This window comes from Labrys neptuniae (assembly GCF_040797145.1).
Classification (GTDB): Bacteria; Pseudomonadota; Alphaproteobacteria; order Rhizobiales; family Labraceae; genus Labrys; species Labrys neptuniae.
Map to the genome: position 1 here is coordinate 113,363 of NZ_JBFNQD010000009.1, position 112,070 is coordinate 225,432.

Here is a 112,070-nt window from a genome sequence, read left to right on the forward strand (position 1 = left end):
CCCAGACGGCCACACCCGACATGGCCCTGCATTCGGCCGGAGTGTCGCGGAACTTCGTGGCGGCAGCGTGATCGCCGGCACAATCCCGTAACGCAGCGGTTTGCGGGGACGGATCTTGTCGAGGCCGTCGTTCAATCGGGCCCTCGGCCGTTGCACTCGGCCTCAATTGCCTTCAGGCGATCATGCACGCGCACCATGGCCTTGCGGACGGCGAGCTTGGCCTTCAGGGCAGCGATACCGCTCGTCGCGCAATTCGGAGAAGCAAAGTCGAGACAGGGAATGCCACGCTCCAGCCGCTCGGCGGAGAGAACACCGCAATCCTCGAACAACAGGCACGGCTCCTGGCCGCTGCTCGGACCGGTCAGATGCATTCCCATCGTTACTCTCCCCTGGTTCTGTTTGTAAGCTAACAATCTCCCAGGGGCGTGATAGGGGCGTGACCGGGCTTTTCGGGACCTGCCGTCGCAGGCCTTGCGCAAAGCCGTCTGTCCCGGAGATAATCGCGAGCCTTGTAACGTGGCGGTCACACGCGATAAGCCAGTGCTCTCCAGAGCAAAACGCGTTTAGACGGAAACGCTTGTTTGCTCTCACTCTTTGGTTCGATGCGTTTTGCGATTCTTGGCGTCACCGCTAAATCGCAAGACGCTCTGGCGCGCGGCTGAACGCAATTTGCCAGGCCTGCAACATCGCGACGGGGCTGCGGTATATGGCATTTCGACCCTTGGACTATGACGAGCACCCGACCGTTCTCGCGGCCGAGTATCAGCGTATCAAGGCGAGCCTGTCCGACAACGAGGCGATGCTGCTCGCCTGCCTCACCAATGTGCTGAACGAATTGCCGGATTGGCTGGACGGGGACTATGCTGCCGGCAGCGCGCTCGACCATGCCAACACGGCGATCGAGGCGATGCTGCGGGGCTCCGGCTTGCTGCCGATTCCCCCTGAAGCCCGCGAACGGGCCGAGAGGCTGCGCGACGACAGCTGAAACCCGAGACGATAGCTGAAACCTGGAGCAAAGCGCGTTCAAGCGTGAACGCTTATTTGCTCTCACTCTTTGTTTCCAAGCCAATCCAAAGGATTGGCTAAGGCGTTTTGCGATTCTTGGTGATTCCACCAAATCGCAGAACGCCTTAGGGCTCGGGCGTGAGCGATGCTCTGCGTCTTGAGGCCTCGAAATGCAAAAGGCCCGACGGGCCGTTAGCCACGTCGAGCCTTTCCGAAATTGGTGCCCAGAAGAGGACTCGAACCTCCACACCTTGCAGTACACGGACCTGAACCGTGCGCGTCTACCAATTCCGCCATCTGGGCGCGGGGGTCTTCTAGGGGGGCGGAGAGCCGATGTCAACGCCCATTTGCAGTTCTTGCGACAGCTTGATGAAACCGCCGCAAAACCGGCGTTCTGCCTTGCGTTTGACACCTTGCTGGGCTTGTCTGCGGCGGAGTTCGAATGGAGTGAATGCCTTGGCCGCAGCGATTCTCGACGAGGCCCTGCTTTATGACGGCTGGAACCGCCTGCTGATGGTCAAGGCCCGCACGCCCGGTGGCGCGGTGATTCACCGCAGCGTCGAGGATCACGGCGATGCGGTGACGGTTCTGCCCTTCGATCCCGAGCGCCGGCTGGCGTTGCTGGTGCGCCAGTTGCGCGTTGCGATTCTCAAGGGACATGGCGTGGAGGCCTCGCTCGAGGCACCGGCCGGTATCCTGGACGAGGACGATCCGGCCGATTGCGCCCGGCGCGAGGCGATGGAGGAGGCAGGGCTGGAACTGAAGGCCCTGGTCCCGCTCGGGGCGGCCTTCGTGATGCCGGGCATCTCGACCGAGAAGATGCACATGTTCCTGGCCGAATATGCGGCGGCGAGCCGCGTGGGCGCCGGCGGCGGCCTGGCAGAGGAGAACGAAGAGATCGAAGTGGTCGAGATCGGGCTGAAGGATCTAGCCGCCATGGCCGACCGCGGCGAGCTTTCCGATCTCAAGACCTACGCCCTGGTGCAGACGCTCCGGCTGAAGCGGCCGGAGCTGTTTTAAAGGATGATCGCGCGGGTCCCATCCCTTCTCCCCTTGCGGGAGAAGGTGGCACGAAGTGCCGGATGAGGGGTTTCTCGACATTTCCGAGAGGGCGCGCGACCCCTCATCCCCCTGCCGGGACCTTCTCCCGCAAGGGGAGAAGGGCATAGGTATGCGGGCCTTACTTCTTGACGCTGCGGGCGCCCTTGGCGATGTCGCCGACCAGCGCCAGCACGGCCGGCACCGTCTTCTCCGTCGCCATGTTGTCGGCATCGAGGCTGCTGCGTACCGCTTCCACCAGGGCCGAACCCACTACCACGCCGTCGGCGCCCTCGGCGATGGCCCGGGCGTGCTCGGCGGTCTTGACGCCGAAGCCGACGCAGACCGGCAGGTCGGTGTGCTGCTTGATGCGGCCGACGGCGCCGGCCACCACGCCGAAATCGGGCGTGGCCGAGCCGGTGATACCGGTGATCGAGACATAATAGACGAAGCCCGAGGTGTTCTGCAGCACCTTGGGCAGGCGTTTGTCGTCGGTGGTCGGCGTCGCCAGGCGGATGAAGGCGATGCCGGCCTTCAGCGCCGGCAGGCAGAGCTCGTCATCCTCTTCCGGCGGCAGATCGACCACGATCAGGCCGTCGACCCCGGCGGCCTTGGCATCGACCAGGAAGCGTTCGACGCCATAGATGTAGATCGGGTTGAAATAGCCCATCAGGATGATCGGCGTGGCATCGTCGCTTTTGCGGAATTCGCGGATGACGCCGAGCGTCTTGGTCAGCGTCATGCCGGCCTTGAGGGCCCGCAGGCCCGCAGCCTGGATCGCCGGGCCGTCGGCCATCGGATCGGTGAAGGGCATGCCGAATTCGATGATGTCGGCGCCGGCAGCCGGCAGGCCGGCAAGGATCTTGGCGGAAGTCTCGATATCGGGATCGCCGGCGGTGACGAAGGTCACCAGGGCGGCGCGCTTTTCGGCGGCCAGGGCGGCGAAGCGGGCGGTGAGGCGGCTGGTCATGGTGTCACAGGCTCGGAGCAGGGGGCGGCAGGATGGGATGGCGCGAGGTCATAGCGACGTTCCCAAAATCTCGGCAACCTGCGGTACGTCCTTGTCGCCGCGGCCGGAGAGGCTGACCACCATCAGGTGATCCTTGGGCCGCTTCGGTGCGAGCTCGGCCACCCGGGCGAGGGCGTGAGCCGATTCGAGCGCGGGAATGATGCCCTCCAGGCGCGACAGCAGCTGGAAGGCGTCGAGCGCCTCCTGGTCCGTCGCGGACATGTAGGTGGCGCGGCCGACCTCGTGCAGCCAGGAATGTTCCGGCCCGATGCCGGGGTAGTCGAGGCCGGCGGAGATGGAATGGGCTTCCTCGATCTGGCCGTCGGCATCCATCAACAGATAGGTGCGGTTGCCGTGCAGCACGCCGGGGCGGCCGCCGGCGATCGAGGCGGCGTGCAGGCTGGTGAGGCCGTGCCCGGCCGCTTCCACCCCGATGATCTCGACGGAGGGATCGTCAAGGAAGGGATGGAACAGGCCCATGGCGTTGGAACCACCGCCGATGCAGGCGATCACGCTGTCGGGCAGGCGCCCTTCGGCCTCCATCATCTGCTCGCGGGTCTCGCGGCCGATGATCGACTGGAAGTCGCGCACCATGCCCGGATAGGGATGGGGGCCGGCCACGGTGCCGATGCAGTAGAAGGTGTCGTGCACATTGGTGACCCAGTCGCGCAGCGCCTCGTTCATGGCGTCCTTGAGCGTCTTGGAGCCGGACTGCACCGGAATGACCTCGGCGCCGAGCATCTTCATGCGGAAGACGTTGGGCGCCTGGCGCTCGACGTCGACGGCGCCCATATAGACCACGCATTTCAGGCCGAAGCGGGCGCAGAGCGTGGCGGTGGCGACGCCGTGCTGGCCAGCGCCGGTCTCGGCGATGATGCGTGGCTTGCCCATGCGACGCGCCAGCATGATCTGGCCGAGCACATTGTTGACCTTGTGCGAGCCGGTGTGGTTCAGCTCTTCACGCTTGAGATAGATCTTGGCGCCGCCGAAATGCTCGGTCAGCCTTTCGGCGAAATAGAGCGGCGAGGGCCGGCCGACATAGGTGGACAGGTGCCCCGCCATCTCCTTGTGGAAGGCCGGGTCTGCCTTGGCCTGCTTGTAGGCCTCTTCCAGCGACAGGATCAACGGCATCAGCGTCTCGGCGACGAAGCGCCCGCCGAACTGCCCGAAATGACCGCGCTCATCGGGTCCGTTGCGGAAGGAATTGAGCTTGGGGGTCTCGGTCATCGTTGCGGCCTGTTGTCAGCGGGATGACGTGAAGGAGGCGCGCGCCCTCTCCACGAAAGCCCTGATCTTGTCGGGGTTCTTCACGCCGGGCCGGTCTTCGACGCCCGACGAGACGTCGACCCCGTCGGGGGTGCTGATGCGGATGGCTTCGGCAACATTGGCGGGATCGAGCCCGCCCGATAGCATGAAGGGCAGGGTGCGGTCGAGATGCTTGAGCAGCGTCCAGTCGAATGTCACGCCGTTGCCGCCGGGATGGGCGGCGTCCTTCGGGGGCTTGGCGTCGAGCAACAGCCAGTCGGCCACGCCGCGATAGGCGGCTGCCCCTTCGAGATCGGCGGCGCTGGAGACACCGATCGCCTTCAGGACCGGCAGGCCGTAGCGGGCCTTGACGGCCGCCACACGCTCGGGACTTTCCTTGCCATGCAGCTGCAGCCCGTCGGGGGCGAGGGCGGCTACGATGGCGTCGAGCCTGGCATCGTCGGCATCGACGGAGAGGGCGGTCTTGCGCGCACGGCCCGAGACCTGCGCGCCCAGCTGGGCCGCCAGATCATAGCCGATATGGCGGGGCGATTTCTCGAAGAACACGAAGCCGACCATGTCGGCGCCGGCGGCCAGAGCCGCTTCCAGCGTGTCGGGGGTGGAGAGACCGCAGATCTTGATCAATGCCATAATGGCGTCGAGATAGTTGCATCCGGCGCGCATTGCCAGTGAAATCAGGATGGAGCAGGGGAGAGAGTGCGAATGTTCCCGAAAGGGCGGTTCGTCGGCGGGGTCGCGGTGATGGCTGGGCTGGTGGTGATGGCGGGGCCGGCCGAGGCGTCGCTGTGCTATGCCCGCGACTACGATACCGCCCATCTGGTCAAGCATGTCGACCAGCGCGTGACCCGTATCACCGTGCGTCTCCTGGCCGACAATGGCTCGGGCATCGGTGTCGGCCTGTGGTTCCGGGGCGACAAGCGCCAATGGTGGGCGGGCGGCGGCTGCCGGCAGCAGGGAGCCGTGTTCGCCTGCACCCTGGACGGTGACGGTGGCAAGCTCACCGCGACGCGGAATGCCAAGGGCGTCCGCCTCGACGTTCCCGCTGCGGGCATGCAGGTGGAGCATCCCGATGCGCAGGGCAATGCCAGCTTCCAGGCCGTCGACGGGCCGGAACACCGGGTCTTCCTGCTCTGGCCGGCGCCGGAGGCCGCATGCGAGCCGCAGAATTGACGGGTGATCCATGCAACGGTTTCGGTCGGGGCGGGCGAGGCGCAACTAGCCTTCTCCACGAAGTGGGGAAGGTGTCACGACGCAGTCGTGACGGATGGGGTGCGGTGGGCAATGCGACGCCATTAGTGGCTTGGCAGGGCGGTGGTGCAATCTCGGCTTGGCATACGCGCTGCCCGCCACACCCCACCCGACCTCGCTTCGCTCGGCCACCCTCCCCAACTTCGTTGGAGAGGGCTGGTCGCGTCACATTCCGAAGGTTCTATGCCAAGACGCTGGTGCTGGCAGTGATGGCTGCCACATTGGTCTTTGTGACTACCTCCGCTCACGCCGCCGACCTGCCGCCCGGCTTCGTCCGCCTGGCCGAGGTCGCGCCCGGTATCCGGCAGGACATGCGCTATGCCGGTTCGCACAATTTCGTCGGCCGGCCTGTCGCGGGCTATGCAAGCCCGGCCTGCTGGCTCAAGCGCGAGGCGGCGCAGGCCCTGGCCGCGGCGGCCCGCGACCTCGAAAAGCGCCATTGGCGGCTCGTCGTCTATGATTGCTACCGGCCTAAGCGCGCCGTCGCCGATTTCCTGGCCTGGGCCGGCGATGCCGCCGACCAGCGGACCAGGGCCGAATTCTATCCCCGCACGCCCAAGTCGAGACTGTTCGCGCTCGGCTATGTCGCCCGCGCCTCCTCCCATTCGGAGGGTATCGCCGTCGATGTCGCGGCGGAACAGGTCGATGCGGCCGGGCAGGTCACGCCGCTCGATTTCGGTGGTGGCTTCGACCTGTTCGACGAGACGTCCTGGACCGCGAGCAAGGCGGTGTCGGCTGAGGCCGCCGCCAATCGCAAGGCCCTCGTCGCCGTCTTCGCCGCGAATGGCCTTGCCAATTATGCGCGGGAATGGTGGCATTTCAGCCTGCCCGGCGCCACGAAGGCGCCGGCCTATGATGTGGTGATCAGGGAACCCTGAGGGCGATGTGGCCCATGCAAGCATGCCCAGACTTCGTCATTGCCGGGCTTGACCCGGCAATCCAGAAACGAACGGGGTTTGCACTCTCGGCTCCTGGGTAGCCGGGTCAAGCCCGGCTATGACAAAGCGGAGGGGTTTCTCCTCAAGAGATCAGAATGCGCTATTTCTTCGGGCGCTTGGCGCCCTGGGTGTTCAGATACACCGCATAGAGCGACGTCGTGCCGCAAATATAGAGGCGGTTGCGCTTGGGGCCGCCGAATTCGACATTGGCGACGACTTCGGGGATGAGCACCTTGCCGATCAGCGTGCCGTCGGGGGCGTAGCAGATCACGCCTTCGCCGGACGAGGTCCAGACATTGCCGTGGATGTCGACGCGCAGGCCGTCGAACAGGCCAGCCGGTGAGGTGGCGAAAACCTTGCCGCCCGAGAGCGTGATTCCGTCCTCGCCGACGTCGAAGACGCGGATATGGCGCGGGCCGTCCTCGACATGGGTGGCGCCGGTGTCGACGATGTAGAGCCTGGATTCGTCGGGGGAGAAGGCAAGGCCGTTGGGCTTGACGAAATCGGTGGCCACGGCCGTGAGCTTCCCGCCGCGCGGGGGGATGCGATAGACATAGGAGGCGCCGATCTCAGAAGGCGCCGCGTCGCCCTCATATTCGGAATCGATGCCATAGGTCGGGTCGGTGAACCAGATCGAGCCGTCCGACTTCACCACCGCGTCATTGGGCGAGTTCAGGCGCTTGCCTTCATATTTGTCGGCCAGGATGGTGCGGCTGCCGTCATGCTCGATGCGGCTGACGCAGCGCCCGCGATGCTCGCAGGCGATCAGGCGGCCTTCGCGGTCGACGGTGTGGCCGTTCTGGTTGCGGCTGTCATGGTCGTAGACCGAGACCGAGCCGTCGGTCTCGTCATAGCGCATCAGCCGGTTGTTCGGGATATCCGACCAGATCAGATATTTGCCGGCCGGAAAATAGGCCGGACCCTCCGCCCAGCGCGTGCCGGTATAGAGCTTGTCGAGCTGGGAATTGCCGAAGATGAGCGCCTTGAAGCGCGGATCGACGACCACGAATTCCTTGGGGAGCATGTCGGTTCCTCGTTGTTTCATACCAAGCCTCGAGAATGCATCGGCATTTTCGAGGCTTGGTATTGGTTGGCCGCATGGAACGACAATTGCCCGGCAAAATCAATTCATCGGACAAAAGAAAACGGCGCGGAAACCGCGCCGTGGAGTGGATATTTTTCGGAGCGCGGACATCTTGTCCGCCCTTGGGAGCGCCGAACTTGACGGTGAAGCAAGAGGCGGACTGGAAGTCCGCGCTCCAAGACGCCCTCACTGGCCCGTCTTGACCCGGGTCCAGGTGCGGGTGACCAGCGTCTGTACCTTGGCCGCGTAGGGCTGCACGGTATAGGTCTTGGCCAGCATGTCGTCGTTGAGATAGATCTGCGGATTGTCCGTGATCGCCTTGTCGACCAACGGCTTGGCCGCCAGCACGCCCGAGGCGAACTTGGTGGCATCGGCATTCTTGGCCGCGACATCGGGACGGATCATGTAGTTGATGAAGGCATGGGCCGCATCGACATGCTTGGCGTCCTTGGGAATGGCCATGGTGTCCATCGACATCAGCGTGCCTTCCTGGGGCACGACATAATCGACCTTCACGCCGTTCTTGGCTTCCTCGGCACGCGCCTTGGCCTGATAGGTGTCGCCGGCCCAGCCGATGGCGAGGCAGATGTCGCCATTGGCGAGCGCATTGATATATTCGGACGAGTGGAACTTCTTCACATAGGGGCGGACACCCTCGAGCAGCTTGCCGGCTGCCTCGATGTCCTTCTTGTCGGTCGAGCCCGGTTCCTTGCCAAGATATTTCAGGGCGGCGGTGAGGACGTCCTCAGGGCTGTCGAGGAAATAGACGCCGCAATCCTTGAACTTGGCGAGGTTCTCGGGCTTGAACACCACGTCCCAGCTGTTCATCGGTTTGTCGCCGTACACGGCCTTGGCCTTGTCGACATTGTAGGCGATGCCGGTGGTGAACCAGGTGTAATCGACGAGGTATTCGTTGCCGGGATCGTAGACCGCAAGATTTTCCATGATCTTGGGCCACAATTCCTTGTAGTTCGACAATTTGGACTTGTCTATTTTCTGGAATACGCCTGCCTTGATCTGGCGCGATGCGAAGGTCGCGGAGGGGAAGACGACGTCATAGCCGGAATTGCCGGCGAACAATTTGGTTTCCAGCACTTCGTTGGAATCCATGGTGTCGTAGACCACCTTGATTCCGGTTTCCTTGGTGAAATCTTCGAGCACGGTCGGGCCAATGTAATCCGACCAGTTATAGACGTTGACGACCTTGTCCTCGGCCATGGCCTGGCCCGCGAGCAACGCCACGGCCGTAGCCGCGAGAGCCAGTTTCTTGAAGGCTGACATCGGGAACACCTCCTCTGGGTGAGCGCCGCGCATTCCCGGACGCGACGCTGGCGTGCGAAAGCTAGAACCCCTGCTGAACTTGCTCAAGTCTTCCGAAGGGGTTTTGGTGACGTTTTATATAGCAAGTCCGTTACCGGTCAGGAGTGGAGCTGCGAAACTACAGATAGGTTTCATATTCCAGGCTCGAGATGCGGCGCTCGAACTCGGCGCATTCGAGTTCCTTCATCACCGCATAGACTTCGGCGAAGTGTTCGCCGAAATGCCGGCGGGCGAACTCCGAGGCCCGGAACAGGGCGACGGCCTCTTGCATCGAGCCCGACAGCCTGGGAGCGCCGAGATCATAGGCATTGCCGATGATCGGTTCGGGGGCCGGCATCTTCTTCTCCATGCCCTCATGCATGGCGGCCAGGATGGCGGCGAGCACGAGATAGGGATTGGCGTCGGCACCGGCGATGCGGTGCTCGATACGGGTGGCGGCCGGGCTGCCATTGGGAATGCGCACCGCCACCGAGCGGTTGTCATAGCCCCAGGTCAGGGAAACCGGCGCATAGGAGCCCGGCATCAGGCGGCGGAAGCCATTATAGCTCGACACGAACAGCAGCGCCGTCTCGGGCATATGGGTCAGCATGCCGCCGACGGCATGGCGCAGGGTGTCGGCGCCGGTATCCGGTTTGGCGAAGACATTGGCACCCTCGGCATCGAGGAGGCTGGCATGGATGTGCATGCCCGAGCCGGCAGTGTCGAGATAGGGCTTGGGCATGAAGCTGGCGACGAGGCCGTGCTTGCGTGCCACGCCCTGGATCATGCGGCGCAGCAGCACGGCATCGTCGGCCGCCGCCATGGCATCGTCGCGATGGTAGAGATTGATCTCGAACTGGCCGGGCGCCGCCTCGGAAATCACCGAATCGGCCGGCAGGCCCTGGATCTTGGCGGCCTCGCGCATCTCCTGGATCACCGGCGCGAAGGTGTCGAGATCGGAGATCGAATACATGTTCTGGCGAGCGGGGCCCGTATCGCGGTGGAATACCGTCTTGGGCGTCTCGCCTGGCTTGCTACCGCCTTGCAGCAGGTAGAATTCGAGCTCGAAGGCCACCACGGGCTTGAGGCCGAGGGCGGTGAGCTTGTCGAGCTGGGCCTTGAGGATATGGCGCGGATCGAGCATCCAGGGCCGGCCATCCGGCAGATACATCGAGATCAGCGCCTGCATGGCGGGCTGGGAGGACCAGGGCACCGGCTTGAGCGTACCAGGAACCAGGCGGCACAGGCCGTCCTTGTCGCCGGTCTCGATATGAATGCCGGTTTCCTCGACCTCGCGTCCCCAGACGTCGAGGCCGAACATCGATTGCGGCATCGCCACCCCGTCCTTGAGGACCTTGTCGATTGCCGAGCCGGGCAGCCATTTGCCGCGGAGAATGCCGTTGGTGTCGGGAAGCAGCACTTCGATGACGTCGACTTGCGGGGCCGAAGACAAGCCAGCCGCGTCGCCGGCGAGTTTGTTCACGCCGTGCGTTTGGAATCCCATGGTACACCGGGGTTGTGAATGCGTCGTATCTTGACGCATCCTTCATCTGCACTAATTGTGATCACAAATTTGTGCGGTGTCAAATGGAGTCCGTTTTGCCCATGCCGAGTTCGCCAAAGCCGCGTTCGCCCAAGTCGCGTTCGCTCAAGTCGAGCAGCAGCGAGCCCGCCAGCAAACTGGCACCCGTGCATGACAAGGTCTATGCGGCGATCCGCAGTGGCCTGGTCGGCGGGCAGTTCGTCCCAGGCAGGGCCGTGACCCTGCGGGGGCTGGCCGAGATGCTCGGCGTCAGTCCGATGCCCGTCCGGGCCGCGGTGACGCGATTGGTCACCGAGGGCGCCCTGACCCTGACCGCGACGCGCCGGGTCAGCGTTCCCCTGATGACGCCGGCCCGCTTCGAGGAACTGGTACGCGTGCGCATGCTGCTGGAAGGAGAGGCGGCCGAAAGGGCGCTACCCGCCATCGACGCCGAACGCCTCGCCGCCATCCGGATGCATGACGACGAGGTCGAGCGTTGCCTCGCCGAAGACGATGCCGAGGGCTATATGCGGGCCAACCATGCCTTCCATTTCGCCATCTACACGGCGGTGCCCTCGTCGGTGCTGTTGCCGCTGATCGAGACGCTCTGGCTGCAATTCGGCCCGTTCATGCGCCTCGTCTATGAGGACCTCGACATGAGCGGCCTCGTCGACCAGCATCATCGCGCCATCACCGCCATCGAGCGGGGCGACGCCAAGGGGCTGCGCGATGCCATCGAGGCCGATATCGGCGACGGCATGCGCATCATCGGCAAGATGGCGCTGGGCTGAGGCAGCTTCCGGAGGAACTGCGCCGCCCCTCCTGCTTCAGTGGCCAGGCTCGCCGCGGTGCCAATAGGCGACGGCGCTGACGGCATGTTTGGGAAGCTGCAGGACCTCGCGCCAATGGTGGCGCAGCCGCCGGGCCGTTTCGGCTTCCGCGCCGAGCCAGCACTGGAAGCGGCCCTCGGAGGGAAGCTGCACCGCGATGGCTGCTTCGGCCAGGAGGTCGCTTTCGCCGGCCGGCCGCCCCTGCCTCAGGAGCCATTTGAGTTCGATGCCTGCCGGTGGGGCGAGGGCCTGGATCTCGCCGGCATCCGCCACCTCGATCAGGGCGAAGCCGTGTGCCTCGGCCGGCATCGCCTCGAAGATGCGGGCAATGGCGGGAATGGCCGTCTCGTCGCCGGCGATCAGATACCAGTCGGCGTCATCGATCTCGCCGCCGCCGGGGCCGAGCATGCCGACGATATCGCCCGGCTTTGCCCGCGCAGCCCAGCCTGAGGCGACGCCCTCGTCGCCATGCAGCACGAAGTCGACGTCGACCTCACCCGCCGCCGCATCGATACGCCGGATCGTGTAGAGGCGTTGCGTCGGCCGGCGTCCCTCCGATGGCCAGATGCGGCGCCCGTTCCTGGCCGGACGAGGCCATTCCGGCTTGTCCAGTCCCGCAGGCGGGATGAGCAGGCGGATATGGATGCCGTCTCGTGTGAAGCGCTCGAGATCCTCGCCCGCAAGCGTGATACGGCGGATCAGCGGTGTCACCTGGGTGACCTGACTGACCCGCATCTCGCGAAGGCCCGGCAGGACGGTAAGATCGCACCCGTCCCCCGTCCACACCAGGTCGGGCTTTTCGGCCTGCGCCACCTTTTCGAGGCGCAGGCTGAGCATGAATTTGAGGGCTGACAAGCCTTGCTCCGTGGCGGCTTCGGCCCGGATCGTCAATTCTCCCGGATGCGCGGCGAGAAAGGCGCTTCCTCGCCCGCGTGGCAGGTCGACCTGGGCGGTCTCCCCGTAGCGTCTGGTTGGAAATTCATCCATCTCGAAGTCGTTGCAAATTGAATTCAAGTATTCATTTCCAAGGATTGTCTCGATGCGAAGCTCGGAATTCAGGATGCTCATGGCGCTATATCTCGGTAAGGAAAGCTGTCAGCAAGCGGCCATTCTCCTATCTTGATCCATAAAATGATTCAATATCAATATTTTAGATGAATTAAAACCTGTGCAGCGACAAGCATCCGTGGAGTGTGGCGCCGATTTGCATCAAGGATCGGGCGGAGATGGAACGGTATGCCAAATTGTGCAGTTTTTAGTTTTTATGAATAAATTATGGGCTTAATGACTTGATTTTTACTGCATATTTTGGAATATATATAATTATGGAATGGATTATTATTTTTTGTTGATTTATGTTGCTTGTGTCGTGTTTATGCCCTCGGGGTTTACTTGGGGGTTGTAATGGAGACGAGGATCATTGTGGCGGCTGGCCTCCTTCTGGCAGGCTGTGCAATAGCGGCCCAGGCGCAGGAGGCCAGGCCGCGGCCGAACCATCCCGCCGCTCCGGCTGCATCGGAGCCAGCCGGCACTGACGAACCGGTGATGCTGGAGCCGGTTACCGTCGTGGCGGAACGCGCCAAGCGTCAGCTTCTCGACGTCCCGGCCACCGTGACGGTGATTTCGGACAAGGAGCTGAAGTCGCATATGGTGCGCGACATCGATGATCTCACCCGCTACGAACCGGGCATCACCGTGAGCCGCAACAGTTCGAGCACGGATCCCTTCGGTGGCAATGGCGGCTTCACCATCCGCGGCGTCGGCGGCAACCGCATCCAGATGCGTGTCGATGGCTCGCGCATCCTCGATGGCAACACCGATGGCACGCGCGATTTCGTCGACCTGCCCTTCATCAAGTCGGTCGAGATCATTCGGGGGCCGGCCTCGGCGCTCTATGGCACCGATGCTGTCGGCGGCCTGGTCGCCTTCACCACCAAGGACCCGGCCGACATCATCAAGGAAGGGCGCAATTGGGGACTGGAGGCGAGCACCAATTTCGACAGCTACAACAAGGCGCTGGTGAATACCGCCCTCGGAGCCTGGCGGGTCTCTCCCAATCTCGAGATCCTGCTGGGATATTCGGTCAAGAAGGCGAGCGAGGCCAAGCTCTCGCGCGCCCGGGCCGATGGTGGCCGCTATGGTTGCCCCCGCTGGGTCGAATATGGCGCCATCGATTGCGGCAGCTTCAACCCGCTGGATGAACTCGGGCAGAACTTCCTCGCCAAGATCGTCTGGCGGCCCACCGAATCACTGGAGCTCAAGCTGACCGGCGAGATCTTCGACCGCAACAAGGATGTCGATGTCCTCTACAATCGCGGTCCGGTGGCAGTGCGTACACCGGCCAATCCCAATCCGGCGCTGCTGCCGTTCATCCATTCCTACACCGCCAGCCAGGAACTCACCCGCTACCGCATCGCTCTGGACGGCCTGTGGAAGCCCGAATACGCCTTCGCCGACCAGATACGCTGGAACATCACCTGGTCGCCGCAGCGCCGCGAGGTCAGCAGCCGCGAACACCGCACCCTCGCCAACGGCAATCAGCAATATCAGGACAATGTCACCGAGTTCGGGCAGCGCTTCCTGCAGGCCGGCCTGCAGATCGATTCGTCCTTCAAACTCGGGCGCAGTGATCACAAGCTGGTCTGGGGCTTCGACGGCGAATATGGCTACACCGACTATGTCCGTAATCGCACTACGCGGGTGTTCACCCCGGGCGGCGTGCCGGTCTCCAACGCCACCGTCGTGCCCTACACCTGGAACTTCGCCGATTCCAACACCAAGCGGCTCGACGCCTTCGTGCAGGACGAGATCAGCCTGCTGGACGGCAAGCTGCTGATCACGCCGGCGCTGCGCTATTCCTGGAACCAGATCACGCCCAAGCCCAAGTCCGACTATCAGCCGGTACCCGGCTATGTGCTCAGGCAGCGCGAGGAATCGGCGCTGACCAAGAAGCTCGGCATCATCTACAAGCTCAATGAGACCTATTCGGTGTACGGCCTCTATGCAGAGGGCTTCCGCATGCCCAATGCCGAGCAGCTCTATACCGGCTCCTCCTCGGGCCTGCCGGACAACAATCTCGTGCCGGCGCCGGAGTTAAAGCCGGAGCGGGTCCGCTCCTTCGAGGCGGGGCTGCGCGGGCGCTATGGCTGGGGCTATTTCTCCCTGTCGGCCTTCCATGCCGACTACACCAACTTCATCCAGAATTTCGTGGAGATCCCGGCCAGTTCGGGGTCAGGGGTCGACTATACCTGGGCCAATCGCGCCAAGGTCCGGCTGACCGGCATCGAAGGCTCCGCCGAGGTGCAATGGGCCGAAAACTGGGGGTCGAGCTTCAGCCTCACCTACCAGCACGGCAACCAGAAGACGACGCGCGACGCCCCCTGGACCCCGTTCAACGGCGCCAGCCCCCTCACGGCCGTCGCCAGCCTGCGCTGGACCAAGCCGGAACAGGGGCTGGAAGTCGAAATGATCGGCACCTTCGCCTCCAAGGTCAGCCGCACCAGCACTCCCGATATCTTCAAGCCCGGCGGCTATGCCGTGTTCGATCTGCTGGGTAGTTGGAAACCGACCGAGAACATCACGCTGCGGGCCGGCATCCTCAACATCGCCGATACCCGCTATTTCCGCTGGCCGCTGCCTGGCAGTTACAGCCGGACGGCCAGCTCGAGCGTCGCCTTCTCCAATCCGCTCGAACTGCAGACCGCCGCCGGCCGCACCTTCAAGCTCGGCGCCAACATCACCTTTTGAGGATCCGTCATGAGCCAGCAACGATTACAGCGCGAACGCCTGCTGCACCATGCCGCCGACGTCCTGGAGGTGGCGGGACGTCTCGGCCGCGTGATGCTCACAGCCAGCGGGGGCGGGGCCACCCACGAGCGCATGGGGCCGGTCGACAGGATCGAGCGCTCCGGCCTGGCCCTGCGGCTGGCAGGGGTGGCGCACGACGCCGATATCGACACGACCGGGCTCGGCGCCGTCATCCTCGACCGCTCCGGCCGCATGAAGGACAAGGTGCTGCCGCGCCTCGACTTTCATGGCAAGGATGGCGGCGTGCGGTTCAGCCTGGTGGGCCTCGACGGGCTCGAGCCTTTCGATGCCGGCATTGCCGGGCTGCGCGGCATGGCCGCAGAAGCGGCGGAGCCCGTCGAACCCGCGGCGCGGGCGGAGGTGGCCGAAGGCGATCCGGGCGCAATTCCCTTCGAGGTGGCTCGCTGCGCCGGTGTGCCCGTTACCATCGAGTTGCGCCGCGATGGCCTCAGGCAGGCCTGGTCCGGCAGTGTCGAGGCGGTCAAGCCGGCCATGGGTTTCATCAACGTCATGCAGCCCGATTTCCACCTGCATCTGCGTGCCGGCGCCGTCGGGCGCTGGCGGTTGCGGGCGGATCGGGCCGGGCTGGATGGCGTCGAACTCCTGGCTGAGAATGCGCGTGGCGAACTGATCGGGCTGGCGGTGCGCGGTCCGGCTGCCGTCCTCGCGCGCCGCGATTGAGCGAAGGGCGAATCATGCCACGGATCATCAGTCAGACGTGGCGGCTGCTGTGCCTGTGCGTCGCCGGCCCAGGCGGACGCACGGGCCTTATCCTCCTCGCAGTGGTTCTCGGGCTCAATCTGGGCGGTGTCTATGTCAGCCTGCTGCTGATCGACTGGAACGCCCAGTTCTACGGCGCCCTCGAAAAACGGGATGCCGCGGCGGCCGTCGGCCAGATCGGCGTGTTCGGCCTGCTGATCGCCGTCAATGCGGCGATGCATCTGGTGGCGGTCTATCTGCGCAAGAGCGTGCAGATCCGCTGGCGGCACGCCTTGACCTCGGCCGCTCTCGACCGCTGGCTTGGCGGCAGAACCCATGTGCGGCTGCGCCAGACCGCTGCCATCCCCGACAATCCAGACCAGCGCATTGCCGAGGACTGCCGGCTGTTCGTCGACAAGTTCACCGAGGAAGGCCTGGAGGTCGTCAGCAGCGCTGTGGGGCTGGTGTCCTATGTGGCTTTGCTGTGGTCGCTGTCCTCCTTTCCGCTCGCCTTCACCCTGTTCGGCGTGGCGGTGGAGATCCCGCGCTACATGGTGTGGGCCGCCCCGGTCTATGTGCTGATCTCCAGCGGTCTCACCCATTGGCTCGGCCGCCCCCTGCTGGCGCTCAATGCACAGCAGCAGAGCCGCGAGGCCGATTTCCGCTTCGCGCTCGCGCGTCTGCGCGAATCATCCGACGCCGTGGCGCTGATGGCCGGCGAGGCCGCCGAAAGGCGCGTGCTGGACGCTCGCTTCGGTGCCATTATGCGCAATTGGCGGGCGCTGATGAACCGCGATCTCATCCTGGGCTGCTTCACCAGGCCTTATTTCAGCACCGTGCTGCGCATCCCGATATTCCTGGCCCTGCCGGCCTATCTTGCCGGGCAGGTCGCGCTGGGCGGGCTGATGAAGCTTGCTTCCGCCTTCCAGAACGTGGTCACCACCTTGTCCTGGTTCATCTTCTCCTATCGCAATCTCGCCGAACTCGCCGCGGCCATTCGGCGTCTCGACGGCTTCCTCGCTGCCCTCGGCCGGGTCGGGGACAATGGCGGTGTCAAGACCGGCACGAGCGGGCTCGATCATCTCACGGTCCAGGACCTCGCCTTGGCGACGCCCGAGGGGCGCCCTCTCGCCATCCTGGCGGACATGCGGTTGGAAAGAGGCGAAAACGCCTGGCTATCCGGTGCGTCAGGCATCGGCAAGACCACCCTCATCAAGGCGATGGCCGGCCTGTGGCCACACGGAACGGGGAGGGTGAGCCTGCCCGCCGGCCGTCAAATCGCTTTCCTGCCGCAGGCGGTCTATCTGCCGCTCGCGGATCTGCGCACCGTCCTGGCCTATCCGCAAGATCCCGACGCGCTGCCGCGACAAGCCTATGTCGAGGCCCTCGAGCGGGTCGGCCTCGAGCATCGGCTGCCGGGGCTCGACGACGGCGATCCACCCCTCGGCCTCTCCGGCGGCGAACAGCAGCGCCTCGCTCTGGCGCGGCTGATCCTGGCGCGGCCGGACTGGGCCGTGCTCGATGAGCCGACCAGTGCCCTCGACGCCGTTGCCGAAAAGCACTTGTTCTCGGTGCTGCGGACGGCGCTGCCGCATACGAGCTTCGTGGTGGTGGCACATCGCGAACCGGCCGGCCTCGGGCCGCTGCGGCGGATCGAGCTGGATCGGTTCGGACTCGAAGTGTCCTAGATCGGCACGGTTCTTGCTAGCGTCCCCGCGATAAGAAAGGCCGCGAGGGGCCAAAGCGCGCTGCTAGGACGCAGCATTTTGTCCTCAAACTGTCGCAATCGCGGAGAAATATGCTCCAGCTTCCAAAGTGCATCGAACGGTGAAGCGCATGCGTTTGAACAAAATTCTCTATTTTGGCGATTTTGTACTCTGCCCTGCTGCGGCCTTCGGCCTGCTTGTCTTGACTCTTCTGCAGCATGACGCCACTGCCGTCGGCATCTGGGCGATGGCTTTCGTGCTGGGCTGCATCGGTTGGACTTTCGTGGAATATGCGGTGCATCGCTGGGTCTACCACGCGGTTCCCTTCTTCGACCGCATGCACGATGCCCATCACCAGGAGCCCAAGGGCATGATCGGCGCGCCGTCCTTCCTGAGCGTGGGCGTGATTTTCCTGGTGTTCTACTTGCCGCTTTATTTCGCCAATCATGCCTTTGCCGGCGGCTTCACCAGCGGGATCCTGCTCGGCTATGTCGCCTATATGCTGGTGCACCACGCCTCGCATCACTGGCCGTCGAAGCCGGGAAGCCTGCTCTATCGCCTGCGTCTGGCCCATATGGTGCATCATTATCGCGGCGAGGAAGGCAATTACGGCGTGGTCACTTCCTTCTGGGACCACATCTTCTCCACCTATGTCGAGCCCCAGCGGCGGCGGGCATCCTGATCGAGCAAACGATTGGCTCGATGCCCCTCATTCGGGCATTGATCGTGCGTGCGCCCGTCGCGTAGGGTCGGAGCATCATGCCCGATCTCGTCCACGACATTGTCCGCTATCAGAACAAGCGCGGTGGCGCCCACCGAGCCGGTACCCTCACGACCGGGCCGCTCGAGCGCATGGAATATTATCTGAGGGATCATTTCAAAGGACAGCCGCTCCGCACCGTCGAGACGGGGTGCGGCGCCTCGACGATCCTGTTCTCCCATTACGCGCAGGCGCACACCGCCTATTGCTACGACGATACCGCCGAGGCGAATTCGAGCGTCAACTTCGCCCGCGGCTTTCCGGGGCTGAAGAGCAATGTGGAGTGGGTCTTTGGGCCGACGCAGCGCACGATCTTTGCGAACCCGCTCACGCATGACGTCGACATCATCCTGATCGACGGTCCCCACGGCTATCCGTTTCCGGAGCTGGAATATTTCGCCTTCTACGAACGCCTCAAGCCTGGCGGCATCCTGATCGTCGACGACATCCACATACCCACGATCAACAATCTCTATCGCTTCCTGATGCAGGACGATGGCTTCCACCCGCATGGTATCACGGGCGCGACGGCCTATTTCCAGCGCAGCGACCGCCCCGCCTTCAACATGGAAGGCGATGATTGGTGGCTGCAGCGCTACAATGTGCAAAAATTCCCCGCGCGCCGCTTCGATCGCATCGAGGAGAACTTCAAGCTCCCGATCAAGATCGACTTCCAGGGCAAGCTCAACGAATCGCTGCCCCAGCTGGTACGCGGCTTTTCTCTTCAGAACGGGCGGCCGGTGACGGAAGGCTACACGTCGCTGGTCCAGCTGAAACTCGGTCTGAAGGCACCGACGAAGCTGACTTTCGATATCGAGCTGAGGCCGGTCGGTGTCGACGAGCGGCGCAAACGCCTGTCGGACTCTCCGGGCTTCAGCGTGGTCGTCGACAACGGAGAGATCGGCTCCTACGATTTCGAGGGCGCAGGCCGGCGCCGAATACGCTTCGAGGCGCAAACCCGCGGCAGCGATGTCGTCGATCTCGAATTCCGGCATCGCGGCCTCATGTCGGGCAATGCTCTGCCCGATTGGGAGAAGTCGGAATCCTTCGACAATCGCTATCCGAATTTCTGGCTCGATTCGATCGCCGTCGCTTCAGACGACGGGCTCGATGCCAGGCCCAATCACATCAGCCGGGTCGACGGCAGTGTGATTTCGTTTGATTACCAGGCCGAGCGCGTGAGCTTCCTCGTCAACGACGAGGCGGATTCGGTGCAGGCCTTCCATGCGAGCGGCCAGTTCTACGAAGCCGAGGAGCTGGAACGCATTCGGGCGTGCCTTCCTGAGAAGGCCAGCATCCTCGATGTCGGCGCGCATCTCGGCAATCATACGGTCTTCCTCGGCAAATTCGCCGATGCGCGCGTGATCGTGCCGATCGAGCCGCAGTCGGGGGCCGCTGCCTGCCTGCGCATCAATTGCGCCTTGAACCGCCTGGCCAATGTCGACTTCGCCTATCTTGGGGTCGCCCTGAGCGACCAGGCCGGTGCCGGACAGACTTTCACCCACAGCAAACACAACACGGGCGGCACGGTGATCCAGCAGGCCGAGGAAGGCCCGGTGCAGATCGCCAAGGGGGACGACCTCTTTGCCGGGCACAGCTTCGATTTCATCAAGATCGATGTCGAGGGCATGGAGCTGAAGGTGCTGGGCGGGCTTGCAGCCACCATAGAGCGCTGCCGCCCGCTTCTTTTCGTCGAGGTCACCGACGCCAACGAAGCGCGGTTCCGCCGTCTCATGCGGGACTGGAACTATGCAGTGCTATGGTCCGGCCAGACCTATCCCAAGCTCACCAATTTTCTGCTGGAGCCCGGCAAGCCGGCCAAGCCAGCCAGGCGGTGGTTCTGGCGGTAATTTCCTGGGAAGAGCAGGCGTCCTCGCCTGCTCTTCCCATCGGCTTGCCGGAGCGCTTCCAAGAGCAGGCGAGGACGCCTGCGATCCCAGGACGAGTGGCCTCAGGTCATGAAGGCAAAGCGGTTGGGGTCGTCGGCTTCCTCGGCCAGGGCCTTGCGATAGTCGGTGATGACGGCATGCGTCTGGCCATCGGCCCGGAGGCGGCCGCGGTCGATCCAGATCGTGCGCTCGCATAATTCCGCGACCTGGTCGAGGTCGTGCGAGACGAACAGGATGGTGCCGCGCTGGCGGAAGGCGCGGATCAGGGTCCGGCAGCGCTCGCGGAAGGCATCGTCGCCCACGGCGAGGGCCTCGTCGACGATCAGCACGTCGCCGTCGGCATGGGCGCAGATGGCGAAGGCGAGGCGGGCGCCCATGCCGCTGGAATAGAGCTTCACCGGCTGCTCGAAGAAATCGCCGAGGCCGCAGAGTTCCTGGATGGCGCCGAGCCTCTCGGTGACCTGCGTACGCTTGAGGCCGAGAATGGCGCCCGACAGATAGCAGTTCTCGCGCCCCGTCAGCTCGTAGTCGAAGGCGGCCCCGAGCGCCAGCACCGGGGCGATGCGGCCCTTGACGGTGAGCGAGCCGATGGTGGGCGCGGTGATGCCGCACAGAATCTGCAGGAGGGTCGACTTGCCCGAGCCGTTGCGTCCGACGATGCCGACCGCCGCGCCCTTGGGAATGGCGAAACCGATCTCCTTCAGCGCCCAATATTCGTCGTAATAGCGTTTCCTGCCGCCAAACAGCACCTGCTTCACCTGGTCGATCGGGCGCCGGTAGAACTGATAGGCCTTGCCGAGGTCGCGGCATTCGACCGCGAGGTCCAAGGGACGATCCGGGGCGTGATCTCGGGCACGGCCCTGGGTGGGATCCTGGGCTGGATCTTGCGCGAGCGTCTGTTCAGATGATGTCGACAAGGATCGTCTTCTTTCGCATGAACAGGGTCTGGCCAGCATAGAATACCGCAAGCGAGGCCGCGAGGCAGGCCAGATAGAGCAGGCTGTCCGGCCAGGTGCCACGCAGGATGGCGGTGCGCATCATCTCGATGATGCCGGTGAGGGGATTGAGATAGGCAAGCCAGCGCCAGTTTTCCGGCACCTGCGCCGCCTCGTAGAACACCGGCGTCGCGAACATCGCCACCGGAATGATCGAGATGATCAGATGGTTGAGGTCGCTGGTCAGCGCGCCGATGGTGGAGAGGATCCAGACGATGCCGAGCAGGCAGAGGACGAGCGGCAGGAGGATGAAGGGCAGCGCGAGCCAGGACCAGTGGATCGACTGGTCGATCAGGATCTGGCCGGTCAGCAGCACGCCGAGCGCGATCAGCATGTAGACGCCGCCACGTGCCACCGCGATCCAGGCCAGGATCTGCGGCGGGAAGATCGAACGGCGGATGATGTGCTTGTGCTCGGCCAGCAGCAGCGGGGCGCGATAGGCGATCTCGGCGAAGTAGTTGAAGACGATCAGGCCGACGAAGATCGAGAAGGCATAGCCGAAGCGCCCGCCGCTGTCCTGCGCGACGCCGACCTTGAGCGCGCCGGAGAAGACCAGCGTATAGATCGACAGCATCACCAGGGGCGCCAGCACGGCCCAGGCCCAGCCGAACACCGAGCCGCGAAAGCGTACCTGCAGTTCGCGGGTCAGGATGGCGCGAAACAGTTCGCGCTGGCGCCAGATATCGGCAAAGGGCTGTAGCAAGACGAAATTCCAGATAGTCGAGGCTTCTTCCGCCCCTTCCTAGAGCAAAACGCGTTCAAGTGTGAACGCTTATTTGCTCTAACTCTTTGTTTAGACGCGTCTTTGCGATTCTTGGCGATTCCAGGAAATCACAAAACGCTATAGAGCAAAGCGCGTTTGAGTGTAAACGCTTCGCTGCCTGCGCCCGATTCCTGCGGGGGGACGGCAGCAGGCCGGCGCGTGCCGCCTGCCGCCATTCTCGTCATTTCCAGCGGCCGGTGCCGCCCCCGGTTCCGCCGACCGTGCTGACGCCGCCCGACATGAAGTTGCCCAGCAGGGCGTGGCCCTTGCTGAAGAAGTTCACATTCAGCATGACGGGGCTGGCGTTGAACTGGAAGCTCACGGTTTCCGCATAGAGGCGGTTGAGGTCCTTGGTGAATACCGTGCCGAACATCACGCCGCCGCCGGGACTGGAAACGCCACCGGCATTGCCGGTGAAGGTCTTGAGGACATGGCCATATCCTCTGTCGGTCGTGACTTCGATCGTGAAGCGCAGATAGAAGATGGCGCTGATGATGGTGCATTTGGCCGGATATTGGTCGGCTGCCGCCGTGCCCATGATGTCGGCCGCGATGGCCTTGATCTGGTCCTGCTCGAGCAGCCCTGCCATTGAGTTTGCAAACTCGCGGGCGGCAAGGTCGGGGTCGTAGTTCAACTTGACGTCGTCCATGGAACTCTCCTGATCTTGATCCAAAGTTCAGGCGCGTAGGCGCTCTTTTTCTCGGTTCTCTCGCCAGGGGCTGCGGTCGGTGACGACAGGCCCTGGAACGGGACGGCAAGTCTCGCCTTGGCGTTTTGATCGGCGGCCTCACGCGCGGAACGGGCATCATGGGCGAGGCTCAGGGGGCGGTCTCTGGCTATTAAAATAGACCTGAATACCTCGAAGGTGGTAGGATAGGCGTCTCGATATATTTGGATAAACGTCTCTTCTGGATGAATTAATCTACAAAAATACAGGAAAATGTATTCTGAATATGGAAGTATTATTTATATATTTGTTTTTCGTTTTGCTGACGTTCAAGCATGGGCGAGGTGGTCTTCAGTTTTATTGAGGTGAATGTCGTAACGGCGTTCCGTAAATGAAAATTCCATCACGGAATTCGAAGCAGACGGCCGTTAAGCTGCTGATATTCGAATTTTGAAGAATGTGTTGTTATATTGCGATTGTCGCTCGCACGTTCTTTGCCCAAGCACGTGCGGGCTGCCCTTGCAGCAGCATCGGAAGATGTTATTCGTTGCTGGATGTCAGGCCGTGCGGCAGGGCACGAGCCAACCCTGTTCGGGAGACATGCGTGAAGCGATCCACTGTCGACTGGAGCAAGGATGCGTGGAGCTGGCGTCCCGGCGAGGGGCGGTGGTCGATGAGGCGCCATGGTCTGCCCAAGGCGGCCGTCTATGCGCGTCTCGATACTCGCGACCATCGCCCGCACGAGCGCTATGATTTCTGGCGCGAAGCCGCCCTCTACGAGATCGACGCGGACCGGCGCAGTGACCCCTCGCCGTTTCTGGCGGAGGGGGCAGGCGTGATCGGGCCGGGGGGCTCGATCTTCACCACGCGTTCCCATGCTTTGGCAGGAGGACGGCGCCGGGGGCAGAGCGAGCGGGACGGTGGTGACGATATCGCCATCGGCCTGGTTCTCTCTGGAAAGCGCCGGCACGAGGAAGGGGATGAGCGCAGCCTGGCCACGGCCGGACAATTTTTCGCCTTCGATGCCAGATCCGAGAGCCGGCTGTCCTGGACCGCCTTCGAAGCGGTGCATCTGGCGATGAGGCGCGAACGTGCTGAAGCGATCCTGGGGCCGCAGCTTCCGTCCTCGGCCGCGCTTGCCCGCTGGCTGGGGGCCTCGCCCGCCGGCCGCATCCTCGCCGCCCAGATGCGGGCGCTGGCCGGCGAGATCGACAATCTCCACCCCGACGAGCGCAGCAGCCTGCTCCAGATCACGCTCGATCTGGCCGATCTCGCCTTGCGCGACGTGGCGGGGCGGACAGAGGACGAGGATCTCGATGTCGCCGGCAGTGTCTTCACCGCGGCGATGCGGTTGATCGATGTCAATCTCGCCAACCCCGCTTTCGATCCCGACATGCTGGCAGGGCTTCTCGGCTGCTCGCGCGCCACGCTCTATCGCTGCTTTGCCGAGCAGGACATCGCCATTGCCGAGGCCATTCGCGCGCGGCGGCTGGTGCGTGCACGCGACATGCTGCTCCGCGCGCCGCGCAGCGTGTCGATTGCCGAGATCGCCATGCGCTGCGGCTATCTGGATCCGGCCCATTTCAGCCGATTGTTCCGCCAGGAATTCGGCGTCAGTCCGACGGATGCCCGCGGCTGAGCCGCTCTTGCCCGCCAGCCGTTGCCTTTCCCGTCCGAACTTGACAGAAGGGCGGCATGCAAGTCACCGTCCGTCCCGTCTCCTCCAAGCGCGAGCTCAAGCAATTCCTCGCTTTGCCGCGGCGGATCTATGCCTGTTACAGCGATTATGTCGCGCCGCTCGATCATGACCGGGCGCAACTGATCGATCCGGCCAGAAGTGCCTTCTGGACCCATGGCGAAGCCGCGTATTGGCTTGCCTATGACGGGGAGGGCCGCGCCGTCGGCCGCATCTCGGCGCAGATCGATCACCTCGCCACCGGCGCCCAGCATGAGGGCATCGGCTTCTTCGGCTGCCTCGATGCGGTGGATGACGAAGGGGTGGTGGTCGAGCTGGTACGCATTGCCGCTGCCTATCTCGCCGGCAAGGGCAGCAAGGTGATGCGCGGCCCCTTCACCTTGTCGATCAATGCCGAATCCGGCCTGCTGATCGACGGTTTCACCGCACCGCCCATGGTGCTGATGCCCTGGCACCCGCCCTATCTGCGCGCCCATCTGGAGGCTGCCGGCCTCAAGCTGGCGAAGACGCTGCATTCCTATGGCTTCGACCGGCGCCGCAGCGATCTTGCCGACAGGCTCGAAAAGCTCGGCATGGAGCGCCGCCGCAAGGGGTTCGACATCCGCGCCATGCGCATGGACAGGCTGGCCGAGGATGCCGAACTCGGGCGGTGCCTGTTCAACGGCTCCTGGGCAGCGAACTGGGGCTTCGTCCCGGTCTCGCAGGCCGAGATGTCGGCGATGATCAAGGCCTTCAAGCCGTTGCTGAAGGCGGAATATGGCGTTTTCGTCGAAAGGCAGGGGGAACTGGTCGGCTTCGCACTGTTCCTGCCCAATGTCTTCGAGATCACCGGCGATCTGGGAGGTTCGCCTTCTCCCTGGGGCTGGCTGAAACTGGCATGGCGCGGGCTGACGCAGCGCTTCGCAGGCGGTCGCGCCGTGCTGTTCGGCGTGGCGCCGCGCCTGGTCGGCTCGGTCTCCGGCGCCAGCGTCGCGCTCATCCTGGTGGATGAATTGATGCGCCGGGCTGCCATCACCGGTGTGCAAGATTTGGAATGCGGTTGGATTCTTGACGATAACTATGCCATGACGAGCGTAGTTGAATGGCTCGGGGCCCGGTCGACACGCCGTTTCGGCGTTTTTGAAGCATCGATTCAGTCCCATGACGCCCATAGTGTTTTGTGATTTGACGGCATTGCCTAGAATCGCAAAACGCGTTGAAACAAAAAGCTTGAGCAATCGAGCGGTTAGCTAGAACGCGCTTTGCTCAAGGGACGTGTCCAGGAAGAAGATGTCGACCCAAACCAAAGATAACATCCTGTCCGATCCGCAGCGTGTCTATGACGAGGTCGTCAACCTGATCGTATCCGAGGGCATGGTGGATCGCGAGAAGGTAACGCCCGATGCGACCTTCGAGACGCTCGGCCTCAAATCCATCGATATCGTGATGATCCTCACGGCTGTGGAAGAAAAGTTCGACGTCTATATTCCGATGGATGGCTCGATCGCCGAGGCCAAGGATCTCAAATCCTTCATCGACGGCGTGCTGGCCCGCATTGCCAGTGAAAAGTCCTGATTTGAAGAGACGCGTTTATATTACCGGCATGGGGGCGGCGACGGCGGCGGGACTTGGGGTTCCGGCGCTGTGGCAGGCCGCGCGCGAGGGCCGAAGTGCCATCGGCCCGCTCGAGGTGGCACGGGAACTGCGCCACAACATCCGCATCGCCGGGCAGTTGCGTGGCTTCGATCCGGCCGATCATATCGAGCCCGATGTGCTGGCCTTTTGCGACCGCTTCACCCAGCTCGCGATCGTCGCCGGCGACGAAGCGCTGGCCCAGGCCGGCTTTGCCCGCGCCGATCGGCAGGGCGAGCTCACCGCCACCATCGTCGGCACCGGCATCGGCGGCGGGGAAACCATCGAAATCGGCATTCACAATGCCTATGTCACCGGCCAGCGCCTCGATCCCTGGAGCGTGCCGCGCCTGATGCCCAATGGCGCCGCCTCGCAGCTGAGCGCCCGCTATGGCGCGCGCGGCCCGTCCTTCGCAATTGCCAGCGCCTGTGCCTCCGGCACCCAGGCCATCGGCCTCGGTGCCCATTTCATCCGTGCCGGCATCGTCGATCGCGCCGTGGTCGGCGGGGCCGAGGCCTGCATCACCGCCTCGGGCATGAAGGGCTGGGAAGCCCTGCGCGTGCTCTCTCCCAATGCCTGTCGTCCCTTCTCCAAGGATCGCAACGGCATGGTACTCGGAGAAGGTGCCGCCATTTTCGTGCTGGAGAGTGAGGAGAGTGCTAGGGACAGGGGCGTGACTCCGCTGGCTGAGCTCTGCGGCTACGGCACCTCCAGCGATGCCGGCGACATCGTGCGCCCGGATGCCGGCGGAGCGGCCTCCGCCATGCGCCAGGCCCTCGATGATGCCGGGCTGGAACCGGAGGCGATCGACTATGTCAACGCCCACGGCACCGGCACGCTTGCCAATGATGCCACCGAGGCCGCCGCACTCGCCGCTGTCTTCGACGCGCGCCTGCCCGGCCTGCCCGTCTCCTCCACCAAGCCGGTGCACGGCCATGCCCTCGGGGCGGCCGGCGCCATCGAGCTGGCGATCACGGTGATGGCTCTGCGAGAAGGCGTGGTACCGCCAACGCTCAACTGGACAACGCCCGATCCCCGATGCGATCTTGACTGCGTGCCGGGGCAGAAGAGGGCGGTGACGATGCGCCATGCCATGACGAATTCCTTCGCGTTTGGCGGCATCAATGCGGTGCTGATCGTCGGGCAGGCATGAGCGCGCCGCCGCCTCTCTCCATCGGCCCCATTGCGGCCCGGGTCGAGGCGGATGCCGTGCGGCGCTACCGCGAGGCGACGGCCTTCGACGGCAAGATGAGCCAAGGATTGACGGGCGAGGGCGACGAGGTTCCCGCTACCTTTCCCGCGATCTGGCTGTGGCATCCGGCCGCCAAGGCCGCCTTCGACGATCTTGCCGGCGAGGAGCATCTCATACCCGTGCTGATCGCCCAGCGCTTCAGCTATCGGCGCGCCTTGCGCATCGGCGAGGAGATCCGCTTCGTGATCACCCGGCGGGCGGATGCTGCCATGCCCGACGATGTGCAGATCGAGGCGCATATCGAAGGCCGGGATGGCGAGGTCATCGCCGATTTCGCAGCGACCTACCGGTTGTTCCAGCCGGAGCTGGCGCAATGAGCGCCTCGATGCCGCCGCTCACTATCGGCCCGATCGGCGCGGCCGAGGTGGAGGCGTTCGCCCGGGCCTCGGGCGACACCAACCCCCTGCATGTCAGCGCGGCCATCGCCCGCACCATCGGCCTGGAGGCAGCGCCGGTGCATGGCATGCTGCTGGTCGCCTATCTCAATGAGGCGGTGCGGCGTTTCCTGCCGCAGGCTGTGATCGCAGGCCTGTCCACCCGCTTCATGGCACCGGTACCCGTCGGGGCCGAGGTCGAGATTTCCGGGCGAACGGTCAAGCGTCATGATAACGGCGAGCCGGCCGTGCTGCGCCTCTTCGTCAAGACGAGCGGCGGCGTCGTCGCCTGCATGGCGGAAGCGACTCTGTCGCGTGCGATGGAGGGTGGGGCATGAGCCGCCGGACCGTGCTGATCACCGGGGCCAGCAGCGGTATCGGCAGGGCCCTCGCCCTCGAATATGCCACGTCCGAAAATGCTCTCCTCCTCGTCGGCCGAGACGAGGCGCGGCTGGCCGACATCGCCGAACTCTGCCGGGCACGCGCGGCTGCGGTCGTCACCGGCCGCATCGATGTCCGTGATCGCAAGGCGCTTGCCGCCTGGATCGCAGCCCGGGACGGCGAGGTACCGATCGACCTCGCCATTGCCTGTGCCGGCATCGTCTCGGGCACCAGTGCGCAAAGGCCGCTCGACCCTGGTGAGGCGATGCGGGCGGTGCTCGCCGTCGATCTGATGGGGGCTATCAACACCATCGAGCCAGCATTGGAAGCCATGCGTCGCCGAGGCCGCGGTCACGTCGCCTTGGTCGGTTCGCTGGCGGGCCTGCGCGGCTTCCCGTCCTCGCCGGCCTATTCCATGGCCAAGGCGGCGATACATGCCTACGCCGAAGGCATCCGGCCGGCCCTGAGGCGCGAAGGCATTGCCGTCAGCCTGATCGCGCCGGGCTTCGTCACCACGCCGCTCAACGCCGAGCTCGTCGCGCCGCAACCGCTCAAGCTCACCGCCGCCAGGGCGGCCCGCATCATCCGCAGCGGCCTCGACCGCCGCAAGCCGGTGATCGCCTTTCCCTTCATCCTCTATGCGGGATTGCGCCTGCTCACTTTGCTGCCCGCGCGTTTCGGGGACTGGCTGCTCGATCGTCCCGGTGTCGATGTGCCGTTGACGAGGGAGCGGGAGACAAGCGGGCCATGACGCTCCTCGCGGCCCTGGCAGGCCTGTGGTGGGTCGCTCTCGTCTGCCTGCTGCTCGGCTCCACGCTGCTCGCCTTGCTCCAGCCGGCGCTCGCGGCACGCCGGGCCGTTGCCGGCGAACGCAGGCCCGTCTCGGTGCTGGTGCCGCTGCGGCAGCTTGAGGAAGCGGAGAGCGAAGCGAATCAGGCGCTCCTGCGGCTGGATCATCCCGGCCTCGAAATCCTGTTCTCGGTGAGCGACGCAGAGCCTTCTCGGCGAAGCGGGGAAGGTGGCGTTGCGAAGCAACGACGGATGCGGTGCGGCCCGCTGCCAGTGTCCTATCCGGATGAAGCCGTGCAAGCCGACCACACCCCATCCGACCCGACTTCGTCGGGCCACCTTCCCCACTTCGTGGAGAAGGCTTTGACGATCAGCGTCCATGTCACCACGCCCATTCCCGGTGCCAATCCGAAGATCGCCAATCTGATCGAACCGGTGGAAGCGGCTGAGCACGATCTCCTGCTGATCAAGGATGCCGCCACCATTCTGCCGCCCGGCGCCCTGGCCGCGATGATGGCGAGCCTCACGCCCGGCGTCGGACTGGTCTCCTGTGTGCCGGTGGCGCGCAGGCCCGGCAATTTCCCGGCCCTGGTCGAGGCGAGCCTCGTCAACTCCTATGGCGGGCGGCTGTTGCTGGCGCTCTCCGCGCTCGGGGGCGGTGCCGGTATCGGCGCGGCCATGCTGCTGCGGCGTGGCGATCTCGAAGCCGCCGGCGGCATCTCCACGATCCTCCGTGCGGTCGCCGACGACCATGCCCTGGCCAAGCTTCTGCAGGCGAAGGGGCTGCGACCGGTCTTCGCCGCGGCCACCGTCGACCAGGACCTTGGCGCCCGCCGGCCCGGCGAGATCTGGCAGCGCCATCTGCGCTGGGCGATCTGCCGGCGCCTGGAAGAACCCCTGGCCTTCGCCGCCGAGCCCTTGACCGGCCTGCCCGCCGCCTGTCTTGCGGCGCTCGCCGGTGCCACTCTCCTCGGCCTGCCCGCCATTGCCCTGCTGGTGCTGACGCTCCTCCTCTGGCCCGCGGCAGAATGCGCCCTCGCCTGGCGCAAGGGCTGGCCGCTCTCCCCGGCCACGCCGCTCGCCGTGCTGCTCCGGGAAGCGATCATGCCGGCACTATGGCTGAACGCCCTCGTGGCGCGTCGCCTCGCCTGGGGCGGGGCCACAATCGCCCTGGCAGGGCGGCGCTGATGCTCTTCCTGATCGATGCCATCGGCTTTGTCGCCGGCCTTTTCCTTGTCGTGCTGCTGGGCCAGCATCTGCGCTTGGCCTGGCGCGCGCGCCGCTACCGGCCGCCGCCGATGCAGCCGGATGCCGAGTGCCCGCCTATTCTCCTGCAGATCCCGCTCTACAACGAGGCCGGTTCGGTCGAGGGGGCCCTGGCCTCGGCCCTGGCGCTGGACTGGCCGGCCGACCGGCTGACCATCCAGCTCCTCGATGACTCCACCGACGAGACGGCGGCCCTGGCCGCTGCCGCCATCACCGGCCTGCCGCCGGGAGGCCCGCTGGTGCAGCAGGTCAGGCGGGTGAACCGGGACGGCTTCAAGGCCGGCGCCCTGGCCGAAGGCATGCAGCGCTGCGATGCGCCCTTGATCGCCATTCTCGATGCCGATTTCAGGGCACCACGCCAATGGCTGAGGCAAGCGGCAGCGGTACTGGCGGCCGACCAGGGGGCGGCCTTCGTGCAGTTCCGCTTCGAGTTCGGCAATCGCGACCAGAACTGGATGACTTTGGGCCAGCAATTCTCGGTCGATGCGCATTTCCTCGCCGAACAGGCGGGAAGGCAGGTCGGCGGCGACCTGTTCCAGTTTAACGGCACCGGTGCGGTCTGGCGCCGCGCCGCCATCGAGGCGGCCGGCGGCTGGTCCGCGGACACGCTGGCCGAGGATCTCGATCTGACCTTGCGCAGCTATGCCGCCGGCTGGCACGGCCAGCTGACGCTCGAGCCTCCGCTGACCTGCGAGGCGCCGGCCGACCTCGCCAGCTGGCGCGTACAGCAGGCCCGCTGGTCGACCGGCTTCGTCCAGGTCGCACGCAAGGGGCTGCCGCTGGTCTGGCATTCGAACTGGAACCTTGCTGCCAAATTCGGCACCAGCCTGCTCCTCGGCCTGCAGCTCGGCCTGCCCTGCCTCGTGCTGGCGGTCGCCGCCTTCGTCCTCGATGGCCTGCTGCGTGGTTTCGGCAGCGGACATGCCGTCCTGGCGACGGCAGCCGCCCTTTATGCCGGGACGTCGGCCCTTCTCATCACCCTGCCGCCATTTCTGCGCTTGCGCCGGGGTGGTATCATCCGCTACGGGGCAACCCTGATCGCAATTCCGGTCCTGCTCGTCTTTCTGGCTTTGGCCAATTCGGCGGGCGTCGTGACGGCGCCCTTCGCGGCAAGGCACGATTTCGTGCGTACGCCGAAACAGGGAGACCGGTAGCGGCGACAGGCTGGAACGGGGCTGAGAGACGGAGTTTGACGGGTTTGTGGGAGAGTTTGTGGGCGGTCGCCGGCTGGCTGGCGGTGATCTTGGCCGTGATATCGTTGCTCGGCTGGTCGGTCACCTTCGGCTCGACCCTGGCAACCTTCTATCTCGTCTTCAAGCATTGGCGCCTGCGCAAGGCCGGTGTCGAGGCCGAGCGCCTCCTGCTGGCGCGGGGCCTGCCTGACCGGGCCGACCTGCCGGATGTGGTGGTGCAGATCCCCACCTTCAATGAAGGCGCCATGGTCGCCCGTGCGCTCGACGCCGCCACTGCCCTCGACTGGCCGCGCGAGCGCCTGCATATCCAGATCCTCGACGATTCCACCGACGGCTCCACCGTCTTCGCCAATGAAGAGGTGGCGCGGCGCCGGGCGCAGGGCTTCGACGTGGTGCTGATCCATCGCAAGGATCGCACCGAATACAAGGCCGGCGCGCTTGCCAATGCGATGACGCTGACGCCGCATGGCTTTTTCGCCATTCTCGACGTCGATTACGTGCCTGACCCCGATTTCCTCAAGAAGACCATGACCTGCCTGTTGGCGGATCCCAAACTCGCCTTCATCCAGGCTCGCTTCGACTATCTGAACCGGGATGCCAACCCGCTGACGCGCACCCAGGCGGTGCTGCTCGACGCCCATCTCGCCATCGAGCAGGGCACGCGCTGCTGGGCTGGCCATCCCCTGCCGTTCAACGGCACCTGCGGCGTCTGGCGCCGGGAGGCGATCGAGGCGGCCGGCGGCTGGCGCGGGGGCACCTTGGCCGAGGATCTCGACCTGTCCTACCGGGCCTGGCGCATCGGCCGGCGCGGCTCGTTCCTGATGAGCGTGCCTGTGCCCGGCGAACTTCCCGAGACGATGAAGGCCTGGATGACCCAGCAGCAGCGCTGGACCAAGGGCTTCGGCGAAGTGATGCTGCGCCTGCTCTGCCCGATCCTCGGCGACGGTTCGCTCTCGCTCACCGATCGCCTCAAGGCGGCGATGCATCTGGGGGTGTGGTGGTCGGGCCTGGCCTGGGCCGTGGCCCTGCCGGCCGGCATCGGCGCGATCGTGCTGGGAGCACCGCTGCGCTGGGAATTGGCCGGTGTCCTGGTCGGCCAGCTCTTGATCGGCTATGTCGCGCTCTTCGTGTTCCTCAGGGCCGGCAACCTGTCCCTGCGGCCCGGGGAGACCAGCCTCTCCGATTTCCTGCGTGAATTCGTGCAGGTCTCCCGCGATCTCTTCCGCATCGGCGCCGTCATCGGCCCCGCCCAGCGCGAAGTGATCTTCGGAAAACGCAGCGAGTTCGTGCGCACCCCGAAATCCACGGCAGCGCCCAAGGTCGTCTGAGACTGGTCCGTTGTCTCAGGCCGCCGGCCTGAGCACGCCGGTCTGACGGCCGGCAGCGGCGATGATGTCGAGCGCACGCTCGATATCGGCGGCGCTGTGGGCGGCCGAGACCGAATAGCGCAGCACCACCTCGCCATTGGGCGTGGCCGGTGGGATCAGCATGTTGACGTAGAGCCCGGCGCGAAGCAGGGCGGTCCAGGTGTCGAGCCCTGCCTTGATGCCCGGCATGCGCACGGCGCCGACCGGGCCAGGCGGGGCCAGAGGCGGCAGGCCGAGGCCGGTCAGGCCGCGATGCAGGGCTTCGGCATGGCTGAACACGGTTGCGCGGCGCTCGTTGTCACCGGCGATGATCGAGAGCGCCTGACGGGCGGCGGCCACCACCGGCGGCGGCAGGGAGGCGGTATAGAGATAGCTGCGCGCGGCAAAACGCAGGGCCCGGAAGGCCGGATCATTGGTGACGCAATAGCCGCCGACCACGCCGACGCTCTTGGAGAAGGTGCCGACGATGACGTCGACCTTGTCTTCCACGCCCTGCGTTTCGGCGACGCCGCGCCCCCGGGCGCCGTAGAGCCCGAGCGAATGGGCCTCGTCGACCAGCAGCACGGCGCCGGTCTCGGACGTCACGGCGCTGATCGCTTCGAGCGCGGCGACATCGCCGAGCACGCTGTAGAGGCCCTCGACGATGACGAGCAGGCGGCTTGGCGCGATCTCGCTTTGTGCGATGATGCGGGCGAGATCGGCAGCGTCATTGTGCTTGAAGGTGAGGATTTTGGCGCCCGAGAGCCGGCAGGCATCGAAGATCGAGGCATGGCAATGGGCATCGAGCACCACGGCATCGCCCTCGCGCACCAGCCCGCCGATGGCACCGAGATTGGCCATGAAGCCGGTGGAGAACACCACGGCATCGCGCCGGCCGTAGAGCTCGGCGATGGCCTTTTCGAGCTCGACATGCAGGGCCTGGTTGCCGCTGGCGACGCGCGAGGCGGTCGAGCCCGTGCCGAAGCTCGCCAGCGCCATACTGGCTGCCTCGATGCAGGTGGGATCGAAATTGAGGCCGAGATAGGAGTTGGTGCCGAACATCAGGGTTTCGCGCCCCTCGATCACCGCCCGAACCGGGCTCAGCACTCGCTCGATCACCACGCTGAGCGGGGTGAGGGCGCCCCCGGTGGAGCGGTCGAAAATATCGGCGAATCCCTGCGATCGTGCCCTGATGCCCGGCGGCCCTGCCATCGTTACTCCTTGTTTCCAAGCCAATCCAACGGATTGGCTGGAGTGTCTTTGTGATTCCCAGCGATTTCGCCAGATCATGAAACTCGATCGCCCGGCAAGAGTTTCCACTTGCCGGCTCGTTTCGGTCATACCTTATTTTTTCGCCTCGTCCATCCGGACAGGGATGAATCTGCTGCCCGAAGGGAGTTCGTGCCTTGAAACGCCTGATCGTCAGCCATCGCACGACCTATCGCTATGCCGAATCGGTCAGCTTTGGGCCGCATCGCATGATGCTGCGCCCACGCGACAGCCATGAGATGCGACTGATCTCGGCCACCCTGACCACCTCGCTGCCGGCCGAGTTTGCCTGGACCTACGATGTCTTCGGCAACGAGGTCTGCACGGGGGTCTTCACGGGCCAGGCCGGCGAATTGTCGATCGAGAGCCGGCTCGAGATCGAACGCTTCGCCTCGGCGGTGCCAACCAACCACCTGACCGGCGGCGAGGCACCTTTCCCGGTTACCTATTCGGCCGACGAGACCATCGATCTCGGTGCTGCCATGCTCGCCTCGGCCGACGACTATCCCGACGATCTCAGGCTCTGGATCGCCGGGGCCCCGAAGCGCCATCCGGGCGGGGCGCGGGATCTGCTCACCGGCCTGTGCCAGGAGATCCATGGCGAGTTCGCCTATGTCACCCGCTTCGAACAATCGACCCAGGATCCGGCCGTCACCTTCGCAAACCGAAGCGGCGCCTGCCGTGACTTCGCAGCCCTGTTCATCGCCGCGGCCCGGCTGCTCGGCTTCGGAGCGCGCTTCGTCTCGGGCTATCTGTTCGATCCGCCGCCCGAGGGAGGAGCGCCGATCCTGCAAGGCGCCGGCGCGAGCCATGCCTGGGCCGATGTCTATCTGCCGGATATTGGCTGGATCGAGTTCGATCCCACCAATGGCCTGGTGGCGTCCGACCGCCTGATTCGCATCGCGGCGGTGCGCGAGCCGCATCAGGCGATACCGATATCAGGCTCGTTCATCGGCACGCCCACCGCCTTCATCGGGCTGTGGGTCGGCGTGGACGTCGAGGAGGTCGAGGAGGCGGGCCTGTCGCCGTACAGGTGACGTTCGGCCTTGTTTGAAGGCCAATATTCTTTCCGAGCAGGGACTTTAGAAGCTAGAATGGGCTTCATTCTCTCCGAACCGGAAGCAATCCATGGAACGGCTCGAATGCGACCGCATGTTCGTGGCAGTGCTGGAGGCTGGCAGCTTCTCCCACGCGGCGGCCCGGCTCGGCACCAGTTCCGGCCAGGCTTCCAAGCTGGTGTCGCGGCTGGAAGCCGATCTCGGCGTGCAATTGCTCAAGCGCACCACACGGGCCTTGTCGCCGACCGAGATCGGCCGCGCCTATTACGATCGCATCAAGGCCGTGCTGGAGGAGTTCGATGCCCTCGATGCTTCCGTTCGCAGCGCCTCGGGCCTCGCGGCGGGACGCATCAAGCTCTCCGCGCCCCTCAGCTTCGGCACCATGCATCTGGCGCCAGCCTTCGTCGCCTTCGCCAAGCTCTATCCCGATATCCAGCTCGATGTCGGCTTCACCGACCGCGTGGTCAGCCTGGTCGACGAAGGCTTCGACATGGCGGTTCGCATCGGCAACCCCGGCGATTCCAGTCTGATCGCCCGCAAGCTCTGTGAGGTCAGCATGGTGACGGTGGCGGCGCCCGTCTATCTCGCCGAACATGGCGAGCCCCTGCACCCCCGCGAATTGGCGCGCCATGAATGCATCATCGATACCAATTACAGCGATCCGCTGAGCTGGCGTTTCCAGACGGATGGGGCGTCGCTGCAGGTGGCGGTCAGGGGACGGCTGCAATTCTCGAACGGGGAGGCGAGCTTCAAGGCGGCGGAGGCAGGGCTCGGCATTGCCTGTGGGCCGAGCTTCCTGGGCGGCGAGGCGCTGCGGGCGGGCCGCCTCAAGCCCGTGCTGCGCAGCTTCGAGGACAGGCCGCTCGGCGCCTATGCCCTCTATCCGCCCGGCCGGCATCTCGCGGCCAAGATACGCGTTCTCGTCGATTTCCTGGCCGAACGCTATCGCGGCAGGCCGCCCTGGGAGCAGGGATGGTCCTGACATAAGTTCCACAATGGAATTAATGTTCTGTCTTGAGCCAGGATAATCGCCAGAACGGAAATGGTGCAATGTACAGGCAGCAATCCTTTTCCCGGAGACGATCATGTTCGACACCCGCACCGCCCCCTATGCCGCCCTGTTGCTGCGCCTGGCGCTCGGCGTTCTCTTCCTGGCCCATGCCGGGCTGAAGATCTTCGTGTTCACGCCGGCCGGCACCGCCCAGTTCTTCGGCTCGCTCGGCCTGCCGCCGGCGCTGGCCTATGTGACCATTGCCTGGGAGATCATCGGCGCGCTTGCGCTCATTCTCGGCGTCTGGCCGCGCCTGGCTGCCCTGGCGCTGATTCCGGTGCTGGCAGGCGCCATCGCCACCGTGCACGGCTCGGCCGGCTTCTTCTTCACCAATCCCAATGGCGGCTGGGAATTCCTGGCGCTGTGGATCGCCGGCCTTCTCGCGCTTGCCCTGATCGGCGACGGTGCCCTGGCGCTGAGGCCGACCCCTTCGCGCGCCGCCGCCAACTGACGCAATGCTTGGCGCGTTAACCCGCCCTCGTCCGGAGGATATCATGTCAGCCAGTGACGCTCCCCTCAGCATCGGCACGGTCGGCCTGACCGTGCACGACCTCGATGCGACAAGCCATTTCTACGAACAGGCGATCGGCCTGCAGGTGGTGTCGTCGGAGGCGGGCCTGCGCCGGCTTGGAACCGGCGAGACGGTGCTCCTGGAACTGCGGCATGATCCCAAGGCCCGGCAGCGTTCGCCCCGGGAGGCCGGCCTGTTCCACACGGCCTTCCTGCTGCCTGACAGGGCCGATCTCGGCCGCTGGCTCAAGCATGCCGTCGAGGCGCGGCTGCCGCTTCAGGGTGCTTCGGATCACCTGGTCAGCGAGGCGATCTATCTGTCCGATCCCGAAGGCAACGGCATCGAAGTCTATGCCGATCGCCCGCGCAGTGCCTGGACCGTCGACGGCGGCACGGTGACGATGTCGACCGAACGCCTGGACGTGCAGGACGTGATCGCCGCTGCCGGCACGACGCGCTGGCAAGGCTATCCGGCAGGCGGCATCGTCGGCCATGTGCATCTCCAGGTCGGCGCCACCGAGCCGGCGGATGCCTTCTTCGGCGGTGCGCTCGGCTTCGATCTCACCGCCCGCTATCCGGGTGCCAGCTTCTATGCGACGGGCGGCTATCACCATCATCTGGCCGCCAATATCTGGAACAGCCGAGGGGCGGGCCCGCGCGATTTTCCTTCGACGGGCCTGGCCGAGGTCGCGATGATCGCAGCCGATGAAGACATCCTTGCCGCCTTGCGGAACCGTGTACGGGCTGCCGGCGTTGCCACTACGGAAAAGCAAGGCGGCTTCGCCCTGCACGATCCCTGGGGAACCTCGTTCTCCATCGTCACCCGCAAAGGCTGAGTCATGCTGGTCAACGGAAAATGGAGCGCCGACTGGCACCCGGTGCAGGCGACCGACAAGCAGGGCGGTTTCGTGCGCCAGGTCTCGAAGTTCCGCAACTGGGTCACGCCCGACGGCAGTGCCGGGCCGACGGGCGAGGCCGGCTTCAAGGCCGAAACCGGGCGCTATCATCTCTATGTCGCACTGATCTGCCCCTGGGCCTCGCGCACCCTGATCGGCCGCAGGCTCAAGGGGCTCGATGACGCCATCTCCGTCAGTGTGGTCGAACCTTCAACCACCGAACAGGGCTGGCGCTTCGGCACCTATCCCGGCGCGACGCCCGACACGGTGAACGGCGCCACCTATATCCACGAGATCTATACCCGGGCCGATCCCAACTATACCGGCCGCGCCACGGTGCCGGTCTTGTGGGACAAGCAGCGCGGCACGATCGTCAACAACGAGTCCGCCGATATCCTGCGCATGCTCAATGATGGTTTCGGCGCCCTTGCCCGCAATGACATCGACCTCTACCCCGCGGATCTGCGCCCCGAGATCGACGCCCTGAACGAGGCCATCTATCCCAGCCTCAACAACGGCGTCTATCGCGCCGGCTTCGCCACCACGCAAGAGGCCTATGAGGCCGCCTTCTGGGGCATTTTCGCCATGCTCGACCGGATCGAGCAGCGTCTTGCGGCCGGCGGCCCCTTCCTGTTCGGCGCCCGCCTGACCGAAGCCGATATCCGCCTGTTCGTGACGTTGGTGCGCTTCGATGCCGCCTATCACGGGCTGTTCAAATGCAATCTCAGGCGGATTGCCGACTATCCGGCGCTCTCGGCCTATCTCGCCGCGATATTGGCAGTGCCCGGGATCCGCGAGACCGTCAGCATCGATCACATCAAGCGCGGCTATTATTCGATCAAGGCGCTCAATCCCAATGGCATCGTGCCTGTCGGCCCCGACCTGCCGGGATTGACTACGGTCGAGGCCAAGGCGGCATGACGGAGAGCCTGATCATCCTCCTGCATGGTGTCGGCAGCAATGGCGGTGACCTCATGCATCTGGGTGACATCTGGCGCGAAATGTTGCCGGGCGCCACCTTGGCAGCGCCGGACGCGCCCTTCGTCTTCGAGGGCGGCCGGGGCCGGCAATGGTTCAGCGTCGCCGGTGTGAACGCGCAGAATCGCGGCGGGCGCATTGTCGCCGCCCGGGCCGCCTTCGACGCCACCGTTCAGGAGGCCATCGACAGGCACGGCTTTTCGCAGGCGCCCGAACGCGTGGCATTGGCGGGCTTTTCGCAGGGCGGGATCATGGCGCTCGACGCACTCGCTTCCGGCCGCTGGCCGCTGGCGGTCGTCGCCTTTTCCGCGAGGCTGGCGACACCGGACCCCCTGGCACCGGCGGCGGGAAGCGCCGCCTTGCTGGTCCATGGCGAGGCCGACAGGATCATTCCCGCGCGCGAAAGCGAAGCGGCGGCCGAGCGGCTCGATCGTGCAGGTGTCCGCACCGAGCTCTTCATCGAGCCCGGCCTCGATCACACCATCTCATCGGAAGGCGCCATGAAGGCGGTGGATTTCCTGGCCCGGCGCCTGGGCACCCGAGCGCATGCATAGGGTCGGTCCGGCGAATATCCGAGTGTTGCACTGACTGCCGGAACACTCCGTTCACGCCAGCGGCAGTTCCACCACGAAACGGCTGCCGCCGCCTTCGCGGCTTTCGCAGCGTACCGAGCCGCGGTGGCGCCCGGCAATCTGGCGCACCAGCGCCAGGCCCAGGCCCCAGCCACCGGAGGTCTCGCTGCGGCCGGCAGGCCGGTAGAACGGCTCGAACAGATGGTCTCGCTCTTTCTCGGCAATGCCGGGGCCGCGGTCGCTTACCTCGATGCGGGCCTGTCCCTTGTCGCTGGCGATGGTGATCTCCACCGGCGGCCTGCCATGTTTGCCGGCATTCTCCAGGAGGTTGCGCATCAGCCGGCGCAGCAGCGTGGCATCGCCGCGGATTTCCACGGGCTCGCCATCGGCGGCGGCGCCGGTGCGGGCGGCCTCCTCGGCCGCCAGGCCCAGGAGGTCGACCGGAACCCCTTCGAGCGGCATGGCGGTGGCATAGTCGAGCCGGCTGGCGAGCAGGATCTCCTCCACCAGCTGGTCGATCTCCTGCAGGTCCCGGTTGATCTCCTCGCGCACAGCCGCGCTGGGTTTGTCCGCGCCGATTTCAACCGCCATGCGCAGCCTTGCCAGGGGCGAACGCAATTCGTGGCTGGCATTGGCGAGCAGCGCCTTCTGGGAATTGACCAGGGTCTCGATCCGGCTGGCGGCGCCGTTGAAGCTGCGGGCCACCATGGCGACCTCGTCGGTTCCCTGTTCCGCCACCCGTCGGTTCAAGGCGCCGCTGCCCCAGCTCTCGACACCGGCGCGCAGCGTTTCGAGGCGACGGGTCAGCCGGGCCGTCGCCGGCCAGGCCGCGATACCGACGCCGCCGGCGACCAGGAGGGCCAGCAGCAGCACGCGCAAGCCCGGCTTCGGCGGCCGCGGCAATTGCGCGAGCACGGTGCGCCCGCCCGGCAGGTCGAGGCGGACGACATGATCGAGCCAGCGCTGTGGCACATCGTCGTCTCCAGCCGGCAGGGCGATTGGAAAGCCGCGCGAGGCGATCAGCACGCGCTGCTTGCTGTAGACGGAGATCGAGGCGCCCATTTCCTCGCTGAGCTTGCGGATCTCGTTAGGCAGGTCTTCCGGCGTGCGTTCCTGGAAGCGCACCAGCTCGTCGGTCAGCCGGACGCGCAACGCGCCCCAACGTTCGCCGGCCGTATCGCCCGCCATGCGCCAGAGCGAGCCGACCAGCAGCGCCAGCACGACGAGACAGGCGAGCAGGGTGAGGTAGACCTGCCAGAACAGACGCTTGCGAAAGAATATCAGCATGGGCGCTGGCTCTTGGTCCCGATCAGGCTAGAGCGTTTTCCAAAAAGTTGATAGACTTTTCGATTAAGAAAACGCGTCAAAACAAAAGGTTAGAGAGAAAGTGCGATTCAGCGAAATCGCACTTTGCTCTAGTCCGCATCCTGCCGCTTGGCGAAGACATAGCCGGCACCGCGCACGGTGAGAATGCGGCGCGGATGCTTGGCATCGTCCTCGATGGCGGCGCGGATGCGGGAGATGTGCACGTCGATCGAACGGTCGAAGACCTCCAGCTCCTCGCCCTTCACCAGATCCATCAGTCTTTCGCGGTTGAGCACCCGGCCTGCATTGTCGGCCAGCGCCAGGAGCAGATCGAACTGATGGCTGGTGAGCGGACGTTCCTCGCCATCGATGCGGGCGCTGCGCGAACCGCGATCAATGGTGAGACGCCCGAAGCGCAGGGTCTGGTTGTCGAGTTCGGCCGGCGCCGTGCGCCGGCGCAGCACGGCGCGCAGGCGGGCGAGCAGCTCTCGCGGATTGAAGGGCTTGGGCAGATAGTCGTCGGCCCCGATCTCGAGCCCGACGATGCGATCTGTATCGTCGCCCCTCGCGGTCAGCATCACCACGGGAATGTTGGAGCGCATGCGCAGGCGACGGCAGACCTCGAAGCCGTCGAAGTCAGGCAGCATGATGTCGAGTACCACGGCATCGTAGCCGTCGCGCTCGATGGCGCCGAGGCCTTCCGTGCCCGACGGCCTGTGATCGACGTCGAAACCCGCCGCCGCCAGATAATCGCCGAGCATGGCGGCCAGCCTGGTGTCGTCGTCGATGATCAGGATGCGTTCCACGCCCACTGCCTGCTCCGCACGAATGCATTTTCTGGAAAAGACGGTCGGCTTTTCAATTGAGAAAATGCGTCAAAACAAAGAGTTGAAGAAAAATCCATTCGGCCGCTCCCCGGGAGGAGCGGCCGTCATTCTGTATCGATCCTAGAGCGTTTCGCGACTTGATGGAATTGCCATGTATCGCGAAGGCACACTCGCCAATCCGTTGGATTGGCCTGGCAACAGCGAGTTGGAGCAAAGCGGCGTTTGTCGCCAAGCGCGCTCTGCTCCAGGGGCCTCAATTGTCGCCGTTCTCGCCGTCCTGGCCGCCATCATCCGGCCGTTCGGGGCGGCCTTGTCCGTCAGGGTGTCCGCGATGGCCGCCCATCATCGGGCCGTGCGGGCGCCAAAGATCGGCACGATCGGCCAGCTTGGCGCGCTGCTCGGGCGTCAGCACGTCGGCGGTAGCGAGCACGGCTTCGACGAAGCGTTTCGACTTGGCGTCGGTCCGGGCCACGAAGTCGCTACGCAGTTTCTCGACCGCCGCCTTGTCGATAGTGGGCGCGCGCAGGAGATCGATGGCCTGCTTGCGGAAGGCGGCCCGGTCTTCCGGCTTGGGGGCGAGGTCGGTATAGGCGGCGGCGACGATGTCGTGCACCTTGGCCTCTTGCTCGGAGGTGGCCGCGACCGAATCCAGCGACATCCGCACGAAATTCTGGATGCGCTCGAGCCGGGGGCCGTGATGCCAGCCACCACCGCCCATTACGGCGGCAGCAGCCAATCCGCCGGCGCCGAGGGCGATGCCGGCCGCCATGGCGCCGCCGAGCACCAGCACGCGTGGCCAGCGGCGGGCGGGGACGGAAGCGTTCGGGCTTTCACTCATGTCAGTCTCCATCAAGGGCAGTGCCGCACGGCAAGGGCCGCGCCGGGCATTGCGGGATGACGAAGCCTAGCCAGGAGAGGTTTCGCGCCGTCCGGGCATTTGTAAAGTTAGATGAAGCACATAAGGAAAAACCGCGTCCCGCCGGAGCGGGAGCGCGGTTGGATGGAAAGGGCGTCGCTCGGATCGAGCCGGTCCTCAGAAGGTGACCACCGAGCGGATCGACTTGCCTTCATGCATGAGGTCGAAGGCGGTGTTGATCTCGTCGAGCGGCATGGTGTGGGTGATCAGGCTGTCGATCTCGATCTTGCCTTCCATGTACCAGTCGACGATCTTCGGCACGTCGGTGCGGCCGCGTGCGCCGCCGAAGGCGGTGCCTTTCCAGACGCGCCCGGTGACGAGCTGGAACGGGCGGGTGGAGATTTCCTGGCCCGAGGCCGCCACGCCGATGATGATCGATTCGCCCCAGCCGCGATGGCAGCATTCCAGGGCCTGGCGCATGGTCACCGGCAGGCCGATGCATTCGAAGGAGAAATCGGCGCCGCCGCCGGTGAGATCGACGATGGCCTCAACCACCTTGTCGTGGCCGACTTCCGCCGGATTGACGAAATGGGTCATGCCGAACTTCTTGGCCATCTCGACCTTGGCCGGGTTGAGATCGACGCCGATGATCTTGTCGGCACCCACCATGCGGGCGCCCTGGATGACGTTGAGGCCGATGCCGCCGAGGCCGAACACCACGACATTGGCGCCGGGCCAGACCTTGGCGGTGTTGGTCACCGCGCCGATGCCGGTGGTGACGCCGCAGCCGATATAGCAGATCTTGTCGAAGGGGGCGTCCTCGCGCACCTTGGCGAGTGCGATCTCCGGCAGCACCGTGAAGTTGGAGAAGGTCGAGCAGCCCATATAGTGGAAGACCTCGCCGCCGTCGCAGGCGAAGCGGCTGGTGCCGTCGGGCATCACGCCCTTGCCCTGGGTGCTGCGGATGGCGGTGCACAGGTTCGAACGTTGCGACAGGCAGGTTTTGCACTGGCGGCATTCGGGCGTGTAGAGCGGAATGACGTGGTCGCCCGGCTTCAGGCTGGTGACACCGGCACCCACCTCGCGCACGATGCCCGCACCCTCATGGCCCAGAATGGCAGGGAACAGGCCTTCCGGATCGGCACCGGACAGCGTGTAGGCATCGGTATGGCACACGCCCGTGGCCATGATCTCGACCAGCACCTCGCCCGCCTTGGGGCCGCCGATCTCGATGGTCTCGACCGTCAGGGGCGCTCCCGCCTTCCATGCCACAGCCGCTCTCGTCTTCATGATTCACTCCCTCAAGCGTTTTGCGATGTGCCGGGATCGGCAAGATCCGCAAAGACGCGCCGAACCTAAGAGCCGGAGCAGATGAGCATTCTTGCTTGAATGCGTCCTGCTCCGGAATTCGCCAAAGGGCTAGCCGGATGCGGCATGAAGCGCAAGCATCGCGGGAGTGCGATGTTTCCCTCGCGGCTTAGAAGTGTCTTATGGCCGGTGAAAGTACGCCAAACTATCGCGGTGCGCGCTTGGCCAGGATGCGCTGCAGGGTGCGCCGGTGCATAGCCAGGCGTCGCGCGGTCTCGGAGACGTTGCGGCCGCAGAGCTCATAGACACGCTGGATGTGCTCCCAGCGCACCCTGTCGGCGGACATCGGGTTCTCGGGCAGCTCCGGCTTATGGCTGGGATCGGCCATCAGCGCCGCATGGATGTCGTCGGCATCGGCCGGTTTGGCGATATAGTCGAAGGCACCCAGCTTCACCGCCGTGACGGCGGTGGCAATGTTGCCGTAACCGGTGAGGATGATGCCGCGCGCATCGGGGCGCTTCACCTTCAGGCGCGAGATCACGTCGAGGCCGGAGCCGTCGGTGAGTTTCATGTCGATCACGGCGAAGGCGGGCGGCGAGCCTTCCACCTGCGCCAGTCCCTCGGCGACCGTGTCGGCCGTGGTGACGGTGTAGCCCCTGGCTTCCATGGCTCGGCCCAAACGCTGCAGGAACGCCTTGTCGTCATCGACGAGAAGGAGTGAACGATCGGGAAATTCAGGGGCAACCATAATGCGGACTCACCTATCCTTGGTTCGAGCGAAGGGGCTCCGTTTCGCGTGAAGGGAAAGCATCTCGCCAATTCAGCGCGAGACCCCCGCTCCCTCCGGACCTTATCGTCGGCAACGCATCGCAGACCGACCCGTTGCTGACGATATGGTCAAGTGATCGAAGACCCCGATCGCCTCCTTTGGCGCGACAGTTCGCCACAGTGGGGACTATAGCGGCAAAGTGAAGAAATTTCACTGGCGACAGCCAGCTATCGTTTATTCGGTTATGCGCCGATTGCAATCCCCAGAGATTATTATGGGGCGTGGCCGGGGTAACGATGCATGCGATCAGGGCCTGCGGAAAGAATTCGAGCAGCGAAGCCCGCGCGTTGCTGTCGGGCGCGACCTGCATACCAGCTGCATATCCTTGCCGCCGCACGGCACCGAGAAGACCGGCACAAGTCCTGGCAGTACTCGCTGTTCCCGCTTGGTTGATCGCGGCCTCCACCAGTTTTTTCTCGCGGCTCGACGAGCAGTTCTTGGAGGCATTGTAGCGCAAATTTTCCTTAAGTCTTTGTTTTGATGCATTTTCTTGAATGAAAGGTCTTACAAATAATCTGGAGAATGCAATCGCTTAGGGGTATCGGAGGCGATTTGTCCATGTCCGAGCGAAGCCCTGCGAGCCCTTAGCGCTCGAAGACGTCGCGCGGCCATTCCAGCCTGACGACGGCGCCGCTGTCCGGCCAGGAGCGGTTCGCCAGGGCGATCGCGGCGCCGGAACGCTCGAGCAGCGTCTTGGCGATGAAGAAACCGAGGCCGAGGCCGCCGCCCGGCTGGCCCGGCAGGCGCGGGCGACGCTGGGTGACATAGGGATCGCCGAGGCGTCCCATGATTTCGGAAGGAAAGCCGGGGCCATCGTCACCGACGATCAGGGTCACCGTCTTGGCGTCCCAGCTGGCGGTTATGCTCACCTTGGATTTGGCGAAATCGACCGCGTTCTCGACGATATTGCCGAGACCATAGAGCATGCCGGGATTGCGTGGGGCGGAGGGAGCATCCTCCTCCAGGCCTTGGAATTCGGCCGAGATGGCAATGCCGAAATCGCGATGCGGCGCGGACACTTCCTCGATCAGCAGCGGCAGGGGCAGGCGGGCGAAGGGCGTGCCGCCATCGTCGCCCAGCGAGGCGAGCTTGCCCAGAATCTCGCGGCAGCGCTCGACCTGGCTGCGTAGCAGGCGGATGTCGTCGACGAAATCGCCTTCCGGCGGGGCGGCAACCTCCAGCTCCTTGGCCACCAGCGCGATGGTGGCGAGCGGCGTACCCAGTTCATGCGCAGCGGCGGCGGCCATGCCGTCGAGCTGGGACAGATGCTGCTCGCGCGCCAGCACCAGTTCGGTGGCGGCCAGGGCATTGGAGAGCAGGCGGGCTTCCTCGGCCACCCGCCAGGCATAGACGCCGATGAAAGCCAGGCCCAGCAGCACCGAGAACCACATGCCGATGACATAGAGCATCGGCATGTCGAACTCTTTCCCCTCGAACCAGGGCAGGGGCAGGTGCCAGGCCGTGAGCAGGGAGGCGCAGCCGATGGCCAGGAGTCCCAGCGCGAGGGTCATCAGGGGCGGCAGCGAGGTCGCCGAGATCATCACCGGCGCAAGGAACAGGAAGGAGAAGGGGTTCTGCAGGCCGCCGGTGAGGAAGAGCAATGCCGCAAGCTGCACGATATCGAATCCGAGCAGGGTAGCGGCGCGGGCCGGGTCGACACGCTCGGTCGCCGGATAGCGCAGCCGCAAGGCGACATTGACCAGGATGGAGACGCCGATCAGGGGCAGGCAGGCCTGCAGCGGCACGGGAAAACCGAGACCATAGCGCACGCCCAGGACCGCGACCAACTGGCCGGCGATCGCCATCCAGCGCAGCCGGATCAGGGTTTCCAGGCGCAGCGTATCGAGGCCGAGGCCATCATGGGGCATCACAGAGGCGGTCATCTGCTCACGGGTCGCTCGACGGAATGCTCTTTGGTGGGCGGATGAAACGGCGAAGTCATCCTTCAGGGTTGCGCCGCAATGCCAGCTCCTCCCTGATTCCAGCCGATCTTCTGCGAGAGCCGGCTTCGGAGCAAGCCTCCCTTAGGGCCTGCGGGCGTCGCTGCTAAAGGTTCAAGCCTCGGGAGGTGGTTCGCCCCATGGCCGCCCGATCAAAATGAGAGGCGTGGTGAGGCGGCTGCCGAAAGAGACCAGTGCCTGTTCGAGTGCCACCATCGCTAGGCGCGCAGCCGCTCCGGCCTGTTGCATGAATTGGCTCATCCACAGGCGGATGGCGCCTATGAGACTGGTTGTTATCTTGCCGACGTTCTGTTTGATGTCTTCGAACGTCACAGGCATCTGGCGAAGCGCTTCCATGGTGCGCTGAGCCAGTGGGTGTGCCCGTGGCAGCAGCGTCGCATCCACGCCCTGCCTGAGTTGGGATTGAAGCGCTGGAGTCTTCAATTGTTCCGACGGCAACGACGATAGGGTGCGCGCCACATTGCCGCCGGGGCCGCCCTCGAAAAATTGCACGCCCTGAAAGCGCGTCCCGTTGCTCACCTTGAGTTCGGCGGCCAGCGTCTCGGTCTCGGTAATGGCAGCACGCAGCTGGCCCGTCCTGTTGAACAAGTTGTCGTCGAGAATCCTGCTAAGACGGGCCGAGACCTGCGGACTTTGAAATCCTATGATGTCCACGATCTTACGAATGCCTTGCTCGGTGTTCACCAGCATCGCGCGCGCGTCGGTCAGTTCCTTCAGGTGATTTCCCGTAGAGCCGCCGACCCAAGTCGCTCCTTGGGCTTCAACCAATGCCGCCTCGAAGGTTCCGCGCAAAAACTGGCCTCGCGCAAGCTGATTGAGCAGCGCGCTGATGCTGTCGAACAGCTTCATGAAATCGACGATCGGCACTTCCGTCATCTGGATATATCGCGGTTCTGGCGAAGTCGGTCGATCCGCACGATGTTCAGCTCGCTCGTTGGCAGAACGAGGTTCTCATATTCCAGCGGAATAACGGTTGTCGGGATGCCGAGGGAAATGAAACCAAGCGCCTCGTTGACATAGGGTGCGGCGAACTCTCTCAAGGCCCGATGTGCCCTGCCGCCTGGGTCAACGCGCCCATCGACCCATTTCGTGACATCGTGTTGGAACTTCTCGATTGCTGCGATTGTCTCGGGACCGACGATCCCATCTTCGCGGATCTCTCTCAGCTCCTTGCTCGCGCGCCAGACATTGAGCAGCAGTTGCACGCAAAAGACGTCACATTTCGCGTTGGTTCCGCCGCTTCCAACCGACTGCGCGATATCCATTGGGCGTCTCCATGGATAAAGTATGCGAGAAATTGTGAGATGCGGCGGATTAAAAGTAAAGCGGATGCTTCCGGCCCACTCTGCGTTGCCCGATGTTTCGTCTGCGTGGCGGGAGGCAACCCAGGGGGCGCTTATTGCTCTATACAGTCCCGGCCTGCCGCGCTAAGGAAAACCCAATCGTCCATTCTCGAAGGTTTCTAGCAAATGGCGCCAGTCAGCGATCGCTTGGTCACGGTTTTCGGTGGATCGGGATTTGTGGGCCGCAATCTCGTGCGCTCGCTCGCCAAGCGCGGCTTTCGCGTGCGCGTGGCCGTGCGCCGCCCGGATCTCGCCCAATATCTGATGACCGCGGGCGCCGTCGGCCAGATCCACGGCGTGCAGGCGAACCTGCGTTATCCGGCGTCGGTTGCCGCCGCCGTCGAGGGTGCCGAAGCGGTGGTCAATCTGGTCGGCGTCATGCATGAGCACGGCGCCAACAGTTTCGACGCGGTGCAGGCTTTCGGCCCCGGCGCGATCGCCCGCGCTGCCAAGGCTGCCGGCGTGCAGCGCTTCGTGCATGTCTCGGCCCTCGGCCTGCATGCGGGCTCCGATTCGCTCTATGCCAAGAGCAAGCTCAAGGGCGAGGAAGCGGCCCGTACCGCTTTCGAGGACACCATCATCCTCAGGCCTTCGGTGATGTTCGGGCCGGATGATGATTTCTTCAACAAGTTCGCCGGTCTGGCGCGGATGTCGCCGGTGCTGCCCTTGATCGGCGGTGGCGAGACCAAGTTCCAGCCGGTTTTCGTCGGCGATGTCGCCGAAGTGCTGGCCCGCGGCGCCGAGGGGGCCCTGAAGCCGGGCGCGACCTACGAACTCGGCGGCCAGGAAGTGCTGACCCTGCGCCAGATCTTCGAATATGTGCTCAAGACCACCAACCGCAAGCGCCTGCTGGTGCCGATGCCTTTCGCCATCGCCAATGTGCAGGCGACCGTGTTCGAGCTGCTGGGGACCTTGTCGCTCGGCCTGTTCACGCCGCCCTTGACGCGCGATCAGGTCACGCTGCTGCGCCACGACAATGTCGTGACGGAGGACGCCAGCAAGGCTGGCCTGACGCTGGAAGGGCTGGGCATCCAGCCGGCGACGGTGGAAGCGATCGCGCCGAGCTATCTGTGGCGCTTCCGCAAGGCTGGCCAGTTCGAGAACAAGGTGGCCTGACGACCGGAAACGGCAGTCGGAACGGAAAAGGGCCGGTCCTTGGACCGGCCCTTTTCCGTTGGAGCTCGTCTTCAGCCCATCGTGTAGTAGGCGGCGAGGCCGAGGACGCCGACCACGATGCGCCACCATCCGAACAGGGCGAGACCGCGCTTGGATACGAAATCCAGCAAAGTCTTCACCACGAACCAGCCCGAGATGAAGGCCGTGACGAAGCCGATGGCGGTCAGGCCGAGATTGTCGGTCGTCATCGTCTTGTAGGATTTGGCGAATTCATAGACGAAGGCGCCGACCATGGTCGGCATCGCCAGGAAGAAGGAGAATTCCGCCGCCGAGCGCTTGTCGAGGCCGAGCAGCATGCCGCCGACGATGGTGGAGCCCGAGCGCGAAACACCGGGGATCATCGACAGGCACTGGAACAGGCCGATCTTCAGATAGACCGGCAGGGGCAGCACATAGCAATTGGAGAAGCGCTTCTCGATCTTGAACTGTTCGATGGCAAGCAGGACCAGGCCGCCGGCGATCAGGGCGTAGCAGACCACCGGCACATTGAAGAGATATTGCTTCATCTTGTGCTCGAGCAGCACGCCGAGGACGACGGCCGGCAGGAAGGCAACCAGCACGCCGAGGACGAAATGCTGGGCCTCCCGGTCCTTGGGCAGGGCGGTGGCGATGCGCCACAGCCTCTCGGCATAGACGGCGAGCAAGGCCAGGATCGCGCCGAGCTGGATGAGGATCACGAAAGAATCGTCGCCCTCGAATTTCAGGTAACGCGCCGCAAGCAGGAGATGGCCGGTCGAGGAGACCGGAATGAATTCGGTCAGGCCTTCGACCACGCCTAGGATGATCGCTTCCAGAATATTGGCCAGGGTCATGGGATGCCTTCGCGAGAATCGGGCGCCGATGCGGCCACAGGTCGCCCGTGCGGATGATGGGAGCGGCCCGCGCCTCGCTGGTGCGAGGCGGAAGCCGGAATCGCGGTGATTCTAGGCGCGAGTTATAACCAAACAGTAACCATGACGCAGCGGCGCGGGTATCCCCCCGACGAGAAGCGGGCGGTTCGCGATGCGGTCGTGACCTTCGCAGCGTCTAAGTCAGGGGGATGCCGTTATTCTCATGCATCCCAACCTCGCCAAGGCTCTCGCGGCAGGCATTTCGAGAGAATGAAGTCGGCATGCCGTTTGGGAATGAATTAGGAAGAGTGCGGAAATGTTGCAAAGTAATAGATTAGGTCGGATATAATCCTATGTTTGTATATGATTTTGTCCAAGTAAATTTTATTTAGACATTATTTTGTCTTGGCGGCGGCGGGGCGCTCTGGAAGAAAGATTTCCCGTTCCGGAGCTCGTTTTCGGCTTACGTCAAATTTAGTACTTAAGTAGTATATTTACCACTTAGTTAGGTGTAGGTGGCAATGAAAATTCATTAGGTATTGTAATCGATATCGTAGGGTAAAATTTTCTTTTAAATTTTCACCGACATGATAGGAACTGTGGAGCTGCAATGATGTTGTTGCGGTGGGAGTGAGCGCCCGGCCGATCCGGGCCGTCTTCTTACTTGTCCTCAGTTGTTACACCACAAGCCCATGCAAAAAGAGGCGGTGATTGACCGAGTTGTCTTGGAGAAGCGCAGGGTCTCTATCGGAGTGCGCCAAGATTCATACGACCGACCATTTCGGTTTGCAGAACCCGCTCAACGTTCCGTTGCCGAATTACCAGTCAGCTGTGATTGCACAAGCCCAGGCCCTGAGAGCGCATAGCGGCTTCAAAGCTGCGCGGACCCTCTTCGCGCGCCGTTATGTCGCCATTCTCAAGACCCATCTGCCGCTGATCCATATGGCGACGGATGAGATCCGCTTGATCGTGGGCGCCTATGTGCTGAGCCGTCATTTCGCGGCCTCGCCCCATGATCCGCCGGCCGGTGTCACGGTGGCGGATGTTCAGACCTTCTGTACCGTGCATGCCCTGGCCGGGCACAACCGCATCGGGGCCATGTTGAACCTGCTGCGCCAGGCCGGCTATCTGCGCCAGATCAAGGATCTGCGCGACAAGCGCATCAAACGCCTGGAGGCGACGCGCGCCGGCATCACCATCGCCAAGCAGGTCATCACGCCCTATCTGCAGGCGCTGGCGCAATTGCAGCATGTCGACTACGCCGTTCGGCGGGTGGAGATCGACGATGCCTTTCTCGGCACGCTGGCGCGTTATTGCAGCAATTACTTCCTGATGCACGGCACCCTGGTCGACCTGGTGCCCGAGATGCGCTTGTTCATGGCGCGCGATGCCGGTTTCGAGATCCTGCTCCGGCTGATTGCAACGGAAATGCCGGGCGAAACCCTGAAGGATCGTACCGTCCATTTTCACTATGGCGCCGTCGCCGATTGCTTCGGCGTTTCGCGTGTCCATGTCCGCCGTTTGCTCGAGGACGCGGCCGAAGAGGGCTATGTCACCCTGCACGCTCCGGGGGGACGGGCGATCGAGATCCATGCGAGCTTGTTCGAACTCGTCGACACCTTCATCGCCCTGCAGATGTCACTGCTGCTGCAGGCGGTCCTCCATGCCGGCGGCAAGGCCTGAGCGGCGAGCGGCACCGCCGGCGCAAGCCTTGATGGCTGGAACGCGCCCTGGTCCGGAGCGCCTTGTCATGCCGTTCGAATAAAAGGCGGGCCGGCCCGTAATACGGTTCACTTAAGCAGGAACCCCTCCGAATTTGTCATAGCCGGGCTTGACCCGGCTACCCAAAAGCCGCACGGACGAACCGTCGGGGAGCCGGATTGCCGGGTCAAGCCCGGCAATGACAAAGGTCGAGCCCCCCGAAACGCTTAAGTGAACCGCATTAGGGTCCGGTCCGCCTCTTTCTTCCCGACAGCACAGGCGCGCGCGCAAAGGGCGGCGGCCTGTCTTATCCGCGCAGCGTCGCTCCGGTCTTCTTGCCGACTTCGGCGACGATCTTGGCGGCAACGGCATCGATTTCGACATCGGTCAGCGTGCGGTCCTGCGGCTGCAGCACCACTTCGACGGCGACCGATTTCTGATCTTCGCCGATGCCCTTGCCTTCATAGATGTCGAAGATCGACACGCCCGAGATCAGTTTCTTGTCGACGCCCTGCGCGGCCTTGAGGATGTCGGCGGCCCTGACCTTGCGCGCGACCAGGAAGGCGAAGTCGCGGGTGACCGGCTGGAAGGGCGAGAGGGCCAGCACGCCGCGCGTCTTGGTCGCCTTGGGCTTGGGCACCGGGATGGCATCGAGGATGATCTCGAAGCCGACCACCGGGCCACCGGCATCCAGCGCCTCCAGGGCGGAGGGATGCAGTTCGCCGAACCAACCGATGATGTTCTGCGGGCCGAGCTGGATCGTGCCGGAGCGGCCGGGGTGATACCAGGAAGGCGCCCCTGAGACGATCTGGAAGCTGGCGACCGGTGCGCCGAGCGCGGCCAGCAGCGTGAGGGCATCTTCCTTTGCGTCGAACACGTCAACGGGACTTGCCGGCGCCGACCAATGACGGCCGAAGCCGCCGGGGCGCGCCTGGCCGCGGCGGATGCCGCTGGCGGCGATCTTCTGGTCCTCGGGCCGGTCGCCGCGGAAGATCTGGCCGACCTCGAACAGGGCGACGTCACCGGTGCCGCGATCGGCATTGCGCTGGCCGGCCGCGATCAGCCCCGGCAGCAGGCTGGGGCGCATGTCGGAAAGATCGGCGGCGATCGGATTGGCGAGCGACAGCGTCGGCTGGCCGCCGCCGAAGCGCTCGGCCTCACCCTTGGCGATGAAGGACCAGGTCACCGCTTCCATCAGGCCGCGGGCGGCGAGGCTGCGCTTGGCCAGGCGGGTGCGCTTCTGCAGCACGGTGAGTACCGGCAGCGGCACATGGGCCTCGCGTGGCAGCGGCGTCACCGGGATGGCGTCGACGCCGACGATGCGCATCACTTCCTCGACGAGATCGGCCTTGCCCTCGATATCGGGGCGCCAGCTCGGCGCCGTTACCGCCAGCGAATCGGGTTTGCGGATGACCCCGAAGCCGAGGCGCTCGAGGATGTCGGCGCTTTCGGAGAGGCTGGTCGACAGGCCCGTCAGGCGCGCAACCTCGTGGGCCGGCAGGTCCAGGACCTCGGGCGCGGCGGTGACGCCGCCTACCACGAGGGTTTCCGTGGGCTTGCCGCCGCACAGTTCCGTCACCAGCTGGGTGGCGAGGTCGACGCCCGGCACCATGAAGGCGGGATCGACGCCGCGCTCGAACCGGTAGCGGGCATCGGTGTTGATGCCGAGCGCACGTCCGGTGCGGGCAATGTTCAGCGGCTCCCACAGCGCCGATTCGATCAGCACGTCGGTGGTATCGTCGTCACAGCCCGAATGCTCGCCGCCCATGATGCCGGCGATCGATTCCAGGCCCTTGCCGTCTGCGATCACGCAGATGCTGTCGTTGAGCGCATAGGTCTTGCCGTCGAGCGCCACGATGCTCTCGCCCTCGCGGGCGCGCCGGACGGTGAGATCGCCCACGATCTTGGCGGCGTCGAAGACATGCAGCGGCCGGCCGCGATCGAAGGTGACGTAATTGGTGATGTCGACCAGCGCATTGATCGGGCGCAGCCCGATGGCGCTGAGGCGGCGCTGCATCCAGGTGGGCGAGGGACCGTTCTTGACGCCACGCACCAGGCGAAGCGCGAAACCCGGGCAGAGCGAGGGCGTGTCACCAAAATCGAGCGTCACCGTGACCGGGCAGGGGCCTTCGCCGGCGACGGAGGGCACGGCGGGCGTCTTCAGCCGGCCGAGACCGGCGGCGGCGAGGTCGCGGGCAATGCCGGCGACGCCGGTGCAGTCGGGCCGGTTCGGCGTGAGGTTCACGTCGATGACCGGGTCGTTGAGGCCGGCATACTCCGCAAAGGACATGCCCACAGGCGCGTCGGCCGGCAGGTCGATGATGCCGTCATGCTCGTTGGAGATCTCGAGCTCGAATTCCGAGCAAAGCATGCCGCGGCTCTCGACCCCGCGCACGGGGGCGATGGCGAGCGTGATGTTCTTGGCCGGAATATAGGTGCCGGGCGGCGAGAACACCGATTTCATGCCGGTCCGCGCATTGGGCGCGCCGCAGACCACCTGCACGGGCTCGCCCTTGCCGGTGTCGACCATGCAGACCCTGAGCTTGTCGGCATTGGGATGCTGTTCGGCCGAGACGACATAGGCGATCGAAAAGCCCGAGAGCTTCTTGGCGGGATCCTCCACCCCTTCGACCTCCAGGCCGATGCGGGTGAGGGTGTCGACGATCTCGTCGAGCGTGGCGTCAGTCTCGAGGTGATCCTTGAGCCAGGAAAGCGTGAACTTCATTGCGGGCAGCCTAGTCCAATCGATTTGGCCATGCCGATAGCGCGTCGGGCGCCAAGATGCAAAGAAATCCCGGTTGACGGTGAATGTGAGTGTGCCGCGGGATCCCCGAACCTTGCCGGTGCGGCAGTTCAGGCGGGATTTCAGCCTGCTTAGCTGGTGCTGTGCTTCAAAGCTGATACCGCCCAACCATCAACAAAGTGCACTATCCGCGTAGCATCAAAAGAACGTCCCTGGGGAATTCAGCATCCAGGGTTCATGACGTGCAATTTTATATGCATAAGTATGCATAACTCGCTTGCTCTCGCGGTGCGGGGATATATATTTATATGCATGAACAGCCGAGATATAATTTCCGTTCTGAAAGCCGATGGTTGGGCTGAGGTGACCCAGAAGGGCAGCCACGTTCAGCTCAGACATCCGACGAAACCAGAGCGGGTGACGGTTCCGCACCCTAAGCGGGATCTTCCTCTCGGCACCGTGAAGAGCATCGAAAAGCAATCTGGACTGAGATTGAGGTAACGGAAATGCGCCAATATATCGGATTGATCCATAAGGACCCTGATAGCCTCTATGGCGTATCGTTTCCCGATCTTCCAGGGTGCGTATCTGCTGGCGCTACCTTGGACGAGGCGCGCGATATGGCGGCCGAGGCTCTTGCGCTTCACCTGCAGGGAATGGCGGAGGACGGCGAAGCTGTGCCTGAGCCTTCATCCCTTGAGGCGATCATGGCGGATCCCGAGAACCGGGATGGTGTTGCGATACTGGTTCCCGTCGCCCAGGAAGTTAAGAGCGTGCGCGTCAGTGTGACCTTCCAGGCCGATGTCTTGAGCCAAATTGATAGCTACGCCGAAAGCCATGGCCTGACCCGCTCTGGATTCTTGGCCTCGGCGGCGAAAAGGGCAATGGCGGCTTGATGAAAGACACTGAACACGGGGGTAATGAGCCGACCTGCGGGTTTTAGCGTTGCAGCACGGAAGCGGGCGGACATGTGACAACAACGCCGTGAGGCGCATCGCCTCACCCCATCTGCATGGCGTAGCGTTTCGCCTCGGCGATCAGGGCGGCGACCAGGGGTGTCTGGGTCTCGCGCTTGGGCGTGATCAGGCCGACCTTGTGGTGCGCCTGCGGCTCGACGATGGGGATCGAGCGCACATGGTCGCCCGCGCCTAGCATCTCGATCAGGATCGACGGCATCACGCTGGACCAGCGCCCCGTGCGCACATGCGAGAGCAGCACCTGCATCGAGTTGGAGACCAGGGTCGGGGCCACCGGCGTCTCGGCATTGCGCAGGAGATGGTCGACGATGCGCCGGTTCTGCATGTCGGGCGTGAGCAGGCAGAGCGGCACATGGCCGAGCTCCTCCCAGCTCACCGTGCTGCGGCCGGCAAACTCGCCGTTGACGTCGGTCAGCAGGCAATAGGTCTCGCGATAGAGCTCCACCGTCGAGACCTTCCCCAAGGGCTCGTTGTCGAGATAGGTGATGCCGGCATCGATGGCCAGGTCCTCCAGTTCCTGCAGCACCGTGGTCGAGGGACGCGAGAGGATGGAGAAGGTCACGTTGGGGTGGCGGGCCCGAAAGGGCGTGGTGATCGAGGCGACCATGGAGAGCGCCGTCGGGATCACCGAGATGGTGAGGTGCCCATTGAGGCCGCGCTTGAGCGACTCCACCTCCTGGCGCATGGCGCGGCTGTCGCCGACGATGCGCCGGGCCCATTCCAGCACCCGGTCGCCCTCCGGTGTAAAGCCCTGGAAACGCGAGCCGCGCGCCACCAGCAACACGCCGAGTTCGCCTTCGAGCTGCTTGATGCCGGCCGATAGGGTGGGCTGGGTCACCCCGCAGATCTCGGCGGCCCGGCCGAAATGGCGCTCGCGCGAGAGGGCGATCAGGAATTCGAGCTTGTCGATCATGGCGCGGCCTTCCGATCGAGGATGGAAGATCGCGGCGTCCGTAAGTTCGATTCTCTGCTCATGCGGCTACTATGTCGCCATGGCCGGTGAAGGGCAATCGGCGCCCGCCTGATCGTCTTGAGCCCGGACACGCCTCGGTTGCATCCCGTGACGAATCGCACGGAGAGGCCGGGGCGGCGGTGGCATTGTCATCCCATCAGATCAAGCGCAGCACCGCGCAAGACAAGAACGGGAACGAGACGATGTTCAAGAAGATCCTGACCGGAGCCCTGGTCGCCGCCACGCTGGCCGGCACCGCAATCGCCACCACCGGCACCGCCGAGGCCCGCTATGGCCGTGGTGGCGCCTTCGCCGCCGGCGCCGGCATCGGCCTGCTGGGCGGCCTCCTCGCCGGTTCGGCCTACAACAACAGCTATTACGGTGGCCGCTATTATTATGACGACTACCGCCCGGTCTATTATCGCCGCTGCCACATCGAGAAGCGTTGGGTCGATGGCTACTACGGTGGTTTCTGGAAGCGCGTGAAGGTCTGCTACTAAGCCCGCCTTCGGGTTATCGGACCCTGCGCCCCGACACCAGCCCGGTAGCCCGTAGGAAGCCCCGCCCCCGGCGGGGCTTCCGCTTTTTTGTCACGGCTCGTTGGCCGGAACCCTCTCGCCAAACACCAGTTCGCAGCAATCCGCATCGAAGGCCAGGACCTGGGCCGGCTGGTACAGCCAGGGCGTATTTTGCCGCCACCATCGCGCGGCTTCCGGGGAATGGTTCTCGAGCAGGCGCAGAGCGCTCGCGGCCTGCACCGTGTAGGCCTGCCAAATCGCTGTCGGCGGCTTGAAGCCCAGGCGTTGCTTCAGCGCACTGAGGAGGCCGGCCGGATTGCGAAACCCGATCTCGACGACCATGGTTTCCGGCGCCGACGGCGCCGTTTCCAGGAGCGGCAGCGTCAGGCCGATCCAGGCCCGCCTGATGGCGAGGGGGGCTTCTCCCCGGGGTATCGAACCGATCCTGATGCCGCGCCATGGGGGCAGTGAGGCCATCGACATTTGCTCCGTCACGAAGGAAGGGCGGGCTCGTTCGCCCTCTTGAACAAATAAGCGAACAAAACGGCGAACGTCGACATTTCATCGCTGGCGGAACGCGTAGGATTTACCGACGCGGGAAAGCATTTGCATCGCTCTTCGCATTGCAACATAAATTCCCCACCCCCCTCCAGACCGCGAGTGCTCATGCGACCTTCCTTCCGCCGCCTGCTCGTCGCCAATCGTTCCGAGATCGCCATCCGCGTGTTCCGGGCCGCCACGGAACTCGGCATCTCCACCATTGCCGTCTATGCGGAGGAGGACAAACTTTCGCTGCACCGCTTCAAGGCGGACGAAGCCTATCAGATCGGCAGGGGGAAGGGCCCCGTGGAGGCCTATCTTTCGATCGACGAGGTGATCCGCGTCGCCAAGGAAGCCAGGGCCGATGCCATCCATCCCGGCTATGGCCTGCTGTCCGAGAGCCCGGAATTCGCCGAGGCCTGCGCCGCCGCCGGCATCGTCTTCATCGGGCCCAGCCCCAAGACGCTGCGCACGCTCGGCAACAAGGTCGATGCGCGCAACCTCGCCATCTCGGTCGGCGTTCCCGTGATGCCGGCGACCGACCCGCTCCCCGACGATCCCGAGGCGATCAAGGCGGCGGCGCAAGCCGTCGGCTATCCGGTGATGCTCAAGGCCTCCTGGGGCGGCGGCGGGCGCGGCATGCGTCCGATCGAGAGCGAGGACAAGCTGCTCGACGCCGTCTTCACCGCCAAGCGCGAGGCCAAGGCCGCCTTCGGCAAGGACGAGGTCTATCTCGAAAAGCTGGTGCGCCGCGCCCGCCACGTCGAGGTGCAGATCCTCGGCGACGGCAATGGCACGCTGGTGCATCTGTTCGAGCGCGACTGCTCGATCCAGCGCCGCAACCAGAAGGTGATCGAGCGCGCGCCCGCGCCCTATCTCGACGAGGAGACCCGCCAGGGCCTGTGCGAGGCGGCGCTCAAGATCGGCCGCGGCACCGATTATGCCGGCGCCGGCACCGTCGAGTTCCTGATGGATGCCGATACCGGCAAGTTCTACTTCATCGAGGTCAATCCGCGCGTCCAGGTCGAGCATACCGTCACCGAGGTCGTCACCGATCTCGATATCGTCAAGGCGCAGATCCGCATCGCCGAGGGCGGGCGCATCGGCGTCATCGGCGCCGATAGCGAGCTGGAGACCGGCATCCCCGCCCAGGCCGACATCTTCATGCGCGGGCACGCGCTGCAGTGCCGGCTGACCACGGAGAATCCCGAGAACAATTTCATCCCGGACTATGGCCGTATCACCGCCTATCGCGGCGCCATGGGGTTCGGCATCCGCATCGACGGCGGCACCGCCTATTCCGGCGCGGTGGTGACGCGCTGGTACGATCCGCTCCTGGAAAAGGTCACGGCCTGGGCCTCCACCCCGCAGGAGGCCATCGCCCGCATGACGCGTGCCCTGCGCGAATATCGCATCCGCGGTGTCGCCACCAACCTGCCCTTCCTGGAGGCGGTGCTGGCGCATGAGAAGTTCCGCTCCAACCAGTACACCACGCGCTTCATCGACGAGACGCCCGAACTGTTCCAGTTCGCCAAGCGCCGCGACCGCGCCACCAAGCTCCTGACCTATATTGCCGACGTCACCGTCAATGGCCACCCCGAGGCGCGCGGCCGGGCCAGGCCGCCGGCCGAGGCGCGTACGCCGCACGCGCCGGAATTCAAGGTGAGGCCCGTCTCCGGCACCAAGCAACTGCTCGACACGCTGGGGCCCGAGAAGTTCGCGAGCTGGATGAAGGAGGAAAAGCGCGTCCTCGTCACCGACACCACCATGCGCGACGCCCACCAGTCGCTGCTGGCGACGCGCATGCGCACCTATGACATCGCCGGTGTCGCCTCGGCCTATGCCAGCGGCCTGCCGCAGCTGCTCTCGCTCGAATGCTGGGGCGGGGCGACCTTCGACGTCGCCATGCGCTTCCTCACCGAGGATCCCTGGGAGCGCCTGGCCCTGATCCGCGAGCGCGCGCCCAACATCCTCACCCAGATGCTGCTGCGCGGGGCCAATGGCGTCGGCTACACCAACTATCCCGACAATGTCGTGCGTCTCTTCGTCAAGCAGGCCGCCGATGCCGGCATGGATCTCTTCCGCATCTTCGACTGCCTGAACTGGGTCGAGAACATGCGGGTGTCGATCGATGCCGTGCTGGAGGCGGGCAAGCTCGCCGAAGGTGCGATCTGCTATACGGCCGATCTCTTCGACGCCTCGCGCTCGAAATACAACCTGGCCTACTACGTCCGCATGGCGCGCGAGCTCGAAAAGGCCGGCTGCCACATCCTGGCGATCAAGGACATGGCCGGCCTGCTCAAGCCGGCCCAGGCGCGTAAGCTGGTGAGCGAACTCAAGCAGGAGATCGGCCTGCCGATCCACCTGCACACCCACGACACCTCCGGCATTGCCGGCGCCACGGTGCTGGCAGCGATCGAGGCCGGCGTCGATGCGGTCGACGCTGCCATGGATGCGATGTCGGGCACGACGTCGCAGGCCTGCCTCGGTTCCATCGTCGAGGCGCTCCGCCATTCCGAGCGCGATCCCGGCCTCGACCCGGAAGCGATCCGCCAGATCTCCTTCTATTGGGAAGCGGTGCGCACGCAATACACCGCCTTCGAGAGCGACCTGAAGGCCGGCGCCTCCGAGGTCTATCTGCATGAAATGCCGGGCGGCCAGTTCACCAATCTCAAGGAGCAGGCGCGTTCGCTCGGCCTGGAAACGCGTTGGCACGAGGTGGCCAAGGCCTATCGCGCCGCCAACGATCTGTTCGGCGACATCGTCAAGGTGACGCCGTCCTCCAAGGTGGTCGGCGACATGGCGCTGATGATGGTGGCGCAAGGCCTCACCCCCGAGGATGTCGCCGATCCCGCCCGCGAGGTGGCCTTCCCGGCCTCCGTCGTCGAGATGATGCGCGGCGATCTCGGCCAGCCCGAAGGCGGCTGGCCGGCCGCTTTGCAGAAGAAGATCCTCAAGGAGGGCGCGCCGATCACCGTGCGCCCCGGCTCGCTGCTGCCGCCGGCCGACATTCCGGCGCTGAAGGCGGAGGCGGAGAAGAAGATCGGCCGCGCCGTCGAGGGCAACGAGATCTCCTCCTACCTGATGTATCCCAAGGTCTTCACCGACTATGCCGTCACCGCCCGCAAATACGGGCCGGTCTCGGTGCTGCCGACGGCGACCTATTTCTACGGCATGGTGCCGGGCGACGAGCTCACCATCGAGATCGAGCGCGGCAAGGCCTTGGTGATTCGCCTGCAGACGATGGGCGAGACCGACGAGGAGGGCCAGGTCCGCGTCTTCTTCGAGCTCAACGGCCAGCCGCGCATCATCCGGGTGCCCAATCGCCTGGCGGCAGGCAGTGTCAAGGCGCGCCGCAAGGCCGAGGACGGCAACGAGGCCCATATCGCGGCACCGATGCCGGGCGCCATTTCCACCGTGGCGGTGAAGCCGGGGCAGGCGGTGAAGGCCGGCGACGTGCTCCTGACCATCGAGGCGATGAAGATGGAGACGGCGCTCCATGCGCCCCAGGACGGCAAGATCGCCGAAATACTGGTCTCTCCGGGTGCCCAGATCGATGCCAAGGACCTGTTGATGGTGATGGGGTAAGAAGCGGGCCAGACGGCCATGAGTTGTTGGACGCGACGCCAGCCGTTCCTTCGCCCCGTTCTTACGGGGAGAAGGTAAGGATGAGGGGCGGCTCGCCGTTGCAAATTGATCGCATGGCTTAGCCCCTCACCTCCATCCTCTCCCCGTAAGAACGGGGAGAGGGGGCGCAAGTGTTGTGCCTTATTCTTACCTGTGTCATCTCGCCCACCCCTTACTTCTGGTGCCGATAAGCATTTCGTCCGCCCTTGGAACCGCCATGCTCTGGGGATAGAAATGGCGGACAAGTCCTCCCATTGCGCGAATCGCCATGCCCCCCGCCTTCACCCTGCATCCCCAGCTCGCCGGGGACTCCCTTCCCATCGGCGACCTCACCCTCTCGCATCTGCGCCTGTCCAACGATGCCGGCTTTCCCTGGCTGATCCTCATCCCCAAACGGGCCGACATCAGTGAGATCATCGAGCTCGACGAGGCGGACAGGGTGGTACTCATGCAGGAGATCGCCGCGGTTTCGCAGGCCTTGAAGACTCTCACGGGCTGCGACAAGCTCAATGTCGCGGCTCTCGGCAACATGGTGCCGCAGCTTCATGTCCACGTCATCGCACGCTTCAAAGGCGATCCCGCCTGGCCGAAACCCATCTGGGGCCAGGTGCCGGCCCGGCCCTATGCCGAGGCTGTCGCCGCCGATTTGATTAGCCAGCTTCGTACATTGCTCCCGATTTCATGAAGATCTTGCCGGAAGACATTGCCATGAGCCTGCATACCCTGTTCGACCGTTCCGCCGCCATCGCCTATTCGCTCAATCCGCTCGATCGCGCCTCCGGCCAGCGCGAGGACGAAGCCTTCATTGCCGACAAGCTGGCACACTCGTCCTGCCGCTTCTTCGCCTTTTCCGGTGACATCCCGCTCCTGCGCATCCGCGACGGCGCCCACGAGGCCCTGTTCGATCGCGAGGAGATCGAGTCCTTCAAAGATAGTCGGCAAATCATATTCCTGGGTCTGCAGCCGGATGGTAGCGCCGTCTTCGCCCGGGCTTTCGACAAGGGGCTGATCGACGATCTTGCCTGGCGCCCGGACGTGGAGGCGATGGATCTGCGCTCCCTCGCCATGCGCGGGCTGGTGGCGCCCGAGATCCTCGGAGAGCTCTCCACCGCGAAGGAAGTGCTGGACTGGCACCAGCGCCATCGCTTCTGCGCCAATTGCGGCCAGGAGACCCGGATCACCGCCAGCGGCTGGCGGCGCGATTGCGCCAATTGCAACACCCAGCATTTTCCCCGCGTCGACCCGGTGGTGATCATGCTGGCCATCGATGGCGAGCGCTGCCTGATGGGCCGGCAGACCCGCTTTCCCGAGAAGATGTATTCGGCGCTGGCCGGCTTCCTGGAGCCGGGCGAGACCATCGAGGACGCGGTGCGCCGGGAGATCCTGGAGGAGTCCGGCATCGCCTGCTCGCATGTGCGTTATTTCGCCTCCCAGCCCTGGCCCTTCCCCTCCTCGCTGATGGTGGGCTGCTTTGCCCGCGCCACCGGCCGCGACATCAATGTCGATATCAAGGAACTGGAGGATGCGCGCTGGTTCACGCGCGAGGAGGTGGTGCAGATGCTGCTCGACGAGCATCCCGCCGGCTTCAACGCCCCCAAGCCGATGGCGATCGCTCATCACCTCCTGAAGGAATTCGCGGAGAAGGGCGGCGCCGTGGTGCCGTAGAAAACCTGGGACCGCCGGCTTCCAGCCGGCTCTTGGAAGCGATGCGCGTTATGAGAAGAGCCGGCTGGAAGCCGGCGGTCCCAGGGATATTACTCTGCCGGCGGGGCGTGGTCGTCGCGGGCCGGATCGGCCGGAAACACACCGAAGATGCGCATCTTGGTCGAGAAGAAGCCGAGTTCCTCCAAGGCGCGCTTGAGGTTCTTCTCCTCGGGATGGCCGTCGACCTCGGCATAGAACTGGGTGGCGGAGAAATGCCCGCCGACCATGTAGCTCTCCAGCTTGGTCATGTTGATGCCGTTGGTGGCGAAGCCGCCCATCGCTTTGTAGAGCGCGGCCGGCAGGTTGCGCACCGTGAAGATCAGCGAGGTCACCGTCGGCCCCTGGCCGACCGGCACCCAGTCGGGCTCGCGCGACAGCACCACGAAGCGGGTGGTGTTGTAGGGCTCGTCCTCGACATCGGGCTTGAGGATATCGAGGCCGTAGATCTCCGCGGCCAAAGTGGAGGCGAGGGCGGCCTTGCCCGGGTCCTGCCAGTCGCGCACCAGCCGGGCGGCGCCGGCGGTGTCGCTTTCGGTCACCGGCGTGAGGCCGAGCCCGCGCATGGTGATGCGGCACTGGCCGAGGGCCTGGGGATGGCTGTGCACCGTGCGGATGGTCTTGAGGCTCGCACTCGGGACGGCCATGAGCTGGTGGTGGATCGGCAGGAAATATTCGCCGATGATATGCAGGTCCGAGGTCGGCAGGAGATGGTGGATGTCGGCGACGCGCCCGGCCACCGAGTTCTCGATCGGGATCATGGCGAGGTCCGCTTCCCCGGAGGATACCGCATTGAAGGCGTCCTCGAAGGTCGGGCAGGGCAGCGCCTCCGCATCGGGATAGACATTGTTGCAGGCGATATGGGAATTGGCCCCGGGCTCGCCCTGGAACGAAACTTTCAGCTTGGACTCAGTCATACGCTAGGTTCTTTCGAGAATTTGGCGGGCGCGATCGAGGTCTTCCTGCGTGTCCACACCTAGCGGCACGGCAGGGACGACCGCAACATCGATGCGCATGCCCGCTTCCAAGGCCCGCAGCTGTTCGAGGCGCTCGCGCTGCTCCAGGGGGGCAGGAGGCAGGGTGACGAAACGCTCCAGCGCGGCCCGGCGATAGGCGTAGAGGCCGATGTGGTGAAAGAGCTCGCCCTCGCCCCAGGGCGCGGTGGCACGGGTAAAATACAGCGCCCGTAGCACGCCGGGCTCGATCGGCGTGCCCACCACCTTCACCACGCTGGAATTGGTCTTCTCCTCCTCGCGCGTGATCACCGCGGCGAGGGTGGCGATATCCACAGCCTCGTTGGAGAGCGGGCCGAACACGGCGCGGATGGTCTCCGGCTCGATGGTCGGCAGGTCGCCCTGGACATTGATGATGGTGTCGTGCCGGCCCTCGGGGTCGATGGCGCTCAAAGCCTCGTAAATGCGATCGGAGCCGGTGGGATGGTCGGGCCGCGTCATCACCGCTTCGCCGCCGGCGGCGCGGATCGCCTCGGCCACCTCGGCCGTATCGGTGGCGACCACCGCCCGGCCCAGGCGCGATTCGCAGGCCCGGCGCCAGACATGCACGATCATCGCTTCGCCTGCGATCGGGGCGAGCGGTTTGCCCGGCAGGCGGGTCGAGGCCATGCGAGCGGGGATCAGGATGAGGGGATGGGACAAGGACAACAGCCTCTGAACAGCCGCTTCCGGAGCGGGGCGGCGAAAAGTAGCAAGCGCGCGCGATTTATACGAGTTGCAAACTACCGGTCAAACCGGATAGAGGGTCCCATGCGGTTTGCCGCTTGACAGAGCGGCTATCGGAGTTTGTGTTTGAGGCTATAGGTGCGGGGGCATCTTGTGCCTTTCGTCAGATTGATCTCGAGTCGGAGCCGGGGATGAGTTCGTCGTCATCGTTTGAACTGAACAAGATTGCCGGCGCAGTCCTGGGCACGCTGATGCTGACCTTGGGACTCAGCATCGTCGCCGAGGAGATTTTCAAGCAGGAAAAACCGGAGAAGGCTGGCTACGAACTCGCCGACGCCGCGCCTGCCGCCACGGCCGAGGCACCTGCCGCCTCCCAGGATCCGCCGCTGGCCGAGCTGGTCGCCAAGGCTTCGGTTGAAAAGGGCGCCGCCATCTTCAAGAAATGCGCGGCCTGCCACACCGACGACCAGAGCGGCAAGAACGGCGTGGGCCCGAACCTGTTCGGCGTGATCGGCGGCCCGAAGGGCCATAAGTCGGACTTCGCCTATTCCGATGCCATCAAGGCGCTGCACGACAAGGGCGAGACCTGGACGCCGGACGATTTCTACCACTTCATCAAGAGCCCGCAGGCCTTCGCCAAGGGCACCAAGATGTCCTTCGCCGGCCTGCCCAAGCCGCAGGATCGCGCCGACATCCTGGCTTATCTCAATTCCAAGAGCGACAAGCCGATCGATCTGCCGAAGTAAGCAGCGGCGTTCCTGTCAGAAATACCGAAGCCGGGCCCTGGGCCCGGCTTTTTGCTGTGATGTGATCTCGATCTCTCCGAATGAGCCGCGATCAGCCTTCTCCCGCAAGGGGAGAAGGCGGGTCGCGTCTTGCTGGGATGGGCCGTGCAGCCTCTATTTCCGCCGGATGCCCAGCGGTACGCCCACGGTGGCTTGCACCGGCAGGCCGGCATGCGCCTTGGCGATCGCCTCGATCCGCTCGGCGATCTCGGGCGGGAAGGGCGAGGAGCGTCCGGCCTGCATGTCGACATGCACCAGGATCTGCTCGGCCGTGGCGAGCACCTCGCCGCTGGCCTCGTTGGTCATGGCATGAAAGATATGCAGGCGCTTGGCGTCGTGGTCGATGAGCTGCAGCGTCAGCGCCAGGGGATCGCCGATATGGGCCTCGCGCAGGTTCCGGATCCGCGTTTCCATGGTGTAGATCGAGGAGCCTGCGGCACGGTAGGCCTCGTCGACGCCGATCATGCGGAAAAAGGCGTCCGAGGAATCCCCGAACACCAGCAGGAAGGCGCTCTCGGTCATGTGGCCGTTATAGTCGGTCCAGGCCTCGACCACCGGCGTGCGGTGCAAGGCCAAAGGGGCCGGGATCGGCTTGGCCCGATCCCAACCCTCGAAGGGCCTGCCCTCGTTGGGCGTGGTGACCCGACTCATTTCTGCTTCTTGAGGCCGAGCTTGTCGCGTGCTTCCGCCGGGGTAAGCGCTCGTCCGCCCAGGCGCTCGATGACTTCCTTGGCCCGGGCCGTGAGCGACTGGTTGGTCGCGTGCACGCCGCGGTCGAGCCAGATATTGTCCTCCAGGCCGACGCGGACATTGCCGCCCAGCAGCATGGACTGGGCCACGAAGGGCATCTGCATGCGGCCGATGGCGAAGGCGGCCCAGTTGGCGCCCGGCGGCAGGTGGTTGCGCATCGCGACCATGGTCTCGGTGGTGGCTTCCGCGCCCCAGGGAATGCCGAGGCAGAGCTGGAACATCGGCGGGGCATCGATCAGGCCGCGCTTGATCAGGTCCTTGGCCTGCCAGATATGGCCGAGTTCGAAGCACTCGATTTCGGGCTTTACGCCGACGGCCTGGATGCGTTCGGCCATTTCGCGCAGCGTCTCGCCGGTGGCCATGAACAGGCCGTCGCCGAAATTCACCGAGCCGCAATCCAGCGTGCAGATCTCGGGCCTGAGTTCCTCGACATGGGCGACGCGCTCGGCCGCATTGGCGATGTCGGTGCCGGCGCCGCCGGTGCGCGGATTGGCCGGATCGAAGAAGAAGTCGCCGCCCATGCCGGCGGTGAGGTTGATCACCACGTCAACACCCGAATCGCGGATGCGCTCGACGGCCTCGCGATAATGTTCGAGCTTGCGCCCGGCCTTACCGGTGTCGACATCGCGGACATGCAGATGGGCGATGGCGGCGCCCGCCTTGGCCGCCTCGATGGCGGAATCGGCAATCTGCTTGGGCGTGACCGGGATGGCCGGGTGCTTGCCGACGGTGTCGCCGGCTCCGGTGATCGCGCAGGATATGATGACGTCGGTATTCACGGTGCTTCCTCCCTGGAGAGGCGATGTTAGGCCAGCCCCGTTTACGCACGTGACCTGTCGCGACAGGCATGGTGCAGAATGCGACAGGGGCGCTTTGACGGCTTATGTGGTGGTTCCAAGGGGCGGACGAGACGTCCATAGGCGCTAACTTCAGGCGAGAGGCGCGACGCCGGCCATCCCTTCGCCCCGTTCTTACGGGGAGAAGGTAAGGATGAGGGGCAGCACGGACCTCGAAAAACCAAGTATTGCGTAGCCCCTCACCTGTATCCTCTCCCCGTAAGAACGGGGCGAGGGGGCTCACATGGGGAGCCGTACCTTCAGCTCGATCATCTCGCCCAACCCTTAAGTTAGCGCTTATGGACGAGATGTCCGCCTTCTCAGTCCGCCGTCCGCAGGCGTTCTACAAAGCCCCTGGCATTGTCGAGCGCCTCCTGCCGGTCCCGCCAGAAACGCTCGTTGAGTTCGTGGATGGCGATGATTTCGGCAGGAAAGGCACAGTGCTCGGCCAGGGCGTCCCAGGGCAGGCTGCCCCAACCCAGCGGCAGATGCAGGTCGCCGAGGCCGAAGGCATTGGCCTCGGCGCTGTCATAGACCCAGGGCAGGTCGGGCTGGCCGAAGGAATCGTGCAGATGCAGGTGCTTGGCGAAGGGCGCCAGCGCCTTGGCTTCCTCCAGGAAGTCATAGCCATACTGGCTGGCATGGATGAGGCCGTGGCTGAAGTCGAACGTGGCCCGGACCTGCGGGTGGTCGATCAGAGCGAGTTCCTCGGCCAGGCGCGCAATGCTCGGCGTCGCTGCATAGGGGCCGAAATCGAACAGGTTCTCGACGCAGAGAACGACATTATGCGCGGCCGCGACATCGCCGGCCCGGCGGAGATAGTCGCGCTGGCGGGCGGCCGCATTCTCGGCGTCGTGGCGCTCGTCGGCCTGCATCATGCCGGCATGGATGACGAGGTGAGGCGCCCCGATGCGGGCCGCGATTTCGATGAAGGCCTCGGTGGTTTCCAGGAAGCGCGGCAGCAGCGCCGGCGGCGCCATGAAGTTGATCGGCAGCGGGCCATGCACGGTGAAGCCGAAGGGGCGGTCCCGGCATATGGCTTCGAATTCGGCGACGCGCGAGGCCATCGGGCGCCCGGCGAGCACGAGATCGTAGTGGTAAGCGGGTAGTTCGATAAAAGCGAGGCCGAGATCGGCAACCTCGTCGAGCCTGGCGGCGAGGTCGGACAGATCCGGCTGGCCCTCGCGCGAGGTCAGGCCGAGGGCGGGTTGGGTGGGCATTTCGAACTCCCTTGGTCGTGTCGGAGCAGCATAGGCTTCCTGCCCGCTGCCGGTATCAGATTGTTGACGATATCGCTTCTACACTCCGGAATATTTGTTGCGTCGCAATAATCCTGCTATGACAAATCCGTGACGAGCATTCAGCGACGGACCTGCAATCTGTAGTTTGGTGGTGCTATGTTTGAAGAACTTAAGGGCATGATGGGGTTGGGCGCGATTTCCGCGCCCGTCTACACCATCTACGAAGCGACTCATGCGGCGCTTGGCCCGACTAGAGCCTTTTCCGATGCGACTCGGGCGTTTTTTGAAAATCCCGGCAATCCTTTTTCTATGACCACCTGGGGCAAGTCGGTTGCGGCGGCCTGCGAGGTCTTCGAGCGCGTTACACGCCGTTACGGCAAGCCTGAATTCGGCATCAAGGACGTGCTGGTCGGCGGCGAGCGTGTCGCCGTGCACGAGGAAGTCGTCTGGCGCCGGCCCTTCTGCAATCTCCTGCGTTTTTCCCGCGCCATTCGCGGCAATCACCGCCCAGACCCCAAGCTTCTGATCGTGGCGCCGATGTCGGGCCATTACGCCACGCTGCTGCGCGGCACGGTCGAGGCCTTCCTGCCCAATCACGAAGTCTACATCACCGACTGGACCGACGCCCGCCTTGTGCCGGTATCGGAAGGACGCTTCGATCTCGACGACTATATCGACTACATCATCTCGATGCTGCATGTGCTCGGCCCCGATACCCATGTGATCGGCGTCTGCCAGCCTTCGGTGCCGGTGATGGCGGCCGTTTCCCGCATGGAAGCGGAAAACGACCCCTATGCACCGCTGACCATGACGCTGATGGGCGGCCCGATCGATACCCGCCTCTCGCCGACCAAGGTCAACGACGTCGCCGTCGAGAAGGGTGTCGACTGGTTCCGGTCGAACGTCATCACCAAGGTGCCGTTCCCCAATCCCGGCTTCATGCGTGACGTCTATCCCGGTTTCCTGCAGTTGACCGGCTTCATGACGATGAATCTGAGCCGCCATTTCGACGCCCATAAGACGCTCTATTTCGATCTGGTGCGCGGCGATGGCGACAGTGCCCAGAAGCATCGCGAATTCTATGACGAATATCTCTCGGTGATGGACCTGACGGCAGAATTCTACCTGCAGACGGTCGACACCGTGTTCGTCAAATACGCCCTCGCGAAGGGCGAGATGACCCATCGCGGCAAGCCTGTCGATCCGGGCGCCATCCGCAACACCGCGCTCTTCACCATCGAGGGCGAGAACGACGATATCACCGGCCACGGCCAGACCCATGCGGCCCATGGCTTGTGCGTGAACCTGCCGGCCGACAAGCGGGCCCATTATACCCAGCTGGGCGTCGGCCATTACGGCGTCTTCAACGGCTCGCGCTTCCGGGCCGAGATCGCGCCGCGCATTTCCGACTTCATCCGCTCCAATCTGGCGCCGACCAAGCCGACGAGCCGCGGCACCAACGATCCGATCCCGCTGGATTCAAAGCGCGGCAAGGGCCCGGTGCGGCCGGTCTCGGTCTGACCGGGCTCGATTGAAGCGCTGCTTTGCCATGCCCGGACTTGTCCCGGGCATGGCCGCAATGGCGAAGCCGACGGCACTTTTGGGGCTTTCATGCCGGTGTACCGGTCCGTTGACGGCTGTCCGCCGAGGCCGCATAGGGGTGGAGACGGTCGAAACGCGAGGCGGTTGATCCCATGCGCAAACTGATGGGCTTTGTCCTGATTGTCCTGCCTTGCCTCGTCGGCGCCATGCCGGGCGCCTTGGCGCAGGACTACATCAAGGGCGGAGGCGACATCACCATTCGCACCGAGCGCTATGCCCGCCCGCCTTATTCCAGCGCCACCTACTACATCTACGAGCAGGGCGGGGCGATCGTCTGCACCAAGCTCGCCGTCTGCAATAAATATGACGAATGCACCACGCGTTATGACAGCGGCTTCTTCAAGGATGCCCTGGATGCCGACGAAGGCGAACCCTCCGGCACCACGCCGGCGGTGGTCATACCCCGGAACAAGATCGCCAAGCATGTCTGTCTGACGAAATATCCGCCTCGCCGGCAGTAGCATCGACGGATCTGTCGCTCCGGGCCGGCGAGTTGCCGCAACCTTGGGGAATGATGCTAAAGCGTTTTGCGATTTGGCGGTTACGCCAAGAATCGCAAAGACGCGTCGAAACAAGGAGTTAGAGCAAACAAGCGTTTCCGTCCAAACGCGTTTTGCTCTATGGTGCGCGGGCAAAATCTGTTCCTCTCCCATAGAGATCCTGCTTGTCCCATTCCATCTTGCGCCTGCGGCTTGCCCATCGCCTGATCGCGGCGGCCCTGCTTTGCCTGTCCGTCGCTCCTTTTTCCGCCCAAGCTGAAACCGCGACCAAGGTCACCGCCTGGCCGCAGGCCGACAGCGACCTCAAGCCGGAAGCCGGCATCCGCTTCGGCGTGCTCGGCAACGGCATGCGCTTTGCGGTGATGCGCAACACCACGCCGGCGGGGCAGGCCGCCATCCGGCTGCGCATCGGATCCGGCTCGCTGCAGGAGGCCGACGACCAGCAGGGCCTCGCCCATATGCTCGAGCACATGGCCTTTAAGGGTTCGACCCGGGTGCCGGAAGGGGAGATGGTGCGCATCCTGCAGCGCAAGGGGCTGGCCTTCGGGGCCGACACCAACGCCCATACCAGCTATGACGAGACGGTCTATGCGCTCGACCTGCCGGAGGTCGATGCCGATACCGTCTCCACCGGCCTGATGCTGATGCGCGAGACGGCGAGCGAGTTGACGCTCAGTGCCTCCGCCCTCGATCGCGAGCGCGGCGTCGTCCTCTCCGAGGAGCGCCTGCGCGACACGCCCGGCTATCGCAGCGTCATGGGCCTGTTCAACGTCCTGCTCGCCGGACAGCGCGTGCCGGAACGCGCCCCGATCGGCAAGACCGAGATCATCCGCACCGCTCCCATCGAGCGGCTGCGTGCCTATTACCAGGCCAATTACCGCCCGGACCGCGCGACCTTGCTGGTGGTCGGCGACATCGATCCCGCCGCCATGGAGGCGGAGATCCGCCGACGCTTCGAGGACTGGAAGCCGGTCGGACCTGCCGTGGCCGAGCCGGATCTGGGCCAGCCGCTCAAGCGCGGCGTCGGCGCCGATGTCGTCAAGGTTCCGGGCGCCAACACCAAGATCTATCTCAGCTGGATCCGTCCCTTCGACGCCGCGCCCGACAGCTATGCCAAGCGGCGGCAGACCGCGATCGAATATGTCGGCCTGTCCGTGCTCAAGCGTCGCCTCCAGGCCCTGTCGCGCAAGGCCAGTCCGCCCTTCATCGCCGCCGATGTCGGCTTGCAGGACCTCTATGAATCGGCCCGCGCCAGCCTGCTGTCCGCCGATGTCGAGGCCGGGGCCTGGGACAAGGGCCTGGCCGCGCTCGACCAGGAACAGCGCCGTCTCGTGCAGTTCGGCGCGCAACAGGCCGAGGTTGACCGCGAGGTGGCGGAATATCGTTCCGCCCTGCAATCGCTGGCCGATGGTGCGGCGACCCGCACCAGCCCGGATCTTGCCGCGATGCTCGCCAACAGTGTCGATGAAAGCAAGGTCTTCACCTCGCCGGCCGACGATCTCGCTCTGTTCGAGCGCATGGTGAAGGGATTGACCGCCGCCGAGGTCGACAAGGCTGTCCAGGCCTTGTTCTCCGGCAGCGGTCCGCGCCTGGTGCTGCAGGGCGCCGAACCGCCGGAACCGGCCGCGGTCGAGAAGGCCTATGCGCAGTCGCAGTCCGTTGCCGTGACCGCGCCGGCCGATGCCGCGGCAGTGGCCTGGCCCTACACGAATTTTGGCAACCCGGGCACCATCGTCGAGCGCCGTACCGTCGAGGATATCGGCGCGACCATGGTGCGTTTCGCCAATGGCGCCCGCCTTACCGTAAAGCCCACCAAATTCCGGGCCGACGAGATCCAGGTCCGCCTCGATATCGGCCGCGGCCGGCTCGATCTGCCGCATGACCGGCCGATCCCGACCTGGACCGCCCAGGCGGTCGAACTCTCCGGCCTGAAGGCGATCGACTATGACGACATGCAGAAGGTGCTGGCGCCCAAGATCGCCAGCATCGGCTTCTCGCTGGAGGACAATGCCTTCAAGTTCGAGGGCACGACCCGCCCGGCCGACCTTGCCACCCAGCTGCAGATCTTCGCCGCCTACGCCTCCGATCCTGCCTGGCGGCCGGAGGTCTTCGAGCGGATCCGCCAGCTCTATCTCGCCAATCTGCCGCAATATGAGGCGACGGCCGGCGTGGTGGTCAGCCGGGATTTCCAGGGGCTGATCCATTCCGGCGATCCGCGCTGGATCTTCCCCGACCGTCCGCAATTGCTGGCGGCCAAACCCGAGGATTTCCAGAACCTGTTCGCACCGGTCTTTGCCGGGGGCGCCCTCGACATCACCATTGTCGGCGATGTCGGCGTGGATGATGCCATCCGTGAAGTCGCGGCGACCTTCGGTGCCCTGCCGTCCCGTCCGGCGCCGCAGGCACCGGTCGCCGACAAGGCCGGAGCCTTTCCCGCCGTCACGGCCGAACCGGTCGTTCATACCCATTCCGGGCGTCCGGACAATGCCGCCGTGCTGGTGGCCATACCGGTCGGCGACATGCTGTCGGACATCCCGCGCAGCTTCACGGCCGACCTCGCCAGCTCGATCCTGGTCAATCGCCTGATCGACGAGTTCCGCATTGCCGAGGGAGCGACCTACTCTCCCCAGGGCTCGGTCGACCTGTCTTCTTCCCTGCCGGGCTTCGGCTATGTCTATGCCATGGTCGAGACCACGCCGGCCAAGGTCGCTTCCTTCTATGCGCTGGTGGACAAGATCGCCGCGGATCTGGCGGACAAGCCCGTCTCCGCCGACGAACTTGCCCGCGCCCGGGCCCCGAAGATCGAGACGATCCGGCGCCGGCGACAGGAAAACGACTATTGGCTCGGCAAGTTGAGCGGCAGCCAGACCGATCCGCGGCGCCTGGATCTGATCCGCGCCGGCCAGGACGGCTACGACAAGGTCGGCCCCGAGGATATCCGCGTCTTTGCCCAGACCTATTTCAAGCCCGGCAGCGTCTGGAAGCTGACGGTACTGCCGGCCGGGGTTGCCGCAGCGCGCTGAGGCTCGCGGCAAGACACGTCGATCAGGCGCGGGCCTGTTCCTTCCTGGCTGGCACCAGGTCGGCAAAGGCCCGTTCGGCCAGCCTGGCGGTCTCGGTCTCCACCGAGCGATAGGCGGCCAGCAGGTCTTCGCCGAAGGCGGTGAGGCGCGCGCCGCCGCCATGGCTGCCGCCGGCCGAGGTCTCGATGGCGGGCTGGCCGAACATGGTGTTGACCGCGTCGAGCAACAGCCAGGCCCGGCGATAGGACATGCCGAGCTCGCGGCCCGCCGCCGAGATCGAGCCGGCCCGTTTCACCGCCTCCAGCAGGTCCATCTTGCCCGGGCCGAGCCGGGCGTTCTCGTCGAAGGCGATCTTGAGGCGGATGACGGGCGGGCCGGACATGATCGGTCTCCTGAGAGCGTTTTTCGATTTGGCGGAGTGTAATTGCTCCCCCTTGCCTTTGAGGTCACGTAGCCCCTCACCCTTACCCTCTCCCCGCAAGAGGCGGGGCGAGGGGGCGCAGTCGTCGCGAATGCTCCTCCAGCCTTTCATCTCGCCCCACGGTCGGGCGAGATGGCGCGTTTCCAGCATGAGACGGCCGGTCGAAGTCACCCTCTCCCCGCCTCTTGCGGGGAGAGGGTAAGGGTGAGGGGCGGCTCATCCCTGCGTAATTACGACGGAGTCACGGAATCGCAAAGGCGCGTCGAAACAAAGAATTGGAGCAATTCAGCCTTCACACCTCAACGCGTTTTGCTCCAAGGGCAGAGGGTGTGATTGCGATCGCAGGCGAAGCGCCCTATTCAGGAGAATATAGCGTAGTCGGGCATAGGTGAAGGAGCGGGGCGTGCTTTCGCCTGAAGAATGGACGGCCCTGTGGCTCAGCCTCGAGATTGCCGGTCTCGCCACCGTGATTTCGCTGCCCTTCGCGGTCGCCGCCGCCTGGATTCTCGCCCGCCGGCGTTTTCCCGGCAAGGCGCTGTTCGACGCCCTCGTCCATCTGCCGCTGGTGCTGCCGCCGGTGGTCACCGGCTACGTCCTGCTGGTGATGCTGGGGCGCAACGGCCTGATCGGTTCCTTCCTCGCTTCGCATCTCGGCATCGTCTTCGCCTTCCGCTGGACCGGGGCTGCCATTGCCTGCGCCGTAATGGGCTTTCCCTTGATGGTGCGCGCCATCCGCCTCGCCATCGAGGCGGTGGATCCCCGGCTCGAATCGGCGGCCGGCACGCTCGGGGCCAATCCCTTCTTTTCCTTCGTCACGGTGACGCTGCCCCTCGCCATTCCCGGCATCATCGCCGGCATGGTGCTGGCCTTCGCCAAGGCGCTGGGTGAGTTCGGCGCCACCATCACCTTCGTCTCCAACATTCCCGGCGAGACGCAGACCCTGTCGGCCGCGATCTATACGGCGCTGCAGGATCCCTATGGCGAGGGCACCGTGATCCGCCTGACCCTGGTCTCGGTGATCATGGCCTTCGGCGCGCTGATCATCTCCGAGGCGATGGCCCGGCGCGCCCGCTCGCGGCTCGGGCAGGCGGCGCAGGGCTGAGGACGAGCCCGCCTCTCGGTCTTGCAATGGACAGCGGGAAACGACACCAGTAGGGCCAGGACGATTCTTCGGAGACGCAAAGTGAGCCTCGAAACGCCCGACAAGCAGCCGGTCAAAGGCCCCGCTTCGTATTTTCCCTCCATCGAGAAGACATACGGCCAGCCGATCGCGCATTGGCTGGCGTTGATCGAGGGCAAGCGCGGCAGCAAGCATATGGAAATCGTCAACTGGCTGAAGGACGAGTTCAAGCTCGGCCATGGCCACGCCAATGCCCTGGTGGCCTACGCCCTCGCCAAGGATGGCTAATTTCTCGTGGAGACGGGGAGGAGCGGACGGGACGTCCGCGGTCCCAGCCGCGTGGTTCGGGCGCAAACCTTGCCGGCATTTCGCGGGAATCGCCATGGCTGGGACCGCGGACGTCCCGTCCGCTTTCGCCATCTCGCGCGCGCCGCATTTCCAGGAACGAGCAGGGTGCCCGCGCACCTGGACACAAAATCCGATTCAATCCGCCCTGATTCTGCGCTAGGCCTTGGCGATGGCTTCTTCGGCACCGCTTCTTCAGGTTCGCGACCTTTCCGTGGCTTTCCGGACGGAGGGACAGCCGGAACTGGCGGTCGACAAGGTCTCCTTCAGTCTCGACAAGGGCGAGACCCTGGCGCTGGTGGGCGAATCGGGCTCGGGCAAGTCGGTCACGGCCCTGTCGATCGTGCAGCTGCTCAACTATCCTGCAGCCTCCCACCCCTCGGGCGAAGTGCTGTTTCGCGGTGAAAACCTGGTTGGCGCCCCGGAAAGGACGCTGCAACGCGTGCGCGGCGCCGACATCACCATGGTATTCCAGGAGCCGATGACCTCGCTCAACCCGCTCCACACCATCGAGCGGCAGGTCGGCGAGATCCTCGGCGTGCATCGCGGCCTGTCGAAGAAGGAGGCGCGCGCGCGGTCGCTGGAACTCCTGACCCAGGTCGGCATCCGCGAGCCGGAAAAGCGCCTCGATGCCTTTCCCCACCAGCTTTCCGGCGGCCAGCGCCAGCGCGTGATGATCGCCATGGCGCTCGCCAACGATCCCGACCTGCTGATCGCGGACGAGCCCACCACGGCGCTCGACGTCACCGTCCAGGCCCAGATCCTCGCCCTCCTGAAGGAGATGCAGGCCAGGACCGGCATGGCCATGCTGTTCATCACCCATGATTTGTCGATCGTGCGCAAGCTCGCCGACCGGGTCTGCGTGATGCTGAAGGGACGCATCGTCGATGCCGGCGCGACAAGCGAGGTCTTCGCCAATCCGACCAGCGACTATACCAGGCGGCTGCTGGCGGCCGAGCCCAAGGGCAAGGCCACGCCCTTCGATCCCGAGGCCTGCACCATCGTCTCTGCCGACGATCTCAAGGTCTGGTTCCCGATCAGGGCCGGGCTGATGCGCAGCACGGTCGGTCACGTCAAGGCGGTGGATGGCGTCAGCCTCGCGGTGAAGGAAGGCCAGACCCTCGGCGTCGTCGGTGAATCCGGCTCGGGCAAGACCACGCTTGGCCTCGCCCTGTTGCGGCTGATCTCCTCGACCGGGCCGATCGCCTATCTCGGCAAGCCGATACAGGGCCTCGACCGGCGGGCGATGATCCCGCTGCGCAAGGAGATGCAGATCGTCTTCCAGGATCCCTATGGCTCGCTCTCGCCGCGCCTGTCGGTGGCCGAGATCGTCGAGGAGGGGCTGCTGGTCCTGGGGCGGCGGCTCGATCCCGCCGAGCAGCGCGCCGCCATCGAGCGGCTGCTGGCCGCGCTGGGGCTCGAACCTGCCCTGGCCGATCGGATCGAGACGATGCTGACCAGGCTCGGCCGGCGCGCCAGCCTGGACGAGGCATTGCGCCAGCTCGGCTTGGGCGAAACGGCCATCGAATTGGTCGAGGAGGGGCTGCGCCGGCTCGGCTGGGGCATGGACCCGGCCAAGCGGCGGGCGGCCGTCGCCCGGGCGCTCGCCGATGTCGGCCTTGATGCCAAGGCGATGGATCGCTATCCGCATGAATTCTCGGGCGGGCAGCGCCAGCGCATCGCCATTGCGCGCGCCATGGTGCTGCAGCCGAAATTCCTGGTGCTGGACGAGCCGACCTCGGCGCTCGACATGTCGGTGCAGGCCCAGATCGTCGACCTGCTGCGCGAGCTGCAGCAGCGTCACAGACTGGCCTATCTCTTCATCAGCCACGATCTGAAGGTGGTGCGGGCCCTCGCCAACGAGGTGATGGTGATGCAGGCCGGCAAGATCGTCGAGCACGGCCCGGCCAGCGAGATCTTCGAGCGCCCGCGCGAGGACTATACCAAGGCGCTGTTCGCCGCCGCCTTCGCCATGGCGGCCGCGCCGGAGGGCGTGGTCGGGCAGTAGGGGGCGCTATTCTCCCCTCATCCCTTCAATTTCTCCTGCAACGCCTTCCAGCCGGCAGCAAACACATGGGTCGAGACGATCTCGACATATTTGCCGGCATCGGCGGGCGCTTCGTCGAAGGTCGCGCTCCATTCGGCGAAGGTACGGTTGCCGTCGGTGATGGGGATCAGGCGGATGACGGCCACGTAGTTCTCCACCGGGAAGGCCGGCTTGACGAAATTATAGCTGAGCGTGTGCCCGGCATCGTCGAGCGCCAGCAGGCGCTCGCGCACATGGGCGCCATCGGTGAGATGGAAGGAGCGGATGGAACCGACGGCATCGGCGCTGCGGCCATCCTCGATCTCGCTCGAGGCGATGGCGGGATGCCAGTCCGGCAGGGCGTTGAAGTCGCGCACGGTCTTCCACACGGTTTCGATCGGCGCGTCGATCACCGCGCTCGCATAGGCCTTGGCCATGGTCTCCCCCTATTTACTGATGTTGAGGTTCTTGAACGCCTGCGTCTGGGCGACCAGGGCTTTTTCCACCGGCAGGCGCTCCATGCTGGAGGCACCGTAGAAGCCGTGGCAGCCCCGGCAGTTCGCCAGGATGAAGCGGGCATCCTCCGGTTCGGCGATCGGCCCGCCATGGCAGAGCACGATGATCTCGGGCGAGACCTCGCGCGCGGCGGCGGCGATGGCGTTGATCTCGGCCACGCAGCCTTCCAGGGTGAGCGCGGTGTCGGCGCCGATCGAGCCGCCCGTGGTCAGGCCCATATGGGCGACGATGATATCGGCCCCGGCCCGCGCCATGGCACGGGCATCGTCCGGGTTGAAGACATAGGGCGTGGTGAGCAGGTCCTTCTCGCGCGCCAGGCGGATGAGATCGACCTCCAGCCCGTAGCCCATGCCGGTCTCCTCCAGATTGGCCCTGAACTTGCCGTCGATCAGACCCACGGTCGGGAAATTCTGGATGCCGGCAAAGCCCATCGCCTTGAGCCCATCGAGGAAGGGGCCGAACTGGCAGAAGGGGTCGGTGCCGTTGACGCCGGCAAGCACGGGCGTGTGCTTGACCACTGGCAGCACTTCGCGCGCCATGTCGACCACGATCTCGTTGGCATTGCCATAAGCGAGCAGGCCTGCCAGCGAGCCACGGCCGGCCATGCGGTAGCGGCCGGAATTGTAGATCACGATCAGGTCGATGCCGCCGGCTTCCTCGCATTTGGCCGAAAGGCCGGTGCCGGCGCCGCCGCCGATGATCGGCCGTCCCTGCGCGATCATGCCGCGGAACCTTGCCAGGATCCTCTCGCGCTCGCTTCCAGCCATATCAATGCTCTCCGATGATACTCTTGAAATTCGCCAGCAGCGCCTGCACGAAGGCCGGATCGTTCACCCCGGCGGGCACGCGGATGAGCTGGCGCCGGGGTGTCTGCTGGATCGTCGCTTCCAGCGCCGCGAACAGGGCTGCATTGGCCTGCGGGTCATGGAAGGGCATGTCGGGCGCATCGAGGAGCGAAACCCCGCCCTCGGGAATGAGGAAGCGCACCTCGCCCTCGCACTGGTTGAGCTTGTTGCCGATCCAGCGGCCCATTTCGGCATTCTCCGCCGCCGTGGTGCGCATCAGCGTGACCTGCGGGTTGTGGACATAGAGGTTGCGGCCGCGATAGCGCTCCGGCACGCTGTCGAGCGACCCGAAATTGACCATGTCGAGCGCGCCGCAGGAGCCGACATAAGGCACCTTGGTGCGGGCGATGGCGCCGAAGCGGTCCTCGGTCGCCGCCAGCACGCCGCCGAACAGCAGGTCGCAGACCTCGGTGGTGGTGACGTCGAGCACGCCTGCGATCAGGCCCGAATCGACCAGCTTTTCCATCGACTGGCCGCCGATGCCGGTGGCGTGGAAGACGAGGCAGTCATAATCGGCGGCAAGATCGGCCACCAGCTGGTTCACGCAGGGCGTCGTCACCCCGAACATGGTGAGGCCGACGGCCGGCTTATCGTCGACCTCGGCGGCCGCCTCGGCCCGCCCCCGTGCCATGCCGGCCATGGCATTGGCGGCATTGGTCATCACCACGCGGGAGATGCGGTTGAGCCCGGCCACATCCGTCACCGAATGCATCATGGTGATGTCGGTCGGGCCGACATAGGCGGCGACATTGCCCGAAGCGACGGTGGACACCATCAGCTTGGGCGTGCCGACCGGCAATTCGCGCATGGCGGGGGCAACGAGGGCGGTGCCGCCCGAGCCGCCGAGGCCGATCAGGCCGGCGACATCGTCCCTGGTTGCGATGAAGCGGGCAAAGGCGAGCGCCATGGCGCTGACGGCCGAACCGCGGTCGCCGGTGAACACGGCCTCCGCCCCGCCGGGATGGCTGGCCGCGACGGTTGCGGGCGGGACCTCGACCTCGCTGGCGGTGCCGCCGGTGGAAAGGTCGACCCTGATAACATCGAGGCCATGGGCACGGATGCGGTCCGCCACGAAATTGAGCTCGGTTCCCTTGGTATCGAAGGTACCCGCCACATAGACGCTCGACCCGGCCATCCCTGCGCTCCCAATTGTCTTATCATTGTGGCGGGACGCTAGCACAGTCCTGGCGGCGGCGTTAAGACGGGCCTTGCGGCAAGTTGTCTTGGTAATGCCGCCGAGGAGAGGACGTCATGGCCGTGCTGCGTATCGTCGCCAATCTTGCTGCCGCCGACCCGCAGGCGGCCGGTGCCTTCTACCAGGATCTGCTCGGGCTGGAGGTGGTGATGGACCATGGCTGGATCCTTACTTTTGCCGGCCAGGGCCAGCAGACACCCCAGCTTAGCCTCGCCAGCGAGGGCGGCAACGGCACGCCGGTGCCCGATCTTTCGATCGAGGTCGATGATGTCGACGCGGTCCATGCCCGCGCCCGGGCTGCCGGCCACGTGATCCTCTACGGCCCGGCCGACGAGCCCTGGGGCGTCCGGCGTTTCTTTCTGCGCGACCCGCTCGGCCGCCTCCTCAACATCCTCTCGCATGCCGGGTGAGGCAGAGACGGGATTGCGACGCGATGGATTGGAGAACGCGACGCCGGCCAACCCTTCTCCCCGTTCTTACGGGGAGAAGGTGAGGATGAGGGGCAGCACATTGTTTGCAGAACAGGGCGTTGCTTAGCCCCTCACCTTTATCCTCTCCCCGTAAGGACGGGGCGAGGAGGCACCTGCGTCGAGCTTGTTCGGCATCGGATCATCTCGCCCAATCTTTCCCAACCTATGAAAAGCCGTCATGGCCTCAATAGACCTCGGCGTAGCGGCGGCAGATTTCGGCATCCGACCAGGCCGATGTCATCTCGATCTCGCTGCGCTTCATCGCCAGGAAGCCGTGGATGATCTCGGGGTGAAACCAGTCTTGCACGATTGAATCGTGCGTGAAGGCGTCCAATGCGTCGGGCAAGCTCTCGGGAAGGCGGCGCAGGCCGAGGCGCTCGCGTTCGGAGGGCGGCAGCGTGTCGGGATCGTTGGCAATCAAAGGCGGCTGCGCCAGTCCTTCCCGGATTCCCGCCAGCCCGGCGCGGATCATCACGCCGAGAGCCCAATAGGGGCTGGCCGTGTTGTCGGCCGCGCGATATTCGAGATTGAAGGCCTTGGCGATGTTGGCGCCGGGCGTTTCCGCTGTCGGGCAGATGCGTACCGAGGCTTCGCGATTGAGGGCACCGAAAGCCGTGTAGGCCGCGCTCCAGTGATGGGGACGCAGGCGGAAATAGGACACCACGCTCGGTGCCGTCAGCGCCACCAAAGCGGGCATATGCCGGACCAGTCCCGCGACGAACTGGCCGGTGGCTTCCGAGACGCGCCCCGGCCGCGCCGGATCGAAGCTGGCGGGGGTCCCGTCCGCGCTCCGGAAGGAGAAATGGATGTGGAGGCCGTTGCCGACTCCGTCCGGCGTGGATTTGGGCACGAAGGTCGAGCGCAGGCCGCAGCAGCGGGCGACCTCGCGCGTCACTTCCCGGATCACCACGGCCCGATCAGCAGCGGCAACGGCGTCGGCCGGGCCGCAGACGATTTCGAACTGGTCCCGGCCGTATTCGGCGAGCACCATTTCGGGCTCCGCATCGGCTTCGCGCAGGGCAGCCATCAGCAGGGGGCCGAAGGGATCGGCCCGGCGCATCGAGGCCAGCGAGAAGGAGGGCGCATGCTCCCAGGCCGCGCCCTCGATCTGGAATTCCATTTCGAAGGCGGCCGTAACCTTGAGGCCGGTTTCCGCCTCGAAATCGGCAAGCGCCGCCTTCAGGAAGGAGCGCCCGCAGCCATGCCAGGGCGTGCCGTCGAGCGTGGTGATGTCGCACAGGACGCCATTGAGAGGCGTCTTGCCCGGCAGGCCCGAGACCCGGAAGCGGCTGGCCTCGTCTGGCATCAGGCGCAGATCGCCCGCCGATCCCCAGGGATTGTCCGCCGGGATGCTGTCGAACGGCGTCAGGGCCAGGTTCGCCGGCACCCAGCCGCAGCCCTTGCGCATGGCCGCTTCTCCCGCCGCCGCCGGAATCCAGCGCCCGCGCGTCAGGCCGATCATGTCGGTGGTGAGGAGGGCGACGAGTTCGTCGCCGGATAGGTTCTGGTCCTGGCTCATGCCGACAATCCGTTCAGGCGCCGGACCACCTCGTCGGTATCGCTGACCCAGCAATAGCCGCCCATGGCCGAGAGGGCAGCCCGATGCCTCTCTTCCGAATAGGTGCTGCAGGCATCCTGAACCAGTGTGACGAGATAGCCCCGGTCGGCGCCGTCGCGCACCGCCATGTCGACGCACTGGTCGGTGAGCTGGCCGGCGATCACCAGATTATGCGTATCCAAGTTCCTCAGCACATAGTCGATATTGGTGGAGTTGAAGACGCCCGAGGAGGATTTGGGCAGCACGATCTCGTTGTCGATCGGCTGCAATTCGTCGATGACGTCGCCATTGGGATCGTCGACCGCGATGTGGATCGGCGTCAGCTTGTGGTCGAGCGAGCGGTCGCGGCCATCCTTGGTCAGGCTGCGGATGATGGTGTGCAGCACGTTGGCGCCGCCGGCGCGGGCGGCGGCGAGCAGGCGCTGCTGGTTGGGCACGACGAGCTCGCGGTTGCGCTTGTAGAAATAGCTGTCCGGATCGGCGTCGGGATGGGCTGGGTCTCGGCCCGGGATGGTCCAGATCTTCTGCACATCGACGAACAGGATCGAGGTCCTGCCCGGAAGGAAGGCGGAATCCCGGCTGGCGGACGTCGGCATGGGTGGCTCCTCTCAATCGGCCTGTCTTTGTAACGGGAGCCGGAGCGCGCGGATGCGCCCCAACTGGATTGGCGTCAGCTCTTGCTGGGCGCGCCCAGCTCGCCGGCGAGGCGGTTGCCGATGCTGCGCACCATGCTCGGCGCGCACAGCGTGACCAGCAATCCGAGGACGCACCAGCCCAGCGCCAGCACCGGTGCCGCGAAGGGATCGAACGGGCCGACGAGGTTGAAATAGAGCGCGGTTACGATCACGGCCATGCCCAGGACGGGAATGACGAGTTCCCATTTGGGAATGGCGACCTGGCCGCTGAGGATCAGCCTGGTAACGCCGACCTCGACCATCAGATAGACCACCATCAGGCAGACCGAGCCGATGATGGCGAAGTGGAAATAGGCGTCGATGGCGAGGTCCCCCGTGCCGATATTCGGGCGGCCGGTGAGATAGGCGATGAGATCGACGATGGCCGTCACCGCCAGCACCACCCACACGGCATTGCGCGGCTGGCCGTGCCGGCTGTCGAGCGCGCCGAGGATCCGGGGGCCGAAGCCGTCCCGGGACAGGGCGAACAACAGGCGGCTGGCGGTGGCGACGGAGGAAAGATGCGAGCCGAAGGCGGCTAGGACGGCCGAGAAGATCAGGATCAACGCCACCGGCCGGCCGAGATAGGTCTCGGCCAGGGCGCCGAGCGTGTTGCCGGAGCCCTTGAAGGCCGCAAGGCCCGCCGCATCCGTGCCGAAGCCGATGGTCTGGGCGAACATCACGATGACGAAGAGGGCGCCCGTCAGCACGACCGAACCGAGCAAGGCGAGGGGGATGTTGCGCTTGGGATCGTCGGTCTCCTCGCCCAGCGTCGCACAGCCCTCGAAGCCGGCCCAGGACAGGAAGGCGGCCACCACGGCGGCAGCGACAGCCTGGAAGCCGACGCCATCCAGGCTGAAGCTGGAGAAGTCGACATGGGTCGTCGGCGCGCCGCCCTTGGCGAAGATCGTCGCGGTGAGGATGATCATGAAGACGATGCCGATGCCCTCGACCAGCAGCAGGACCTTGGAGATGGTGCGGGTGTCGCGCGTGCTGAAATAGACGGAAAGCAGGGCTCCAGCGAGGGCCGGCACGATCCAGGGCAGCTGGTAGGGCTTGTTCGCGCCGTGCTGCAGGGCGGCCAGCAAGGCGTTCGCGAAGGCGCCCAGTGCCGCCAGCGTGCAGATCGAGAAGAAGACATAGGTGCCGAGCAGGGCAAAACCGGAAAAGAAGCCGGCGCGGGGCCCGACGGTCGCGCCGACCAGGGCATAGGCACTGCCGGCATGGTTGTAGTAGCGGGTCAGCCGGATGAAGCCATAGGCGATCAGCGCCACGCCGACCAGGCCGAAGACGAAGACGAGGGGGATGGCCTTGCCGACGGAATCGATCAGCCCCTGGCCGTTGCCGCCCATCGCCAGGGTCGGTCCCATCAATCCCAGGGAGAGCGCCAGGGCCTCCCACAATTTCAGCTTGCGTGATGTCTTCCCGTCATTCCCGCTCATGCTACCCCACAGTTTCAGGACACGCGGCGCGCCGGCATGGCGTGCGACGAGGCCATGATGTTTTCGGATGGACGACAGCCGTCATTGTTTGCGCGCGGCATGACTGCCGAAGCCACGCGCATTGTGCGGACAGAATTCGTGGAACGCGGAAACGGCAGGCCGGGGACCGGGATCCCCGCGTATCGCTTGCTTTTTCGCACGAGCTGCTTGCTGAAAGCGAAGAAAGCATCGCAGGCCATGCCTGTCAATATTTTTTCATATTTGACGGGCAATCGATATTTATGTCAAAACTCTAACATAACGAGGGCCGCCGATCATGCCTCTGAAAGACCTGCTGACGCAGAGCGGACTCAACCTCACGCCGGCCGAGGGCAAGATCGTGCAGGCCCTGCTGGCCGACTATCCGACCTCAGGCCTGGGGACGGCCTCCAACCTCGCCAAGCGGGCCGGCGTCAGCGATCCGACCGTGGCGCGGCTATCCGCCAAGCTGGGCTTCGAGAGCTTCGCCGATTTGCAGGCCATGCTGATCACCGAAATCGAGGCGAGGCTGCAATCGCCCTTGCTGATGTTCGAAACCAAGCGGACGGCCGGCGACGGCCCGGCCACGGTACAGACCTATCTTCAGTCGGTCGCCCATCGCGTTGCCGAGACCGAAACGGCGGTGCCGGCGCAGAACTACGACCAGGCCGTGGATCTCATCATGGCGGCGAAGGGGCGGGTGCTGCTGCTCGGCGGCCGTTTCAGCCGGCATCTGGCCGGCATCCTCGCGGGCTATCTCGGCCAGTTCCGGGGGCAGGTGACGGACCTCGCGCGCTTTTCGGCCGAAAGCTTCGACCTCCTGCTGGAACTCGGCAGTCGCGACGTGCTGATCGTCTTCGACTACCGCCGCTACCAGACCGACATCGTCCGCTTTGCCACCCAGGCGGCCGAGCGCGGTGTCAGGCTGATCCTGTTCACCGATCAATGGCTGTCGCCGGTGGCTGAAAAGGCCGAGGTTGTCTTCATCGCGCCGAGCGAGGTGAATTCGCCTTATGACACGCTGGTGCCGGCCCTCGCCCAGTTGGAGGCCCTGTCCCTGCACGCCGTCATGCGCAGCGGCGACGCCGTCAAGCGGCGCATCCAGGCGCTTGAGGACATTCGCAGCAGCGTTGGCGTCACGGTCAGCGAAAAGGGCGCGCAACAACCTATCCCCAATGATGTCCAGGACCATTGAATGCCGAATTCCCGGATGCAGCACGAGCCCGCCCTCGACCATGCCGATTGGCCGCCCGCGCTCGAGATCGTCAACCAAGCAGGGCATTCGCCGATCGTGCTGATCTGCGAGCATGCCTCCAACCATATGCCGGCCGAGTATGGCGGGCTGGGCCTGGGGCCGGTGGATCTGGGCCGGCATATCGCCTGGGATGTCGGCGCGGCAGAGGTCACGCGCTATCTGGCGCGCCTGCTCGACGCGCCCGCTTTCCTGGCCGGCTATTCGCGCCTGCTGATCGATTTGAACCGGCCGCTCGGCGCACCGAGCAGCATCCCGTTGGTGTCGGAGGCGACACCGATTCCCGGCAATCACGACCTTGCTCCCGCCGAGCGGGAACGGCGCGAAGCCGTGATGTTCCAACCCTTCCATCGGGGCGTGGCGCACTTTCTCGATGCCCGGCAGGCGCGCGGGGAGGGGAGCGTGATCGTGGCGATCCACTCCTATACCCCGATCTTCCATGGGAAACAGCGCCCCTGGCATGCCGGGGTGCTGTTCGCGCAGGCGGCCTCGATGGGCCAAAAGGTGATCGAGGCGCTGCGTAGCGCGGCACCCGGGCTGCTGGTCGAGGCCAATGTGCCCTATGTCATCGACGGCAACGACTATGCCATCCCGGTGCATGGCGACCAGCGCGGCCATCCGGCCATCCTGATCGAAATACGCAACGACCTGATCGCCACGCCCGATGGGGCGGAGCGCTGGGCCGGCTATCTGGCGGGGGCGCTGTCGGCCTGAGGGGTGCCATTCGCCAGGAAGCGGTCGACCACGCGCTGCAGCAGCGGAGCATAGTCCCGGAAGTCGCGGGTCTGCAGGCCGGCGACCTTGCCGGCCTCGTCCCAGAGCCGGACCCGCACGGCCTCCTTGTAGAAGGGACTGGAGCGGAATTGCGCAATCTCGGTCGCGTTCATCGGGCCGCCCTGCAGCTGTAACGTATGGCGCGAGGCGGGGGAGAGTTTGGCGTCGTAGCTCGGATCGGTGGCGCACAGATAGCGCTTGGCCGCCACATGCAGCCGCACGCATTCGGTGACGACCTTGGGGAAGAAGGGCGCCAGCACCTCGGCGCCGGCATCGTCATGATGCTTGTCCTCGGTGTCGTCGGGCGAATAGGCGCCGAACTCGCTGGTGAAATGGCCGACATCGTGCAGCAAAGCGGCGGCGACCAGTTCGTCGCTGGCGCCTTCCTGCTCGGCGAACCAGGCGCCCTGCAGCATGTGCTCGGCCATGGTCACGGGCTCGCCGAGATATTCCTCGGCGCCCCGCCGCTCGAAGATGTCGGCGAGGAAGGGCACGATGGTGGCGGCGTCGAGAGTTGGCGTGGTCATTCGGCGGCCTCCCGGCGGGTTTCGGCCCGGATGGCCGCGAGGGTGGAGAGCAGGCCGTCCTTGTCGGCATAGCAACCCTGGAGCCAGCGCTTGCCGCTGCCCGAGAAAGCCTTGCGGGCATGCATGACGCGGGTGTTGTCGACGATGAAGAGTTCGCCCGGCCTGAGCTTGAAGCTCACTTCCATGGCGGGATCTTCCAGGATCTCGGCAAAGAGCCGATAGGCGGCATAGAAGGCGGCCATTTCCTCATAGGGTATGTCGGTGAAGGCGGCGGCCGAGCGGTTGTTGAAGCGGATGGCGATCATCTCGCCATCGGGGCCGAGTTCGATGAAGGGACGCTTGGAGCGCAGGCACACGCCCGAGGAGCCGGCATATTCGAAGCGCACGGCATGGCGGCTCAGCAAGTCGAAAGCCTTGGGATCCTCGGCCTGCAGGCGCCTGGCCACGGCGAAGCCGTCGACCACGATGGAATCGCCGCCCTCGACGGAGTTTTCCAGGCAGGCCAGCAATTGCAGCGTCGGCACCGGGTCGCGATAGGGATTGTCGGTATGGGCCTGCAGGCCGAGATTGGTGTAAGCGAGGTTGGTCGGGTTGACCTCGGCCCGTACCTCGAACCAGCGGCCATAATTGGTCTCGCGCACATAGCCGAACAGGTCGGCGACCTCGCACAATCCGCCCGAATGGGTCGGCATATCAGTCACCACGGCAAAGCCGAAACGCTGCACCGCGCCGAGCCAGGCGCCGAGCGCGGCCCGGTCCTGGCGCAGACGGTCATAAGAGGCGGTGGGAACCTGGCCCTGCAGGCCGGCGTCCCAGGGCTCGATCTCAGGGCCGAGCCAGCCATTCCCGGCGGGAGCCGGCTTGTCGTAGCCGTGCTCGCGCAGCCAGAAGGCCGGAAACACGGCCTGGTGCTGCTCGGGGGCGAAGGTGATGGCGATATCGCCCCCGACGGTGAGTTCGGCCGAGGCGATCACGGTATCGGCCGGAATGTCGAGCACCGTGATCAGGCGCTGGCCGTTGGCGCTGCTGCGGGTGCGGGGATCGAGGGCATTGTCGCGCAGCCAGATCGCGTGGAAGCGAGCGCTTTCGCCATCGCTCCAGCACACACGCAGGGCACGCCCTTTGTCCAGGATTTCAATTGTTTCCGCCGTCATCGCATGGCCTCCCATCTGGATCGCGACCATTGTGCGAGAGCATCTGCCATCGTACAAATAATGAAAAATGTGCAGATGACATCATTTCCATTATGGCAGAATCATCCCACCTTCCGCCGCTCGCCTGGCTGCGCACCTTCGAAGCCTGTGCCCGCCACCTCAATTTCACGGCGGCCGGCGAGGAGCTCGGCCTGACCCAGGCCGCGGTCAGCCAGCATATCCGCAACCTGGAGGCCGAACTCGGCGCCGCGCTGTTCACGCGCCAGCGGCGGGGCGTGGAATTGACGGCGGAGGCCGGCGCCTATCTGCCCCATATCCAGGGGGTGTTCAGGGCGCTTGCACGCAGCACCACAGAATTGTTCGGTCGGCGCGGCGGCCAGACGGTCGACCTGCGTTGCCCGATCTCCTTTGCCCTGCTCTGGCTGGCGCCGCGTGTCCCGGCCTTTGCCGCCGCCTTTCCGCAGATCCGCCTGGCGCTATCGACGGTGCATGTCCCTGCCGATTATGCCGATGATCGCGATGGCTTCGACATCCGCTTCGGCATCGGTGCCTTCGAGGGGCGCGACAGCCATCGCCTGACCTGGGAACGTCTGGTGCCGGCGGCGGCGCCTGCACTGCTGGGAGGTCTGCCGGATCTCCGGCACTGGACACGCCTGCCCCTGCTCTCGGTCGCCGGCGGCCGGGAGATGTGGCCGGACTGGTTCGCCCGGGCCGGCATCGGGGCGCCGGGCCGGCCAGCCTTGGTCTTCGACAGTTTCGTGGTGGCGCTGGAAGCAGCCAAGGCCGGAGCGGGGGTGGTACTGGCCTCGCGGCCCCTGGCGGATGCGACCCTGGCGGAAGGCCTGCTCCGGTCGCTGTCGGACATCGAGCTTGCCGGCGAGCGCGGCCATTTCGTCACCAGCCCGGCCGGGCGGGCGCTCGCACCGCATGAGCAGGCCGTACTGGACTGGATCCTGCACGAGGCAAGGCCCCGGGCCTGAGCGCGTCAGGAAAGGGCGGTCCGCAGGCCCCTGTTGTCTTCGCGAGCTTCCCAGGACGGTCCGGTCGGCCCGCCAGAGCGAGACGTGCCGCCGGGAGGCTTCGTATCCAGATTGCCGGGCACTTTCGTGGAGGCGAACGGGTCGCCCGACCGGCCATTGCCGACCCAGTCGGTGAATTGCAGGAGCTGGGCGAGGCTGGCAGGGCCTGGACCTGCCGGCAGCCAGCGGCGCAATTCATAGGGATTGACCGTCATGTAGCGGACCGTGAAACCTTGCGCCTTGCCCGCCTCGCGCCAATCGGCCACCAGACGCAGCCAATCCGCATAAGGTATATGCAGAGACAATAATTCTTCGAGGAACGGGTAATGTGTTCTCGTAACTCGGGGAAGAAACAGGAAATGCATAGTATTCCCCCGTAGATTTGAGAGACGATTCGAACTTATCTGTCGGGCAGCATACCCCGTAATTTCCTACCTCTGAAAGTTGCCCAGACGGATTAGAGAATTAAACCGTTCGCTTAATACTTGTTGGTTATAGTGGTGTGGCGCTTTGCGGCGCCATGATAGTCAACGGTATTAAGTTGCGAGGAGATCCGCGACCTGGAGTTGTGCCCAGGCGGCGCGGCAGGGCCCGCCGGCCCGAATCACGGCCCCGGCGCCGGAGCTCGCAGGCCGGATGGTTGCGACAGTAACGACCATGAAAAGACGATCATCGCGCTGGCGCGAACGCTTTCTCTACTGAGCATGGATCTGTTCCAATGCTTTGTTTCGATGTGTTTTGGTGAGGCCTGCCGAACGCGATGAACCCCGGAGCAAAACGCGTTCAAGTGCGGGCGCTCGCTTGCTCTAACTCTCTGGTTCGACGCGTCTTTGCGGCTGTTGATGATTCCATCAAATCGCAAAACGCTCCGGGGGGCTTTAGGCGGACGGTGCGGGCATGCTATCGGGAGGGCCGCCCGCTGCCCACCCAGGAGGCTTCCGTTGCCGATCGATCTCAATGGACTTGGAAACCTGTTCATCCTCTATGGCATCAACTGCCTGGGGGCCCTCGTGATCATGCTGGTCGGCTGGTGGGCCGCCGGTATGCTGGAGCGTCTGACGACCAGGGCCCTCACCGCGACATCGCGCATGGATCCGATCGTCACCGCCTTCCTGTCGAGCCTGGTGCGCTACGGCGTGCTGGTGCTGATCTTCATCCTGATCCTGCAGGTGATCGGCATCCAGGCCACCAGCCTCGTCGCCGTGCTGGGTGCCGCTTCGCTGGCCATCGGCCTGGCTTTGCAGGGCACGCTTTCCAACATGGCGGCCGGCGTGATGCTGCTGCTGTTCCGGCCTTTCCAGCTCGGCGACAGCATCGAGGTGGCCGGTAAGGCCGGCACGGTCAAGAACCTCAACCTGTTCATGACCGAACTCGCCAGCGGCGACAATGTGCAGGTTCTGATTCCGAACGGGCAGGTCTGGGGCTCTCCGATCACCAATGTCTCGGCCTATCCCACCCGCAGCGTCAATGTGAAGGTGCCCGTGCCCTATGGCGGCAATGCCGAGGCGGTGTCGGGAGCGATCCGCGATTTCCTCAGCCGCGACGGCCGGGTGCTGCCGCTGCCGGCAGCCTCGATCGTGTTGTCCGGCTTCACCGAAAAGGGCGTCGACATCGCCGTCCAGGCCTGGGCCAAGGCCGGCGATGCCAATGACCTCAAGGCCGAGATCCTGCAGCGGGCCTCGACGGCCCTGGAGGCCGCCGCATCCGCGGCCTGATCGCTCGCTCCGCGATCACTTCTGCGCAGCGCGCCGTTCGGCGACGCGCGAGAGCGCAGCCCAGTCGAGATGGCCTTCGCCATGGGCGAGGGCGTCGAGATGGTTGTCGCGCAGCACGCCGGCGAAGGGCAGGGGCACGTTGACGGCATCGGCCGCCTCGAGAGCGAGGCGCACATCCTTCAGGCCGAGCGAGAGCTTGAAGCCGGCGGGCTCGAAGCGCTCCTCCGCAATGGCGGCGCCATAGCCCTTATAGGGCGGTGCGGCGAAGATGGTGGAGGTCAGCATCTCCAGGAAGGCGGTTTTGGCGACGCCGTGGCCCGCTGCCAGCGTCGACGCCTCGGCCATGGTCTCGATGGCGCTGGCGATCATGAAATTGGCGGCGAGCTTCACGGCAGCCGCCTGCTCGGGCCGGTCGCCGAAGCGCCAGGTCTTCTGGCCCAGCACGTCGAACAGCGGCTGCACGCGGTCGAGTTGGGCGACATCGCCGGCCGCCAGGATGTTGAGCTGGCCGGCCTCCGCCACATTCACGCGCCCGAGCACCGGGGCGGCGACATAGGAGAGGCTGCGGGCCGCATGCTCGGCGGCGATGTCGCGGGTGAAGGCGACCGAGACGGTCGCCATATTCACGACGACAGCCCCCTTGCCGAGGGCGTCCAGCGCGCCCTGGGCAAGCAGGACGTCCCGGCTCGCCGCGTCATCGGCCAGCATGGCGATCAGCACCTCGGCGCCATCGGCCGCATCGGCCGGCGCGGCGGCCGGCTCGGCTCCCAGTGCCGCGAGGCGGGCAACCGGCTCCTGCGAGCGATTCCAGACCCGCACGCGGTGGCCTGCCTTGACCAGATTGGCGGCCATGGGAAAACCCATGGTGCCCAGACCGAGAAAACCGACTTGCATGATGGAGACTCCTTATTTGGAAATGATCGTTTCCGAATTGGCCAAAAAAATCAGTCGAGCACTTTCAGCGCGAGATCCGTGATATCGGCCATGTCGTCATGCCGGCGGCCGGTCTTGCCGATCACGCGCATGCCGAGCAGGACGCACAGGAGGGTGCGCGCCGCCTGATGGGCCCCGAGATGCGGATTGACGGAGCCATCTGCCTGCCCCTGCCGGATCAACCCGATCAACAGCGCCTCGTTGCGGCGCAGGGCCAGCGAGACCAGTTCGGAGAGGTCCTCGTCGAAGGTCACCAATTCGACGGCGCTGCCGACGACCAGGCAACCGCGGCGGCCTTCGAGATCATGGGCGGAATCGACATAGAAATCGAGCACGGCGCGCAGCCTTTCGCGGCCGGTGGCCAGGCCTTGGATGCGGCCGCGCAGGCCGGTATTGCGCAGCGAGGTATAGCGCTCAAGCGCTGCCACGAAGATGGCGCGCTTGTCCTTGAAGGCCTTGTAGAGGCTGCCTGCGGTCAGATCCATCGCCTTGGCGAGATCGGCGATCGAGGCGGCATGATAGCCGCGCTCGCGAAAGGCGAGGATGGCCTTGTCGAGCGCGGCGTCGAGATCGAACTCCCGGGGGCGGCCAGCCTGGCGCGGGGAATCGGTGAGGGAAATGGACATGCAGCGAGATTAGGAAATGATCGTTTCCTAATCAAGCGCCCCAATGAAGTGAAGAGGCGGACAGGATGTCCGCGGTCCCAGCCATATCGTTTCCGGCGCGACACCGACAAGGCTCGCACGTGAACGGCCACGGCTGAGACCGCGGACGTCTCGTCCGCCTCTTGCCGCTTCAGCCCGTGACGGCCCCTTCACTGGCCGGGCGGGCCAGCGCCGCGAACTTGGCGAGCACGCCGCGGGTATAGCGCGGGGCGGGCTGGCGCCAGGCGGCGCGGCGCTTGGCGAGCTCGGCCTCGTCGACTTCCAGCTGCAAGCTCTGGCGGCGGGCATCGATGGTGATGGTGTCGCCTTCCTGGACCAGGGCGATGGTGCCGCCCTCATAGGCCTCCGGCGTGACATGGCCGACCACCATGCCCCAGGTGCCGCCCGAGAAGCGCCCGTCGGTGATCAGGCCGACGCTGTCGCCGAGGCCGCGGCCGATGATGGCCGAGGTCGGCGCCAGCATTTCCGGCATGCCCGGCCCGCCCTTGGGGCCGAGATAGCGCAGCACCACGACATCGCCGGGCTTGATCGCGTCCGATAGAATCGCGTCCATCGCCGACTTCTCGTCGTCGAAAACCCTGGCAGGGCCGCTGATATAGGGGCTCTTCAGGCCAGTGATCTTGGCAACGGCGCCGCCCTCGGCGAGATTGCCCTTGAGGATGGCCAGATGCCCTTCGCGATAGATCGCCTTGTCGATCGGGCGGATGACGTCCTGGTCGGCGCGCGGCTCGTCCGGCACCTGCGCCAATTCCTCGGCCAGGGTACGCCCCGTGATGGTGAGGCAATCGCCGTGGAGGAGGCCGGCATTGAGCAGGAGCTTGAGCACCTGCGGCACGCCGCCGGCCTTGTGCAGGTCGACCGCCATGTATTTGCCCGACGGCTTGAGGTCGCAGAACACCGGCACCTTGCGGCGCATGCGCTCGAAATCGTCGAGCGTCCATTCCACTTCGGCGGCATGGGCGATGGCGAGGTAATGCAGCACGGCATTGGTCGAGCCGCCGGTCGCCATGATCAGCGCCACCGCGTTCTCGATCGCCTTGCGGGTGACGATGTCGCGCGGCTTGATGCCCTTCTTCACCGCTTCCACCAGCACGCGGCCGGCCTCGGCGGCGCTGTCGATGATCTCCTGGTCGGGATTGGCCATGTTGGCCGAATTGAGCAGGGACATGCCGAGCGCCTCGAAAGAGGAACTCATGGTGTTGGCCGTGTACATGCCGCCGCAGGAGCCGGTGGTGGGGCAGGCATTGCGCTCGATGCCGTCGAAATCCTCCTGGCTCATCGTGCCGGCCATGAAGGAGCCGACCGCCTCGAAAGCGGAGACGATGGACAGGTCCTGACCCTTCCAGCGGCCGGGCTTGATGGTGCCGCCATAGACATAGATCGCCGGGGCATTGGCGCGCAGGATGCCGATCATGCCGCCGGGCATGTTCTTGTCGCAGCCGCCGAGCACCAGCACGCCGTCCATCCATTGCCCCTGCACGGAGGTCTCGACGCAATCGGCGATGACCTCGCGCGAGACCAGCGAATATTTCATGCCTTCGGTGCCCATCGACATGCCGTCCGAGATGGTGGGCGTGCCGAAGAGCTGCGGATTGCCGCCGGCTTGCTTGATGGCGGCCGCAGCCGCGTCGGCCAGCGGCTGCAGGCCGGCATTGCAGGGCGTGATGGTGGAATGGCCGTTGGCGATGCCGATCATCGGCTTGGCGAAATCGGCCTTCTCGTAGCCGAGGGCGTAATACATGGCCCGGTTGGGGGAGCGGGCGACGCCCTCCGTGATGTGCCGGGAGCGTTCGTTGATCGGCATGGGATCCTCCATTGGCGGGCAAGCCGCATTCAAAATCCCGCCCATGCTAGAGCTGTTCCAATCGTTGGTAAAATATATGTTTCTGGCTATATTAGGTCGAAAAATATATTAATGATCGATGCTACCTCATCGTGGAAGAAGACCATGGATCTGCGGCAGCTGCGCTATTTCCTCACCGTGGCGGAGGAGCTGCATTTCGGTCGAGCCGCCGAGCGACTGGCGATGACGCAGCCGCCGCTCAGCCAGGCCATCCAGGCGCTGGAGGCCGAACTCGGCGTCAGGCTGTTCGTCCGCACCAAGCGCCATGTCGCACTCACGCCGGTCGGGCGCGAATGGCAGCTGCATGCAAGGCGGGTGCTGGAGGACGCCAATGCCTTGCCGGAGATTGCCCGCCGCCTCTCGCGCGGGGAGGCGGGCCTGCTGCGGCTCGCCTTCGTCTCGACCGCCGACTACAGCCTGCTGCCTGACATGGTCAGCGCTTTCCGGGAGCGATACCCGGCCGTGCAACTGGCCCTCATGGAAATGACCAGCGACCTCCAGGTCGAGGCGCTGCTGGAAGGGACGATCGATGTCGGCATGGTGATCGCCTCTTCGCGCACGAGCCTGCCTGCGGCGCTCGACTACCGGCCGCTGCTGCGCGAACCGCTGGTCGCGGCCGTGCCCGAGGCCTGGATCGAGCGGAGGCGCGTGGGGTTCGCGGGACAGGCACTGCCGATCGACGCCCTGATGGCGGCGCCCCTGATCCTGTTTCCGCGGCGCAGCGCGCCGGCTTTCCATGACCTCGTCTCCGGCTATTATGCCGCCCATGGCGCGCTGCTGCCGGTCAGGCAGGAGGCGATCCAGATGCAGACGATCATCAGCCTCGTCTCGGCCGGCATGGGGCTGGCGCTGGTGCCGCAGTCGTTGCGGCGCCTGCAGCGCCAGGGCGTGCGCTATCTGGCCTTGCGCGATGCTGCGCCCGTGATCGAGACCGGGCTGGCCTGGCGTCACGGCGATGGCGCGCCGGCCTTGCGGCGTTTCCTGGACGTTGCGGAAAAGCAAGCAAGCGGGAAGGAAGTCATCTGAATGTCCGTCATCATCCGACGCCTCGGCCCCGCTGATGGCGACGATTATCGAACCATTCGCCTCGCCGCGCTCGCCACGGCGCCGGAGGCGTTCGGCAGCACCTATGCGGCCGAGGTCGTCAGGCCGGCAGCCGCCTTCGCCGAGCGGCTGTCGCAGGCCGTGGTGTTCGGCGCCTATGGGGACGGTCAGATCGTTGGCATGGCCGGCTATCGACGCCATGACGGCCTCAAGGACCAGCACAAGGGCAGCGTCTGGGGCGTTTATGTCGAGCCGCGCTGGCGAGGGCAGGGTGTCGCCGGCGCGCTGATGGAAGCGGTGATCGAGGTCGCCCGCGGCGAGGTGGAGCAACTCCTCCTCGCTGTCGTCCAAGGCAATGATGGCGCTCTGGCGCTCTATCGCCGGCTCGGCTTCGAGGTCTATGGCGTGGAGCCGCGGGCGCTCAAGGCCGGGAACACCTATCTCGACGAGGCGCTGATGGTGCTTTTTCTTAAGCGCTGAGGGCTGCGCCGATACCCTATCCGGCCGGGAATTTCCTGGTTATAACCGATGTGTGGGCACCGCCTCACCGATTTCAACATGGAAGCGTGGAACCGTTCCGGCACCGCCCGAACAGGGGCTGCACGCTCCAAAGATCGAGGTTGAGCGATGAACGACATCGCCCCACACGGCATCCGCTTCGGGCGGATCGCCGCCATGCTGCCCGTCAAGGACATCCGGCGCGCCCATGATTTCTACGTCGGCGTCCTCGGCTTCGCCAAGACCTTCGAAAACGGCAATCCCGTCGGCTTCATGATACTCAAGCGCGACGATGCGGAACTGCATCTGACGCTGCAGCCGGGCCACAAGGCGCCGCCCTTCAACGTGGCGCATCTGATGGTCGATGATGCCGATGCGCTCCATGCCCTGTGCGAGGCCAATGGGCGGCGGATCATCAAACGCCTGCAGAACAAGGATTACGGCCTGCGAGCCTTCGTTTTCGAGGATCCCGACGGCAACCGCATCGATGTCGGGCAGCGCCTGTAACAGGTCGCAGGAATCGGGTTGCCGGCCCGCGGCCGGCAACGCACTCTCGCGCCTTTCGAGGCAGGACGAGCTGGCATGCATGCGTGGAGCGAGGACGAGGACTGGGCCGAGGCGGGCTCGAGGCGCGAACAGGAGGTGCGCGAGGCGCTGATTCGCGCGGTGGAGGAAACCCCGCCCCAACTCAAGGGGCGCGACCTCCTCAAGGCTGATTGGATCGACACGCCCATCGGCGCCATGCTTGCAGTCGGCGATCGCCACGCTTTGCATCTCGTCGAGTTCTTCGATCGCAAGGCCCTGCCGGGCGAGTTGGCGCGCCTGCGCAAGGCGGCACGCTCGGCCATCGCCTTCGGGCGATCGGCGGCGATCGACGGCATCGAGGCCGAGCTGGCCGCTTATTTTGCCGGCCGCTCGCCAGTCTTCACCACGCCGCTCGCCATGCATGGCTCGGAGTTCACCAGGCAGGTCTGGCAGGGATTGAGGCGGATTCCGGCCGGCATCTGCCTGTCCTATGCCACCTTGGCCGGAAGCCTGGAGCGCCCGTCCGCCTTCCGCGCCGTGGCCCGGGCCAATGGCGCCAATCCGTTCGCCATCGTCGTGCCCTGCCACCGCCTGGTCGGCTCCGACGGAGCGCTCACCGGCTATGGCGGCGGCATCTGGCGCAAACGCTGGCTGATCGATCACGAAAAGCGCTGGGCTTGATTGCGAAAGGGCTGGGAGCGCGGGTTGAACGTCCATCGGTGTTGGGACGAAGGATTGGGCGAGATGATCGGATGCCGGTGACACTCGACGTGTGTGCCCCCTCGCCCCGTTCTTACGGGGAGAGGATAGAGGTGAGGGGTTACGCAAAGCGCTCAATTCCATGATGTCGCGCCGCCCCTCATCCTCACCTTCTCCCCGTAAGAACGGGGCGAAGGAGGCGGCTGGCGTCGCGTCTTTCGCTTTCTCCACAAAGCAATGGACGAGCAAGTCCGCCCCAGGGAAGTGGCTTTGCAGGGCCTCGCTTGCTCTGTAAGAGGGGCGGGCCCTTTCCTCCAGAGCGGGATTTGGTGGAAAAGGCAGGAATCGCAAAGGCGCGCTTTGCTTCAGGAGACTTCTCCCATGGCCTTACTTCTGTGCATCACCCAGTGGGAGGTCGAGCCCTGGCTCGAACGGCTGCGCCGCCTGGCGCCGGACCGCGACATTAGGGCCTGGCCCGATGTCGGCAATCCCGCCGACATCACCTATGCGGCCGTCTGGAAGCAGCCGCCGGGCCTGCTGGCGAGCCTGCCCAACCTGAAGGGCATCATCTCGCTCGGCGCCGGCGTCGACCATGTCCTGTCCGATCCGACCTTGCCCAACCTGCCGCTCGGCCGCGTGGTGGACGACAACCTCACCACCCGCATGAGCGAATGGGTGGTGATGCATGCCCTCATCCATCTGCGCAACCAGGCCGACTACTATCTGCTGCAGCGCCAGAAGCTCTGGCGCGAGGTGATGCCCTCGCCGGCGGCCCATGAGTTGCGGGTGGGAGTGATGGGGCTGGGTGTGCTCGGCGTCGATGCCATCGGCAAACTCAAGACCATGGGCTTCGATGTCGCCGGCTGGAGCCGGACGCCCAAGCAGATCGAGGGCGTGAAGACCTATGCCGGCGACGAGCTCGATGCCTTCCTTGGCCGCACGGATCTCCTGGTCAGCCTCCTGCCGCTGACGCCGGAGACCAGGGGCATCCTCAACCGGGCCCTGTTCGAGAAGCTTGCCCATGACGGCGTGCTCGGCGCCCCCATCCTGATGAATGCCGGCCGCGGCGGCCTGCAGGTGGAGGCCGACATCATCTCGGCGCTCGACGAAGGCGTGCTGCGGGCCGCGACGCTGGACGTGTTCGAGACGGAACCGCTTCCGGTGGATAACCCGCTCTGGGAGCACCCGCGCGTGACGATTACGCCCCACAACTCGGCGATCTCGGACGAAGACGCGGTGGGGCGTTTCGTGCTGCGCCAGATCGAGCGCCATGAGCGCGGGCTGCCCTTCGATGCGCCTGTGGACGCCGCCCGCCACTATTGATGCGAAAATGACCTGCTGTTTCCCATAGTATTTTGATTTTGTTTGGGAAATTGAAGCCTGAGGACGTTTCGCGCGGATCGCTCCTTCGGCCTTCGGATGGCGGCGTGAAAATAATGTAACGTTGACGCCGCCGCCATACGGTCTTACCTAATGAGGGGGTGATCGCAGGGTGTGTCGCCAGTCATGGCTTGGGTTTGGCGGAGGCGATTTGGCCTCATCGACGCAAGCCATGACTGACGACACACGCTAAGGGTCACCACCCGGATGCAGGCCCCTTGGCCTGCCGTCTCAAGAAGCGGAGCGAAGCATGACGCTGCGTGTCTCAGGACAAAATCTCGACATTGGCGAAGCCTTGCGGACCCACGTTCAAGCGCGGGTCGCCGATAGCCTGTCGAAGTATTTTGACCAATCCTACACCGGCCAAGTCACCGTAAAGAAGGAGGGCACAGGTTTTCGGACTGATTGCCGCATTCACCTTCCCACCGGGCTCACCCTTCAGACCGAATCGATCGCGCATGACCCGCATGCCAGCGTCGATCTGGCGACGGAACGCCTGACCAAGCGGCTCAAACGCTACAAGCATCGCATCAAGGATTATCATGCCGGTCCGGACAACGCGACCGCGGCCGAGTCCACCGACTACGTCATTACCGCGCCGAGCGATGAGGAAAGCGCCGCCGAGGAGTTCACTCCGGTGATCGTGGCCGAGAACACCACCAAGATGAAGCGCCTGTCGGTGAGCGAGGCCGTTGTCGACCTCGATTTGACCGGCGCCGCGGCCCTCGTCTTCCGTCACGCTGGACATGGCCGCGTGAACGTGGTTTACCGCCGCCCCGACGGCCATATTGGCTGGATCGACCTGCCGCAGACAACGGCAGAGTCGACCTGACAGGCCCACCCGATCAAGCGCCCGCCTCCGAAGAATAGTTCTGAAGGGGCGGGCGCCAAGCTATTGAGCCGGCCCTTTCGCATGGGCTCCCGGCTCGAACCCCCACGAGGAATGCGATGCCTTTGAGTGATCTGCTGCCGCAGGATGCTGTGCTTCCGGCGCTGAGAGTAAACTCGAAAAAGCAGGCTCTGCAGGAAATCGCCGACCGTGCTGCTGCACTGACCGGCCTGGGCGAGCGAGAAATCTTCGATACGCTGCTCCAGAGAGAGCGCCTGGGATCGACCGGCGTCGGCAGCGGCATTGCCATTCCGCATGGCAAGCTGGCCAAGTTCAACCGGATCTTCGGCCTGTTCGCCCGCCTGGAGCGCCCGATCGACTTCGAGGCCCTGGATGGCCAGCCGGTCGACATCATCTTCCTGCTGCTGGCGCCCGAAAGCGCCGGTGCCGATCATCTGCGCGCCTTGTCGCGCATTGCCCGCATGCTGCGCGATCCCGGCATCGTACAGAAGCTGAGGGCCACCAGCGACGCAGCGGGCCTCTATTCGATCCTGTGCGAGGAGCCGGCATCGCACGCGGCTTGATTGATCGGAGCGCGGGCTTCCAGCCCGCTCTTTGAATGCAGATGCATGCAGGGGAGCAAGAGCGGGCAGGATGCCCGCGCTCCGCCCGTTCAGAAGTCTCCAAGCCCGAGCACGTCCGCCATCGAATAATAACCCGGCTTGCGGCCGAAGCCCCAGAGTACGGCCTTGAGGGCGCCCCTGGCGAACATGGTGCGGCTTTCGGCCTTGTGCGAGAATTCGAGCCGTTCGTTCTCGCCGGCGAAGATCACGCTGTGCTCGCCCACCACGGTGCCGCCGCGCAGTGTCGCAAAGCCGATATGACCCTTTTCGCGGGCGCCCGGATGGCCGTCGCGCACCCGGTCGGCATTGGCGTCGAGATCGATGCCGCGCCCTTCGGCGGCGGCCTGGCCCAGCATCAGGGCCGTGCCCGAGGGGGCGTCGACCTTGCGGTTGTGGTGCATTTCCAGGACTTCGATGTCGAAATCGGCATCCAGACTCTTGGCGACGCGCTTGACCACGGCGGCGAGCAGGTTGACGCCCAGGCTCATATTGCCGGACTGCACGATCACCGCGTGACGTGCCGCTGCCTTGAGACGGGCAAAGTCCTCCTTGGACAGGCCGGTGGTGCCGATCACATGCACGATACGCATCTGCGCCGCGAGAGCGGCCAGCTCGACGGTGGCGGCCGGGGCCGTGAAGTCGATGATGCCCTCGGCCGAGGTCAGCAGGCTGAGCGGATCGTCGGTAACGACGACGCCGTTGGCGTCGAGCCCGGCAAGCCGGCCCGCATCCTGGCCGATGGCGGGTGATCCCGTTCGCTCGATGGCGCCGGCGAGCACGACGCCCGGCGTCTCCGCGATCATGCGGATCAGGGTCTGCCCCATGCGCCCGGAGGCGCCTGCTACGACGAGCCGCATATCGGCCATGGTGAACTCCTTGCTTGCCGGGCGCGCGGACGTTCCATCCATAGGCGCTGGGAAAAGTGAAGGGCGCGACGCCAGCCACCCCTTCGCCCCGTTCTTACGGGGGAGATGGTAAGGATGAGGGGCGGCGCGACCGGATAGTCTGGACGCTTTGCGCAGTCCCTCACCCTTACCCTCTCCCCGCTTCGCAGGGCGAGGGAGACCTGACCGTTGCGCTTCTTCGCCGGTCTACCATCTCGCCCGACCGTTGTCCTAGAGCGTTTTTCAGAAAAGTTGATAGACCTTTCGATGAAGAAGGCGCACCAAAACAAGGAGTTAGAGAAAAGGTGCGATTAGCCGCGCGTGCGGGGTCATCTCAATGCCAACTCCATGATGATCGCCGTCGCCGGCGGTCCCTTGGCCCGGGCATAATAGGCTTGCCGCCTTGCGATCTCGTTGAAGCCATGGCGCTGATAAAGGCGGAGTGCCGCGACATTGTCTTCGGCGACCTCCAGGAACACCTTGTGCGCCCCTGCCGCTGCCAGCCGGCCGAGATGATGCTGCAGCAACAGGGTCGCCAGTCCCGCGCGTCGCGAGGATGGCGCGACGGCGACGGTGAGGATCTCGGCCTCGTCCACCACCAGGCGCGACAGGGCAAAGCCCGTCGGCGCTCCCTTGCCGCCCGGGCGGGAGAGATGGGCGATCGTCAGGCGATCGGCCAGCATGCGCTCGAACTCATGCGCATCCCAGCCGCGTTCGAAACCCGAGGCATGGATGGCGGCAAGACCTGCTGCATCGCCGGCCCTGGCATCGGTGACGACGGGAGGCTGTTTGCGGCCGAACCAGCTCATCGCCGTCTCCTCATAGCCGCGCGATCTGGCCGTTCTGCTGCGGCGTCGCGTCGGCCGGCTTGAGGTAGGTTGGCCTGGGCGGCGAGTCCGCGGGGTCGGCGAGCAGGCCGAGCCTGGCCACCCAGTCTATATCCGGCGCCGGGCTGGCATCGACGATCTGGCCGGCCGTACCGGCGGCCTTGGCTTCCTCGAACAGCAGCGGGGCAGCCGGCCCGGCCATCTTCACCGTCGCGGGGCCGAGCACGCGGGCCGCCTCGCGCAAGGGGATGCAGCCGGCCTCGACGATGCTGCGGCCGCGATTGGAGAAGAGTTCGAAATAGACATGGCCATGGCGCGCATCGATGGCGACGGCGACATGCTGGCCGTCATTCTCGTCGATATGGGGCGCGGCGATCGCCGCCAGGGTGGAGATGCCGACACAGGGCACGCGCAGCGACAAGGCGAAGGCCCGCGCCGCCGAGATGGCGACGCGCAGCCCGGTGAAGGAACCCGGCCCGACCGTGGTGGCGACCCGGTCGATCAGGGCAAACCCGCCCGAACGCTCGACGACATCGCGCACCAGTGGAATCAGCGCCTCGGCCTGGCCGCGCGCCATCGGCAATGTCTGCGAGACGATGGCGCCGTCGTCGGAATCGAACACGCTGGCCGAGCAGGCTTCGAGGGCTGTGTCGATGGCCAGGATACGCATGGAAAACACCTATGGCGCTTTACGATTTGGTGGATACCGGCAATCGCAACGACGCGTTCGAACGAGGAGCGAGAGCAAAAGAGCGCTTCCGTTTAAACGCGCTTTGCTCCAGGGGAGGGCCGGACCGTCCGGCAGCCGCCAAATTCCAGCGATATCGCAGGAGTTGGTGCCTGTGCAACGCTTTCCTGGGAATGCAGGCATCACAGGGGGCTCTCTCCCGGCAGTGCCCTCTCCCAGGTATTTCATTCTCCAAATGCGACGCGCCCTAAAGCGTTTTGCGATTTGATGGAATCACTTCGAATCGCAAAGACGCGTCTGAACAAAGAGTTAGAGAAAATAAGCGTTTATACTTGAACGCGTTTTGCCCTAAGGCACCAGCAGGTAGATCGGCAGATAGCCCTGGTTCTGCAGCAGTTCGACCAGTTCGGCTACCGGAAAGGCGGCCAGGAACAGGCAGGCGTCGAGGAAGGTGCGCGTCACCAGCGAGGTCTGGATCTCCAGCGTCGGCACCGAGCGCCAGAGCGCGAAATTCGGCACGAAGCGGGGGACGCGGGCGCAATAGGCGTCATAGACCGCGCCGAACTTGTCGTGGAGGAACTGTTCCTCCTTGTGCGTCACGATGGTGAAGATCACCACCGTGATGGTGAAGACCAATGCCGCGGTGGTGACGGTGCCGAACTGGGCCCCTGCGCCGGCGGCACCGATGAAGGAGAAGAGGTAGAGCGGATTGCGGCAGATCGAATAGGGACCGTCCTCGACGATCAGCTGCTTCTTGCGTCCGCCGATATAGAGGGAGCACCAGGTGCGTCCGACGATGGCCACCACGATCAGCACCAGCCCGATGCTTTCGATGGTCTCGTGGAAACCGTGGCCGGCCTCGTCCTGCCAGAGGGAGTCGGTGAACAGCAGCACCACGAAGCCGAGTACGCCCAGGAGGCCGAGCACGATCCGGCGTATGGTCTGCACGGCATTGATGTCGACGGGAGTGCCGACATTGCCGCTGTCCTTGATATTGTTCATGAATCTGCTCGATTGGGGTTCCGGTCGCGCGACCAGCTCCCCAGCGTCACGCCAATGCCATCGTCCCGACACGGGACCGTCACGACTCTAGAGCAAAGCGCGTCTGGACGAAACGCCGTTTTGCTCCAACTCTTTGCTTCCAAGCCAATCCTTTCGGATTGGCTGAAACGTCTTTGCGATTCCTGGCGATTCCGCCAAATCGCACTTTGCTCTAGCGCGCCGCGTCGCGATCGTCCCTGCCGGCGCGCTGCCGCTGCTTCAAGCCGGGCGGTCGGGAATGGTGATCCGGAACGTCGCGCCGCCTCGGTCCGCCGTCTGCTCGAGCAGAGAGAGCGTGCCGCCATGGGCGCGCACGAGCTCGGCGGCGATCGCGAGGCCGAGGCCGGAGCCACCGGGGCGTGTGGAGCCCGAAAAGGCCTCGAACAGCTTCTGGCCGGCCTTCACCGAGACACCCGGACCATTGTCTGCCACGTCGATGGTCACGACGGCACCGTTCCGCCGCCCGCCGATCTCGATCCGGTTCGGCGAGGCGTCGGGTGCGACATGGCCGTCCAGGGCCTGCACGGCATTGCGGCACAGATTGAGCAGGACGCGTGAGAGCTGATCGGCGTCGGCATCGATCTGCAGGTCGGGCTCGAGCGTCTCCACCCAGATCAGCCGATCGTTCGCCTCGCCGAGGCCGAGCAACTGGCGTGTATCGGCGACGATGGGGGCGAGGGCGATCCGCCGTCGCGTGGGCAGTGGTTCGGAGGCGAGCCCATAGGACAGCGTCGACTGGCAGAAGGCGATAGCCCGGCCGATGGTCTGGATCAGTTTCGGCGCCAGCCGCTGCACGATGGGATCGTCGGTCTCGGTCAGGCGGTCGGAAAAGAGCTGCGCGGCCGCCAGCATGTTGCGCAGGTCGTGATTGATCTTGGAAACGGCGAGGCCGAGCGCCGCCAGGCGGCTCTTTTGCTGCAACATGCCGTGGAGCTGGCGCTGCATGGCGGCGAATTCGCGTTCCGCCACGCCGATTTCGTCGCTGCGGCCGGAAGCACGGATCACGCCTGCCTCATCCTCGGGGTCGGCGGCAAAACGCATCATGGCGCCGGTGAGCCGGCGCATCGGGCGCACGATGAACAAGCTGAGGGTGAGATAGATCAGGCCGGCGGTGATGGTGGAAATGGCGAGCGTGATCACCAGCCAGCGCCGGGCGAAGTCGTACATGCCCTGCTGGAGCGGCGTCTCGTCGACGACGATCTCGACATATTGCCCGTGCATGGGCGCATCGCCGACGACGCGGATGAAGCGACCCCTGGGCGCCAGCAGCGTGTCGAGCGCGTCGCCGATCGCCTCCATCGCCGTGAGGCTGCGCAGATCGGTGGCGATGGCCACGGTGGGAGGCATGTCGGAGGAAGCGAGCAATCGCTTGCTGTCGTCGGTCTTCAACGCCACCATCTTGGCACCCACCGAGGCAAGGATCTGCCGGGCGAGATCATCGGAAACCATGCCGTCGGGCGCCGCTTCCAGCACCAGCGCGGCGGTGATGGCGGAAGCGATGCGGTTGGAAAGCCAGTTGCGCCGATAGTTCGCCACCACCGGCAGGTAGACCAGCACCTCGGCCAGCAGGCCGAACAGGATGGTGAGCACGAGCAGGCGGGCCGACAGTCCGAAGCGGCCGGGCCTGTTGCCGGGCGGGGGGCTGGTGGTGGTGGAACGGGGCACGTCTTTGCCTTAAAGGAATTTAGGGAGGCTCGCCAGTGGGCTTGATGCGGTACACTTGCGTGTCTTCGAGTTGGCACAACCTTTGTCATTGCCGGGCTTGACCCGGCAATCCAGCCTCTTGCTCGATTGCGTCGGGGGACTGGATAGCCGGGTCAAGCCCGGCAATGACAAATCGGAGCGGTGTCTCCTCAAGCGAACGGCGTTCCACCCGCGCTTGCTTTTTTCTGGCTTTTTGGCCGCGCTTCGACTATAGGGCCGCATCCCGGCGCTGATGCGCTGGTTTTTGCCCGCCCCCGCCGACCCCGCTGGACGACATCCCGGCCGGGCCTTGGTGGACGGCGATCCTGGCCAGACGGCCCTTTCGTCGCAAGACGGTATCAGCAATCGCGCGCTCCGCGCCGCGATGCTTCATGAAAGGACGACCCGATGTCGATCAGCCAAGAGCGTAAGACCGCGCTCATCAAGGAATATGGCGCCAAGGCCGGTGACACCGGTTCTTCGGAAGTCCAGATCGCGATTCTCACCGAGCGCATCGTCAATCTGACCGGCCATTTCAAGTCGCATGTGAAGGACAACCACTCCCGTCGTGGCCTTCTCAAGATGGTGGCTCTGCGCCGCTCGCTGCTCGACTATCTCAAGTCGCGCGACGAAGCCCGCTACAAGTCGATCATCGAGCGTCTCGGCATCCGCCGCTAAGACTGATCAAGCCCGGAAGGCTCCATGCCTTTCGGGCTGTTCCATTTCAAGACCGGGACGCGGCGGCATGGGGCCGGCGCGAAAGCCCACGAGACCGGATAGGCAGCAGGCCATGGCAGGATCGCAGGAAGCAACCCTCGGACGTTGAACGCCAGGATGCTTCCCGCCATCTTGCGATGGCTGCTTTTGTTTCAGGCGCCATTGGTTGACGCCCTGCCTCATCCGGTCGATCCACAAGAGTAGGATTGATCCTTAATGTTCACAATTTATCGCGAAGAGCTGGAATGGGCCGGCCGCAAGCTGACCCTCGAAACCGGCAAGATCGCCCGTCAGGCCGACGGCGCCGTGCTTGCCACCTATGGCGACACCACGGTACTGGCCACTGTCGTCTCGGCCAAGGAGCCGAAGGCCGGCGTCGATTTCTTCCCGCTGACCGTCAACTACCAGGAAAAGGCCTTCGCGGCCGGCCGCATCCCCGGCGGCTATTTCAAGCGTGAAGGCCGCCCCTCCGAGCGCGAGACCCTGATCTCCCGCCTGATCGACCGCCCGATCCGCCCGCTCTTCGTCGACGGCTATCGCAACGACACCCAGGTCATCGTCACTGTCCTGTCGCATGACCTGATCAACGACACCGACGTCGTCTCGATGGTCGCCGCCTCGGCGGCCCTCACGCTGTCCGGCGTGCCCTTCATGGGCCCGGTCGGCGCTGCCAGCGTCGGTTTCATCGACGGCGCCCTCAAGCTCAACCCGACCATCGACGAGATGAAGGAATCCTCGCTCGAACTCGTGGTCGCCGGCACCGCCGACGCCGTGCTGATGGTCGAGTCGGAAGCCAAGGAACTCTCCGAGCAGACCATGCTCGAGGCCGTGATGCTCGGCCACAAGGGCTTCCAGCCGGTGATCGAGGCGATCATCCGCCTGGCCGAAAAGGCCGCCAAGGAGCCGCGCGACTTCCAGCCTGCCGATCGTTCCGAGCTGGAGAAGGCCATGCTCGGCGTGGTCGAGGCCGATCTGCGCGCCGCCTATGCGATCACCGCCAAGCAGCAGCGCTATGCCGCCGTCGACGCCGCCAAGGCCAAGGTCGTCGCCCACTTCCTGCCGGAAGGCGTCGAGAATCCTGCCTATACCAAGCAGGAAATCGCCGAGGTGTTCAAGGAGCTGCAGGCCAAGGTCGTGCGCTGGAACATCCTCGACACCGGTACCCGCATCGACGGCCGCGACGTGAAGACGGTGCGCGCCATCGTCGCCGAAGCCGGCATCCTGCCGCGTACCCATGGTTCGGCCCTGTTCACCCGCGGCGAGACCCAGGCCCTGGCCGTCGCCACGCTGGGAACCGGCGATGACGAGCAGTTCGTCGACAGCCTGGAAGGCACCTACAAGCAGCGCTTCATGCTGCATTACAACTTCCCGCCCTATTCGGTCGGCGAGACCGGCCGCATGGGTTCGCCCGGCCGCCGCGAGATCGGCCATGGCAAGCTGGCTTGGCGCGCCGTCCATCCGATGCTGCCCCCGCAGCACGAGTTCCCCTACACCATCCGCGTCGTCTCCGAGATCACCGAGTCCAACGGCTCGTCCTCGATGGCCACGGTTTGCGGCACCTCGCTGGCCCTGATGGACGCCGGCGTGCCGCTGCGCGCCCCGGTTGCCGGCATCGCCATGGGCCTGATCCTGGAAGGCGAGCGCTTTGCCGTGCTCTCCGACATCCTGGGTGACGAGGACCATCTCGGTGACATGGACTTCAAGGTGGCCGGCACCGAAGGCGGCATCACCTCGCTGCAGATGGACATCAAGATCGCCGGCATCACCGAAGAGATCATGAAGGTCGCGCTGGAGCAGGCCAAGGGTGGCCGCCTCCACATCCTCGGCGAGATGGCCAAGGCCCTGTCCGGCGCCCGCGCCGAGCTCGGCGAGCATGCCCCGCGCATCGAAGTGATCACCATCCCGGTCGACAAGATCCGCGAAGTGATCGGCTCGGGCGGCAAGGTCATCCGCGAGATCGTCGAGAAGACCGGCGCCAAGGTCGACATCCAGGACGACGGCACCATCAAGGTCGCCTCGGCTTCGGGCACCGCGATCAAGGCCGCGATCAACTGGATCAAGTCGATTGCTTCCGAGCCCGAGCTCAATGCCATCTATGACGGCACCGTGGTCAAGACCACCGATTTCGGCGCCTTCGTCAACTTCTTCGGCGCCAAGGACGGCCTGGTTCACATCTCGCAGCTGGCTGCGAACCGCGTGAACAAGGTCACCGACGTGGTCAAGGAAGGCGACAAGGTCAAGGTCAAGCTGCTCGGCTTCGACGAGCGCGGCAAGGTCCGCCTGTCGATGAAGGCCGTCGACCAGGCCACCGGCGAAGACCTGGAAAAGAAGGCCAAGGCCGAAGGCGAAGCCGCTGCCGAGTAAGGCGGGCTTTCAAGCCAGTGAATTGGAAAGGGCGGCCCGGCGGGCCGCCCTTTTTGTTGTCGCCCCGTTCAGGCTGCGTTGGCCTGTCCGACCCGATAACGTGCGGCCGGCTTGGGATGCGAGAGGTTCGGCGACAACGCCTTGCGGGCTGCCTCGTAGCTCGTCCAGTCGGCGATGTCGGGCAGGGCCGGGATGGTGGCGAGTTCGCCCTGGTTGAGGCCGGTGAGGGCGGCATCCACCATGTTCTCGGCCGACATCACGCCGACGCTTTCCGGCAATTGCTCGACGGGCACGCCGAGGACATTCCAGAAATCGGTGGCGGTGGCACCGGGCAGGACGGCCTGGACGCGGATGTTCTTGTCGGCAAGTTCGTGGTGCAGGCTCTGGCTGAAGGCGAGCACATAGGCCTTGCTGCCGCCATAGACCCCGTTCAGCAGCTCCGGTGCGATCGCCACGATGGAGGCGATGTTGACGATGGTGCCGCCGCCGCGCTCGACCAGGCCGGGGACTGCGGCATAGGTCAGCCGGGTAAGCGCGGTGACGTTGAGGCCGATCATCTCCTCCATCTTCTCGACCGAGGCCTGGAGCAAGGGCGCCGCGCTGCCGAAGCCGGCATTGTTGACGAGCCCGGTGATGCTCTTGTCGCTCTTCAGCACGGCCTCGACGGCGGCAAGGCCCTCCTTGGCGTTGAGATCGGCGGCGAGGATGCGGACCTCGCGGCCGGTCGTCCTGCCGAGGCGATCGGCGAGGGCCTTGAGCTTGTCCTCGCTGCGGGCGACCAGGATCAGGTCATAGCCGCGATGGGCGAGACGGTCGGCATAGACGGCGCCGATGCCGGAGGAGGCGCCCGTGATCAGCACGGTGCCTTTGGAGGTGGCGGACACTTTGGAGGCGGAGGACATGGGAAATCTCCATGGGTTGCAATGGCTGGAGATTAGATCCGCTGGCTTTTGTCTCAAATGTCATATATGCCACCTTTCAGGACAAGAACGGAGGCGTTCATGCAACGCGTCGGCTTTCTGATTTCACCCAATTTCCAGATGATGAGCTTTGCCGCGCTTTCGGCCTTCGAATTCGCCAATTATGCGGCGGACAAGGCGCTCTACGACATCGTCATCGTCTCGGAGAGCGGCGGCCCCGTGCGAAGTTCGATCGGCCCCAAGCTCGACAGTCTTTGCTTCGGCGAGCCTGACTTCGATACGCTGGTGGTCTGCGGCACGCCCGATGTCGATCCGCCGACGCCTGAGGTCGTCGATTATGTGCGGCGGTCGCCGGCGCGGTCGCGACGTGTCGCTTCAATCTGCACCGGCGCCTTCGTGCTCGCCGAGGCGGGGCTGCTCGATGGCCGGCGCGTGACCACCCATTGGCTTTGGGCACGCGATCTGCAGGCCCGCTTCCCGCGGCTCAAGGTGGATGAAGACCGCATCTTCATCGCCGACGGCCAGATCTGGACCTCGGCGGGCATGAGCGCGGGAGTCGATCTCGCCCTCGGCATGGTGGAGGAGGACCACGGCGCCGAGCTCGCCCGCATCGTGGCCCGCCAGCTCGTGCTCTATCACCGGCGTGGTGGCGGCCAGTCGCAACATTCCAACCTGCTCGACCTCGACGCCAAGTCGGACCGGATCCAGACGGCGCTTACCTATGCCAGGCGCAATCTGCACACGCCGCTGACGGTAGAGCAGCTTGCCGAGGTCGCCCATCTCAGCCCGCGCCAGTTCAGCCGCGCCTTTCGCGCCGAGACCGGCCAGTCGCCGGCCAAGGCCGTGGAGACTCTGCGCGTCGAGGCGGCGCGGCTGATGATGGAGCAGACCCTGCATCCCATCGACATCGTGGCTCAGGAAACCGGATTCGCCGATCGCGAGCGTATGCGGCGCGCCTTCCTGCGCGCCTTCGGCCAGCCGCCGCAGGCGATCCGGCGGCTGGCCAAGGGCGCTGCGGCGTGACGGTGCGGCGCTCGACTGTTTCGGACGTATCCTGGCAGCGGGCATGGCCGTGTTAGAGACGAGCCTGGGGCGGCGAAAGCGCCGGCCGATCATCCGGAGAGAATTCATGTCGCGCTGTCTGCGTCTTCTATTCCTCGCTTTTTCCTGCGTTTCCTCGCCAGCCCTGGCCGCGCAGGACAAGGCCGGTATGCCCTATCCCGCCGAGGCGCAGGGCGTGTGGACCCGCGACGTCGAGAGTTGCACCAGCAAGAAGGATTTGCGCGGCGAGGACCCGATCCGGATCGCGGTCGAGGGTAGGGAATGGACGGAGGAGGGCAGCATCGCGCGAGCCGGTGCCGTCACGCAGATCGCCAAGGATCCGCCGACCTGGCGCCTGCAGGTTTCGGAAGACAGCGAGGGGGAGACCTTCGACTACACGGTCATCCTGGTGAAGATCGGCAAGGAGCTGGCGACGGTTTCCCACGCCACCGTCGACGGCGAGAAAACGCCGCTGGTGCATACCTATCGCAAATGCGGATAGGATCGACCTATGGCGTTTTTTGCTGAAAGCCGCTCGATGCCCGCCAAATGCGCTGAAATCGGGCGTTTGCGCCACCCCGCCTGTTGCTTTTCTCCCTGCATGTCGCTATAGACCCGGCTTCCCCGCATCGACCGGCTGATAAGGGCTGCCGTGGCGATGTTGTTGGCTCGGGCGCTTTTCCAAAAGCACACGGCTTACCGGTGGCGGAACCCACAAGGTTTCGGCGCCTTTTTTATTCGGAGACGAGCAAAATGCCCAAGATGAAGACCAAGTCGGGCGCCAAAAAGCGCTTCAAGATCACGGGATCGGGCAAAGTGGTGCACGCTCAGCAGGGCAAGCGCCACGGCATGATCAAGCGTACCAACAAGCAGATCCGCAAGCTTCGCGGCACGCGCGTCCTCTTTAAGACGGACGGCGAAAACGTGAAGAAGTATTTCCTGCCGAACGGCTGATCGCCACGGCAACGCGAAACCTTAAGGAGATCAGCAGATGGCACGCGTGAAACGGGGCGTTACCGCCCATGCGAAGCACAAGAAGACACTCGACGCGGCGAAGGGCTTTTACGGCCGCCGCAAGAACACGATCCGTATCGCCAAGCAGGCGGTCGATCGTTCGATGCAATACGCCTATATCGGCCGCAAGCTCAAGAAGCGCAACATGCGCGCTCTGTGGATCCAGCGCGTCAATGCCGCTGTCCGCGAGCTCGGCCTGACCTATTCGAAGTTCATTGCCGGCCTGGCCAAGGCTGGTATCGAGATCGACCGCAAGGTGCTTTCCGACCTCGCCATCCGCGAGCCGGAAGCCTTCAAGGCCCTGGTCGAGAAGGTCAAGGCTGCCGCCTGAGCGCCCTTGATCGAACATGTTTCCTGAAAAACCCGCCGCGGCAACGCGGCGGGTTTTTCTTTTGGGCTTTCGAACCACGCCGAAGCCTGCACACTGAGGCAAGCCCCGGCAGCGATTCGGAGGTGCCGGCATGGCAGCGAAGTCGAAATTCACGGCAGCGACCCTTGCCGAACTCGGACCGGCCAAGCTGGCGGAGCTGATTGTCGAGGAGGCGCAGGCCAATCCCGCCTTCCGCAAGCGGGTGATCGCGGCGTTGGCCGGCACGCAGGGGCCCGAGGCCGTCGCCAAGCTGGTGGAACGGCGCCTTGCGGCCCTGGAGAAAGCGCGCTCCTTCATCGACTGGCCCAGGATCAAGGAATTCGAGAAGGATCTGGCGGCGACGCTGGCCAGCATCACCGACGAGATCGGCCCCGCCTCGGCTCCGCTCGCCATCGATCTCCTGCTGCGTTTCCTTGCCACTGCCGGCGGTGTTTTCGCGCGAACCTTGTCCTCCGGCCGCCTGGAAGACCTCTATGGCGCGGCGGCTGCAGCGCTCGGACCGCTGGCGGTTCGGCTCGAACCGGCCGATCGGGCCGGCCTGCCCGACAGGGTGATGACCTTCGTTGACTGGGCCGGCGATGTCGCGCCCGGCATAATCGCCTCTCTCCTGGAGCGGGCCTCGGCGCATGATCTCGATCGATGGGATCGCCTGCTGGCGGACAAGGTCGTGGCGCTGAAATCGGCCTATGCGGCGCATTCCTATCGGGAGTTGCGCCAGACCATCGCTCTGCAGCGGGGCGATCTCGATGGCTGGGTCGCCCTGGAAAGCCAGAAGCCCGGCCAGCTCCGCGACGGGCTTGCCGTTGCGGAAAGGCTGCTCGATGCCGGGCGGGCCGAGGAAGCGCTGGCCTGGCTCGATATCGAGGAGCCGTCACGGCTGGCTTATGCCGATGCCCTGGATCTGGCGGACGGCGTGACAAAACGGGATTTCCGTCTGCCGGCCAGGAGCGCCCTCAAGGCTCGCATCCTGGAGGCGCTCGGCCGCGGGCAGGAGGCCCAGGATCTGCGCTGGGCGACTTTCGAGGTGACGCTCAATCCCGATATTCTGCGCGCTTATCTGACCAGGCTCGACGATTTCGCCGAGTTCGAGGTTCTCGACAGGGCGTTCTCCCATGCCCTGGCCGCGAAGACGCGCTACCGCGCGCTCTATTTCCTGAGCGAGTGGCCGCGACTGGATTACGCCGCCCGGCTGGTGCTCGATTTCGGGCTGGTCTGGGATGGTAGGCACTACCAGGTGCTGCAATCGGTGGCGGATCGGCTGCAGGAAGAGCAGCCTTTGGCCGCGACCCTGCTCTACCGCGCCCTGGTGGAAGAGATCCTGACGAAAGGCAAATCGGCCGCCTATGGCCATGGTGCCGCCTATCTCGCCAGGCTGGACGATCTGGCGACACGGCTCGATCCCGCAGCGCTGGCGAAGCTCGGCCGGCTCAGCCATGCCGATTGGCAGGCTTATCTACGCCAGCAGCATGGCCGCAAGGCGAGTTTCTGGGCGCATGTCGCCAAATAGCCGATACGAGCCCGATCTTGCGATGATGAAGGCGGTGGGTTTCCTGTTCCCTGGAGAATGGCGGCCCTATCCACGCGCCGATAGATAGGTTCGGTTGCGGAACCGTCCGGGAGGGCTGCATGGCCGGCAAGTCACTCATGATCGGATTGCTCGTCGCCATCGCCGCCAGCCAGGTGCAGGCGGAGGAGGCGCTTCCCGAGCCGTTCGTGCGGGCCTGGCAGGCTTGCCAGGACAGGATGGCGAGCCAGCCCGATGACTGGATCGGCTGGCGGCGCGACTTCTTCAACGGCTATGGCGACAACTTCGCCTATTGGAGCCAGGAAATGGCCATTGCCGGGCAGCCGGCGGTGTTGCGGACGGAGACGCTGATCGACGGCATCCACGCCGTTTCCGCGATCTATTGTTTCCAGGTCGATGGCCGGCCTGCGCTCACGCATACCGTCATGACGACGGTCAACAGTGCGGAGGGGCCGAATCGGGATGCCCGCCTGAAGCGTGAAGGCTGGGTTTTCTTCAAGCCCGATGGC

Annotated in this window: 110 protein-coding genes and 1 tRNA gene (2 of these 111 running past the window's edge); 61 read left to right on the plus strand and 50 right to left on the minus strand. The window is 64.9% G+C overall.

From position 1 onward, the window contains the following. Both ABXS05_RS23280 and ABXS05_RS23285 read right to left on the minus strand, forming a co-directional pair. Positions 1-22, minus strand: partial view of a hypothetical protein gene (locus ABXS05_RS23280; RefSeq protein ID WP_311943670.1) — the 5' portion only. 200 nt of this gene lie to the left of the window's left edge; the window shows 22 of its 222 coding nt (coding positions 1-22); it begins with the start codon at positions 20-22; the stop codon falls past the left edge of the window. Between the two features lie 109 nt (positions 23-131). After that, the gene (locus ABXS05_RS23285) at positions 132-377 is read right to left on the minus strand and encodes a hypothetical protein (protein ID WP_311943671.1); all 246 of its coding nucleotides are present in this window, start codon (positions 375-377) and stop codon (positions 132-134) included. Positions 378-706: 329 nt separating this feature from the next. Between ABXS05_RS23285 and ABXS05_RS23290 the strand changes: the two genes are divergently transcribed. Next, positions 707-985, plus strand: a complete 279-nt coding sequence (locus ABXS05_RS23290) for a hypothetical protein (protein ID WP_146126940.1) — start codon at positions 707-709, stop codon at positions 983-985. A gap of 238 nt (positions 986-1,223) precedes the next feature. Here the strand turns inward: ABXS05_RS23290 and ABXS05_RS23295 are convergent. Further along, a tRNA-Leu gene (locus tag ABXS05_RS23295) sits at positions 1,224-1,308 on the minus strand. 153 nt (positions 1,309-1,461) lie between these two features. On the opposite strand from ABXS05_RS23295, the gene ABXS05_RS23300 reads away from it, so the two are divergent. Continuing rightward, complete coding sequence (locus ABXS05_RS23300; protein WP_437178692.1) at positions 1,462-2,025, plus strand: NUDIX domain-containing protein; 564 nt, start codon at positions 1,462-1,464, stop codon at positions 2,023-2,025. Positions 2,026-2,185: 160 nt separating this feature from the next. On the opposite strand, the gene trpA is transcribed toward ABXS05_RS23300, so the two are convergent. From trpA to ABXS05_RS23315, 3 genes are read right to left on the minus strand one after another with little or no spacing between them, the layout of a single operon-like run. Beyond that, positions 2,186-3,013: a tryptophan synthase subunit alpha gene (gene trpA / locus ABXS05_RS23305; protein WP_367625543.1), complete on the minus strand. Its 828-nt coding sequence runs from the start codon at positions 3,011-3,013 to the stop codon at positions 2,186-2,188. A 48-nt stretch (positions 3,014-3,061) separates the two neighbouring features. Next, the gene (gene trpB / locus ABXS05_RS23310; RefSeq protein ID WP_311943679.1) at positions 3,062-4,279 is read right to left on the minus strand and encodes a tryptophan synthase subunit beta; all 1,218 of its coding nucleotides are present in this window, start codon (positions 4,277-4,279) and stop codon (positions 3,062-3,064) included. 15 nt (positions 4,280-4,294) lie between these two features. Next, entirely contained in the window at positions 4,295-4,951 is a 657-nt protein-coding gene (locus ABXS05_RS23315) for a phosphoribosylanthranilate isomerase (protein WP_437178696.1), read from the minus strand. A gap of 69 nt (positions 4,952-5,020) precedes the next feature. On the opposite strand from ABXS05_RS23315, the gene ABXS05_RS23320 reads away from it, so the two are divergent. Both ABXS05_RS23320 and ABXS05_RS23325 read left to right on the plus strand, forming a co-directional pair. Beyond that, positions 5,021-5,488 (plus strand): hypothetical protein, encoded by a 468-nt coding sequence (locus ABXS05_RS23320; protein ID WP_367625545.1) that lies wholly within the window; start codon positions 5,021-5,023, stop codon positions 5,486-5,488. Between the two features lie 287 nt (positions 5,489-5,775). Then, on the plus strand, positions 5,776-6,444 hold the full coding sequence (locus ABXS05_RS23325; RefSeq protein ID WP_367625546.1) for a M15 family metallopeptidase: 669 nt from the start codon (positions 5,776-5,778) through the stop codon (positions 6,442-6,444). Positions 6,445-6,604: 160 nt separating this feature from the next. Here ABXS05_RS23325 and ABXS05_RS23330 read toward each other — a convergent pair whose 3' ends face one another. The 3 genes from ABXS05_RS23330 to ABXS05_RS23340 all read right to left on the minus strand — a co-directional run bounded on the left by ABXS05_RS23330 (position 6,605) and on the right by ABXS05_RS23340 (position 10,370). After that, the gene (locus ABXS05_RS23330) at positions 6,605-7,528 is read right to left on the minus strand and encodes an SMP-30/gluconolactonase/LRE family protein (protein ID WP_311943687.1); all 924 of its coding nucleotides are present in this window, start codon (positions 7,526-7,528) and stop codon (positions 6,605-6,607) included. Positions 7,529-7,774: 246 nt separating this feature from the next. Continuing rightward, positions 7,775-8,869 (minus strand): polyamine ABC transporter substrate-binding protein, encoded by a 1,095-nt coding sequence (locus ABXS05_RS23335; RefSeq protein ID WP_376717763.1) that lies wholly within the window; start codon positions 8,867-8,869, stop codon positions 7,775-7,777. 157 nt (positions 8,870-9,026) lie between these two features. Continuing rightward, the gene (locus tag ABXS05_RS23340; protein WP_311943688.1) at positions 9,027-10,370 is read right to left on the minus strand and encodes a glutamine synthetase family protein; all 1,344 of its coding nucleotides are present in this window, start codon (positions 10,368-10,370) and stop codon (positions 9,027-9,029) included. A gap of 122 nt (positions 10,371-10,492) precedes the next feature. Between ABXS05_RS23340 and ABXS05_RS23345 the strand changes: the two genes are divergently transcribed. Further along, positions 10,493-11,200: a GntR family transcriptional regulator gene (locus tag ABXS05_RS23345; protein WP_311943690.1), complete on the plus strand. Its 708-nt coding sequence runs from the start codon at positions 10,493-10,495 to the stop codon at positions 11,198-11,200. A 36-nt stretch (positions 11,201-11,236) separates the two neighbouring features. On the opposite strand, the gene ABXS05_RS23350 is transcribed toward ABXS05_RS23345, so the two are convergent. Further along, entirely contained in the window at positions 11,237-12,307 is a 1,071-nt protein-coding gene (locus ABXS05_RS23350; RefSeq protein WP_367625547.1) for a DUF2218 domain-containing protein, read from the minus strand. Positions 12,308-12,643: 336 nt separating this feature from the next. Between ABXS05_RS23350 and ABXS05_RS23355 the strand changes: the two genes are divergently transcribed. From ABXS05_RS23355 to ABXS05_RS23375, 5 genes are all read left to right on the plus strand, one after another. Next, complete coding sequence (locus tag ABXS05_RS23355) at positions 12,644-14,986, plus strand: TonB-dependent hemoglobin/transferrin/lactoferrin family receptor (protein ID WP_367625548.1); 2,343 nt, start codon at positions 12,644-12,646, stop codon at positions 14,984-14,986. Positions 14,987-14,995: 9 nt separating this feature from the next. Then, positions 14,996-15,727 (plus strand): hypothetical protein, encoded by a 732-nt coding sequence (locus tag ABXS05_RS23360; RefSeq protein ID WP_311943696.1) that lies wholly within the window; start codon positions 14,996-14,998, stop codon positions 15,725-15,727. Between the two features lie 14 nt (positions 15,728-15,741). Further along, positions 15,742-17,433: an ABC transporter ATP-binding protein/permease gene (locus ABXS05_RS23365; protein ID WP_367625549.1), complete on the plus strand. Its 1,692-nt coding sequence runs from the start codon at positions 15,742-15,744 to the stop codon at positions 17,431-17,433. Positions 17,434-17,581: 148 nt separating this feature from the next. Then, positions 17,582-18,133 carry a sterol desaturase family protein gene (locus ABXS05_RS23370; protein WP_311943700.1) on the plus strand — a complete coding sequence of 184 codons (552 nt, stop codon included), beginning with the start codon at positions 17,582-17,584 and terminating at the stop codon, positions 18,131-18,133. Between the two features lie 77 nt (positions 18,134-18,210). Beyond that, the gene (locus ABXS05_RS23375) at positions 18,211-20,061 is read left to right on the plus strand and encodes a class I SAM-dependent methyltransferase (RefSeq protein ID WP_367625550.1); all 1,851 of its coding nucleotides are present in this window, start codon (positions 18,211-18,213) and stop codon (positions 20,059-20,061) included. A 101-nt stretch (positions 20,062-20,162) separates the two neighbouring features. On the opposite strand, the gene ABXS05_RS23380 is transcribed toward ABXS05_RS23375, so the two are convergent. The 3 genes from ABXS05_RS23380 to ABXS05_RS23390 form a co-directional block, all read right to left on the minus strand. Continuing rightward, entirely contained in the window at positions 20,163-20,927 is a 765-nt protein-coding gene (locus ABXS05_RS23380; protein ID WP_311943705.1) for an ABC transporter ATP-binding protein, read from the minus strand. 73 nt (positions 20,928-21,000) lie between these two features. After that, on the minus strand, positions 21,001-21,798 hold the full coding sequence (locus ABXS05_RS23385; protein ID WP_311943708.1) for an ABC transporter permease: 798 nt from the start codon (positions 21,796-21,798) through the stop codon (positions 21,001-21,003). Between the two features lie 241 nt (positions 21,799-22,039). Continuing rightward, the gene (locus ABXS05_RS23390; RefSeq protein WP_311943710.1) at positions 22,040-22,507 is read right to left on the minus strand and encodes a VapA/VapB family virulence-associated protein; all 468 of its coding nucleotides are present in this window, start codon (positions 22,505-22,507) and stop codon (positions 22,040-22,042) included. A 622-nt stretch (positions 22,508-23,129) separates the two neighbouring features. Between ABXS05_RS23390 and ABXS05_RS23395 the strand changes: the two genes are divergently transcribed. The 10 genes from ABXS05_RS23395 (at position 23,130) to ABXS05_RS23440 (ending at position 32,415) form a co-directional block, all read left to right on the plus strand. Beyond that, positions 23,130-24,164, plus strand: a complete 1,035-nt coding sequence (locus tag ABXS05_RS23395) for a helix-turn-helix domain-containing protein (protein WP_367625551.1) — start codon at positions 23,130-23,132, stop codon at positions 24,162-24,164. 56 nt (positions 24,165-24,220) lie between these two features. Continuing rightward, on the plus strand, positions 24,221-25,384 hold the full coding sequence (locus ABXS05_RS23400; protein WP_311943713.1) for a hypothetical protein: 1,164 nt from the start codon (positions 24,221-24,223) through the stop codon (positions 25,382-25,384). A gap of 106 nt (positions 25,385-25,490) precedes the next feature. Continuing rightward, complete coding sequence (locus tag ABXS05_RS23405) at positions 25,491-25,775, plus strand: acyl carrier protein (protein WP_367625552.1); 285 nt, start codon at positions 25,491-25,493, stop codon at positions 25,773-25,775. Between the two features lies 1 nt (position 25,776). Beyond that, positions 25,777-26,985: a beta-ketoacyl-[acyl-carrier-protein] synthase family protein gene (locus ABXS05_RS23410; RefSeq protein ID WP_367625553.1), complete on the plus strand. Its 1,209-nt coding sequence runs from the start codon at positions 25,777-25,779 to the stop codon at positions 26,983-26,985. After that, positions 26,982-27,401: a hypothetical protein gene (locus ABXS05_RS23415; RefSeq protein WP_367625554.1), complete on the plus strand. Its 420-nt coding sequence runs from the start codon at positions 26,982-26,984 to the stop codon at positions 27,399-27,401. Before ABXS05_RS23410 ends, ABXS05_RS23415 begins: the two co-directional genes overlap by 4 nt. After that, positions 27,398-27,796, plus strand: a complete 399-nt coding sequence (locus ABXS05_RS23420; RefSeq protein ID WP_311943724.1) for a MaoC family dehydratase — start codon at positions 27,398-27,400, stop codon at positions 27,794-27,796. Before ABXS05_RS23415 ends, ABXS05_RS23420 begins: the two co-directional genes overlap by 4 nt. After that, positions 27,793-28,590 (plus strand): SDR family NAD(P)-dependent oxidoreductase, encoded by a 798-nt coding sequence (locus tag ABXS05_RS23425; RefSeq protein WP_367625555.1) that lies wholly within the window; start codon positions 27,793-27,795, stop codon positions 28,588-28,590. Before ABXS05_RS23420 ends, ABXS05_RS23425 begins: the two co-directional genes overlap by 4 nt. Beyond that, positions 28,587-29,816, plus strand: a complete 1,230-nt coding sequence (locus ABXS05_RS23430) for a glycosyltransferase family 2 protein (RefSeq protein ID WP_367625556.1) — start codon at positions 28,587-28,589, stop codon at positions 29,814-29,816. Before ABXS05_RS23425 ends, ABXS05_RS23430 begins: the two co-directional genes overlap by 4 nt. Beyond that, positions 29,816-31,048, plus strand: a complete 1,233-nt coding sequence (locus ABXS05_RS23435) for a glycosyltransferase family 2 protein (protein WP_311943730.1) — start codon at positions 29,816-29,818, stop codon at positions 31,046-31,048. Before ABXS05_RS23430 ends, ABXS05_RS23435 begins: the two co-directional genes overlap by 1 nt. 35 nt (positions 31,049-31,083) lie before the next feature. Continuing rightward, positions 31,084-32,415, plus strand: coding sequence for a glycosyltransferase family 2 protein (locus ABXS05_RS23440; RefSeq protein ID WP_367625557.1), 1,332 nt, complete (start codon positions 31,084-31,086; stop codon positions 32,413-32,415). A 15-nt stretch (positions 32,416-32,430) separates the two neighbouring features. On the opposite strand, the gene ABXS05_RS23445 is transcribed toward ABXS05_RS23440, so the two are convergent. Next, positions 32,431-33,645, minus strand: coding sequence for an aminotransferase class I/II-fold pyridoxal phosphate-dependent enzyme (locus ABXS05_RS23445; RefSeq protein ID WP_367625558.1), 1,215 nt, complete (start codon positions 33,643-33,645; stop codon positions 32,431-32,433). Positions 33,646-33,839: 194 nt separating this feature from the next. Here ABXS05_RS23445 and ABXS05_RS23450 point away from each other — a divergent pair, with 194 nt between their 5' ends. The 6 genes from ABXS05_RS23450 (at position 33,840) to ABXS05_RS23475 (ending at position 38,749) form a co-directional block, all read left to right on the plus strand. Continuing rightward, entirely contained in the window at positions 33,840-34,739 is a 900-nt protein-coding gene (locus ABXS05_RS23450; protein WP_367625559.1) for a transglutaminase family protein, read from the plus strand. 91 nt (positions 34,740-34,830) lie between these two features. Beyond that, positions 34,831-35,742, plus strand: coding sequence for a LysR family transcriptional regulator (locus ABXS05_RS23455; protein WP_367625560.1), 912 nt, complete (start codon positions 34,831-34,833; stop codon positions 35,740-35,742). Positions 35,743-35,845: 103 nt separating this feature from the next. Next, positions 35,846-36,262, plus strand: coding sequence for a DoxX family protein (locus tag ABXS05_RS23460; RefSeq protein ID WP_367625561.1), 417 nt, complete (start codon positions 35,846-35,848; stop codon positions 36,260-36,262). 43 nt (positions 36,263-36,305) lie between these two features. Beyond that, positions 36,306-37,157 carry a VOC family protein gene (locus tag ABXS05_RS23465; protein WP_311943745.1) on the plus strand — a complete coding sequence of 284 codons (852 nt, stop codon included), beginning with the start codon at positions 36,306-36,308 and terminating at the stop codon, positions 37,155-37,157. A 3-nt stretch (positions 37,158-37,160) separates the two neighbouring features. After that, positions 37,161-38,138, plus strand: a complete 978-nt coding sequence (locus tag ABXS05_RS23470) for a glutathione S-transferase family protein (RefSeq protein WP_311943748.1) — start codon at positions 37,161-37,163, stop codon at positions 38,136-38,138. Continuing rightward, entirely contained in the window at positions 38,135-38,749 is a 615-nt protein-coding gene (locus ABXS05_RS23475) for an alpha/beta hydrolase (protein WP_367625562.1), read from the plus strand. The genes ABXS05_RS23470 and ABXS05_RS23475 overlap by 4 nt, the downstream gene beginning before the upstream one ends. Positions 38,750-38,800: 51 nt before the next feature. On the opposite strand, the gene ABXS05_RS23480 is transcribed toward ABXS05_RS23475, so the two are convergent. The 8 genes from ABXS05_RS23480 to ABXS05_RS23515 all read right to left on the minus strand — a co-directional run bounded on the left by ABXS05_RS23480 (position 38,801) and on the right by ABXS05_RS23515 (position 47,118). After that, positions 38,801-40,054 (minus strand): sensor histidine kinase, encoded by a 1,254-nt coding sequence (locus tag ABXS05_RS23480; protein ID WP_367625563.1) that lies wholly within the window; start codon positions 40,052-40,054, stop codon positions 38,801-38,803. Between the two features lie 128 nt (positions 40,055-40,182). Then, positions 40,183-40,884 (minus strand): response regulator, encoded by a 702-nt coding sequence (locus tag ABXS05_RS23485; protein ID WP_256390538.1) that lies wholly within the window; start codon positions 40,882-40,884, stop codon positions 40,183-40,185. A 268-nt stretch (positions 40,885-41,152) separates the two neighbouring features. Beyond that, the gene (locus tag ABXS05_RS23490) at positions 41,153-41,737 is read right to left on the minus strand and encodes a Spy/CpxP family protein refolding chaperone (RefSeq protein WP_367625564.1); all 585 of its coding nucleotides are present in this window, start codon (positions 41,735-41,737) and stop codon (positions 41,153-41,155) included. A 195-nt stretch (positions 41,738-41,932) separates the two neighbouring features. Continuing rightward, on the minus strand, positions 41,933-43,045 hold the full coding sequence (locus ABXS05_RS23495; RefSeq protein ID WP_367625565.1) for an S-(hydroxymethyl)glutathione dehydrogenase/class III alcohol dehydrogenase: 1,113 nt from the start codon (positions 43,043-43,045) through the stop codon (positions 41,933-41,935). 223 nt (positions 43,046-43,268) lie between these two features. Then, positions 43,269-43,811, minus strand: coding sequence for an ActR/PrrA/RegA family redox response regulator transcription factor (locus tag ABXS05_RS23500; RefSeq protein ID WP_068290777.1), 543 nt, complete (start codon positions 43,809-43,811; stop codon positions 43,269-43,271). Positions 43,812-44,476: 665 nt separating this feature from the next. Continuing rightward, on the minus strand, positions 44,477-45,775 hold the full coding sequence (locus ABXS05_RS23505) for an ActS/PrrB/RegB family redox-sensitive histidine kinase (protein ID WP_311943762.1): 1,299 nt from the start codon (positions 45,773-45,775) through the stop codon (positions 44,477-44,479). A 171-nt stretch (positions 45,776-45,946) separates the two neighbouring features. After that, positions 45,947-46,729: a hypothetical protein gene (locus ABXS05_RS23510; RefSeq protein ID WP_311943765.1), complete on the minus strand. Its 783-nt coding sequence runs from the start codon at positions 46,727-46,729 to the stop codon at positions 45,947-45,949. After that, positions 46,726-47,118, minus strand: a complete 393-nt coding sequence (locus ABXS05_RS23515; RefSeq protein ID WP_311943768.1) for a peptidoglycan-binding domain-containing protein — start codon at positions 47,116-47,118, stop codon at positions 46,726-46,728. Before ABXS05_RS23515 ends, ABXS05_RS23510 begins: the two co-directional genes overlap by 4 nt. Before the next feature lie 204 nt (positions 47,119-47,322). Here ABXS05_RS23515 and ABXS05_RS23520 point away from each other — a divergent pair, with 204 nt between their 5' ends. Continuing rightward, complete coding sequence (locus ABXS05_RS23520) at positions 47,323-48,312, plus strand: complex I NDUFA9 subunit family protein (protein ID WP_311943771.1); 990 nt, start codon at positions 47,323-47,325, stop codon at positions 48,310-48,312. Between the two features lie 71 nt (positions 48,313-48,383). On the opposite strand, the gene ABXS05_RS23525 is transcribed toward ABXS05_RS23520, so the two are convergent. After that, positions 48,384-49,184, minus strand: a complete 801-nt coding sequence (locus tag ABXS05_RS23525) for an undecaprenyl-diphosphate phosphatase (RefSeq protein WP_311943774.1) — start codon at positions 49,182-49,184, stop codon at positions 48,384-48,386. Between the two features lie 849 nt (positions 49,185-50,033). On the opposite strand from ABXS05_RS23525, the gene ABXS05_RS23530 reads away from it, so the two are divergent. Next, on the plus strand, positions 50,034-50,885 hold the full coding sequence (locus tag ABXS05_RS23530; protein WP_367625566.1) for a hypothetical protein: 852 nt from the start codon (positions 50,034-50,036) through the stop codon (positions 50,883-50,885). A gap of 325 nt (positions 50,886-51,210) precedes the next feature. Here ABXS05_RS23530 and pheT read toward each other — a convergent pair whose 3' ends face one another. Continuing rightward, entirely contained in the window at positions 51,211-53,628 is a 2,418-nt protein-coding gene (gene pheT, locus ABXS05_RS23535; RefSeq protein WP_367625567.1) for a phenylalanine--tRNA ligase subunit beta, read from the minus strand. A 330-nt stretch (positions 53,629-53,958) separates the two neighbouring features. On the opposite strand from pheT, the gene ABXS05_RS23540 reads away from it, so the two are divergent. Both ABXS05_RS23540 and ABXS05_RS23545 read left to right on the plus strand, forming a co-directional pair. Then, complete coding sequence (locus ABXS05_RS23540; RefSeq protein ID WP_367625568.1) at positions 53,959-54,147, plus strand: type II toxin-antitoxin system HicA family toxin; 189 nt, start codon at positions 53,959-53,961, stop codon at positions 54,145-54,147. 5 nt (positions 54,148-54,152) lie between these two features. Beyond that, on the plus strand, positions 54,153-54,542 hold the full coding sequence (locus tag ABXS05_RS23545; protein WP_068290762.1) for a type II toxin-antitoxin system HicB family antitoxin: 390 nt from the start codon (positions 54,153-54,155) through the stop codon (positions 54,540-54,542). Positions 54,543-54,645: 103 nt separating this feature from the next. Here the strand turns inward: ABXS05_RS23545 and ABXS05_RS23550 are convergent, their stop codons facing one another. After that, positions 54,646-55,536, minus strand: a complete 891-nt coding sequence (locus ABXS05_RS23550) for a LysR family transcriptional regulator (RefSeq protein WP_311943785.1) — start codon at positions 55,534-55,536, stop codon at positions 54,646-54,648. Between the two features lie 242 nt (positions 55,537-55,778). Between ABXS05_RS23550 and ABXS05_RS23555 the strand changes: the two genes are divergently transcribed. Next, positions 55,779-56,075 (plus strand): hypothetical protein, encoded by a 297-nt coding sequence (locus ABXS05_RS23555; RefSeq protein WP_068290808.1) that lies wholly within the window; start codon positions 55,779-55,781, stop codon positions 56,073-56,075. A 90-nt stretch (positions 56,076-56,165) separates the two neighbouring features. Here ABXS05_RS23555 and ABXS05_RS23560 read toward each other — a convergent pair whose 3' ends face one another. Continuing rightward, complete coding sequence (locus ABXS05_RS23560) at positions 56,166-56,570, minus strand: hypothetical protein (RefSeq protein ID WP_367625569.1); 405 nt, start codon at positions 56,568-56,570, stop codon at positions 56,166-56,168. 189 nt (positions 56,571-56,759) lie between these two features. Here ABXS05_RS23560 and pyc point away from each other — a divergent pair, with 189 nt between their 5' ends. The 3 genes from pyc (at position 56,760) to nudC (ending at position 61,925) form a co-directional block, all read left to right on the plus strand. Further along, complete coding sequence (pyc, locus tag ABXS05_RS23565) at positions 56,760-60,221, plus strand: pyruvate carboxylase (protein WP_367625570.1); 3,462 nt, start codon at positions 56,760-56,762, stop codon at positions 60,219-60,221. A 307-nt stretch (positions 60,222-60,528) separates the two neighbouring features. After that, complete coding sequence (locus ABXS05_RS23570; protein ID WP_311943793.1) at positions 60,529-60,945, plus strand: HIT family protein; 417 nt, start codon at positions 60,529-60,531, stop codon at positions 60,943-60,945. A gap of 23 nt (positions 60,946-60,968) precedes the next feature. Continuing rightward, complete coding sequence (gene nudC / locus ABXS05_RS23575; RefSeq protein ID WP_311943796.1) at positions 60,969-61,925, plus strand: NAD(+) diphosphatase; 957 nt, start codon at positions 60,969-60,971, stop codon at positions 61,923-61,925. A gap of 89 nt (positions 61,926-62,014) precedes the next feature. On the opposite strand, the gene ABXS05_RS23580 is transcribed toward nudC, so the two are convergent. Further along, positions 62,015-62,878, minus strand: coding sequence for a prephenate dehydratase (locus ABXS05_RS23580; protein WP_367625571.1), 864 nt, complete (start codon positions 62,876-62,878; stop codon positions 62,015-62,017). Positions 62,879-62,881: 3 nt separating this feature from the next. Beyond that, positions 62,882-63,616 carry a 3-deoxy-manno-octulosonate cytidylyltransferase gene (locus tag ABXS05_RS23585; protein WP_311943800.1) on the minus strand — a complete coding sequence of 245 codons (735 nt, stop codon included), beginning with the start codon at positions 63,614-63,616 and terminating at the stop codon, positions 62,882-62,884. Between the two features lie 215 nt (positions 63,617-63,831). Here ABXS05_RS23585 and ABXS05_RS23590 point away from each other — a divergent pair, with 215 nt between their 5' ends. Further along, positions 63,832-64,386 (plus strand): c-type cytochrome, encoded by a 555-nt coding sequence (locus ABXS05_RS23590; protein ID WP_311943803.1) that lies wholly within the window; start codon positions 63,832-63,834, stop codon positions 64,384-64,386. A gap of 153 nt (positions 64,387-64,539) precedes the next feature. On the opposite strand, the gene ABXS05_RS23595 is transcribed toward ABXS05_RS23590, so the two are convergent. The 3 genes from ABXS05_RS23595 to ABXS05_RS23605 form a co-directional block, all read right to left on the minus strand. After that, positions 64,540-65,076, minus strand: coding sequence for a thioesterase family protein (locus ABXS05_RS23595; RefSeq protein WP_367625572.1), 537 nt, complete (start codon positions 65,074-65,076; stop codon positions 64,540-64,542). Beyond that, positions 65,073-65,954 (minus strand): beta-keto acid cleavage family enzyme, encoded by an 882-nt coding sequence (locus ABXS05_RS23600; RefSeq protein ID WP_311943808.1) that lies wholly within the window; start codon positions 65,952-65,954, stop codon positions 65,073-65,075. The genes ABXS05_RS23595 and ABXS05_RS23600 overlap by 4 nt, the downstream gene beginning before the upstream one ends. A gap of 377 nt (positions 65,955-66,331) precedes the next feature. Then, complete coding sequence (locus ABXS05_RS23605; RefSeq protein WP_367625573.1) at positions 66,332-67,231, minus strand: sugar phosphate isomerase/epimerase family protein; 900 nt, start codon at positions 67,229-67,231, stop codon at positions 66,332-66,334. A gap of 177 nt (positions 67,232-67,408) precedes the next feature. On the opposite strand from ABXS05_RS23605, the gene ABXS05_RS23610 reads away from it, so the two are divergent. The 3 genes from ABXS05_RS23610 to ABXS05_RS23620 all read left to right on the plus strand — a co-directional run bounded on the left by ABXS05_RS23610 (position 67,409) and on the right by ABXS05_RS23620 (position 72,377). After that, positions 67,409-68,773 (plus strand): polyhydroxyalkanoate depolymerase, encoded by a 1,365-nt coding sequence (locus ABXS05_RS23610; RefSeq protein ID WP_367625574.1) that lies wholly within the window; start codon positions 67,409-67,411, stop codon positions 68,771-68,773. 173 nt (positions 68,774-68,946) lie between these two features. Continuing rightward, positions 68,947-69,315: a hypothetical protein gene (locus ABXS05_RS23615; RefSeq protein WP_311943813.1), complete on the plus strand. Its 369-nt coding sequence runs from the start codon at positions 68,947-68,949 to the stop codon at positions 69,313-69,315. A 203-nt stretch (positions 69,316-69,518) separates the two neighbouring features. Further along, the gene (locus ABXS05_RS23620) at positions 69,519-72,377 is read left to right on the plus strand and encodes a M16 family metallopeptidase (protein WP_437178693.1); all 2,859 of its coding nucleotides are present in this window, start codon (positions 69,519-69,521) and stop codon (positions 72,375-72,377) included. Between the two features lie 22 nt (positions 72,378-72,399). Here the strand turns inward: ABXS05_RS23620 and ABXS05_RS23625 are convergent, their stop codons facing one another. Continuing rightward, a complete protein-coding gene (locus tag ABXS05_RS23625; RefSeq protein WP_367625575.1) occupies positions 72,400-72,759 on the minus strand; it encodes a winged helix-turn-helix domain-containing protein in 360 nt (119 codons plus the stop codon). A gap of 442 nt (positions 72,760-73,201) precedes the next feature. Here ABXS05_RS23625 and modB point away from each other — a divergent pair, with 442 nt between their 5' ends. From modB to ABXS05_RS23640, 3 genes are all read left to right on the plus strand, one after another. Continuing rightward, positions 73,202-73,900, plus strand: coding sequence for a molybdate ABC transporter permease subunit (gene modB / locus ABXS05_RS23630; protein ID WP_311943818.1), 699 nt, complete (start codon positions 73,202-73,204; stop codon positions 73,898-73,900). 81 nt (positions 73,901-73,981) lie between these two features. Further along, positions 73,982-74,206 (plus strand): DUF4287 domain-containing protein, encoded by a 225-nt coding sequence (locus ABXS05_RS23635; protein ID WP_311943820.1) that lies wholly within the window; start codon positions 73,982-73,984, stop codon positions 74,204-74,206. Between the two features lie 229 nt (positions 74,207-74,435). Continuing rightward, positions 74,436-76,271 (plus strand): ABC transporter ATP-binding protein, encoded by a 1,836-nt coding sequence (locus tag ABXS05_RS23640; RefSeq protein WP_367625576.1) that lies wholly within the window; start codon positions 74,436-74,438, stop codon positions 76,269-76,271. A 17-nt stretch (positions 76,272-76,288) separates the two neighbouring features. Here ABXS05_RS23640 and ABXS05_RS23645 read toward each other — a convergent pair whose 3' ends face one another. The 3 genes from ABXS05_RS23645 to ABXS05_RS23655 are packed head-to-tail and all read right to left on the minus strand — an operon-like array spanning position 76,289 to position 78,785. After that, the gene (locus ABXS05_RS23645) at positions 76,289-76,726 is read right to left on the minus strand and encodes an SRPBCC family protein (RefSeq protein WP_311943822.1); all 438 of its coding nucleotides are present in this window, start codon (positions 76,724-76,726) and stop codon (positions 76,289-76,291) included. Between the two features lie 9 nt (positions 76,727-76,735). After that, positions 76,736-77,572: a phosphoenolpyruvate hydrolase family protein gene (locus ABXS05_RS23650; protein ID WP_367625577.1), complete on the minus strand. Its 837-nt coding sequence runs from the start codon at positions 77,570-77,572 to the stop codon at positions 76,736-76,738. Between the two features lies 1 nt (position 77,573). Then, on the minus strand, positions 77,574-78,785 hold the full coding sequence (locus ABXS05_RS23655) for a Tm-1-like ATP-binding domain-containing protein (RefSeq protein WP_367625578.1): 1,212 nt from the start codon (positions 78,783-78,785) through the stop codon (positions 77,574-77,576). 116 nt (positions 78,786-78,901) lie between these two features. Between ABXS05_RS23655 and ABXS05_RS23660 the strand changes: the two genes are divergently transcribed. Further along, positions 78,902-79,255, plus strand: coding sequence for a VOC family protein (locus ABXS05_RS23660; RefSeq protein ID WP_367625579.1), 354 nt, complete (start codon positions 78,902-78,904; stop codon positions 79,253-79,255). 244 nt (positions 79,256-79,499) lie between these two features. Here the strand turns inward: ABXS05_RS23660 and ABXS05_RS23665 are convergent, their stop codons facing one another. From ABXS05_RS23665 to ABXS05_RS23675, 3 genes are all read right to left on the minus strand, one after another. Further along, positions 79,500-80,834, minus strand: a complete 1,335-nt coding sequence (locus tag ABXS05_RS23665; protein ID WP_367625580.1) for a type I glutamate--ammonia ligase — start codon at positions 80,832-80,834, stop codon at positions 79,500-79,502. After that, positions 80,831-81,469 (minus strand): cysteine hydrolase family protein, encoded by a 639-nt coding sequence (locus ABXS05_RS23670; protein ID WP_068290711.1) that lies wholly within the window; start codon positions 81,467-81,469, stop codon positions 80,831-80,833. Before ABXS05_RS23670 ends, ABXS05_RS23665 begins: the two co-directional genes overlap by 4 nt. A 74-nt stretch (positions 81,470-81,543) precedes the next feature. Continuing rightward, the gene (locus tag ABXS05_RS23675) at positions 81,544-82,989 is read right to left on the minus strand and encodes an APC family permease (protein ID WP_367625581.1); all 1,446 of its coding nucleotides are present in this window, start codon (positions 82,987-82,989) and stop codon (positions 81,544-81,546) included. A 316-nt stretch (positions 82,990-83,305) separates the two neighbouring features. Here ABXS05_RS23675 and ABXS05_RS23680 point away from each other — a divergent pair, with 316 nt between their 5' ends. Both ABXS05_RS23680 and ABXS05_RS23685 read left to right on the plus strand, forming a co-directional pair. After that, complete coding sequence (locus tag ABXS05_RS23680) at positions 83,306-84,202, plus strand: MurR/RpiR family transcriptional regulator (RefSeq protein WP_311943835.1); 897 nt, start codon at positions 83,306-83,308, stop codon at positions 84,200-84,202. Continuing rightward, positions 84,203-84,973: an N-formylglutamate amidohydrolase gene (locus tag ABXS05_RS23685; protein ID WP_367625582.1), complete on the plus strand. Its 771-nt coding sequence runs from the start codon at positions 84,203-84,205 to the stop codon at positions 84,971-84,973. On the opposite strand, the gene tmpB is transcribed toward ABXS05_RS23685, so the two are convergent. Then, on the minus strand, positions 84,946-85,560 hold the full coding sequence (gene tmpB / locus ABXS05_RS23690; protein WP_367625583.1) for a (R)-1-hydroxy-2-trimethylaminoethylphosphonate oxygenase: 615 nt from the start codon (positions 85,558-85,560) through the stop codon (positions 84,946-84,948). The two genes, ABXS05_RS23685 and tmpB, sit on opposite strands and share 28 nt — an antisense overlap. Continuing rightward, positions 85,557-86,714, minus strand: coding sequence for a 2-trimethylaminoethylphosphonate dioxygenase (tmpA, locus tag ABXS05_RS23695; RefSeq protein WP_367625584.1), 1,158 nt, complete (start codon positions 86,712-86,714; stop codon positions 85,557-85,559). The genes tmpB and tmpA overlap by 4 nt, the downstream gene beginning before the upstream one ends. Positions 86,715-86,806: 92 nt before the next feature. On the opposite strand from tmpA, the gene ABXS05_RS23700 reads away from it, so the two are divergent. Then, positions 86,807-87,694 (plus strand): LysR family transcriptional regulator, encoded by an 888-nt coding sequence (locus ABXS05_RS23700; RefSeq protein WP_367625585.1) that lies wholly within the window; start codon positions 86,807-86,809, stop codon positions 87,692-87,694. Between the two features lie 5 nt (positions 87,695-87,699). Here the strand turns inward: ABXS05_RS23700 and ABXS05_RS23705 are convergent, their stop codons facing one another. Then, positions 87,700-88,038: a hypothetical protein gene (locus ABXS05_RS23705; RefSeq protein WP_367625586.1), complete on the minus strand. Its 339-nt coding sequence runs from the start codon at positions 88,036-88,038 to the stop codon at positions 87,700-87,702. A gap of 636 nt (positions 88,039-88,674) precedes the next feature. Between ABXS05_RS23705 and ABXS05_RS23710 the strand changes: the two genes are divergently transcribed. Next, the gene (locus ABXS05_RS23710; protein ID WP_311943846.1) at positions 88,675-89,448 is read left to right on the plus strand and encodes a mechanosensitive ion channel family protein; all 774 of its coding nucleotides are present in this window, start codon (positions 88,675-88,677) and stop codon (positions 89,446-89,448) included. Between the two features lie 15 nt (positions 89,449-89,463). Here ABXS05_RS23710 and ABXS05_RS23715 read toward each other — a convergent pair whose 3' ends face one another. The 3 genes from ABXS05_RS23715 to ilvD all read right to left on the minus strand — a co-directional run bounded on the left by ABXS05_RS23715 (position 89,464) and on the right by ilvD (position 92,850). Beyond that, positions 89,464-90,342: an NAD(P)-dependent oxidoreductase gene (locus ABXS05_RS23715; RefSeq protein WP_367625587.1), complete on the minus strand. Its 879-nt coding sequence runs from the start codon at positions 90,340-90,342 to the stop codon at positions 89,464-89,466. Between the two features lie 50 nt (positions 90,343-90,392). Continuing rightward, positions 90,393-91,007, minus strand: a complete 615-nt coding sequence (locus ABXS05_RS23720; protein ID WP_367625588.1) for a TetR/AcrR family transcriptional regulator — start codon at positions 91,005-91,007, stop codon at positions 90,393-90,395. 169 nt (positions 91,008-91,176) lie between these two features. Further along, the gene (gene ilvD / locus ABXS05_RS23725) at positions 91,177-92,850 is read right to left on the minus strand and encodes a dihydroxy-acid dehydratase (protein ID WP_367625590.1); all 1,674 of its coding nucleotides are present in this window, start codon (positions 92,848-92,850) and stop codon (positions 91,177-91,179) included. Positions 92,851-92,994: 144 nt separating this feature from the next. On the opposite strand from ilvD, the gene ABXS05_RS23730 reads away from it, so the two are divergent. From ABXS05_RS23730 to ptsN, 7 genes are all read left to right on the plus strand, one after another. Next, positions 92,995-93,915, plus strand: a complete 921-nt coding sequence (locus ABXS05_RS23730; RefSeq protein WP_367625591.1) for a LysR substrate-binding domain-containing protein — start codon at positions 92,995-92,997, stop codon at positions 93,913-93,915. Continuing rightward, positions 93,916-94,413, plus strand: coding sequence for a GNAT family N-acetyltransferase (locus ABXS05_RS23735; RefSeq protein WP_311943854.1), 498 nt, complete (start codon positions 93,916-93,918; stop codon positions 94,411-94,413). It abuts the gene before it with no gap. Between the two features lie 147 nt (positions 94,414-94,560). Next, positions 94,561-94,938: a glyoxalase superfamily protein gene (locus ABXS05_RS23740; protein ID WP_311943855.1), complete on the plus strand. Its 378-nt coding sequence runs from the start codon at positions 94,561-94,563 to the stop codon at positions 94,936-94,938. Positions 94,939-95,013: 75 nt separating this feature from the next. Continuing rightward, a complete protein-coding gene (locus tag ABXS05_RS23745; protein WP_415087300.1) occupies positions 95,014-95,637 on the plus strand; it encodes a methylated-DNA--[protein]-cysteine S-methyltransferase in 624 nt (207 codons plus the stop codon). Positions 95,638-96,036: 399 nt separating this feature from the next. Beyond that, on the plus strand, positions 96,037-96,978 hold the full coding sequence (locus tag ABXS05_RS23750; RefSeq protein ID WP_311943856.1) for a 2-hydroxyacid dehydrogenase: 942 nt from the start codon (positions 96,037-96,039) through the stop codon (positions 96,976-96,978). A 307-nt stretch (positions 96,979-97,285) separates the two neighbouring features. Beyond that, on the plus strand, positions 97,286-97,867 hold the full coding sequence (gene hpf, locus ABXS05_RS23755) for a ribosome hibernation-promoting factor, HPF/YfiA family (protein ID WP_068290666.1): 582 nt from the start codon (positions 97,286-97,288) through the stop codon (positions 97,865-97,867). 116 nt (positions 97,868-97,983) lie between these two features. Beyond that, positions 97,984-98,448: a PTS IIA-like nitrogen regulatory protein PtsN gene (gene ptsN, locus ABXS05_RS23760; protein WP_311943858.1), complete on the plus strand. Its 465-nt coding sequence runs from the start codon at positions 97,984-97,986 to the stop codon at positions 98,446-98,448. A gap of 89 nt (positions 98,449-98,537) precedes the next feature. On the opposite strand, the gene dapB is transcribed toward ptsN, so the two are convergent. From dapB to ABXS05_RS23785, 5 genes are all read right to left on the minus strand, one after another. After that, positions 98,538-99,353 carry a 4-hydroxy-tetrahydrodipicolinate reductase gene (dapB, locus tag ABXS05_RS23765; protein WP_367625592.1) on the minus strand — a complete coding sequence of 272 codons (816 nt, stop codon included), beginning with the start codon at positions 99,351-99,353 and terminating at the stop codon, positions 98,538-98,540. 347 nt (positions 99,354-99,700) lie between these two features. Continuing rightward, on the minus strand, positions 99,701-100,180 hold the full coding sequence (rimI, locus tag ABXS05_RS23770; protein ID WP_367625593.1) for a ribosomal protein S18-alanine N-acetyltransferase: 480 nt from the start codon (positions 100,178-100,180) through the stop codon (positions 99,701-99,703). Between the two features lie 10 nt (positions 100,181-100,190). Continuing rightward, positions 100,191-100,868 (minus strand): tRNA (adenosine(37)-N6)-threonylcarbamoyltransferase complex dimerization subunit type 1 TsaB, encoded by a 678-nt coding sequence (gene tsaB / locus ABXS05_RS23775; protein WP_311943862.1) that lies wholly within the window; start codon positions 100,866-100,868, stop codon positions 100,191-100,193. Between the two features lie 366 nt (positions 100,869-101,234). Beyond that, a complete protein-coding gene (locus ABXS05_RS23780) occupies positions 101,235-101,888 on the minus strand; it encodes a methyltransferase family protein (protein WP_311943863.1) in 654 nt (217 codons plus the stop codon). Positions 101,889-102,146: 258 nt separating this feature from the next. Further along, on the minus strand, positions 102,147-103,592 hold the full coding sequence (locus ABXS05_RS23785) for a sensor histidine kinase (RefSeq protein ID WP_367625594.1): 1,446 nt from the start codon (positions 103,590-103,592) through the stop codon (positions 102,147-102,149). 426 nt (positions 103,593-104,018) lie between these two features. Between ABXS05_RS23785 and rpsO the strand changes: the two genes are divergently transcribed. Both rpsO and pnp read left to right on the plus strand, forming a co-directional pair. After that, positions 104,019-104,288 (plus strand): 30S ribosomal protein S15, encoded by a 270-nt coding sequence (gene rpsO / locus ABXS05_RS23790; RefSeq protein WP_311943867.1) that lies wholly within the window; start codon positions 104,019-104,021, stop codon positions 104,286-104,288. A gap of 255 nt (positions 104,289-104,543) precedes the next feature. Beyond that, positions 104,544-106,691 (plus strand): polyribonucleotide nucleotidyltransferase, encoded by a 2,148-nt coding sequence (pnp, locus tag ABXS05_RS23795; protein WP_367625595.1) that lies wholly within the window; start codon positions 104,544-104,546, stop codon positions 106,689-106,691. A gap of 68 nt (positions 106,692-106,759) precedes the next feature. On the opposite strand, the gene ABXS05_RS23800 is transcribed toward pnp, so the two are convergent. Further along, positions 106,760-107,575, minus strand: coding sequence for an SDR family NAD(P)-dependent oxidoreductase (locus tag ABXS05_RS23800; protein WP_367625631.1), 816 nt, complete (start codon positions 107,573-107,575; stop codon positions 106,760-106,762). 117 nt (positions 107,576-107,692) lie between these two features. Between ABXS05_RS23800 and ABXS05_RS23805 the strand changes: the two genes are divergently transcribed. From ABXS05_RS23805 to ABXS05_RS23830, 6 genes are all read left to right on the plus strand, one after another. Beyond that, positions 107,693-108,634 (plus strand): GlxA family transcriptional regulator, encoded by a 942-nt coding sequence (locus ABXS05_RS23805; protein ID WP_367625596.1) that lies wholly within the window; start codon positions 107,693-107,695, stop codon positions 108,632-108,634. A 106-nt stretch (positions 108,635-108,740) separates the two neighbouring features. After that, complete coding sequence (locus ABXS05_RS23810; protein WP_367625597.1) at positions 108,741-109,154, plus strand: hypothetical protein; 414 nt, start codon at positions 108,741-108,743, stop codon at positions 109,152-109,154. A gap of 251 nt (positions 109,155-109,405) precedes the next feature. After that, a complete protein-coding gene (gene rpmI, locus ABXS05_RS23815) occupies positions 109,406-109,606 on the plus strand; it encodes a 50S ribosomal protein L35 (protein WP_311943873.1) in 201 nt (66 codons plus the stop codon). Between the two features lie 37 nt (positions 109,607-109,643). Next, positions 109,644-109,997: a 50S ribosomal protein L20 gene (rplT, locus tag ABXS05_RS23820; RefSeq protein ID WP_311943875.1), complete on the plus strand. Its 354-nt coding sequence runs from the start codon at positions 109,644-109,646 to the stop codon at positions 109,995-109,997. Between the two features lie 130 nt (positions 109,998-110,127). Continuing rightward, positions 110,128-111,543 (plus strand): DUF6880 family protein, encoded by a 1,416-nt coding sequence (locus ABXS05_RS23825; RefSeq protein ID WP_367625598.1) that lies wholly within the window; start codon positions 110,128-110,130, stop codon positions 111,541-111,543. Between the two features lie 119 nt (positions 111,544-111,662). After that, positions 111,663-112,070, plus strand: partial view of a hypothetical protein gene (locus ABXS05_RS23830; protein WP_367625599.1) — the 5' portion only. Its footprint extends 231 nt past the window's final position; the window shows 408 of its 639 coding nt (coding positions 1-408); its start codon is at positions 111,663-111,665; its stop codon lies off the right edge, out of view.

Coding starts and splice junctions, on each gene's coding strand:
- ABXS05_RS23540 (WP_367625568.1), top strand. CDS start 53,959: ATGAACAGCCGAGATATAATTTCCGTTCTGAAAGCCGATGGTTGGGCT.
- tmpA (WP_367625584.1), bottom strand. CDS start 86,714: ATGACGGCGGAAACAATTGAAATCCTGGACAAAGGGCGTGCCCTGCGT.
- ABXS05_RS23680 (WP_311943835.1), top strand. CDS start 83,306: ATGCCTCTGAAAGACCTGCTGACGCAGAGCGGACTCAACCTCACGCCG.
- ABXS05_RS23650 (WP_367625577.1), bottom strand. CDS start 77,572: ATGGCTGGAAGCGAGCGCGAGAGGATCCTGGCAAGGTTCCGCGGCATG.
- ABXS05_RS23510 (WP_311943765.1), bottom strand. CDS start 46,729: ATGACGGAAGTGCCGATCGTCGATTTCATGAAGCTGTTCGACAGCATC.
- ABXS05_RS23405 (WP_367625552.1), top strand. CDS start 25,491: ATGTCGACCCAAACCAAAGATAACATCCTGTCCGATCCGCAGCGTGTC.
- ABXS05_RS23505 (WP_311943762.1), bottom strand. CDS start 45,775: ATGACCGCCTCTGTGATGCCCCATGATGGCCTCGGCCTCGATACGCTG.
- ptsN (WP_311943858.1), top strand. CDS start 97,984: ATGCCTTTGAGTGATCTGCTGCCGCAGGATGCTGTGCTTCCGGCGCTG.
- ABXS05_RS23500 (WP_068290777.1), bottom strand. CDS start 43,811: ATGGTTGCCCCTGAATTTCCCGATCGTTCACTCCTTCTCGTCGATGAC.
- ABXS05_RS23425 (WP_367625555.1), top strand. CDS start 27,793: ATGAGCCGCCGGACCGTGCTGATCACCGGGGCCAGCAGCGGTATCGGC.
- ABXS05_RS23675 (WP_367625581.1), bottom strand. CDS start 82,989: ATGAGCGGGAATGACGGGAAGACATCACGCAAGCTGAAATTGTGGGAG.
- ABXS05_RS23645 (WP_311943822.1), bottom strand. CDS start 76,726: ATGGCCAAGGCCTATGCGAGCGCGGTGATCGACGCGCCGATCGAAACC.
- ABXS05_RS23780 (WP_311943863.1), bottom strand. CDS start 101,888: ATGAACAATATCAAGGACAGCGGCAATGTCGGCACTCCCGTCGACATC.
- ABXS05_RS23525 (WP_311943774.1), bottom strand. CDS start 49,184: ATGACCCTGGCCAATATTCTGGAAGCGATCATCCTAGGCGTGGTCGAA.
- ABXS05_RS23700 (WP_367625585.1), top strand. CDS start 86,807: ATGGCAGAATCATCCCACCTTCCGCCGCTCGCCTGGCTGCGCACCTTC.
- ABXS05_RS23445 (WP_367625558.1), bottom strand. CDS start 33,645: ATGGCAGGGCCGCCGGGCATCAGGGCACGATCGCAGGGATTCGCCGAT.
- ABXS05_RS23520 (WP_311943771.1), top strand. CDS start 47,323: ATGGCGCCAGTCAGCGATCGCTTGGTCACGGTTTTCGGTGGATCGGGA.
- ABXS05_RS23475 (WP_367625562.1), top strand. CDS start 38,135: ATGACGGAGAGCCTGATCATCCTCCTGCATGGTGTCGGCAGCAATGGC.
- ABXS05_RS23810 (WP_367625597.1), top strand. CDS start 108,741: ATGTCGCGCTGTCTGCGTCTTCTATTCCTCGCTTTTTCCTGCGTTTCC.
- ABXS05_RS23345 (WP_311943690.1), top strand. CDS start 10,493: ATGCCGAGTTCGCCAAAGCCGCGTTCGCCCAAGTCGCGTTCGCTCAAG.
- ABXS05_RS23555 (WP_068290808.1), top strand. CDS start 55,779: ATGTTCAAGAAGATCCTGACCGGAGCCCTGGTCGCCGCCACGCTGGCC.
- dapB (WP_367625592.1), bottom strand. CDS start 99,353: ATGGCCGATATGCGGCTCGTCGTAGCAGGCGCCTCCGGGCGCATGGGG.
- rpmI (WP_311943873.1), top strand. CDS start 109,406: ATGCCCAAGATGAAGACCAAGTCGGGCGCCAAAAAGCGCTTCAAGATC.
- pyc (WP_367625570.1), top strand. CDS start 56,760: ATGCGACCTTCCTTCCGCCGCCTGCTCGTCGCCAATCGTTCCGAGATC.
- ABXS05_RS23655 (WP_367625578.1), bottom strand. CDS start 78,785: ATGGCCGGGTCGAGCGTCTATGTGGCGGGTACCTTCGATACCAAGGGA.
- ABXS05_RS23320 (WP_367625545.1), top strand. CDS start 5,021: ATGTTCCCGAAAGGGCGGTTCGTCGGCGGGGTCGCGGTGATGGCTGGG.
- ABXS05_RS23550 (WP_311943785.1), bottom strand. CDS start 55,536: ATGATCGACAAGCTCGAATTCCTGATCGCCCTCTCGCGCGAGCGCCAT.
- ABXS05_RS23290 (WP_146126940.1), top strand. CDS start 707: ATGGCATTTCGACCCTTGGACTATGACGAGCACCCGACCGTTCTCGCG.
- hpf (WP_068290666.1), top strand. CDS start 97,286: ATGACGCTGCGTGTCTCAGGACAAAATCTCGACATTGGCGAAGCCTTG.
- pheT (WP_367625567.1), bottom strand. CDS start 53,628: ATGAAGTTCACGCTTTCCTGGCTCAAGGATCACCTCGAGACTGACGCC.
- ABXS05_RS23745 (WP_415087300.1), top strand. CDS start 95,014: ATGCATGCGTGGAGCGAGGACGAGGACTGGGCCGAGGCGGGCTCGAGG.
- ABXS05_RS23660 (WP_367625579.1), top strand. CDS start 78,902: ATGGCCGTGCTGCGTATCGTCGCCAATCTTGCTGCCGCCGACCCGCAG.
- ABXS05_RS23805 (WP_367625596.1), top strand. CDS start 107,693: ATGCAACGCGTCGGCTTTCTGATTTCACCCAATTTCCAGATGATGAGC.
- ABXS05_RS23730 (WP_367625591.1), top strand. CDS start 92,995: ATGGATCTGCGGCAGCTGCGCTATTTCCTCACCGTGGCGGAGGAGCTG.
- ABXS05_RS23415 (WP_367625554.1), top strand. CDS start 26,982: ATGAGCGCGCCGCCGCCTCTCTCCATCGGCCCCATTGCGGCCCGGGTC.
- ABXS05_RS23735 (WP_311943854.1), top strand. CDS start 93,916: ATGTCCGTCATCATCCGACGCCTCGGCCCCGCTGATGGCGACGATTAT.
- ABXS05_RS23715 (WP_367625587.1), bottom strand. CDS start 90,342: ATGCAAGTCGGTTTTCTCGGTCTGGGCACCATGGGTTTTCCCATGGCC.
- ABXS05_RS23750 (WP_311943856.1), top strand. CDS start 96,037: ATGGCCTTACTTCTGTGCATCACCCAGTGGGAGGTCGAGCCCTGGCTC.
- ABXS05_RS23355 (WP_367625548.1), top strand. CDS start 12,644: ATGGAGACGAGGATCATTGTGGCGGCTGGCCTCCTTCTGGCAGGCTGT.
- ABXS05_RS23595 (WP_367625572.1), bottom strand. CDS start 65,076: ATGAGTCGGGTCACCACGCCCAACGAGGGCAGGCCCTTCGAGGGTTGG.
- ABXS05_RS23460 (WP_367625561.1), top strand. CDS start 35,846: ATGTTCGACACCCGCACCGCCCCCTATGCCGCCCTGTTGCTGCGCCTG.
- trpA (WP_367625543.1), bottom strand. CDS start 3,013: ATGACCAGCCGCCTCACCGCCCGCTTCGCCGCCCTGGCCGCCGAAAAG.
- ABXS05_RS23350 (WP_367625547.1), bottom strand. CDS start 12,307: ATGAGCATCCTGAATTCCGAGCTTCGCATCGAGACAATCCTTGGAAAT.
- ABXS05_RS23325 (WP_367625546.1), top strand. CDS start 5,776: ATGGCTGCCACATTGGTCTTTGTGACTACCTCCGCTCACGCCGCCGAC.
- ABXS05_RS23375 (WP_367625550.1), top strand. CDS start 18,211: ATGCCCGATCTCGTCCACGACATTGTCCGCTATCAGAACAAGCGCGGT.
- ABXS05_RS23605 (WP_367625573.1), bottom strand. CDS start 67,231: ATGCCCACCCAACCCGCCCTCGGCCTGACCTCGCGCGAGGGCCAGCCG.
- ABXS05_RS23515 (WP_311943768.1), bottom strand. CDS start 47,118: ATGGATATCGCGCAGTCGGTTGGAAGCGGCGGAACCAACGCGAAATGT.
- ABXS05_RS23740 (WP_311943855.1), top strand. CDS start 94,561: ATGAACGACATCGCCCCACACGGCATCCGCTTCGGGCGGATCGCCGCC.
- ABXS05_RS23360 (WP_311943696.1), top strand. CDS start 14,996: ATGAGCCAGCAACGATTACAGCGCGAACGCCTGCTGCACCATGCCGCC.
- ABXS05_RS23400 (WP_311943713.1), top strand. CDS start 24,221: ATGCAAGTCACCGTCCGTCCCGTCTCCTCCAAGCGCGAGCTCAAGCAA.
- pnp (WP_367625595.1), top strand. CDS start 104,544: ATGTTCACAATTTATCGCGAAGAGCTGGAATGGGCCGGCCGCAAGCTG.
- ABXS05_RS23285 (WP_311943671.1), bottom strand. CDS start 377: ATGGGAATGCATCTGACCGGTCCGAGCAGCGGCCAGGAGCCGTGCCTG.
- ABXS05_RS23430 (WP_367625556.1), top strand. CDS start 28,587: ATGACGCTCCTCGCGGCCCTGGCAGGCCTGTGGTGGGTCGCTCTCGTC.
- ABXS05_RS23470 (WP_311943748.1), top strand. CDS start 37,161: ATGCTGGTCAACGGAAAATGGAGCGCCGACTGGCACCCGGTGCAGGCG.
- ABXS05_RS23365 (WP_367625549.1), top strand. CDS start 15,742: ATGCCACGGATCATCAGTCAGACGTGGCGGCTGCTGTGCCTGTGCGTC.
- ABXS05_RS23625 (WP_367625575.1), bottom strand. CDS start 72,759: ATGTCCGGCCCGCCCGTCATCCGCCTCAAGATCGCCTTCGACGAGAAC.
- ABXS05_RS23495 (WP_367625565.1), bottom strand. CDS start 43,045: ATGAAGACGAGAGCGGCTGTGGCATGGAAGGCGGGAGCGCCCCTGACG.
- ABXS05_RS23580 (WP_367625571.1), bottom strand. CDS start 62,878: ATGACTGAGTCCAAGCTGAAAGTTTCGTTCCAGGGCGAGCCCGGGGCC.
- ilvD (WP_367625590.1), bottom strand. CDS start 92,850: ATGCCGATCAACGAACGCTCCCGGCACATCACGGAGGGCGTCGCCCGC.
- ABXS05_RS23330 (WP_311943687.1), bottom strand. CDS start 7,528: ATGCTCCCCAAGGAATTCGTGGTCGTCGATCCGCGCTTCAAGGCGCTC.
- ABXS05_RS23490 (WP_367625564.1), bottom strand. CDS start 41,737: ATGAGTGAAAGCCCGAACGCTTCCGTCCCCGCCCGCCGCTGGCCACGC.
- tmpB (WP_367625583.1), bottom strand. CDS start 85,560: ATGACCACGCCAACTCTCGACGCCGCCACCATCGTGCCCTTCCTCGCC.
- ABXS05_RS23670 (WP_068290711.1), bottom strand. CDS start 81,469: ATGCCGACGTCCGCCAGCCGGGATTCCGCCTTCCTTCCGGGCAGGACC.
- ABXS05_RS23545 (WP_068290762.1), top strand. CDS start 54,153: ATGCGCCAATATATCGGATTGATCCATAAGGACCCTGATAGCCTCTAT.
- ABXS05_RS23560 (WP_367625569.1), bottom strand. CDS start 56,570: ATGGCCTCACTGCCCCCATGGCGCGGCATCAGGATCGGTTCGATACCC.
- ABXS05_RS23640 (WP_367625576.1), top strand. CDS start 74,436: ATGGCTTCTTCGGCACCGCTTCTTCAGGTTCGCGACCTTTCCGTGGCT.
- ABXS05_RS23615 (WP_311943813.1), top strand. CDS start 68,947: ATGCGCAAACTGATGGGCTTTGTCCTGATTGTCCTGCCTTGCCTCGTC.
- ABXS05_RS23590 (WP_311943803.1), top strand. CDS start 63,832: ATGAGTTCGTCGTCATCGTTTGAACTGAACAAGATTGCCGGCGCAGTC.
- ABXS05_RS23685 (WP_367625582.1), top strand. CDS start 84,203: ATGCCGAATTCCCGGATGCAGCACGAGCCCGCCCTCGACCATGCCGAT.
- rimI (WP_367625593.1), bottom strand. CDS start 100,180: ATGAGCTGGTTCGGCCGCAAACAGCCTCCCGTCGTCACCGATGCCAGG.
- ABXS05_RS23335 (WP_376717763.1), bottom strand. CDS start 8,869: ATGTCAGCCTTCAAGAAACTGGCTCTCGCGGCTACGGCCGTGGCGTTG.
- ABXS05_RS23610 (WP_367625574.1), top strand. CDS start 67,409: ATGTTTGAAGAACTTAAGGGCATGATGGGGTTGGGCGCGATTTCCGCG.
- nudC (WP_311943796.1), top strand. CDS start 60,969: ATGAGCCTGCATACCCTGTTCGACCGTTCCGCCGCCATCGCCTATTCG.
- ABXS05_RS23435 (WP_311943730.1), top strand. CDS start 29,816: ATGCTCTTCCTGATCGATGCCATCGGCTTTGTCGCCGGCCTTTTCCTT.
- rpsO (WP_311943867.1), top strand. CDS start 104,019: ATGTCGATCAGCCAAGAGCGTAAGACCGCGCTCATCAAGGAATATGGC.
- ABXS05_RS23480 (WP_367625563.1), bottom strand. CDS start 40,054: ATGCTGATATTCTTTCGCAAGCGTCTGTTCTGGCAGGTCTACCTCACC.
- ABXS05_RS23455 (WP_367625560.1), top strand. CDS start 34,831: ATGGAACGGCTCGAATGCGACCGCATGTTCGTGGCAGTGCTGGAGGCT.
- ABXS05_RS23825 (WP_367625598.1), top strand. CDS start 110,128: ATGGCAGCGAAGTCGAAATTCACGGCAGCGACCCTTGCCGAACTCGGA.
- ABXS05_RS23420 (WP_311943724.1), top strand. CDS start 27,398: ATGAGCGCCTCGATGCCGCCGCTCACTATCGGCCCGATCGGCGCGGCC.
- ABXS05_RS23720 (WP_367625588.1), bottom strand. CDS start 91,007: ATGTCCATTTCCCTCACCGATTCCCCGCGCCAGGCTGGCCGCCCCCGG.
- ABXS05_RS23370 (WP_311943700.1), top strand. CDS start 17,582: ATGCGTTTGAACAAAATTCTCTATTTTGGCGATTTTGTACTCTGCCCT.
- ABXS05_RS23465 (WP_311943745.1), top strand. CDS start 36,306: ATGTCAGCCAGTGACGCTCCCCTCAGCATCGGCACGGTCGGCCTGACC.
- ABXS05_RS23665 (WP_367625580.1), bottom strand. CDS start 80,834: ATGAGCCAGGACCAGAACCTATCCGGCGACGAACTCGTCGCCCTCCTC.
- tsaB (WP_311943862.1), bottom strand. CDS start 100,868: ATGCGTATCCTGGCCATCGACACAGCCCTCGAAGCCTGCTCGGCCAGC.
- trpB (WP_311943679.1), bottom strand. CDS start 4,279: ATGACCGAGACCCCCAAGCTCAATTCCTTCCGCAACGGACCCGATGAG.
- rplT (WP_311943875.1), top strand. CDS start 109,644: ATGGCACGCGTGAAACGGGGCGTTACCGCCCATGCGAAGCACAAGAAG.
- ABXS05_RS23390 (WP_311943710.1), bottom strand. CDS start 22,507: ATGGACGACGTCAAGTTGAACTACGACCCCGACCTTGCCGCCCGCGAG.
- ABXS05_RS23570 (WP_311943793.1), top strand. CDS start 60,529: ATGCCCCCCGCCTTCACCCTGCATCCCCAGCTCGCCGGGGACTCCCTT.